Annotated in this window: 106 protein-coding genes, 1 tRNA gene and 2 pseudogenes (2 of these 109 cut by a window edge); 45 read left to right on the top strand and 64 right to left on the bottom strand. The window is 62.2% G+C overall.

Annotation, left to right across the window (positions count from 1 at the left end):
* The 6 genes from AC1DVW_RS07130 to AC1DVW_RS07105 all read right to left on the bottom strand — a co-directional run.
* Positions 1–2,290: the 5' portion of a polysaccharide biosynthesis tyrosine autokinase gene (locus AC1DVW_RS07130; protein ID WP_477241202.1), read on the bottom strand. Its footprint begins 89 nt before the window's first position; only the first 2,290 of its 2,379 coding nucleotides appear in the window; its start codon is at positions 2,288–2,290; its stop codon lies beyond the left edge, outside the window.
* Between the two features lie 176 nt (positions 2,291–2,466).
* Entirely contained in the window at positions 2,467–3,363 is an 897-nt protein-coding gene (locus AC1DVW_RS07125; RefSeq protein WP_477241200.1) for a UTP--glucose-1-phosphate uridylyltransferase, read from the bottom strand.
* A gap of 76 nt (positions 3,364–3,439) precedes the next feature.
* Positions 3,440–4,390: a glycosyltransferase family 2 protein gene (locus AC1DVW_RS07120; RefSeq protein ID WP_477241198.1), complete on the bottom strand. Its 951-nt coding sequence runs from the start codon at positions 4,388–4,390 to the stop codon at positions 3,440–3,442.
* The gene (locus AC1DVW_RS07115) at positions 4,380–5,324 is read right to left on the bottom strand and encodes a glycosyltransferase family 2 protein (RefSeq protein ID WP_477322083.1); all 945 of its coding nucleotides are present in this window, start codon (positions 5,322–5,324) and stop codon (positions 4,380–4,382) included. Before AC1DVW_RS07115 ends, AC1DVW_RS07120 begins: the two co-directional genes overlap by 11 nt.
* Positions 5,324–6,304, bottom strand: a complete 981-nt coding sequence (locus tag AC1DVW_RS07110; RefSeq protein WP_477322081.1) for a glycosyltransferase family 2 protein — start codon at positions 6,302–6,304, stop codon at positions 5,324–5,326. Before AC1DVW_RS07110 ends, AC1DVW_RS07115 begins: the two co-directional genes overlap by 1 nt.
* A gap of 13 nt (positions 6,305–6,317) precedes the next feature.
* A complete protein-coding gene (locus AC1DVW_RS07105; RefSeq protein WP_477322646.1) occupies positions 6,318–7,490 on the bottom strand; it encodes a glycosyltransferase family protein in 1,173 nt (390 codons plus the stop codon).
* A 305-nt stretch (positions 7,491–7,795) separates the two neighbouring features.
* Between AC1DVW_RS07105 and AC1DVW_RS07100 the strand changes: the two are divergent.
* A pseudogene (locus AC1DVW_RS07100) lies at positions 7,796–8,845 on the top strand (polysaccharide pyruvyl transferase family protein); the annotation flags it as partial.
* 225 nt (positions 8,846–9,070) lie between these two features.
* Here the strand turns inward: AC1DVW_RS07100 and AC1DVW_RS07095 are convergent.
* The 9 genes from AC1DVW_RS07095 to AC1DVW_RS07055 form a co-directional block, all read right to left on the bottom strand.
* Complete coding sequence (locus AC1DVW_RS07095) at positions 9,071–10,534, bottom strand: lipopolysaccharide biosynthesis protein (protein WP_477322079.1); 1,464 nt, start codon at positions 10,532–10,534, stop codon at positions 9,071–9,073.
* Positions 10,531–11,700, bottom strand: coding sequence for a glycosyltransferase (locus tag AC1DVW_RS07090; RefSeq protein WP_477322644.1), 1,170 nt, complete (start codon positions 11,698–11,700; stop codon positions 10,531–10,533). Before AC1DVW_RS07090 ends, AC1DVW_RS07095 begins: the two co-directional genes overlap by 4 nt.
* Positions 11,701–11,920: 220 nt before the next feature.
* The gene (locus tag AC1DVW_RS07085; protein WP_477275731.1) at positions 11,921–13,162 is read right to left on the bottom strand and encodes a glycosyltransferase; all 1,242 of its coding nucleotides are present in this window, start codon (positions 13,160–13,162) and stop codon (positions 11,921–11,923) included.
* A 223-nt stretch (positions 13,163–13,385) separates the two neighbouring features.
* Entirely contained in the window at positions 13,386–14,465 is a 1,080-nt protein-coding gene (locus AC1DVW_RS07080) for a glycosyltransferase (protein WP_477241188.1), read from the bottom strand.
* 30 nt (positions 14,466–14,495) lie between these two features.
* Complete coding sequence (locus AC1DVW_RS07075; RefSeq protein WP_477322077.1) at positions 14,496–15,827, bottom strand: UDP-glucose dehydrogenase family protein; 1,332 nt, start codon at positions 15,825–15,827, stop codon at positions 14,496–14,498.
* 60 nt (positions 15,828–15,887) lie between these two features.
* Complete coding sequence (gene exoK / locus AC1DVW_RS07070) at positions 15,888–16,757, bottom strand: endo-1,3-1,4-beta-glycanase ExoK (protein WP_477241184.1); 870 nt, start codon at positions 16,755–16,757, stop codon at positions 15,888–15,890.
* 156 nt (positions 16,758–16,913) lie between these two features.
* Entirely contained in the window at positions 16,914–17,315 is a 402-nt protein-coding gene (locus AC1DVW_RS07065) for a hypothetical protein (RefSeq protein ID WP_477241182.1), read from the bottom strand.
* Between the two features lie 127 nt (positions 17,316–17,442).
* Entirely contained in the window at positions 17,443–18,465 is a 1,023-nt protein-coding gene (locus tag AC1DVW_RS07060; RefSeq protein ID WP_477322076.1) for a glycosyltransferase family 2 protein, read from the bottom strand.
* A gap of 41 nt (positions 18,466–18,506) precedes the next feature.
* Positions 18,507–19,634 carry a nucleotidyltransferase family protein gene (locus AC1DVW_RS07055; protein ID WP_477322074.1) on the bottom strand — a complete coding sequence of 376 codons (1,128 nt, stop codon included), beginning with the start codon at positions 19,632–19,634 and terminating at the stop codon, positions 18,507–18,509.
* Between the two features lie 533 nt (positions 19,635–20,167).
* Between AC1DVW_RS07055 and AC1DVW_RS07050 the strand changes: the two genes are divergently transcribed.
* From AC1DVW_RS07050 to AC1DVW_RS07025, 6 genes are all read left to right on the top strand, one after another.
* Complete coding sequence (locus AC1DVW_RS07050; RefSeq protein WP_477241176.1) at positions 20,168–20,320, top strand: lasso peptide; 153 nt, start codon at positions 20,168–20,170, stop codon at positions 20,318–20,320.
* Between the two features lie 131 nt (positions 20,321–20,451).
* Positions 20,452–20,751 (top strand): PqqD family protein, encoded by a 300-nt coding sequence (locus AC1DVW_RS07045; protein ID WP_477275737.1) that lies wholly within the window; start codon positions 20,452–20,454, stop codon positions 20,749–20,751.
* Complete coding sequence (locus AC1DVW_RS07040) at positions 20,735–21,151, top strand: lasso peptide biosynthesis B2 protein (RefSeq protein WP_477322072.1); 417 nt, start codon at positions 20,735–20,737, stop codon at positions 21,149–21,151. The genes AC1DVW_RS07045 and AC1DVW_RS07040 overlap by 17 nt, the downstream gene beginning before the upstream one ends.
* Positions 21,152–21,154: 3 nt before the next feature.
* On the top strand, positions 21,155–23,071 hold the full coding sequence (locus AC1DVW_RS07035) for a lasso peptide isopeptide bond-forming cyclase (protein WP_477322070.1): 1,917 nt from the start codon (positions 21,155–21,157) through the stop codon (positions 23,069–23,071).
* Complete coding sequence (locus AC1DVW_RS07030; protein ID WP_477322068.1) at positions 23,068–24,051, top strand: phosphoenolpyruvate carboxykinase (ATP); 984 nt, start codon at positions 23,068–23,070, stop codon at positions 24,049–24,051. The genes AC1DVW_RS07035 and AC1DVW_RS07030 overlap by 4 nt, the downstream gene beginning before the upstream one ends.
* A 7-nt stretch (positions 24,052–24,058) precedes the next feature.
* Complete coding sequence (locus AC1DVW_RS07025; protein ID WP_477322066.1) at positions 24,059–25,903, top strand: ABC transporter ATP-binding protein; 1,845 nt, start codon at positions 24,059–24,061, stop codon at positions 25,901–25,903.
* Positions 25,904–25,929: 26 nt separating this feature from the next.
* Here AC1DVW_RS07025 and AC1DVW_RS07020 read toward each other — a convergent pair whose 3' ends face one another.
* Complete coding sequence (locus tag AC1DVW_RS07020) at positions 25,930–26,202, bottom strand: exopolysaccharide production repressor protein (protein ID WP_477322642.1); 273 nt, start codon at positions 26,200–26,202, stop codon at positions 25,930–25,932.
* A 609-nt stretch (positions 26,203–26,811) separates the two neighbouring features.
* Here AC1DVW_RS07020 and AC1DVW_RS07015 point away from each other — a divergent pair.
* From AC1DVW_RS07015 to AC1DVW_RS07005, 3 genes are all read left to right on the top strand, one after another.
* Positions 26,812–27,489 carry a sugar transferase gene (locus AC1DVW_RS07015; protein WP_477322064.1) on the top strand — a complete coding sequence of 226 codons (678 nt, stop codon included), beginning with the start codon at positions 26,812–26,814 and terminating at the stop codon, positions 27,487–27,489.
* A 96-nt stretch (positions 27,490–27,585) separates the two neighbouring features.
* Complete coding sequence (locus tag AC1DVW_RS07010; RefSeq protein ID WP_477322062.1) at positions 27,586–28,863, top strand: polysaccharide biosynthesis/export family protein; 1,278 nt, start codon at positions 27,586–27,588, stop codon at positions 28,861–28,863.
* 169 nt (positions 28,864–29,032) lie between these two features.
* Positions 29,033–30,124 carry an acyltransferase family protein gene (locus AC1DVW_RS07005; protein WP_477322060.1) on the top strand — a complete coding sequence of 364 codons (1,092 nt, stop codon included), beginning with the start codon at positions 29,033–29,035 and terminating at the stop codon, positions 30,122–30,124.
* A gap of 19 nt (positions 30,125–30,143) precedes the next feature.
* On the opposite strand, the gene AC1DVW_RS07000 is transcribed toward AC1DVW_RS07005, so the two are convergent.
* A complete protein-coding gene (locus AC1DVW_RS07000; protein WP_477322058.1) occupies positions 30,144–31,421 on the bottom strand; it encodes an O-antigen ligase family protein in 1,278 nt (425 codons plus the stop codon).
* A 309-nt stretch (positions 31,422–31,730) separates the two neighbouring features.
* Between AC1DVW_RS07000 and AC1DVW_RS06995 the strand changes: the two genes are divergently transcribed.
* The 3 genes from AC1DVW_RS06995 to AC1DVW_RS06985 all read left to right on the top strand — a co-directional run bounded on the left by AC1DVW_RS06995 (position 31,731) and on the right by AC1DVW_RS06985 (position 34,975).
* On the top strand, positions 31,731–32,654 hold the full coding sequence (locus AC1DVW_RS06995) for a TIR domain-containing protein (RefSeq protein WP_477322056.1): 924 nt from the start codon (positions 31,731–31,733) through the stop codon (positions 32,652–32,654).
* Positions 32,655–32,839: 185 nt separating this feature from the next.
* On the top strand, positions 32,840–33,586 hold the full coding sequence (locus AC1DVW_RS06990) for an SDR family NAD(P)-dependent oxidoreductase (protein WP_477322054.1): 747 nt from the start codon (positions 32,840–32,842) through the stop codon (positions 33,584–33,586).
* Positions 33,587–33,664: 78 nt separating this feature from the next.
* On the top strand, positions 33,665–34,975 hold the full coding sequence (locus AC1DVW_RS06985; RefSeq protein ID WP_477322052.1) for a glucoamylase family protein: 1,311 nt from the start codon (positions 33,665–33,667) through the stop codon (positions 34,973–34,975).
* Here the strand turns inward: AC1DVW_RS06985 and AC1DVW_RS06980 are convergent.
* The 8 genes and pseudogenes from AC1DVW_RS06980 to AC1DVW_RS06945 all read right to left on the bottom strand — a co-directional run bounded on the left by AC1DVW_RS06980 (position 34,966) and on the right by AC1DVW_RS06945 (position 42,764).
* Positions 34,966–35,547 carry a DUF1349 domain-containing protein gene (locus AC1DVW_RS06980; RefSeq protein ID WP_477322050.1) on the bottom strand — a complete coding sequence of 194 codons (582 nt, stop codon included), beginning with the start codon at positions 35,545–35,547 and terminating at the stop codon, positions 34,966–34,968. The two genes, AC1DVW_RS06985 and AC1DVW_RS06980, sit on opposite strands and share 10 nt — an antisense overlap.
* 50 nt (positions 35,548–35,597) lie before the next feature.
* Positions 35,598–37,037 carry an aldehyde dehydrogenase family protein gene (locus AC1DVW_RS06975; protein ID WP_477322049.1) on the bottom strand — a complete coding sequence of 480 codons (1,440 nt, stop codon included), beginning with the start codon at positions 37,035–37,037 and terminating at the stop codon, positions 35,598–35,600.
* Positions 37,038–37,232: 195 nt separating this feature from the next.
* Positions 37,233–37,718 carry a hypothetical protein gene (locus tag AC1DVW_RS06970; RefSeq protein WP_477322047.1) on the bottom strand — a complete coding sequence of 162 codons (486 nt, stop codon included), beginning with the start codon at positions 37,716–37,718 and terminating at the stop codon, positions 37,233–37,235.
* A 232-nt stretch (positions 37,719–37,950) separates the two neighbouring features.
* A complete protein-coding gene (locus AC1DVW_RS06965) occupies positions 37,951–38,292 on the bottom strand; it encodes a hypothetical protein (protein ID WP_477322671.1) in 342 nt (113 codons plus the stop codon).
* A pseudogene (locus AC1DVW_RS06960) lies at positions 38,293–38,574 on the bottom strand (hypothetical protein); the annotation flags it as partial.
* A gap of 231 nt (positions 38,575–38,805) precedes the next feature.
* On the bottom strand, positions 38,806–40,242 hold the full coding sequence (locus AC1DVW_RS06955; protein ID WP_477322045.1) for a glycosyltransferase: 1,437 nt from the start codon (positions 40,240–40,242) through the stop codon (positions 38,806–38,808).
* Between the two features lie 603 nt (positions 40,243–40,845).
* Positions 40,846–41,898, bottom strand: a complete 1,053-nt coding sequence (locus AC1DVW_RS06950; RefSeq protein WP_477322043.1) for a DUF5666 domain-containing protein — start codon at positions 41,896–41,898, stop codon at positions 40,846–40,848.
* Positions 41,895–42,764: a DUF6502 family protein gene (locus tag AC1DVW_RS06945; RefSeq protein ID WP_477322041.1), complete on the bottom strand. Its 870-nt coding sequence runs from the start codon at positions 42,762–42,764 to the stop codon at positions 41,895–41,897. The genes AC1DVW_RS06950 and AC1DVW_RS06945 overlap by 4 nt, the downstream gene beginning before the upstream one ends.
* A 463-nt stretch (positions 42,765–43,227) precedes the next feature.
* Here AC1DVW_RS06945 and AC1DVW_RS06940 point away from each other — a divergent pair, with 463 nt between their 5' ends.
* A complete protein-coding gene (locus tag AC1DVW_RS06940; RefSeq protein WP_477322039.1) occupies positions 43,228–43,635 on the top strand; it encodes a Ros/MucR family transcriptional regulator in 408 nt (135 codons plus the stop codon).
* A gap of 112 nt (positions 43,636–43,747) precedes the next feature.
* On the opposite strand, the gene AC1DVW_RS06935 is transcribed toward AC1DVW_RS06940, so the two are convergent.
* The 13 genes from AC1DVW_RS06935 to AC1DVW_RS06875 all read right to left on the bottom strand — a co-directional run bounded on the left by AC1DVW_RS06935 (position 43,748) and on the right by AC1DVW_RS06875 (position 55,032).
* A complete protein-coding gene (locus AC1DVW_RS06935; RefSeq protein ID WP_477322037.1) occupies positions 43,748–44,437 on the bottom strand; it encodes a GDSL-type esterase/lipase family protein in 690 nt (229 codons plus the stop codon).
* 279 nt (positions 44,438–44,716) lie between these two features.
* A complete protein-coding gene (gene ccoS / locus AC1DVW_RS06930; protein ID WP_184874502.1) occupies positions 44,717–44,872 on the bottom strand; it encodes a cbb3-type cytochrome oxidase assembly protein CcoS in 156 nt (51 codons plus the stop codon).
* Positions 44,869–47,151 (bottom strand): cation-translocating P-type ATPase, encoded by a 2,283-nt coding sequence (locus tag AC1DVW_RS06925; protein ID WP_477322035.1) that lies wholly within the window; start codon positions 47,149–47,151, stop codon positions 44,869–44,871. Before AC1DVW_RS06925 ends, ccoS begins: the two co-directional genes overlap by 4 nt.
* A 5-nt stretch (positions 47,152–47,156) precedes the next feature.
* Complete coding sequence (locus AC1DVW_RS06920; protein ID WP_477241127.1) at positions 47,157–47,963, bottom strand: DUF2189 domain-containing protein; 807 nt, start codon at positions 47,961–47,963, stop codon at positions 47,157–47,159.
* A 46-nt stretch (positions 47,964–48,009) separates the two neighbouring features.
* Entirely contained in the window at positions 48,010–48,222 is a 213-nt protein-coding gene (locus AC1DVW_RS06915) for a hypothetical protein (RefSeq protein ID WP_477241125.1), read from the bottom strand.
* Entirely contained in the window at positions 48,219–49,100 is an 882-nt protein-coding gene (ccoP, locus tag AC1DVW_RS06910; RefSeq protein WP_477241122.1) for a cytochrome-c oxidase, cbb3-type subunit III, read from the bottom strand. The genes AC1DVW_RS06915 and ccoP overlap by 4 nt, the downstream gene beginning before the upstream one ends.
* Positions 49,091–49,261, bottom strand: coding sequence for a cbb3-type cytochrome c oxidase subunit 3 (locus AC1DVW_RS06905; protein WP_379092680.1), 171 nt, complete (start codon positions 49,259–49,261; stop codon positions 49,091–49,093). The genes ccoP and AC1DVW_RS06905 overlap by 10 nt, the downstream gene beginning before the upstream one ends.
* Positions 49,258–49,998, bottom strand: coding sequence for a cytochrome-c oxidase, cbb3-type subunit II (ccoO, locus tag AC1DVW_RS06900; protein WP_477241120.1), 741 nt, complete (start codon positions 49,996–49,998; stop codon positions 49,258–49,260). Before ccoO ends, AC1DVW_RS06905 begins: the two co-directional genes overlap by 4 nt.
* A 7-nt stretch (positions 49,999–50,005) precedes the next feature.
* On the bottom strand, positions 50,006–51,658 hold the full coding sequence (gene ccoN, locus AC1DVW_RS06895; RefSeq protein ID WP_477322033.1) for a cytochrome-c oxidase, cbb3-type subunit I: 1,653 nt from the start codon (positions 51,656–51,658) through the stop codon (positions 50,006–50,008).
* A 156-nt stretch (positions 51,659–51,814) separates the two neighbouring features.
* On the bottom strand, positions 51,815–52,279 hold the full coding sequence (locus tag AC1DVW_RS06890) for a group III truncated hemoglobin (protein ID WP_477322031.1): 465 nt from the start codon (positions 52,277–52,279) through the stop codon (positions 51,815–51,817).
* Between the two features lie 15 nt (positions 52,280–52,294).
* The gene (locus tag AC1DVW_RS06885; RefSeq protein ID WP_477322029.1) at positions 52,295–53,164 is read right to left on the bottom strand and encodes an SUMF1/EgtB/PvdO family nonheme iron enzyme; all 870 of its coding nucleotides are present in this window, start codon (positions 53,162–53,164) and stop codon (positions 52,295–52,297) included.
* Between the two features lie 76 nt (positions 53,165–53,240).
* On the bottom strand, positions 53,241–54,347 hold the full coding sequence (gene nirK / locus AC1DVW_RS06880) for a copper-containing nitrite reductase (protein ID WP_477322027.1): 1,107 nt from the start codon (positions 54,345–54,347) through the stop codon (positions 53,241–53,243).
* 238 nt (positions 54,348–54,585) lie between these two features.
* Positions 54,586–55,032 carry a pseudoazurin gene (locus tag AC1DVW_RS06875; RefSeq protein ID WP_477322026.1) on the bottom strand — a complete coding sequence of 149 codons (447 nt, stop codon included), beginning with the start codon at positions 55,030–55,032 and terminating at the stop codon, positions 54,586–54,588.
* 271 nt (positions 55,033–55,303) lie between these two features.
* Between AC1DVW_RS06875 and AC1DVW_RS06870 the strand changes: the two genes are divergently transcribed.
* From AC1DVW_RS06870 to AC1DVW_RS06855, 4 genes are all read left to right on the top strand, one after another.
* A complete protein-coding gene (locus AC1DVW_RS06870; RefSeq protein ID WP_477322024.1) occupies positions 55,304–56,824 on the top strand; it encodes a PAS domain S-box protein in 1,521 nt (506 codons plus the stop codon).
* Positions 56,811–57,431 (top strand): response regulator FixJ, encoded by a 621-nt coding sequence (gene fixJ / locus AC1DVW_RS06865; protein WP_477322022.1) that lies wholly within the window; start codon positions 56,811–56,813, stop codon positions 57,429–57,431. The genes AC1DVW_RS06870 and fixJ overlap by 14 nt, the downstream gene beginning before the upstream one ends.
* A gap of 121 nt (positions 57,432–57,552) precedes the next feature.
* Positions 57,553–57,909, top strand: a complete 357-nt coding sequence (locus AC1DVW_RS06860) for a response regulator (protein WP_477322020.1) — start codon at positions 57,553–57,555, stop codon at positions 57,907–57,909.
* A gap of 103 nt (positions 57,910–58,012) precedes the next feature.
* Complete coding sequence (locus AC1DVW_RS06855; RefSeq protein ID WP_477322018.1) at positions 58,013–58,660, top strand: helix-turn-helix domain-containing protein; 648 nt, start codon at positions 58,013–58,015, stop codon at positions 58,658–58,660.
* Between the two features lie 34 nt (positions 58,661–58,694).
* On the opposite strand, the gene AC1DVW_RS06850 is transcribed toward AC1DVW_RS06855, so the two are convergent.
* Positions 58,695–58,770, bottom strand: a tRNA-Ala gene (locus tag AC1DVW_RS06850).
* A 172-nt stretch (positions 58,771–58,942) separates the two neighbouring features.
* A complete protein-coding gene (locus tag AC1DVW_RS06845; protein WP_477275775.1) occupies positions 58,943–59,332 on the bottom strand; it encodes a TIGR02300 family protein in 390 nt (129 codons plus the stop codon).
* 195 nt (positions 59,333–59,527) lie between these two features.
* Here AC1DVW_RS06845 and aroA point away from each other — a divergent pair, with 195 nt between their 5' ends.
* The 5 genes from aroA to rpsA all read left to right on the top strand — a co-directional run bounded on the left by aroA (position 59,528) and on the right by rpsA (position 64,572).
* Entirely contained in the window at positions 59,528–60,886 is a 1,359-nt protein-coding gene (gene aroA, locus AC1DVW_RS06840) for a 3-phosphoshikimate 1-carboxyvinyltransferase (RefSeq protein WP_477322016.1), read from the top strand.
* 86 nt (positions 60,887–60,972) lie between these two features.
* The gene (locus AC1DVW_RS06835) at positions 60,973–61,335 is read left to right on the top strand and encodes a hypothetical protein (RefSeq protein WP_477241098.1); all 363 of its coding nucleotides are present in this window, start codon (positions 60,973–60,975) and stop codon (positions 61,333–61,335) included.
* 6 nt (positions 61,336–61,341) lie between these two features.
* Positions 61,342–61,947 carry a hypothetical protein gene (locus AC1DVW_RS06830; RefSeq protein ID WP_477241096.1) on the top strand — a complete coding sequence of 202 codons (606 nt, stop codon included), beginning with the start codon at positions 61,342–61,344 and terminating at the stop codon, positions 61,945–61,947.
* 75 nt (positions 61,948–62,022) lie between these two features.
* On the top strand, positions 62,023–62,670 hold the full coding sequence (cmk, locus tag AC1DVW_RS06825; protein ID WP_477241094.1) for a (d)CMP kinase: 648 nt from the start codon (positions 62,023–62,025) through the stop codon (positions 62,668–62,670).
* A 204-nt stretch (positions 62,671–62,874) separates the two neighbouring features.
* Positions 62,875–64,572 carry a 30S ribosomal protein S1 gene (rpsA, locus tag AC1DVW_RS06820; protein WP_127259581.1) on the top strand — a complete coding sequence of 566 codons (1,698 nt, stop codon included), beginning with the start codon at positions 62,875–62,877 and terminating at the stop codon, positions 64,570–64,572.
* 99 nt (positions 64,573–64,671) lie between these two features.
* On the opposite strand, the gene AC1DVW_RS06815 is transcribed toward rpsA, so the two are convergent.
* From AC1DVW_RS06815 to AC1DVW_RS06800, 4 genes are all read right to left on the bottom strand, one after another.
* Positions 64,672–65,379, bottom strand: coding sequence for an SDR family NAD(P)-dependent oxidoreductase (locus AC1DVW_RS06815; protein WP_477241090.1), 708 nt, complete (start codon positions 65,377–65,379; stop codon positions 64,672–64,674).
* A 117-nt stretch (positions 65,380–65,496) separates the two neighbouring features.
* On the bottom strand, positions 65,497–66,294 hold the full coding sequence (locus AC1DVW_RS06810) for a capsular polysaccharide synthesis protein (protein ID WP_477241088.1): 798 nt from the start codon (positions 66,292–66,294) through the stop codon (positions 65,497–65,499).
* 164 nt (positions 66,295–66,458) lie between these two features.
* On the bottom strand, positions 66,459–68,039 hold the full coding sequence (locus tag AC1DVW_RS06805; RefSeq protein ID WP_477322014.1) for a 5-guanidino-2-oxopentanoate decarboxylase: 1,581 nt from the start codon (positions 68,037–68,039) through the stop codon (positions 66,459–66,461).
* A complete protein-coding gene (locus tag AC1DVW_RS06800) occupies positions 68,036–68,884 on the bottom strand; it encodes a dimethylarginine dimethylaminohydrolase family protein (RefSeq protein WP_477241864.1) in 849 nt (282 codons plus the stop codon). The genes AC1DVW_RS06805 and AC1DVW_RS06800 overlap by 4 nt, the downstream gene beginning before the upstream one ends.
* A gap of 219 nt (positions 68,885–69,103) precedes the next feature.
* On the opposite strand from AC1DVW_RS06800, the gene AC1DVW_RS06795 reads away from it, so the two are divergent.
* The 5 genes from AC1DVW_RS06795 to AC1DVW_RS06775 all read left to right on the top strand — a co-directional run bounded on the left by AC1DVW_RS06795 (position 69,104) and on the right by AC1DVW_RS06775 (position 73,572).
* Positions 69,104–69,916 (top strand): ABC transporter ATP-binding protein, encoded by an 813-nt coding sequence (locus AC1DVW_RS06795; RefSeq protein WP_477241862.1) that lies wholly within the window; start codon positions 69,104–69,106, stop codon positions 69,914–69,916.
* A gap of 53 nt (positions 69,917–69,969) precedes the next feature.
* Positions 69,970–70,764: a transporter substrate-binding domain-containing protein gene (locus tag AC1DVW_RS06790; RefSeq protein WP_477241082.1), complete on the top strand. Its 795-nt coding sequence runs from the start codon at positions 69,970–69,972 to the stop codon at positions 70,762–70,764.
* A 139-nt stretch (positions 70,765–70,903) separates the two neighbouring features.
* Positions 70,904–71,617 carry an ABC transporter permease gene (locus AC1DVW_RS06785; protein WP_477241860.1) on the top strand — a complete coding sequence of 238 codons (714 nt, stop codon included), beginning with the start codon at positions 70,904–70,906 and terminating at the stop codon, positions 71,615–71,617.
* Entirely contained in the window at positions 71,617–72,426 is an 810-nt protein-coding gene (locus AC1DVW_RS06780) for an ABC transporter permease (RefSeq protein ID WP_477241080.1), read from the top strand. The genes AC1DVW_RS06785 and AC1DVW_RS06780 overlap by 1 nt, the downstream gene beginning before the upstream one ends.
* A gap of 144 nt (positions 72,427–72,570) precedes the next feature.
* Positions 72,571–73,572, top strand: a complete 1,002-nt coding sequence (locus AC1DVW_RS06775; protein ID WP_477241858.1) for an Ldh family oxidoreductase — start codon at positions 72,571–72,573, stop codon at positions 73,570–73,572.
* Between the two features lie 53 nt (positions 73,573–73,625).
* Here the strand turns inward: AC1DVW_RS06775 and AC1DVW_RS06770 are convergent, their stop codons facing one another.
* The gene (locus tag AC1DVW_RS06770; protein ID WP_477322012.1) at positions 73,626–74,084 is read right to left on the bottom strand and encodes a hypothetical protein; all 459 of its coding nucleotides are present in this window, start codon (positions 74,082–74,084) and stop codon (positions 73,626–73,628) included.
* A 138-nt stretch (positions 74,085–74,222) separates the two neighbouring features.
* Here AC1DVW_RS06770 and AC1DVW_RS06765 point away from each other — a divergent pair, with 138 nt between their 5' ends.
* Entirely contained in the window at positions 74,223–74,504 is a 282-nt protein-coding gene (locus AC1DVW_RS06765) for a hypothetical protein (protein WP_477241076.1), read from the top strand.
* A 207-nt stretch (positions 74,505–74,711) separates the two neighbouring features.
* Entirely contained in the window at positions 74,712–75,686 is a 975-nt protein-coding gene (locus AC1DVW_RS06760; RefSeq protein ID WP_477322010.1) for a complex I NDUFA9 subunit family protein, read from the top strand.
* 52 nt (positions 75,687–75,738) lie between these two features.
* Here the strand turns inward: AC1DVW_RS06760 and AC1DVW_RS06755 are convergent, their stop codons facing one another.
* Complete coding sequence (locus tag AC1DVW_RS06755) at positions 75,739–77,115, bottom strand: cytochrome P450 (protein WP_477322008.1); 1,377 nt, start codon at positions 77,113–77,115, stop codon at positions 75,739–75,741.
* A 172-nt stretch (positions 77,116–77,287) separates the two neighbouring features.
* Here AC1DVW_RS06755 and AC1DVW_RS06750 point away from each other — a divergent pair, with 172 nt between their 5' ends.
* The 4 genes from AC1DVW_RS06750 (at position 77,288) to AC1DVW_RS06735 (ending at position 84,320) form a co-directional block, all read left to right on the top strand.
* Positions 77,288–77,857, top strand: coding sequence for an NADPH-dependent FMN reductase (locus AC1DVW_RS06750; protein WP_477322006.1), 570 nt, complete (start codon positions 77,288–77,290; stop codon positions 77,855–77,857).
* A 90-nt stretch (positions 77,858–77,947) separates the two neighbouring features.
* Positions 77,948–80,578 carry a caspase family protein gene (locus AC1DVW_RS06745; protein ID WP_477322004.1) on the top strand — a complete coding sequence of 877 codons (2,631 nt, stop codon included), beginning with the start codon at positions 77,948–77,950 and terminating at the stop codon, positions 80,576–80,578.
* Between the two features lie 145 nt (positions 80,579–80,723).
* The gene (gene gyrB / locus AC1DVW_RS06740) at positions 80,724–83,195 is read left to right on the top strand and encodes a DNA topoisomerase (ATP-hydrolyzing) subunit B (RefSeq protein ID WP_477275799.1); all 2,472 of its coding nucleotides are present in this window, start codon (positions 80,724–80,726) and stop codon (positions 83,193–83,195) included.
* Between the two features lie 219 nt (positions 83,196–83,414).
* Positions 83,415–84,320, top strand: a complete 906-nt coding sequence (locus AC1DVW_RS06735) for a hypothetical protein (RefSeq protein ID WP_477241064.1) — start codon at positions 83,415–83,417, stop codon at positions 84,318–84,320.
* Positions 84,321–84,402: 82 nt separating this feature from the next.
* On the opposite strand, the gene AC1DVW_RS06730 is transcribed toward AC1DVW_RS06735, so the two are convergent.
* The 10 genes from AC1DVW_RS06730 to AC1DVW_RS06685 all read right to left on the bottom strand — a co-directional run bounded on the left by AC1DVW_RS06730 (position 84,403) and on the right by AC1DVW_RS06685 (position 96,646).
* Positions 84,403–85,809, bottom strand: coding sequence for an NAD(P)(+) transhydrogenase (Re/Si-specific) subunit beta (locus AC1DVW_RS06730; RefSeq protein ID WP_477241062.1), 1,407 nt, complete (start codon positions 85,807–85,809; stop codon positions 84,403–84,405).
* A 6-nt stretch (positions 85,810–85,815) separates the two neighbouring features.
* A complete protein-coding gene (locus tag AC1DVW_RS06725; RefSeq protein ID WP_477241060.1) occupies positions 85,816–86,241 on the bottom strand; it encodes an NAD(P) transhydrogenase subunit alpha part 2 in 426 nt (141 codons plus the stop codon).
* The gene (locus AC1DVW_RS06720) at positions 86,241–87,512 is read right to left on the bottom strand and encodes a Re/Si-specific NAD(P)(+) transhydrogenase subunit alpha (RefSeq protein ID WP_477322002.1); all 1,272 of its coding nucleotides are present in this window, start codon (positions 87,510–87,512) and stop codon (positions 86,241–86,243) included. Before AC1DVW_RS06720 ends, AC1DVW_RS06725 begins: the two co-directional genes overlap by 1 nt.
* Positions 87,513–87,596: 84 nt before the next feature.
* Entirely contained in the window at positions 87,597–87,821 is a 225-nt protein-coding gene (locus tag AC1DVW_RS06715) for an aa3-type cytochrome c oxidase subunit IV (RefSeq protein WP_477241056.1), read from the bottom strand.
* Between the two features lie 169 nt (positions 87,822–87,990).
* Positions 87,991–88,140, bottom strand: a complete 150-nt coding sequence (locus tag AC1DVW_RS06710) for a DUF3096 domain-containing protein (protein WP_080680904.1) — start codon at positions 88,138–88,140, stop codon at positions 87,991–87,993.
* 110 nt (positions 88,141–88,250) lie between these two features.
* Positions 88,251–88,943: an N-acyl amino acid synthase FeeM domain-containing protein gene (locus AC1DVW_RS06705; RefSeq protein WP_477322000.1), complete on the bottom strand. Its 693-nt coding sequence runs from the start codon at positions 88,941–88,943 to the stop codon at positions 88,251–88,253.
* 316 nt (positions 88,944–89,259) lie between these two features.
* Positions 89,260–91,584 carry a putative bifunctional diguanylate cyclase/phosphodiesterase gene (locus AC1DVW_RS06700; protein ID WP_477241052.1) on the bottom strand — a complete coding sequence of 775 codons (2,325 nt, stop codon included), beginning with the start codon at positions 91,582–91,584 and terminating at the stop codon, positions 89,260–89,262.
* 147 nt (positions 91,585–91,731) lie between these two features.
* Positions 91,732–95,211: an indolepyruvate ferredoxin oxidoreductase family protein gene (locus AC1DVW_RS06695; RefSeq protein ID WP_477321998.1), complete on the bottom strand. Its 3,480-nt coding sequence runs from the start codon at positions 95,209–95,211 to the stop codon at positions 91,732–91,734.
* Between the two features lie 303 nt (positions 95,212–95,514).
* The gene (locus AC1DVW_RS06690) at positions 95,515–96,045 is read right to left on the bottom strand and encodes a hypothetical protein (protein WP_477241048.1); all 531 of its coding nucleotides are present in this window, start codon (positions 96,043–96,045) and stop codon (positions 95,515–95,517) included.
* Positions 96,038–96,646 (bottom strand): CGNR zinc finger domain-containing protein, encoded by a 609-nt coding sequence (locus tag AC1DVW_RS06685; protein ID WP_477241046.1) that lies wholly within the window; start codon positions 96,644–96,646, stop codon positions 96,038–96,040. The genes AC1DVW_RS06690 and AC1DVW_RS06685 overlap by 8 nt, the downstream gene beginning before the upstream one ends.
* Positions 96,647–96,795: 149 nt before the next feature.
* Between AC1DVW_RS06685 and AC1DVW_RS06680 the strand changes: the two genes are divergently transcribed.
* The 5 genes from AC1DVW_RS06680 (at position 96,796) to AC1DVW_RS06660 (ending at position 101,942) form a co-directional block, all read left to right on the top strand.
* The gene (locus AC1DVW_RS06680; protein ID WP_477241044.1) at positions 96,796–97,701 is read left to right on the top strand and encodes a branched-chain amino acid ABC transporter permease; all 906 of its coding nucleotides are present in this window, start codon (positions 96,796–96,798) and stop codon (positions 97,699–97,701) included.
* 177 nt (positions 97,702–97,878) lie between these two features.
* Positions 97,879–98,484 carry a TRAP transporter small permease subunit gene (locus tag AC1DVW_RS06675; RefSeq protein WP_477241042.1) on the top strand — a complete coding sequence of 202 codons (606 nt, stop codon included), beginning with the start codon at positions 97,879–97,881 and terminating at the stop codon, positions 98,482–98,484.
* The gene (locus AC1DVW_RS06670) at positions 98,481–100,271 is read left to right on the top strand and encodes a TRAP transporter large permease (RefSeq protein ID WP_477275809.1); all 1,791 of its coding nucleotides are present in this window, start codon (positions 98,481–98,483) and stop codon (positions 100,269–100,271) included. The genes AC1DVW_RS06675 and AC1DVW_RS06670 overlap by 4 nt, the downstream gene beginning before the upstream one ends.
* A gap of 19 nt (positions 100,272–100,290) precedes the next feature.
* Positions 100,291–101,319 (top strand): zinc-dependent alcohol dehydrogenase family protein, encoded by a 1,029-nt coding sequence (locus tag AC1DVW_RS06665; RefSeq protein ID WP_477321996.1) that lies wholly within the window; start codon positions 100,291–100,293, stop codon positions 101,317–101,319.
* A gap of 254 nt (positions 101,320–101,573) precedes the next feature.
* Entirely contained in the window at positions 101,574–101,942 is a 369-nt protein-coding gene (locus AC1DVW_RS06660) for a VOC family protein (protein ID WP_477275813.1), read from the top strand.
* 164 nt (positions 101,943–102,106) lie between these two features.
* Here the strand turns inward: AC1DVW_RS06660 and AC1DVW_RS06655 are convergent, their stop codons facing one another.
* Complete coding sequence (locus tag AC1DVW_RS06655; RefSeq protein WP_477321994.1) at positions 102,107–103,216, bottom strand: TRAP transporter substrate-binding protein; 1,110 nt, start codon at positions 103,214–103,216, stop codon at positions 102,107–102,109.
* A 292-nt stretch (positions 103,217–103,508) separates the two neighbouring features.
* Here AC1DVW_RS06655 and AC1DVW_RS06650 point away from each other — a divergent pair, with 292 nt between their 5' ends.
* The gene (locus AC1DVW_RS06650) at positions 103,509–104,282 is read left to right on the top strand and encodes a gamma-glutamyl-gamma-aminobutyrate hydrolase family protein (protein ID WP_477321992.1); all 774 of its coding nucleotides are present in this window, start codon (positions 103,509–103,511) and stop codon (positions 104,280–104,282) included.
* A 15-nt stretch (positions 104,283–104,297) separates the two neighbouring features.
* On the opposite strand, the gene AC1DVW_RS06645 is transcribed toward AC1DVW_RS06650, so the two are convergent.
* The 5 genes from AC1DVW_RS06645 to AC1DVW_RS06625 all read right to left on the bottom strand — a co-directional run bounded on the left by AC1DVW_RS06645 (position 104,298) and on the right by AC1DVW_RS06625 (position 108,302).
* Positions 104,298–104,684, bottom strand: coding sequence for a hypothetical protein (locus AC1DVW_RS06645; protein WP_477321990.1), 387 nt, complete (start codon positions 104,682–104,684; stop codon positions 104,298–104,300).
* A gap of 83 nt (positions 104,685–104,767) precedes the next feature.
* On the bottom strand, positions 104,768–105,751 hold the full coding sequence (locus tag AC1DVW_RS06640) for a 2-hydroxyacid dehydrogenase (protein ID WP_477321989.1): 984 nt from the start codon (positions 105,749–105,751) through the stop codon (positions 104,768–104,770).
* Positions 105,748–106,770 carry a LacI family DNA-binding transcriptional regulator gene (locus AC1DVW_RS06635; RefSeq protein ID WP_127259551.1) on the bottom strand — a complete coding sequence of 341 codons (1,023 nt, stop codon included), beginning with the start codon at positions 106,768–106,770 and terminating at the stop codon, positions 105,748–105,750. The genes AC1DVW_RS06640 and AC1DVW_RS06635 overlap by 4 nt, the downstream gene beginning before the upstream one ends.
* Before the next feature lie 66 nt (positions 106,771–106,836).
* The gene (locus tag AC1DVW_RS06630; RefSeq protein WP_477321987.1) at positions 106,837–107,721 is read right to left on the bottom strand and encodes a DMT family transporter; all 885 of its coding nucleotides are present in this window, start codon (positions 107,719–107,721) and stop codon (positions 106,837–106,839) included.
* A 173-nt stretch (positions 107,722–107,894) separates the two neighbouring features.
* The gene (locus AC1DVW_RS06625) at positions 107,895–108,302 is read right to left on the bottom strand and encodes a DUF2000 family protein (RefSeq protein WP_477241024.1); all 408 of its coding nucleotides are present in this window, start codon (positions 108,300–108,302) and stop codon (positions 107,895–107,897) included.
* A gap of 36 nt (positions 108,303–108,338) precedes the next feature.
* Between AC1DVW_RS06625 and AC1DVW_RS06620 the strand changes: the two genes are divergently transcribed.
* The gene (locus tag AC1DVW_RS06620; RefSeq protein ID WP_477241022.1) at positions 108,339–109,211 is read left to right on the top strand and encodes an AraC family transcriptional regulator; all 873 of its coding nucleotides are present in this window, start codon (positions 108,339–108,341) and stop codon (positions 109,209–109,211) included.
* A 13-nt stretch (positions 109,212–109,224) separates the two neighbouring features.
* On the opposite strand, the gene AC1DVW_RS06615 is transcribed toward AC1DVW_RS06620, so the two are convergent.
* Together AC1DVW_RS06615 and AC1DVW_RS06610 are read right to left on the bottom strand one after the other, a co-directional pair.
* On the bottom strand, positions 109,225–109,695 hold the full coding sequence (locus AC1DVW_RS06615; RefSeq protein ID WP_477241020.1) for a MarR family winged helix-turn-helix transcriptional regulator: 471 nt from the start codon (positions 109,693–109,695) through the stop codon (positions 109,225–109,227).
* 220 nt (positions 109,696–109,915) lie between these two features.
* Entirely contained in the window at positions 109,916–110,647 is a 732-nt protein-coding gene (locus tag AC1DVW_RS06610) for an intradiol ring-cleavage dioxygenase (protein WP_477321985.1), read from the bottom strand.
* A gap of 202 nt (positions 110,648–110,849) precedes the next feature.
* Here AC1DVW_RS06610 and AC1DVW_RS06605 point away from each other — a divergent pair, with 202 nt between their 5' ends.
* The 4 genes from AC1DVW_RS06605 to AC1DVW_RS06590 form a co-directional block, all read left to right on the top strand.
* Positions 110,850–111,929: a CobW family GTP-binding protein gene (locus AC1DVW_RS06605; protein WP_477241016.1), complete on the top strand. Its 1,080-nt coding sequence runs from the start codon at positions 110,850–110,852 to the stop codon at positions 111,927–111,929.
* A gap of 69 nt (positions 111,930–111,998) precedes the next feature.
* Positions 111,999–112,277 (top strand): type II toxin-antitoxin system TacA family antitoxin, encoded by a 279-nt coding sequence (locus AC1DVW_RS06600; protein WP_477241014.1) that lies wholly within the window; start codon positions 111,999–112,001, stop codon positions 112,275–112,277.
* Positions 112,274–112,801: a GNAT family N-acetyltransferase gene (locus tag AC1DVW_RS06595; RefSeq protein WP_477241012.1), complete on the top strand. Its 528-nt coding sequence runs from the start codon at positions 112,274–112,276 to the stop codon at positions 112,799–112,801. The genes AC1DVW_RS06600 and AC1DVW_RS06595 overlap by 4 nt, the downstream gene beginning before the upstream one ends.
* A 99-nt stretch (positions 112,802–112,900) precedes the next feature.
* On the top strand, positions 112,901–113,172 hold the 5' end (the start) of the coding sequence (locus AC1DVW_RS06590; protein WP_477321984.1) for a WD40 repeat domain-containing protein. 703 nt of this gene lie beyond the right edge of the window; the window shows 272 of its 975 coding nt (coding positions 1–272); its start codon is at positions 112,901–112,903; its stop codon lies off the right edge, out of view.

Genomic DNA, 113,172 nt, shown 5'->3' with positions numbered 1-113,172 from the left:
CGTATTTTGCCAGCTTCTTCAGATCGACCTTGTTGAGGACGACGCCGACGATCTTGTTGGCAACATAGGGTTCCTGTTCCAGCATCGACCGCACCATGGCGCGCGGCGTGCGCCCCCACTCGGTCACCAGCACGAAACCATCGGCCAGCGGCGCGAAGGCCTTGGCATCGACCACGGGACCCAGCGGCGGCAGATCGACGACGATATATTCGAACGTCTCCTTGGCGTTCTCGATGAAACGCCGCATTCCAGCCGAAGAGAGAAGTTCGCTCGTATGCGAGAATTGGCCACGCAGCACGGCCGGGATGATCGCCAGTTTTGTCTGCCGGTCGATCTTGCCGACCGATTGCCAGGTCTGGCCGTTGACCACCGCTTCCATCAGCCCTTGCTCTGTTTCCATGCCAAGGTTGCGGCTGAGGCCGGGATTGCGCAAATCGCCGTCGATCAGCAAGGTTTTCGCGCCATTGGCGGCAAGCAATCCCGCCAGATTTGCGGCGATCGTCGACTTGCCTTCGCCAGGCAGCAGTGAGATCACGCCGATCACCCGGCTGCCTTGCCCTTCCATCACCACATCGAAGGCGATCTTGGCGTTGCGGAGCGTTTCGGAGAACATCGATGCCGGCGCGTCGACGCTCACCCGCATGCGTGCCCGCCTTTCGGCGGCTGACAGCGTGTTGGTGCCTTTGACATCCGCCTGAGCGTCGTCGGTTTCCTTTCCGACCTTGCCGCCGATCGTTGGCAGGTAGCCGAGGAATTTGAGGCCGACGCGATCGCGAACATCCTCGCCGGTTCTGAAGAACCGTTCGTTGAATTCGTTCAGGCCGCCGAAGCCGGCGCCGAGCAGGAGGCCGAGCACGAGCGTAAGCGCCAGCACCTTGGATGTGCGCGGGCCCGCCGCCGACATCGGCGTTGTCGCATCGGAGATGATGCGGACCTTGCCGACCGGGAAAGACTGCTGCTGCGAGGCTTCCTCATAGCGGCTGAGGAACGTCTGGTAGAGCGTGGTGAGCGCCGTCGCCTGCTGATCCAGATCGCGCAATTTGACCTGCGACTGGTTATCGATGGAACTCTTGCCGGCCGCATCGGCGATCTTTTGCCGGAGCGCCGTCTCGCGCGAGAGAGCAACCTCATATTCGTTGCGGTAACTTTCGGTCAGCTGCCGCAGTTCGCCGAAGATCTGCGTCGACAGGTCGGCCTTCTCCTTGGCCAGCGCAACGGCCTGGGGATGTTCGGCACCAAAATTGGCCGTGACATCCTGAAGTCGCTTGGCGACGGTGAGATAGCGGGTCTTGAGCGTTGCAATCACCGAACTGGCCGGCTGGTCGCTCGATATTGCGGAGTCGTTGAAGGCGTTTTCGGAGCCGCTTTCCACGATCGTCTTGTACTGCTGGTAACGGGCGCCGGCACGAGCGGTATCGGCCTGCGCAACGATGAGCTGGGCGTTCAGGTCAGACAATTGCTTGTCGCTGATCAACTGGCCATCGCTGCCGGCAGACAATCCATGCTCGGCCTTGAATTTCTCGACCGCCAGTGATGCTGCCTGCGAGCTTTCGCGGAGCTCGGTGAGCCGGCCCTGCAGCCAGACCGCCGCCCGTTCGGTGGCGTCAAAGCTCGCATTGAGCTGGTCGGCGAGATAAGCCTCGGAATAGGCCTTGGTGATTGCGGTCGCGAGCGCAGGGTCCGTCGACTGATAGCCAAGGTCAATCACGTAGCTGCGGCCGTTGCGCTGCGCCAGTATTTCGCTCTGCAGCTTGAGGATTGCGTAGTCGCGGCGTGCCGTGACCATCATGGCCTCACGCGTCGCAGCGTCGACATTTTCGAGACCGGGGATATCCGGGCCAGAACTGCTTCGGAAATAGCCAACCAACCCGCGCGCAAAGCCGATGCCCTTCGCCAGCGCCGACACTGGCGGGTTCATGAACGCGTCGTTCTGGTCAAGCTTCAGCTTGTCGACGACCACCGCCGCCAGCCTTGCCGAGTTGATGATCTCGATCTGGCTGAGCAGGGCGGCGTCGGTCTGCATGCTGACAGACGCGGCAGAGACTTCATCAACGACCTTGTTCAGTCCCTCGTCGATCAGAACGCTGGCAACCGACACGTAGGTTTTGGGGGTGGTCTGCAGATAGAGCACGCCTAGACAAAGACCGATGACCGCACACACCGCCACCACCTTGGCCTGCCGCATAGCCATGCCAAGCAGGCGCTCGATGTCGATGAAGTCCTCGCCGTTTCCCGTATCTGAGTTCGGCAATGGCATCCTCTTGTCGAGAGGAAAGTTGGCATAGTTCATCTTCGGTCCAATTCTAGGTTGCAGGCGCTAGAGCAAGATGGGGTCGCGCCCCATCGGCTCCGAGGCCTCGAAGATCGGGGGCAAAGCATGCGACGCAAACTTCATGCCAGATAGAGTGCCGGCCAAGCGCGGCAGCATGTGTAGCGTCGACACGCTATGCTCCCAAAAGATGGGCATTATGCGGCTTCTTCCTGGCGCTCATGCGACCGCACGAACTGCTGCAGCATTTCGAAGATCGGACCCTTCATGTCGTTGCGCGCCAGCGCGAAGGCGATATTGGCCTCGATGAAGCCTTCCTTCGAACCGCAATCGAACATGCGGCCTAGGAAAGGCTGGGCGAAGAAGGACTGGCTCTGCGCCAGGCGAACCATGGCGTCGGTGAGCTGGATTTCATTGCCGGCGCCGCGCTGCTGGTTGCTCAGCAGCGAGAAAATCTCGGGCTGCAGGATGTAGCGGCCATTGATGTAATAGTTCGACGGTGCGTTGGCGGGCGCCGGCTTTTCGACCATGGCCGTCACCTCGAAGCCCGTGCCGACCTCGGCGCCACGGCCGACGATGCCGTATTTGCTGGTCTCGCTCGGCTCGCAACGCTCGACGGCTATGACGTTGCCGCCGGTCTGCTGGTAGAGATCGACAGTTTCGGCGAGGCAGCCGCGACCGCCAAAGGACACCATGTCCGGGAGCAGCAAGGCGAAGGGCTCGTTGCCGATGACCTCGCGCGCGCACCACACCGCATGGCCGAGACCTTGCGGCGACTGCTGCCGGATGAAGCTGGTGGCGCCGGCCACGGGAAGCAGGCTTTCAAGCGACTGCAGCTGCGCTTTCTTGCCGGTCTGTTCCAGGGTTCCGATCAGTTCAGGGTGCAGGTCGAAATAGTCTTCGATGACAGCCTTGTTGCGGCCGGTGACGAACACGATGTGCTCGATGCCGGCTTCGAACGCTTCGTCCACCGCATACTGGACCACAGGCCTGTCGACGACCGGCAGCATCTCCTTCGGCATCGATTTGGTCGCCGGCAGGAACCGTGTTCCAAGCCCCGCCACCGGTATGACTGCCTTCCTGACTTTCTGCATCGCATATTCCTTTTGAGAGGATCGACTTCAACTATCGCTGGCTATGAAAAACCATTTCTTCACCTGCCCGCATTCTTCACCTCCCCATGCCCACGGCGAACTGTGCCGCTACCCTCTTCAGCCGGACAGCGATCGGCATGCTCATATGCCTGACCGCCGCCGGATCACTGAGCGCGGTCCGAATCGCCTTGAGCGGCGACCGCGCCTTGATGTGCTGGACCAGCGACAGAAACGATGCCGCCTTGCGCAAGCTGCGGCTGCGCCTGGCGAAGGCGGCTTGCGCCTCCGGGTCCATGGAATAGGTTTGCGCGAAGACGGCATCGGCCTTGCGCATCGCCTCAACGTGGTGAAGCTCGAGCACGCGTGAAATGGAGCCGGTGCGGATATGGTAGACATAGCCGGTCGTCGGCTCGACCACGCATGTGCCGCCCTTGGCCAGAGCGTTGGCAAGCAGGATGTAATCTTCGCCGATGATCAAATTTTCATCATAGCGGAGCCCGTTTTCGTTCAGAAACCGGCGCTGGAAGATCGGCTTGAGATAGCCGAAATTGAATTTCGATTCGAAAACCACATTGCCGCCGATGAAGTCGGCGAGCGAGATTTCGCGCAAGCCTCTGAGATAGTCGGCCGGAAACATGGTGTCTTCGGCGACACCGTCCTCGCGCACGACCTGAAGGTTGTCGACGGCGATCTCGGCGCCCGCCTTCTCCGCACGCGCGATCATGGCGGAAATCCGCCCGGGATAGACGGCATCGTCGGAATCGAGAACCGCGACCCACCTGCCGCTGGCAAGCTCGAGGCCGGCATTCCTGGCGCCGCCGGGACCACGATTTGCGCGAAGCGCCACGACCCGCACGACATCTTGCGGATAGGACCGAGCCACATCGAGCGTTCTGTCGCGCGACTGGTCGTCGACGACGATGATTTCGACAGAGACATCCTTCTGTGCGATGGCGCTGTCGATTGCCCGGCCGAGTGTTGCCTCGGCGTTGTAGGCGGCGATGACAAAGCTGACGTCAGGCTGCACGCTTGCCCCCTTGCTGTGGCGAGGACAGGCCGTACTGGCGAATTTCGCGGACGCCGACGAGGCCGCTGACGACGCCGACATGCATGATGCCGCGCAGCACGCTGCGGTTCCGGCGCACCGGACTGACGGCGGTCACGATTGCCGCTGCGAAGCAGAAAGCCGCCTTGGCCGATGCAAGTCCGACTTGCCCAACCCGCCGGATGCCGTGCGCATTGCTTCCCAACAAATGGCCATGCGTCTGCCCGAAGCGGAAGCGGCGGCGGCTGAGCCAGTCGAAGGCGGCCCTGGCGCGCGGCACCACCTCCTCGACCCAGGCCTCCGGGGCAAACGCGATCGTGCCGCCGGCCTTGACCATGTGATCGAAAAACTCGGTGTCCTCGCCGCCTGTCTGGCCACGCGCCAGGCTGAAGCGTCGGCCGGCAAGGCTGTCGTCGCCCATCCTGAGCAGGACGTTGCAGGTGTAGCCGGTGCGGATCTCGCCCTGCACCCAGACCGGCAGCGTCGAATGGAAATCGCCGTTGCGCATCCAGTCCGGCGCATCGGGCCCATAAAGCGCCCGCACCGGGCCGAGCACGGCGGTAGCGTCGTCCACTTCGGCCGTCGCGACCAGTTCGGCGAGCCATCGCGACGATGCGGTTTCGTCGTCGTCGATGAAGGCGACAAAATCCGATGCACTGGCCTCAAGGCAGGCGTTGCGTGCGATCGAGATGTTGCGCGCCGGAGCGTGCCGATAGCGGATCGGCAGCTTCAATTGCGCAGCCAGCGTCGTCACCAGCGCCTGCGCCGTCGGCGTATCGTCATTGTCGGCGACAATGACGCCGACATCGAACCCCGAAGGCATGTCCATGGCAGCGATCGAACGCAGCGTGTCGGCAAGCTCCGGTCGCCGAAACGTGCAGACGCAGATGTCGATCGAGCGGTTCTTCGCGGCCATCATGCCACCCCGCGTTGCAATCTGGCGCGGAGAAGCTGCAGCCAGAAGCCTACGGACCAGCCGAAATGCATGACCATCGCCGAGACGCCGACCAAAGCGAAGCCAGGATTGCGCTGGCGGATGGCCGTAACAGCGCCATAGCCGAGGCAAACCGCCGCCCAAAGCAGAAACGGCACCGCCGCCAGCCAGTGGATGAAGGACAAGGCCGCGAGCAGGACGACGGGAAACACCAGCAGCGGTATCATCTGCCGCACCTTCGGCACCATGCGGTGCTTGAGCACATTCTTGGCGCGGCCGCGGCCATAGCCGAGATACTGGAAATAGAGGCCCTTCAGCGACGCGCGCGGATAGTAGATCATCTGCGTCTTGCCGCTCATCCAGATCCGGTGGCCGGCCTGACGCAGCCGGTAATCGAGCTCGGCATCCTCATTGTGGCTGAACGTCTCGTCATAGCCGCCCACCGCGGTGAAGGCCGATATCCGGATCAGCGCGTGGTGGCCGTGGTCGACCCATTCTCCCGCAGACAAATGGCGGTGCTTGGAGCCGCCGGTGCCGAGCTTGGAGTTCTGCGCCGCCGCAACCGCTTTCTGCACCGCGCCACTGCCGCTGGTCCGCATCGAGACGACGACCGAATCGGCACCGGTGGCCAGCGCCTCCTCGACCAGGCGGTCGCAGAAATCCTCGGGATAGCCGCCATGCGCATCGATACGGATGAGATAGTCGGCACCGTCACCGAAAGTGGCGACGGCAAGATTGATCGCCGCGCTCTGGATGCGCTTGGGGTTGTGGAGAAGGATCACGTGCGGATCTTTCGCGGCAACCGCCTCGACGATGGCCAAGGTGCCGTCGGTGCTGCCGCCATCGGCGACGACGATGCGGGCGCCGAGCCTTTCGGCCGCAGGCCGGAGCTGGCCGAGCAGCGCGCCGATATGCGCCGCCTCGTTCAGGCAAGGTATGACGATCAGGTTTGAAGGGAGCATGTTCTTCGCCATCCTATGCCAACGCCTCCGCAGCAAAAGAGTTCGGCACGGCGGCCAGTCCGCGGAGTTTGTCGACGAAGGCCCGGCAATCGCTGCGATCGTAGCTCCATGTCCTGGGGTTGCGGGCAAGAACGCGCGCCTTCAATTTGCCGAAACGTTCCTCTTCCATTTTGCCAAGCACTGCCACGAGCGCTTCGGGCGTGGCCTGCGGCAGAAGGATGCCGATGTCCTGTTGGCTGAGGAACCGGCCGGTTTCGGTGTTGCCCATCGAGATCGGCACGGTGCCGAAGCGGCAGCCTTCATAAAGGCGGTTGGGAAGCAGCCATTCGGAGTTCTGGCCTTCCTCGAAGAAGTCGATCGCCCAGGAAAAATGCACCTCGTTGTAGATCGCCGCCATATCCTCCGGGTTGCGGTAGGGGCCGCGAAACGAGAGCCAGGGTTCGGATTCAACGAAAGCGTGGAAATCCGGAAATTCGGACAGTGCCGGGCGCCCCCTAAGGACGATCTCGAAACGTCCGTTGAGCCGGCGGGTGAATTCGGCCAGCAGCTCCAACGAGCGGCGGCAGCGCAACGCGCCGAACCAGCCGATCCGCCAGGGCGGCGCGACAGGATTTTCCGCCTTGAACCGGTCGTCCACCAAGGCCGGTGCGGCTTCGAAATATTTGTTTTCGATCAGCTCCACAGGCGCTGCGACCTGGCCAAAAGGCTTGAAATAGTTGGCGATGAAGGCCGGCGAACTGGTGACGAGAAGCTTCACATCCCGGGCCAGATAGCGCTCGGCGCCGCGCATCGCCTTGCCCAAGATGTCGTTGCGCAGCACCAGGCGATGAATATCGAGACATTCGTAGACGATCGGCACGCTTGCCTGGAACGCCGCCTTGGCGCGCCGGGCAAGCGCCAGCATTTCGAGATTGCGCGCGATGATCAGGTCCGGCCTTTGCATTGTTGCGAGTTTCGCGCCGATCGAGACCGCCGCCTTGGCGACCGCCGCCAGGCGCTGGGCGAATCGGCCGTCGCGCGTCGCACCAAGATCGATCGGCTGCAAGCCCTCGACGTCGACAATCGGGTTTGCGGTTCGACGGAAGCCGGCCAGTGTGACCCGGGCGCCACCTGCCCTGAGCATTATGATACGTCGGCGTACCGCCGGGTCGGAGACATCGTGCACAAGGTACAAGACATGCAGCATTAAAACTCGTTCGCTGTTGGCCCACCCAGAGGAATGGTAGTACAGGTCTTGCTGCATCGCAACATTTTTGGTGCAGCGTAGCAAAAATCCACGTTTTTTGTTGCGCTGCAAAATTGATGCGTTAATCTCGGCCTTGCTTGAGTACCGCTCGGGCCGAGCGTTGGCCACCAGCCCGGTGCAATGCCCTAAATCGTGACGCGGACCGCATCGGGATCGTCCTGGCGTGTAGCATTTTTCGGTCACTATTCCCGTCTTGAGCACCGCCGGCCTGGCCGCGGAATCTGCTGACGAAATGAGGTAATTCCATGAAGATCGTCGTCGAAAACACAGTCTGCCTGAACACCGGGGATGCGGCGATTCTCCTGGCGATCCGACACATCCTCAAGACTGTCGCCGGCAGCGACCTGCAATTCTCCATTTTCGACAGCCAGCCTGAGGTCGCGACGAGGCTCTACCCGAAGAAGTCATACCCGGACCTCGAATTTCACAAGCTGCTGTCGGAGTCGCTGTTCAGGTACAAGAATGGCGATGGGCTGAAGAACCGGATCAAGCCGATCTACAACAAGATTGTCCTTCAGGCCCTGCGTTGGTTTGGCAGCAGCGCACTTGGCACATTTTTCAGCGCGAGCGACCGTCGCAGCCTCGATATCTACACCGGCGCCGATCTCGTGGTCACGACAGGCGGGACCTATCTCGTTGAGAACTACAATCTCGAAAGACGCCTCAACCAATTCCGGCTTGATGCCGTGCTCGGCAAGGATCCGGTCTTCTTCACGCAATCCCTCGGCCCGTTCAATAAAAGTTACAACCGCCAGGAATTGAGCCCGATCTTTGACCGCAGCCCGCTCATCCTGCTGCGTGACGAACGATCCAAAAACCATATCCAGGATCTGGTGAAGGACCTCGGCAAGTGCCATGTGGTGGCCGATGCCGTCTTTGCCCTGGCCGAGACTGACAGGATCGAAAGAATTCTGGCCGCCAGCCAGCCGCCGGCGCCGACCGGCCGCGTCGCCATTTCCGTCCGCCACTGGAACTATGTCAGCGACGGTGAAGGCGGCATGCGCCGCTATCTCGATTCGATCCGCGAGATCGCGACTATTCTGGTTAGGGACCATGGCAAAGAGGTGACCTTCGTCTCCACCTGCCAGGGCGTGCCGGAATACGCCCATGACGATTCCAAGACCGCACGCGCGATCGTCGCCGAGCTCGCTCCGGAGATCGCCGCGCATGTGAGCGTGGATGCTGCATTCCACACGCCGGACCAGTTGATGGCGCTGGTCAAAGGCTTCGACTTCGTGGTCGCCACGCGTATGCACATGATGATCATGTCGCTTTGCGTCGGCACGCCGGTGCTGCCGATCGCCTATGAGTTCAAGACAAAGGAAGTGGCCAAGCGGATCGGCGTCGCCGACGTGCTGCTCGACATCGACACAGTGACGGTTGCGGAAGCGAGCGAAAAGCTCGGCAGATTTGCAGGAAACCTCGACCGCTATCGCCAGACCAGCCTGCAGGCCGTGCTCGAAGAACATGCTTCGGCAATGTCAGCCACAAACCTTTTGGCGCCGCTGATCGACGGCCGCTCAGCGGATGTTGCGCGCGGCGTTGGACAGGGTGGTGAACAACGCGCGGCGCGACTGGGGAAGGGCAAGCATGAGAATGAGGCCGACCCCGTAGTTGAGGCCAACTGCCAGAAAGACCGCGAGCAGGTCTGACTGGCCGGTCAGCGACGCCGGCAGCCAGTGGTAGGTGAGCCAGGCGAGCAGGGACGAGGCAATGAAAAGCCCCTGCATGACCAGGAAGTCGGCGGCCGTCACCGGACCGACGCGGTGGACCAGCACGGCAAGCACCGGAACGCGCAGCACGTAGCCGCTGATGGCATAGGCCGCGGCAACGCCGACGGCGCCCCAGTGCAAGCCGACGATGAAGGCGGCGACGGTCGTCAGTGACGAATAAATGCCCCAATGGAACATGGTCTTCGTCTTGCCCTGACAGATGAATATCCAGCCTGTGGTGCTTGAGACGGACTGGATCAGGCTGGCGATGCCCAGCCAGGCGAAAATCGGCGCCACCGGCGCCCAACCCGGGCCGAAGAGAAGCCCCACCACCTGATCGGAGGTCAGCGTCAGCGCCGCGATGCCGGGCATGGTAACGGCCGCCAGCATCCAGTTGGTCCGCACATAGATGTCGCGAAATCGAGCCTTGTCCTCATGGATGCGGCTGAGCAGCGGCACCATCACGCGTGTCAGCGGCTGGTTGATGTTCTGCAACGGGAACAGCAGCAGCTTGTAGGCACGGTCGTAATAGCCGAGTTCGATGGCGCCGGAATATTTTCCGATGAGAATGTTGTCGAGATTGCGCGAGAAGAAATTGGCGAGATTGAAGCCGGTCAGATTGGCGCCGAACGACAATATGTCGGCATCGACTTTCAGATCCGGCCGTTGCGGCGTCCACCGCGCCACCTGCCAGGCGGCGGCCAGCGCGACAATTGCCGAAACAGCCGGGCCGATGACCAGCGACCAGTAGCCAAGCCCGGCATAGGCCGCAACCGTAGCAGCCAGAAGTCCAGCGGCAGCACTTATCACATCGTTCATTGCGAGCTGGCCGAATTGCAGGTGGCGGTTCATCAATGCCAGCGGCACCGCGGCAAGACTGCCGAAGAGCAGCGGCAAGGCGGAGCCAAGGGTGATGCCGGACATGCGCTGATCGCCGTAGAACGCGGCGATGGCGGGCGCCAGGCCGGCCACCACCACGGCACTGCCCAGCCCGACCAGCGCACTGATCCAGAACACCTGGTTCAGCTGCTGCTCGCTGATGTCCTTGCGCTGAACCACAGCCTGCTGGAGGCCCAGGTTCTGCAGCAACCCGACAAAGGCCACGATCGGCCCGACGGAAGCCACCAGGCCGAAATCCTCGGGAACGAGCAGACGGGCGAGCAAGATGACGGAGAGGAACTGGATCACCATCTTGAAGCCTTGCGCGCCGATGGTGACCAGCCCGCCGCGCAGGGCGACACGACCGAACTGGGGGGGCGGGTTGGCATTCATGAACTGAACCTCGTTTCGCCAAGTTGGCTGGCGATCTGTGCGAAACGTTCGTTCAGCACATCTGCGTTGAAATCCGCCTCGATCTTCCTGCGCGCGGCGATAGCGATCTGCTCGCAGGCCGCAGGATTCTCGGCGATCCAGGAAAGTTTGCCGGCCAGCGCTGCACTGTCTCGCTCGGGCGCGAGAAAGCCTGTCTTTTGATCCTCGATCAGTTCGGGAATCCCCGAGTGATAGGTGCCGACCACTGTCAGGCCGGTGGCCATCGCCTCCATCAGCGAAACCGGAATGCCCTCCAGATCGCCATCGCGCGCGGCGACGCTGGGCAGCAGGAACACATGGGCATCGCGCAGGCGCTGCTTGACTTCGCTGTGCGGCCGGGCCCCGAGAAAAGTCACTCGGTCGGCGATGCCGAGATTTGCGGCGATCTCCTTCAGCTCTTCCAGAAGTTCGCCGCCGCCGATCACCGAATAAACCCAGTCGCGCCGCGGCAGGCTGGCGAGCGCGCGAAGCGCATATTCGATGCCCTTCTTTTCGGTCAGGCGGCAGACCGAGATGAATGACAGCGTGCCTTGCTCCCATGACCGCCACCGATAGTCGATCTCGCTCGGCCGCACGCCCATATGGTGAACCATAATTTGCGCCGGCGGTGCCCCAACCTCGATCAAGGCCTCGCGGAAAAATGCGTTCACCGGCAGTTGAAGAGCGCCCTTTTCGAAGACAATCCTGTAGCGCGCCAGCGTGTTGTCATGCAGCGGCTCGCCGACATCGCGGCCGTGAAATATCGTCAGCAGAGGGGCGGAAATCCTGCCGCGCTTGATGGCGCGGGCGACGCGCATGCCGTTGTTGCCAAAATGGGCGACGATCACGTCGGCGTTCTGCAATTTACGCGCATAAGCGATGTCGATGGCGGTCGAGAGTTTATCCCAGAACCTGCCGGACCACCTCCTGAGCAGCGGGCGATAGCGACCGAGGCCACCCCACCAGCACACCACCTTTCCAGGCAGCGCCTGCCAGCGCGCATCGTCGATATTGCTGTCCTTGCCAAAGGACGTCTCGTTGCAGACAACGCCGACTTCCATGCCGCGCTCAAGGCAGCCGGCTATCTGGTCAAGGACGAAAGTCTCGGACAGTGAGGGAAACTTGTCGACTACGAAGCAGATCTTCATCGGCAAGATGCGCTCGTGCGGCGATCCGGCGTGCCCCTGACAAAAGCCGGGCGGGAAACATCGTGCCCGAGGCACAAGACATGCAGCATGAAACTCTACCGCTGTTGGCCCACCCGCAGGGACATTAGTACAGGCCTTGCTGCACTGCAACATTTTTGCTGCAGCGTGGCAAGATTTCCCTCGACGCAGCGAGGATGCCGATCAGTCCTGAGGCGCAGTGTCAGCCGGCAGATGAAGGATCCACCAGGCCCTCGGCAACGCCTAGAGGCCTTGCAGGCTGAGGTGCAAGGCTTGGCGCGGCCAGTTGGGTAACGATCTGCGCAAAACGTTCATTCAGAACATCTGCGTTGAAGTCGTCCTCGACCTTGCGGCGTGCGGCAAGCGCGATGCGTTCGCATTCCTGCGGATGTTCGGCTGCCCAGGCAAGCTTGCCGGCAAGCACTGAAACGTCTCGCTCGGGCGCAAGCAACCCTGTCTCCCCATCCTCGATGAGCTCAGGGATTCCCGAGTGATGCGTGCTGACCGCAATCAACCCGGCGGCCATGGCCTCCATGAGCGCAACCGGAATGCCTTCCATGTCGCCGTCGCTGGCAGTGACGCTTGGCAGCAAAAAGAGATGCGCCATGCGAAGCCGTCTTTTCACCTCCATGTGGGGGAGGCTGCCAAGGAATGTTACGCGAGCGGTCAAGCCCAGCTCTGCGGCCAGCGTCTCCAGATCCGTCCGCAACGGACCGTCGCCGACAATGTCGTAGCGCCAGTCCAGCTGTGGATGGGACGCCGTCAGGGAGGCCAAGGCGCGCAAGGCGAACTCGACGCCTTTCTTCTCCACCAGGCGGCAAACCGTCGTCACGATCAGCTGGCTGCCTTCCCACGATTCCCAGCGATAGCTGACTTCGCGGGAATCAATTCCCATGTGGTGGACCGTGGTGTTGGCCTGGGACGCACCGGCTTCGAGCAACATCCTGCGGAAGAAATCATTGACCGGCAGGTTCAAGCTGCCGTGCTTGATGAGCCCGGCATATTGCGTTGCCAGCACTGCCTGTCGCGACGGGATCGCGACGTCTGCGCCGTGAAAGATGGTAATGATCGGCGGCTTGAGGGACTTCCATTTCTTCAGTGCGGCTGCTCTTTCGCCGTTCTGTCCGAAGTGGGCGACAATCACGTCACAGCGGTTCAGGCGGCGTGCAAAGACGATGTCGAGAACGGTCGAAGCCTTGTATCGCAGGCGCGGCGGCAACCGGCGTACAAAGGCGCTCAGTCCACCGGCCCATCGCCACCAATGCTGGGTTCTGGCGACCAGCGTCGCCATCGGCTCGCTTTGCCGGTCGATCCGGTCGTCACCTTTCGTCCTGTCGCACACGACCTCCACCTCGAAGCCCCGCGCCAGCAGCCCAGCCATCTGGTCCACGACAAAGGTTTCCGAAAGGAGAGGAAATTCGCCCACGACAAAGCCAACGCGCATGACCCGCCCAAAGGTTGGGGCTTGGCTGGACCCCCAAGCGGTCCACATCGCACAAGCCCTAATGTAGACGGGCAGAATACACGTTGATTGCTGCGTTGCCACAAAAATGTTGCACCGCAGCAATCAAAAGTGATCCGGACCCGGCAACACCTGCAACCGGCTCAGGGGCTTGGCGAGACTTGCTGTCGCCCGGCGGCGTCAGCTGAATTTCAACGCGACACGTTTAGGCGGCGCGCTCCAGGCCGACACGCCTGGCGCTGTCGAGAACGTCCATGAACGTAGCAAACTGACGGCCTGGGTTCATTTGCGACCGCTCCGAAAACTCAAGCGCCGCCACCGACAGCCGCTTGTACTCGGCCTCGTCGCTCCACAACCGCCTGACCGCTGCGACCCAGTCGGCGAGCGGGGCGTCGTAGTCCAGGATCACGCCGCCAGAGCCGATCGCTTCCGGCAGACCGCCGCGCCGCGAGCCGACCACGGGAATGCCGCTGCAATGCGCTTCCGAGGCCACCCTGCCCCAGGCCTCTTCCCATTTGCTGGGCGCCAGCAGGATCTTGGTGCGGCCGTAGACCGTCTTCATGTCGCTGGTGCGGCCTTCCAGCTTGACGTTTTGTAGGGGAGAGATTGTTGCTTCGATCCGGGCCCGATGATCGTCGTCGAGCTTCCAGCTTTCGACGAACAGGAATGGGATCTCGGGACAGGCGGCGGCAATGCGCACTGCAAGGTCGAAGCCTTTTTCCTCATAGGGGTTGATGAGCGTGACAAACTCACCGGTCGTCGGTGTGCTGTAGAACGCGGGATTGATGGTCGGCGGAATGACCGTCGAATCGATGTCGAACCTTGCCTTGTAGGTGCGCGCGGTGAACTCGGAATTGGCGATATAGAGCGCCGATTGCAGTTCGCGCAGGTCACCGGCCAGTTCGTGGAATTCGACATTCCTCAGATAGACGACGACAGGCACGCCTTCGGCCTGCAGCGCTTTGCCGATCGGAACCGAGTTGTGGCATTGCACCACGGCGACATCCGGCCTCAGCTTTTCAACCGCGAAGCCGGCGGCTTCCCAGGGAAACCAAGCCCGCACCACCGGATAGCCCGGAAAATTGTCGATGACCGCGCGCTGACGCAGCAGCTTCATCTTGGCGCGCGCCCTGAAGCCGAACATGCCTTCGCCGAACAAAGCTGCCAGAACGGAAGCCTCGTGACCATTCTCGCGCAATTGTTCGACCAGATGGTGGGTGCTCGACTGAACGCCACCGCTGAATTGCGGCGTGTAGCCGGCGCCGCCTGCAAACAGAACTTTCATGAACCTGGCTCCTCGTTGTGCCCCCTGCCGTCAGGCCGCAACCCTGCCGATCGAGTGGTACTCTATGCCGTGGCGGGCGATGACCTTGGGGTCGTACAAATTGCGACCGTCGAAGATGATCGGCGTGGTCAGCGCATCCTTCAGCGCGTCGAAGGACGGCGCGCGGAAGCTCTTCCATTCGGTGGCGATCAGCAGCGCATCGGCGCCGCGCAGTGCCGCCTCCTTGGTCCCGCACAAAAGCAGGTCGTCGCGCAGCCCATAGATGGCCTGGCATTCCTGCATCGCCTCGGGGTCGAAGGCCTGCACATGGGCGCCGGCCTTCCACAGCGCTTCCATCAGGACGCGCGCCGGCGCCTCGCGCATGTCGTCGGTGTTGGGCTTGAAGGCGAGACCCCACAACGCGAAGGTCTTGCCTTTGAGACTGCCCTTGAAATAGCGGTTCACCTTGTCGAAAAGCACCGATTTCTGCTCGTTGTTGCGCTCCTCGACGGCGCGCAGCAGCTTGGCGTCGAACTTGACGCCTTCGGCGGTCTTGATCAGCGCGCGCACGTCCTTGGGAAAGCACGAGCCGCCATAGCCAAGACCGGGGTAGATGAAGTGGTAGCCGATGCGCGGATCGCTGCCGATGCCCTTACGCACCTCCTCGATGTCGGCGCCCAGTTGCTCGGCCAGATTGGCCATCTCGTTCATGAAACTGATCTTGGTCGCCAGCATGCAATTGGCGGCGTATTTGGTGAATTCGGCGCTGCGCACATCCATCACGATCATCTTTTCGTGGTTGCGGTTGAACGGAGCGTAGAGCTCGCGCATCACCGCCTCGGTGTCTTCGCTCTCGGTACCGACGATGATGCGGTCGGGCTTCATGCAGTCCGCCACCGCGGAACCTTCCTTGAGGAACTCCGGATTGGAGGCTACGTCGAAAGCCAGATCCTCGCGCCCGCGCGCCTTCAGCGTCTCGGCGATCTTGGCCTTTACTTTTTCGCAGGTGCCGACCGGCACGGTCGACTTGCCGACGACGATCTTGGGCTTGTCCATTTCCCGGCCGATGGTCTCGGCGACCGCCAGCACATATTTGAGATCGGCCGAGCCATCCTCGCCGGGTGGAGTGCCGACCGCGATCATCTGGATCTCGCCATGCTTGACCGCAGCCGCGGCATCGGTGGTGAACTTGATGCGGCCGGCGGCGTGGTTCTCCCTCACCAGGTTTTCGAGCCCGGGTTCGAAAATCGGCACGAGGCCCTGGTTGAGCCGCTCGACCTTGCCCGCATCGATATCGACACACACCACCTGGTGCCCGACTTCCGCCAGCACCGCGGCCTGTACGAGGCCGACATAGCCTATTCCAAAGACGGTCAAATTCATTCGGTTTGGTTCCTGTTCATAACCTTGAACCGTGTCTGGTCGACCGGTTCAGATGCTCTTTCATTTTATGCTGCATGCCAGCGATTCCGGGAACTGGCAGGGCTCACCCAACGCCGTGAACGCGACGCGATCGACTTGCATCGTGACCTTGCGGCCCGGATCCGAAAAAGGACCCATCCAACTGGTTAGCGTATCACTGCCCCAGAGACTGAAGAAAATCTTTTGCGGATGGGTCGGCAGTTCCGCGGGGTTCGTCACTTCCTGGACAAGCTTGCCATTGACGTACCAGCGCAGCCGGTCCTTTTCCCAGACGAAGCCATAGTCGTTGAAGGCCTTGTCGGTGCCGCCCTCGACCTCGGCAAGCTTCTCGTTTTTCGGCTTGCCCAGAATGTAGCTGTTCACTTGAACCTTTGATGTGTCCTTGGTCAGCACCTCGAAGTCGATTTCATCCCAGGGCTGCTTGTCGGCGGGGCCGATGTAGGAAAAGAAGGCGGCGTTGAGGCCGGAGCCGGTGTCAGTCTTCAAGCGCGCCTCATAGACCCCGTAGCCGTAGCGCTTCTTGGTCTGGATCTCGCCGCAGGCAAACTCGCGATCCTTCAGCTTCCGCTTCTCGAAACCAAGCACCACCATGCCGTCGGATAGGCTGACCAGGCTTTTCGACCAGGTGCAGTTCTGATGAGCTCCGTTCGTCCAGCCGTCGGAAACGTACCACCGCTCGCGATCGAAACTGGTGAAATCATCGACGAATGATGGCGAGCTCGGCATATCCTGAGCGCGAGACGGGATGGGGCCTGCAACCAGGCTTGCGAGAGCGACCAGCAGAAACGCTGCACCCGAGCACAGTCGCCGCAGGGGGCCCTGCTGGATCTGCCGCCAGGCCGGCATACCATCGGCCATGGTGATCGAGGTCTTCTTCGGATCTGCGTTCATACCAAACTCACCTTTGCGTTGTGTGCCCCCAACCCAAAGTCTCCAGTTGACCCGCTTGCAAAGCGGGCCTCCCTTGATCCTCCGTGCCCCAAACTCCTTGTGTTTCCGTGCCAGATTTTGGCGTCCGGAGCGGACGCCGACACAGGACCTACACCGTCAAGCCGCGCCGGCACCGGTACGCTTGCCGAATTCGGCTTCCGCCGTTGAACCTTGCGGTTCGTTCTCGACGACCATCGCATCCAGCGAATGACGCAGCTCCCTCATCAAGCTGTTCTGATGCGCCAGTGCGGCGATGCGCCGTTCGCAATTCAGGATCGAGTTCGTCAGTTCGCTGACCTCGGACGCCCTTGAGGAGGACGCCGAGCCATTCTCCATCGCCTCGACCAGAAAGGCCGCGTTGGTGGCCTTTGAGCGATAGCGATTCTCAAGCCCGGTCTTCTCCGCAGCGATCTCGGCGGCAATCTGATCGAACAGCCTTGCCAGGCGATCGAAGCGCGAGAGATCGGTCTGCCGGTCCCGGGCCGGGTCCCTTGACCTGAAGCCAAATATCGAAGCCATCCGGTTGGCCTTTCAAAATTGCTGCACCGCAACATACAGTGCCATCCCCAGGACAAGTAGGCAACCTCCCAGTTTCGGAAAGGCAATTTTTTCGACGTTGCGGCCACTGTCGCTGGCAACAGGGAGGCTACTTTTCCGCAGGCGCGCTGGTCCCGGCCATGAGGAAGCGCATGGGCTGCGCCTGTTTCTGCGTCGTGGCAAAACCGGCGCGACGAAACAGCGCGTCCAACTTGTCGGAGGCCACGCCGCGAACGATGGGAATGAGGTTTGATTGACTGGCGAAGGCATAGGCGGCGGCCGACGCCAGACCGCGCTCGGCCTTGACGTCGAGGAAGTTGCGCAGCCGGTATTTGTCGCGCACATGCCGCTCGTGGCGTCTCAGCACAGCCTTCGAGCCTTCCGGCAAACTGCCGATCTGAAGCAGCGCCAAGTCCGCATCGGCCAAACGCTTCAAATCCTGCGTCTTGTGCCGGCCACTCAGCGAATCAGCGCGCACGATGGCGCCATAACCGCAGGAGCGGATGACCTTGAAACGCGCGCCGCGGGCGACCGCCCGCGCATAGAGCTCGTAGTCTTCGCCCAGGCGCAGGTTTTCGTCGTAGCGCAGCCCATGCCGGTCCAGGAAGGCCCTGGAGATGACCGGCTTGAGGAAACCCAGTTCGCCGCGCTGCACACGCCGGCTGGAGATGTTGCCTTCGATAAACTGTTCGAAGTCGAGGAACTCCGGATCGGCCGAAAAAGACGGGGCGACGATCTTCGAGACATCGGTGGCCGCATCGTCCCTGATCAACATGATGTTGTCGGCGGCGAAATCCCAGTCGGCGCTGGCAAACAGGTTGTGAAACCTGCCCTCGAGGAAGAAATCATCGGCGTCCAGAATGCTGATGAACGGCGACTTCGACCCGGCGATCGCGGCGTTGCGGGCAAAGGAGGGGCCTCGATTGATGTCGAGACGCATGACCGAAAGCCTGCCGCTGCCATCGTCGGCGGCGCGGGCCACTTTGGCGGTGTCATCGGTGGAGGCGTCGTCGACGACGACGACTTCCGCCACCTCCGGCTCGCGCAGCGCCGAGGCGATGGCGGCCGGAATTGTCCGGGCGGCATTGCGGGCGGCGATGATCACGCAGACCTGGGGTTCTGTCGGGGACATAGATTCACCTTTCGATTGCAAGTCGTTCCGTACCCCCATGCTCATTGACGTTGCGGCCGCTCGAAAAGACGCCGGCTGAGATCGGCGGACGCGGCCCAGCCGGCCTCGGTCAGATAGCGAACGGGTTCGCGACCGCACAGTTCCCACAGCACCGTGCGCCGCTGGGGCCATCGCAAGGACGACAGCCAGGGCGCAATGACCATGTGGAACAGATCTTCATTGCCAATGCGCGACAGAATGCGGGTGGCCCGCTCCGACAGAAGCGTGCCGGTGCCGCCAAGCAGTACGTCGGCGGCGCGCAGGCCGAGCAGCAGCGTGTCGGCCAGCCCCTGCTCCGCGGCGTAGTCGAGCACATTTTGCTGCTCGGCTTCGCTCAGGCGGCTGGCGCTGGCCCTGATATCGCAGACATAGCCTGCACAGGGTTCGCGATTGAAAAGCGCCTTGGCGACGCTGATGCAGGAAAGCAGCAAGGTGTCGGAAGCCGAGATGAAAGGCATGCTGGCGCCGGCGATGGCGACAGAGCGCTTGCGCCGCAGAAAGCCATCGGTATCGCGCGGACTCGGCGAACCGGGCTGCTGGAGCCGGTAGTGGAGATCGACGGTGGAGGGCTTTGGCCCGCTCTCGCGCACCATATGCTGCTCGCCCAGAAAGCGAACCCACCAGACGGAACGGGACTTGCCGGCGACCTCGTAGCCAATCGAGCGGAGCGCTTCACGGGCTTTGAAAAAACCGGTCGGCGACACCAGGATGTCGACATCCCCGGAAGGCTTCATGAAATGGTCGCCATAGAGCAAATGCTGCTGAAACGGACCCTTCAGGAAGACGAAATCGATATGCTTGTCGCGCAGCACCTTGTCGATCGCAATCGAGTCCATGATGCAGGACGAGTTCATCGAAACCGTGCGCCTGCGATAGGTGTCGAGCCATTCAAGCAGTCCGGGCGGCGCTTCGCTTGCCGGCGTGCGCGACAATGCCTTCAGAACGAAGGTCGCGACCTTGTTCAGCCTGGCGATGTCGGCGATGCTGGCAGCGGAGATGGCCGGCACAGACGTTGTGCCGGCGCCCGACCCCGAAGCGAAATAAAGCCTCAGGCACGCCTGCACATAGGCGACTTCATCGGCGCAGTCGGCGGCACGCAGTCTTTCGTAGGAACCTTCCTGCAAGGCCATTTTACGCAAAGTCTCCGGAAAAATTCGGACGCCGTGTTCTCACGCCGTGTTATATTGCAAGTGCGAAGGAAAGCATCGCGAAAATCGTTCCCGGCGTCCAGTTTTTCCTTCGGGCCGGATTTTCTTGCAACCAGAGCGTTTACAGGCGCAACCTCGCAAACGGGCGGAAAGCGCGGCCAAAATCCCGAGCGCTGTTGGGAGATGCAACCGCAAATCGGCCGGGATTTGCACTATTTTGGCGCATATTTCGAGTTGCTTAAAAAGCAGTCACTTTCGGAGGAAACATTTATCGTAATTAAATCATATGCTTATTTAGATGGCACGGATGCGCCGTTGAATTCGTTTGTGAGGCGAGACTAGGATGTGACTGCCAACGGTTTGATCACTGTTGGAGGCAAGCGCAACCAACAATTGATTAACCGTTGGTAAATCAGGCTTGACTCATACACAACGCACATGCAGCTATTGCAATGCAGCATAGAACGCGCTGCCGGCACTCGACAGGCCGTTTCCAGTCCTTATTGGAGAGTAACATGGAACAGAATGTTGAAAAGCAAGAGTACGAAACGCCAAGCCTGACGGTTCATGGTTCTATTGAAACCATCACCCAGGGCGGCGGCGGCAATACGGCGATTGACGCGGCATTCCCCGCGCACACGCCGATCAGCCAACTCACGTTCTCTTGAACTTACTTTCGTCTCAGAGTGACGACGTTGGGGCTCTGGACGCGAGTGATAATGGAGGGCCGGGGGACAAGATCACCCGGCCCTCTCCCTCCCCTGGAACTCCCGAAGCGTATTGTAACCGAGGTTTTAGGATGAGCTGGAATCCATCAGACGACGATCGCGTCAGCGCGACCGAGGATGCCGTAGCCTGCGAATTCGGCACCGGGCTGGCGATCCTCGACCTGAAGTCCAACATCTATTACAGCCTGAACAGCGTCGGAGCCTATATCTGGGAGCTGATCCAGGAGCCAAGGCCAATCTCTGAAATCCGTAGCGCCGTGCTCGCGCGCTACAATGTCGACCCCGCGCGCTGCAAGGCCGATGTCGACGGATTGCTGAAGGGCCTGGCCGATTCAGGACTTGCGAGGCTCCACCATGAGGAACTTGCCTAGGGTTCTCTCCCTCAGTGGTTCGGAAATGCTGTTTCTCGCCCGCTGCCTTCTGGTGGTCGCGGCAGTACGGCTGGGGCTGACACTGCTCTCCTACAATCACATTCGCCGCATGGTGACGCGGCTGGATGCGCAGCAGCCGGCCGGCATCGGCGATCTGCGGCGCGTCGCCTGGGGCGTGGCCGCAGCGGCTCGCCTTGTCCCCTATGCCAGCTGCCTCACCCAGGCGCTTTCCGGGCAATATCTGCTTGCCCGCCAGGGCAACGCTTCCAAAATACGCATCGGCATCGAACGTGACACCGGCACGCAACTGAAAGCGCATGCCTGGCTGATGAGCGGCAACCAGATCGTGCTCGGCGGCTCGATCGACAGGTTCGCCCATCTCGTCGACCACGGTCAGTAGCCGATGAGCGGCGTCGCTGGAATTCTGCTCAGGCAGGGGCACGCGCCGGCGGCAGCCGCGGCCGACATCCAGCAGATGCTTGCGCGCATGCATCACCGGGCTCGTGACGGCAGTTCGTGGTGGACCGACCCAAGCGTCGCTCTTGGCCACGCTTGGCTCAACACGACGGACGAAGCCGGCCCCGGCCCGCTGACCATGGGCGGCGGCAAACTGGCGATCACCGCCGACTGCCGGCTGGACAATCGCGACGAATTGCTGGCGAGACTGGGCATCAGGGACAACTCGGTTGCCGATGCCACATTGCTGATGCGTGCCTATCTGCGCTGGGGCGAGGCCTGTCCCGTGCATCTGCAAGGCGACTTCGCCTTCGCCATCTGGGACAGCGAACGCCAGACGCTGTTTTGCGCTCGCGATCATTTCGGGGTCAAACCCTTCTACTACCATTCGAGTGACCGGCGTTTCGTCTTTGCCTCGGAGATCGGGCCGATCCTCGGCGTCGACGGGGTCAGTGCGCGCGTCAGCGACCATCAGATATCAGGGTTTCTGGCCGGACTTCCGGACGATCCGCAGTCCACCCACTACAGCGAAATCTTCCGCTTGCCGGCCCGCCACAGTCTGACGGTCACGGGCAGCCAGGTGGTGCTGCGCCGGTACTGGCAGATCGAGCCGTCGCAAAGGCCGATGCGATCGGATGCCGCCGAGGAATTTCGCCATCTGTTTTCACAGTCGGTCCGCAACCGGATGCGGGGAACCTCGGCGGTCGGCGCGATGCTGAGCGGCGGCCTCGATTCTTCCTCGATCGCCTGCGTCGTCGGCCTGCAGAATGCCGCTGAGCGAAGGCCGCGACTGCCCACCTTCTCGTTGATCTTCGAGAAGGGCTCCTCGATGGATGAACGTCCCTTCATCGATGCCGTGCTGGAGCAGAAAAAGGTCGACGGGACGCTGATCGCCGTCGGCAACTACGCGCCGTTCGCGGAGTTCGACCGCATCCTGGAAGAGCAGGAAGGAACCTTCCTGGCGCCGGGCCTGTCGCTGACCCGCAGCATTTACAGGACTGCCGGGGCGAAGGGCATCAAGGTGCTGCTGGACGGCCATGGCGGCGACGAGGTCGTTTCGCAAGGCCATGGCCATCTGCACGAACTTGCCAATGCCGGCAAATGGATGGAGCTGTGGCGCGAGATGCGCGGCGCCGCCGACACCTATGGCGACGGCATGCTCGGCCTGTATTTCCAGTTCCTGACCATTTACGGGCCGGCATGGCGCATCGCCAAGCTCAGACATGCGGCAAACCGCATCCTCAACAGGATGCGCGCGCCGACGCCACGCGGTGGAAGCTGGCGCGATCTGATCAATCCGGACCTGGCCAGGCGAACCGACCTTGTCGAAAGATTTCACAGGGCGGGCTATATGCCGCCAAGCGTCAGTGCCAGCGAGTCCTTGACGCATCGCTGGATCCTTTCAAACGGCTATGTGCCGCATGCGTTCGAGGTTCTCGACAAGGCCGGAGCCAATTTCGGCGTCGAGCCACGCTATCCGTTCTGGGACAAGCCGCTGGTCGAGTTCTGCCTGGCATTGCCGGGTGAGGAAAAGCTGAATCGCGGCTTTGGCCGCTATGTGCTGCGCCGCGCCATGGAGGGCGTGTTGCCGGCTGCGGTTCAGTGGCGGCGCGACAAGATCGATTTCACCGCCAATCTCGTCAACGGCATGCTCGGCAACCACCGCGATCTCCTGGAGCAGGTGCTCGTCTCCGATGCCAGGCGCATCGCGCCCTATGTCAACCTGCCAGTGGTGGCCGCCGCCTATGCGCGGCTGCTGCGCCAGCCGGACCAGGCAGCGCCGCTGGATGTCCAATATGTCTGGCGCTCGGCGTCGCTGTCGCTCTGGCTGCGTCAACTCCAGCACGGTGGGAGTCCCGCATGATGCCTCGCAACACACTGCTCGCCGCTGACCTACATGACCAGGTCCATCCGCAAGGCCAAGCAGTGAGACAACGTCGCTTCTACAAGGCCTACGGCCTGACGATCAGTTCGGACGTGGCGTTGCCCGAACTGGAGCCGGCCGAGCCGGCGACGGCCGATATCGTGATCGCGGTAGGGCCGATCGACTTGCCGGTGCCTTTGCTCGAGGCCGGCACCGCCTTTCGCTTCGAGCCAGACTGGCAATATCTGGCATGGCCGGCGGTCGGCGCATTTCTGATCAGCGATGCCTGCCGGATCGACGTGGACCCGGCGCCGGGGATCGACGACCAATTGATCGCGTTTCCGCTGCTAGGACCGGTGCTGGCGCTGCTGCTGCATCAGCGCGGCCTGCTCGTCCTTCACGCCAGCGCCATTGCCGTCGGCGGCAAAAGCGCGATCTTCATGGGCGACAAGGGCGCCGGCAAATCAACGACGGCGAGCGCGATGATCCGTGCCGGGCATGGATTGCTCACCGACGATGTCGTGGCGCTCGATCTGGCCGCCGAGCCGATGATCGTTCCGGGCTTTCCGCAGCTCAAACTGGCCGCCGATGCCGCCGCCGCCATCCAGATCCGGCAGGCGGAAGTGCGCCCGCAGGTGCATCCTGCCATCGACAAGACCCAGCATCGGCTGCATGGCGGATTTTCGAGCGACACGATACCGGTGACGCGGATCTATATCCTTGAGCGCGGCGAGAAGGCCGCGATATCGCCACTGCCGGGCCTCGGTGCCTTGCCGGCAATCATCAAGTTTTCCTACGTGACACGCTTCGGCCGCCCGGCCCTGGTCGGCGACTTCGCCGCAACGCATCTTCGTCAATGCGCCCGGTTGGCCGACCATGTCGGCGTGTGTCGCCTTGAAGTGCCGACCGGCCTCGATCGCATCGGCGAAGCCGTCGATCTGATCGAGAAGGATCTGGCGGCCGACAATCGGCGGCGGTGAGCAAAGCATGGCTGGATCCTCACCCTTTCGCCTGTCGCTGTTGCGGGAAGTCGCCGGGTTCGGCTCCGTAGTCGCTCGGATCGGCGGGCGGAGGGCCTGGACGGCATTGATCTTCCTGATCCTGGGAAGCCTGACCGAAGGCATCTCGATCCTGCTTCTTGTTCCTCTGCTGCATCTGGTGGGGCGGCCCGATCAGAATTTCGCGATCAAGCTGCCTGACAACGACATGGTGCGCTGGCTGGTGCCGGATGGGACGCTGCAATTGACGACGGTGCTTTGCATGCTCGTCGGGCTGGTCACGCTGCAAGCGGCTTTCAACCGCTTCAGATCCGTTTACATGGCCGGCCTTCTGCTCGATTTCATCAACAGCCTGCGCATGAACCTGTTCGAGAGCATCGGCAAGGCGCGCTGGGGGATATTCGCGCGCATGCGAAGTTCCGACCTCGACCATGCGCTGACCGGCGACATCGACCGCGTGCAGGCGGCGGCCTTCTCGCTGATGATGCTGGTGCAGATCGCCGTGCTTCTGGCCGGCTACCTCATGGTCTCGCTGTTCATTTCGCCGATAATGACATCGGTCGCCATCGTGATCGGCGTGCTGACGTTTGTTGCGCTACGGCCGTTTCGAGCCCGGGCCACGGCATTCGGCCGGGTCCTGACGACCAATCGCCAGGAGCAATACCGCACGGTCTCGGAGTTTATCGGCGGCATCAAGGTGGCCAAGAGCCTGAACGTCGAGGCGACCTATTTCGCGCAGCTCCAGTCGACGCTGGAACGGATGAAGACCGACAATATCAACTATGTGCGCAACAGCTCGATCGGCACCGCCCTGTTCCAGGTGGCCAGCGTCGTGGGCCTGAGCCTGTTCGTCTACATCGCGCTGGTCCGCTTCAACCTCTCGCTTGCCGAGATCGTCGTCCTGCTTCTGGTTTTCATGCGCATTGCGCCGCGTTTCATGGATATGCAGACGCAGGCCCAGCAGGTTTTGATCAATTTGCCGGCCTACACCTCGATGCGTGACCTGCAGACGCGTTTCGACGCCGAGCGCGAACCGGCGAATGCCGAGCCGCTGGCAAATGGAAAGCTGTCACTCGATAAGGGTTTGAACATACGCAATGTTTCGTTTGCCTACGGAGACGGCACCGGCAAGCCGGTGGTGAGCGACATCACCTTCGGTCTTCCCGCCGGCAAGGTGACGGCGCTTATCGGCCCTTCTGGATCGGGCAAGAGCACGATCGCCGACATGCTGCTTGGCCTGCTCGAGCCGACGCAAGGCAGAATTCTTGCCGACGGCATCGAGATCAGTGCCGCCAATCGCCGGCGCTGGCGCGATCAGGTGGCGTATGTGCCGCAGGATGTGTTCCTGCTGCACGAAACGATCGCCGCAAATCTGCGCCTTGCCGCGCCACAAGCCAGCAATGACGATCTTTGGAAAGCACTTCGATCGGCGCATGCCGCGGAGTTTATCGAACGGCTCGAACACCAACTGGACACGGTGGTCGGCGACCGTGGCGTCCGGCTCTCGGGCGGTGAACGCCAGCGTATAGCGCTGGCGCGGGCGCTGCTTCGCAAGCCGTCCCTGCTCATTCTGGATGAAGCGACCAGCGCACTCGACTGGCAGAACCAGTCGTTGATCGCCAAGTCGATCGACGGGCTGCGCGGTTCGATGACGATCCTGACCATTGCGCACCGGCCATCGATGATCGCCTTCGCCGACTGGGTCGTGGCCATGGAAAACGGCCGGATCGTCGAGGTCGGGCAGTATCAGCGGCTGAAGGAAAAAGCCGGAAGCCGATTGTCCCAGATGCTTTCAGGCGAGCAATCCGAGCGGGAGCCGGCCGACGCGACCTGAGGTTGCTGCGCAGGCTTCGAGCAATATCAGTGAAGGCTTCGCCTTGCGGTGAATTTCTCGCCTTCGGTGGCTTTGTCCGCGCTCAGGTTTCTTTCGGCTTCACGGGCCTTGTCGGCCGACGTCGGCGCGCTCCTGGCAACCATGACGTAGACCATCAGGAAGTAGCCGACCTGAATGATGACCGCGCAGATGACAACGCGAATCAATGTTGTGGCAAGCGACGCGCCGTCGGCATAGGACCATGCCACCACGATCGCGAGGGCGAAAAGCATTCCGACGATGAATTTTGGCAGTGACATGACCGGCGGCCCGTCAACCAGCCCGAGCATGCAAAAACGACGACTTACCCACCCGAGTATCTCCCCATTCGCCATGCGGGCTTATCAGTTTGCCCGCTGTCGGCCGGTTGCTTCCGGCCTTTCCCAACCTATCGAGACTCTAACAGAAATAATTTGCGACTCTATTAAGGCGGGAAACTGACGGCAAGGCCAGACGCAATTAATTTTGAATGGGCTTCAGAGATCGACTCTGCCATGCTGCGGCGCACACGCAGGCATCATGGCCAACCTCTGGAGATGAATCCAACGCCAGTAAAAGCCACAATATTAATTAGTATTTTATGCGAATATCCCTATTTTCCGCATTCAAATAGAGCACATGTATGTTTCCTGGCCGATGCCAAAGAACGATTTGCCCAAAGATGGCCTTGAAAAGACACTAGATTTCCTGATTTTGCTCACGGTTTGTCACAAACGTGCCACAAAGGCGAAATTTTGTGCAGAGCGAGTTTATTATTTAGTCAATTCATGACGCGACTATTTCAACAGCATGGGAAATTGTGTGTTGCGCTGCAGCATTTTTTTGATATCTTGCCGTAAACCATTCGTTGAACGTATGGAGTTTACGGCATGAGGGATATCGCTAAGTCGGCCAATGCGGGCTTTTCGCAGGTCGGCATTGATTTTCCGCCACCAATCGGCGGTCTGCTCAAGCGCAGTTTTGATATTGTTGGTTCACTGGTCGGCCTGGTAGCGCTCAGCCCGCTGTTTGTGATGGTTGCGCTTCTGGTCAAGCTGTCCGACGGCGGCTCGATTTTCTACGGTCATAAGCGGATCGGCAGGGGAGGACGTATCTTCCCGTGCCTCAAGTTCCGCACCATGGTTCCGGACGGCGAAAGGGTGCTGGCCGCCTATCTTGCGGCCAATCCCGACGCCAATGCGGAATGGACGGCGACCCGCAAGCTGAAGAACGACCCGCGCGTCACCCGTGTCGGAGCCGTTCTGCGCAAGCTCAGCCTCGATGAATTGCCGCAGATCATCAACATCCTGCAGGGCGATATGAGCCTTGTCGGACCTCGTCCCGTGGTGCGCGACGAGCTTGAGATCTATGGCAGTGCCGCGGTCTACTATTTGAAGTCGCGCCCCGGCCTGACCGGGCTTTGGCAGGTCAGCGGACGCAACGACGTTTCCTATGACAGCCGCGTCGCGTTCGACCGCCACTATGTCGAGAACTGGTCGTTGTTCGAGGATCTTCGCATCATCATCAAGACCGTGCCTGCCGTGTGGATGTCGCGCGGATCCTACTGACCGGGCGGCAGCCGCCCTGACCCGCCCATTCCGGCGCGGCGATGCCGACAGCAAGCTCATCGGGCGATGGGGCCAAAGCGGATCGGAAACGTTCAGTTGAAAACAGATATTCTTGACCTCTTTCGCACCGGCAGTTCTGCCGGTCGTTTGGTGCCGGCCCGCCTCACGGCCGCCTGGCTCGCTTTGTCCCTCGCTTTCCCGCAGATGGCCGCAGCAGACGAATATCGTCTCGGCTCGCAGGACAAGCTCAATATCCGCGTCGCCGAATGGCAGACGGTCGAAGGCACGTTCCGCGACTGGACGGCTGTAAACGGAGAATACTCGGTCGGCCCCGCCGGAACCTTGTCGGTCCCGTTCGTGGGCGAACTGCCGGCAGCCGGCAAGACCACTTCGGAGATCGCCGCCGCGATCGGCCAGGCATTGCAGCGTAAGCTGGCGCTTGCGGACAAGCCGGAAGCGTCGGTGGAAATGGTGCAGTTCCGGCCGTTCTACATTTCAGGCGAGGTGCAGTCCCCCGGCCAGTTTCCCTACGTGCCCGAGCTGACCGTACTCAAGGCAATCAGCGTTGCCGGGGGAATAAGGCGCAACGCCGATTACGGCCCCCAGATCGGCAAAGACCTGGTTACCGCCAAGGGCAATTACGACATTTACGAGGACCAGCAGGTTCGCCTGCTTGTCAGGCGGGCTCGTATCGATGCCGACATTGCCGGCAAATCGAGCTTCGATCCGCCGAAGGAGGTCGCAGACGATCCGCGACTGCCGGCTATCGTCGCCGATGAAATGGCGATTCTGACGTCCGACCAGAACAAGCTGAAGCTGAAGTTGCAGGCGCTCGATGAGCTGAAGGGCGTTTTGCAGGCCGAAATCGAATCGCTGCAAAAGAAGATCGTCAATCAGCAGCGACAGGTCGACCTGGCCAAGCAGCAACTCGAGAGCATCGGCCCGCTGGCACAGAAGGGCTTGATCGTCAACACGCGCGTGCTGACTTCGGAGCAATCGATCGCCAATCTTCAGGGCCAGGTTCTGGATTATGAAACGGCCATCCTTACCGCCAAGCAGTCGATCAGCAAGGCGACGCAGGATGCCATCGATGCCCAGAACACCCAGAGTTCGAGCCTCGCCGCCGACCGCCAGCAGACCGAGACGGATCTGAACGAAGCCACGCTGAGGGTGGGTATGCAAAAAGGCCTGATGGCCGCGGCATCGGATCCCGCAACGACGGCTGCCATCACGAGCGGCGCAGAACCGACCTTCCTCTATTCGCTGATACGCATTGTCGACGGCAAGACGAGCGAGATCGCCGCCAAGGAGGACACGCCAGTGCTGCCGGGCGACGTGATCAAGGTCAAGCTGGCGCCGACGGCCAGCCAGTAGGCATGACAATGATCAGCCAGCAGGCATGACGATTGTCGGCCAGTAGGCAACGCCCGGCGTCATCGACGCCGGCCGGCAGGAATTGAGAAGGCAGCATCGAGTGCCGCCCAGCCGGGCGCAGGAGACCAGCTGTAGACCTCGCGCAGCGATCCGCTGATGAAGGCATAGAATGCAGCCGGCACCCCGCCACGTGTACCTCAATCTCGACGCGCTGCGTGGCGTGGCGGCGATCAGCGTGATGCTCTATCATTTCTCTCCGTTCATCACCGACGGCAAGGTGCTGCCCTCGAGCTATCTCGCGGTCGACCTGTTCTTTCTGCTGAGCGGATTTGTCATCGCTCACGCCTATGACAGGAAGATCGAAACCGGGATGGGGTTCGGCACTTTCCTGCTGATCCGGCTGATCCGTCTCTATCCGCTTTACCTTGCCGGTACGCTGCTGGGCTTTTTCTATCTGCTGATCAAAAACCGGCTGATCCCTGCGGAGTACCTGCCGCTTTCGGACATCGCCGTCATGCTGACGACGGGCATGTTTTTCATTCCGCTTGTCGGCAGCGCCTATCACACGATCTTCCCGCTCAACCCCGCCTCCTGGTCGCTGTTCTTCGAGTTCATCGTCAACATCGCCTATTTCCTGCTGTTCTTCGTGCTGCCGAAAAGGCTGCTGACAGCGCTCATCGCCGGCAGCCTCGCATTGCTGGTGGTGGCGGCGGCCGTGGCCGGCACGCTCGACTTCGGCATGACCGGACAAACCATCATCAGCGGCCTGCCGCGCGTGTGTTTCTCGTTCTTTCTCGGCGTGCTTTTGTGCCGATCGATCGGGCGCTATCAGGGCAGGCTGGGCTTCCTGCAAACCGGCTACTTCGCCGAGATCGCGCTTGTGCTGACGCTGGTGATCTTTGCCATCGCGCCGCATGGCGCCTTGCGCCCGGTCTATGACCTGGCCTGCGTGGTGCTGCTGTTTCCGATCATGGTCGTGGTTGGAGCGCTGGCACCAACCCACCCGCGCGTTTCGAAGCTCTACAGCTGGCTCGGGCGGATCTCCTATCCGATCTATATCATTCACACGCCGCTGCTGATGATCATCGCGGGCGCCGGCAAGGCCGTGTCCATCGATCCGTTCGCGAACCACCCGTGGTTCGGCATCGTCATGGCCCTGGCCGTGATCGCCATCGGCGACATCGCTACGCGCCTCTATGACGAACCGGTGCGGCGGTTCCTGCAGCGGCAGATGATGCGGCGCTCGCGTGCCATTGCCTGAGCGCTGCCCTGTCCCTATCTCATTGCGTGCGTTCAGCCATTTTCGGTTTCGCTTCCTGGATGGCAATCCAGGACCGTTGCGGCAGCACCGCCGGCACTTCGCGCAACTTGAACAGGCTGTAGTAGACGACGAATGACGCGGTGAAATAGGGGCCGAGGATTTCGACCTCGAAGAAGGAGCGGAGCAGCATCAAGCCCGCGGCCCCGGCAAGGACCACCGAATCAGCCCGCCAGTCGCGAAAGATTACGGACGACACGTGTCCATAGAAGGACCGCAGGATGACCAAAGCGATCAGCGTCACGCCGACAAAACCGAGTTCGACCAGCGTCTCGATATAGGTGTTGTGGAAGTGGAAGCCGGTGCGGGTCGAGATGTAGAACTCGGCCCACAGCCGTTCCGCCTCGGCGAAGCCCTGCACCCAATAGGCGGCATAGCCATAGCCGAGGATGGGGAATTGCTGGGCGGCTTGCCAGCCCTGCTCCCAGAGATAGGTTCGCCCGGTGAGGGTCGAATCCTTGCCGAAGATGCCGAGCACGAAATCCAGCAGACCAAGGTTCAGGGCGGCAAAGACTGCCCCGACCAGCGTGCAGGTACCGACCGCGAACAGCACCCGTCGGTAGCGGCGCGACAGCACCTTGCTCATGGAGAGTAAGATGACGACCGCCAGCGCCGCCGGCAGCGACGCCACCGAGGTGGCGGAATGCGCAATGGCGAGCATATAGACCGACAGCAGGCCTATCGGCGCCGTCCAGACCAGGCTTGGCCAGCCACGCCGGTAAAAGACGACGAAAACGAAACAGAGATAGATGCCGAGCGACGAGAAGAAGCCGACCTGGTTCTTGGAGCCGAAAGCACCGACGAAATTGAAGGTTCCGTCGAGAACGTCCTCGGCGTAGTTCCCGACTTTGAGCGAATAGAGCAGGACGACAAAAATCCCGATTAGCGAGCCCACCACCAATGTTCGGACGCTGACCGTGCGCGCGGCGATGTAGGCGCACAGGATATGCGAGAAGTACTGAAGTCCCGCTCGCGCGGTGATGCCTGGCGCATGCGACCAGAAGACCGAGAAGCAGATGTAGGCCGCGAAAGTCAGCGGCAGCCAGGCGTCGGAGAGATGGCGCAAAAACCGCCGGTAATCCACAAGGATGAGCGGCAGCCAGACCGCATAGTAGGCCAGGATCAGGATCGGGCCGAAATTGGTGGAATAGGCGAAGGCAAAAACCGAAACGGCAACAGCGAAGCTGCCGTACACGGCGCTCTTTTCCGGCTCGACCAATAGGGATTTTGGAATCTTCATATCTGTATTGGATTTCTCATCCACCAGCCATTGAACGGGCCGGAGCCCGATCGGCGATTATCCGCGAGATGCCCGCTCGGCAGGCATCCATTGTGCAGTGCAATATAACCTATCGCCCTATCGCCTGTCACTCAACGGCAAAAGTGTCACGGGCAAACGGGTCGGTAGCCGGGACCATGCACCATAGGAATGGCGCGAATGCGGCTCGCCTGTGTCAACCTGTCCGCCATCATCCTGTTTGCTGTCATCAATGAGATGAATACAATATGCGAAAAGTGATCCGCGTGTGCTGCCGGCTGGAGGGAACGGATGGATAAACCTCGAATCTTCCTGGGCTCGTCGGGAAAGCAGCAGAAGCTGCTGCAGGCGCTGACACGCGGGCTCGACGACGTCGCGCAGGTGGAACCCTGGACGACGTCCTTCAATCCCGGAACCTCCACCCTGGAGCGCCTCCTCGAGCTCACGCGTGAAGTCGACTTTGCCGCTTTCCTGTTCGCCCAGGACGACTGGACGAGCGCGAGCGTGCCGGCATCGGCGGCGCCGGTCTCCGCTCAAGCGTCTCCACGCGACAATGTGGTCTTCGAAGCCGGTCTTTTCGGCGGAGTCCTCGGAATGCGCCGAACGTTTATCCTGCATGCGAACGGCTCCAAGCTGCCAAGCGATCTCCTCGGCCTGACCTCGGTTCGGTACGGCGACGCGACGACAGCCGCGGAGATGAGAGTGGTCAACCAGAAGCTGCGCAAGGCAATCGAGAACGAGAGCCGCGTCGCTCGTATCGAGGGCCTTTGGTGGCAGTTTTCCCTGTCGGAGCGCACCGCCAAGGAGCCATCCGCCGTGAGCCTTTTACGGATCTCGCGAGACCGCGACGGTGCGCTGGAGCTCACCGGTCGCTCATGGCAGGAGAACGGCAGTCTGTCAGCCAGATACTGGAGCGAAGCGACGAAGGAGAGAAAGCAGGCTCCTGGCATCTTCTACTACTGGAACGGAGAGCGGCCGATGGACGCGAATGCGCCGCAGCTGCACGGAACCGGGGAGATCCTGCTTGAGTCCGCCGAGCGCGCATCAGGCTACTTCACGACGCGAGCCGAAACAAACCCGGAGCTGAATGCGCGCACCTCCGGTGTCTATCTGCGCGCCGATCCCGAAGACCTGGCTATTCTGGACGGGCGCGACAATCAGCGGCGAGTGGAGCTGATCGCCGAGCGGCTGAGCGATTGGAAATCGATCGCCTGAGAATTCCGTGCGTTTGGGGACACTGGCGCTTCGCCTGAGCCATAGACCCAGCGCCGTATGGAGAGATGTCGCCAAGAGCGCCTCTCGATCGCTGGCCCACCAGTATCCCGTTTGGCGGCTCCAATCCCGCCTTGAACTTGTCCGCACGTGACTTCACAGTCGCCGCCGATCGGGAGGATGATAGCATGCGTTTTGCAGGACGGTTTGCCGGACGCTCGGCCGTGATCACTGGCGGCGCCTCCGGAATCGGCCTGGCCGTGGCTCAGAGACTTGTCGAAGAGGGCGGACGTGTTTGTGTCTGGGATCGCGACCCCGCCCAGATCGAGCGGGCCCAGGCCACCGTTGCCGGCCTGCATGGCGTGACCATCGACGTTGCCGATCCCGTGGCCGTTGAAGACGCCGCGAAACACACGATCAAGGCCCTTGGCGCGGTCGATATCCTGGTCACCAGTGCCGCCATCACCGGACCGAACATGACGACCTGGGAGTATTCCATCGACGACTGGTGCCGGGTCATCGACATCAACATCAATGGCGTCTTCTTTTGCAACAAGGCACTGGTGCCGCATATGCTCGAACGCAATTACGGCCGGATCGTCAACATCGCGTCGATTGCCGGCAAGGAGGGCAACCCCAACGCCTCGGCCTACAGCACGTCGAAAGCGGCGGTGATCGGCATGACCAAGTCGCTGGGCAAGGAGCTGGCCAGGACCAAGGTGACGGTGAACTGCGTCACGCCGGCGGCGGTGCGCACGGCTATCTTCAACCAGATGAGCCAGCAGCACATCGATTTCATGCTGTCGAAAATACCGATGGCGCGGTTCGGCGAGGTCGAGGAGGTGGCGGCACTGATCGCATGGATCGCTTCCGAGGAATGTTCCTTTACAACCGCTGCCGTATTTGACGTTTCCGGCGGCCGGGCTACCTACTGAAGCAAGTCAGGCGCGACCCGACGCCGGGAGCCGCGGTCTGCCCGGAGTTTGTCTCCTTTGCCTGGCGTTGAACCTCCCTTGTCCGACGACGATCTGCTCGACCGCTTCCAGCGCGCGGCCTTCGGCTATTTTCTGGAAACCGTGAACCCTTGGAATGGGCTGGTTGCCGACACGTCGCGGCCGAATTGGCCGGCAAGCATCGCGGTCGTCGGCTTTGCGTTGTCCTGCTATCCGGTCGGGGTCGAACGCGGCTGGATGACGCGCGAAGCTGCGATACAGCTGACCCTTGCCGCCCTGCGTTTCTTCCGGCACAGCCGGCAAGGCAATGGCGATGACGTCACTGGCCACAAGGGTTTCTACTACCATTTCCTCGATATGCAGACCGGCCTGCGCACCTGGCGCTGCGAATTGTCGATGGTCGATACGGCGCTGCTGATGGCCGGCGTGCTGGTGGCCGGTGCCTATTTTTCACGCGACAGCGAAGACGAGGCCGAGATCCGCCACCTGGCCGACGCGCTCTACCGGCGCGTCGACTGGCGCTGGGCGCAAGGCCGCCGCCCAACCTTGCGGCAGGGCTGGAAACCAAAGAGCGGCTTTCTGTATTCCGACTGGGAAGGCTACAACGAAGCGACGATCCTCTACGTGCTGGCGATGGCCTCGCCCGACAAACCGGCCTCGGACGACAGCTATGAAGCGTGGACGTCGACCTATCAGTGGGAGACGATCTACGGCCGCGACGTGCTTTATGGCGGGCCGCTGTTCATGCACCAGTTCTCGCATGCCTGGATCGACTTCGCCGGCATCCGGGATGGATTTATGCGCGACAAGAACTCCGACTATTTCGAAAACAGCCGGCGCGCGACCTATATCCACCGCGACTATGCGCGGCAGAACCCGCTTGGCTATGACGACTACAGCGAGGAGCTGTGGGGCCTTTCGGCGGGTGACGGACCCGGCAATTTTCGCGCCGGGATCGCACGGCGGCCGCGCAAGTTTTTCAGCTATGCGGCGCGTGGCGCGCCCTTCGGCCCCGACGATGGGACGATTGCGCCATGGTCTTGTCTGGCATCGCTGCCCTTCGCCCCGGAAATCTGCCTACCGGCGCTGCGCCACCTCCAAGATCGCTACCCCCAGCTGGTCGACAATTTCAGGATGCCAAGCGGCTTCAACCCGACGCTGGCGAACCGGCGAAATTCTGGGCCGAGCGGCTGGATATCGGAAGGGCACTACGGCCTGGACCAGGGCATCGTCGTGCTGATGATCGAAAACCACCGCTCGCGCCTGATCTGGGAGCTGATGCGGTCAAGCCCGCCCATTCGTCGCGGCCTGAGCAAGGCGGGTTTCACAGGCGGCTGGCTGTCGCAGCCAGCGCGCGCTCCTCAGTCATGAAGATCCCTGGGGATTGCCGGGCCGACAGAAAAATCCGTGAAAGTGACCTCGAAGCCCTCGCGTTGCGGCGAACAGCACATCATGCCGACATCGACCGACTTCGAGGGCGGGAAATAGGCCAGCCGCACCGGCTTCCAATGGCCGTCGACCGCGTCCAGATACTGGATGCGGATGGTCTCGGCATGGCGGGTCAAGCGGATCCTGACGCCGTTCGGATCGGCCGCAATGCTGACCAGCGACCAATCGGAGGTATCGTTGGTGACGACGACGGATAAATACGCCAGCCCGTCGGTGTATTCGATGCCGGCCTTGATCCAGTGCGTTTCGCTCAGCCGGACCATCAGCCCGGCCTGGTCGTAGAGCACCTCATAGTGCCCTTTGACCGTGACTTCGGCGCTGAAATCGCCCTCGACCGGCCGATAGAGAAAGTGACCGTTGTCGCGCCAGAAGCCGTAGAAGGTTTCGCGCCAGAAGTCGGTTTCCCTGCCGGTGCGCACATGGACCGTGTTGTCGCCGAAAGCGTGATGCGGCGGCGGGTTAAACCAGGTCAGGTCGGCATGGTGAGATGTCATCCGTCCGCTCGCCTGCCTGGTTCGTCCTGCGTGAGCATATCGCCGGTTGATTAGCCGGCGAATGTGTAGGCGGTCTTCACCGTGGTGTAGAATTCCACCGCATAGCGACCCTGTTCGCGCGGGCCGTAACTCGATCCCTTGCGGCCGCCGAAGGGAACATGGAAATCGACGCCGGCGGTCGGCAGGTTGACCATCACCATGCCGGCTTCCGAATTGCGCTTGAAATGCGTGGCATGCTTGAGGCTCGAGGTGCAGATGCCGGACGTGAGGCCGAACGGCGTGTCATTGGCCACCGTCAGCGCCTCGTCATAGTCCTTGACGCGGATGACGTTGGCGACCGGCCCGAAAATCTCCTCGCGCGAAATGCGCATGGCGTTGGTGGTTTCGGTGAACAGCGTCGGCTGGAGATAGAAGCCGGGCGTTTCGCGATCGAGCCGCTCGCCGCCGAAGGCGAGGTTGCCGCCCTCCTTGCTGCCGATGGCGATATAGTCCTCGTCCTGCTTCAGCTGGCTGCCGTCGACGACGGGGCCGATTTGGGTCTTCGCGTCCAGGGCATCGCCGACGACCAGCTTGCTCATGCGATCCTTCAGCGCCTCGACGAAGCGATCGTGGATGCCTTCCGTCACCACCAGCCGGGACGACGCGGTGCAACGCTGGCCGGTCGAGAAATAGGCGCCGTTAACGGCGCAGTCGACAGCGACGGCAAGGTCGGCATCATCGAGCACGACGAGCGGGTTCTTGCCGCCCATTTCGAGCTGGAACTTGCGCATATGCTCGACGCTTGCCGCCGCGACGCGTTTTCCCGTGCCGACCGAGCCGGTAAAGGTGATGGCGTTGAGATCCGGGCTGTCGAGCATGGCCTGGCCGACCACCGAGCCCTTGCCCATGACAAGGTTGAGAACGCCCTTGGGCAGGCCGGCGCGGTGCAGGATGTCGACGATGGTCCAGGCGCTTTCCGGAACCAGTTCCGCCGGCTTGAAGACGATGGTGTTGCCGTAGGCGAGCGCCGGCGCAATCTTCCACGCCGGAATGGCGATCGGGAAATTCCACGGCGTGATGATGCCGACCACGCCGACGGCTTCGCGGGTGATCTCGACGCCGACGCCCGGCCGCACGCTGGGAACCAGTTCGCCCGCCAGGCGCAACGTCTCGCCGGCGAAGAAATCGAACAGCTGGGCGGCGCGAATGGTCTCGCCAATGCCTTCGACCAGCGTCTTGCCTTCCTCGCGCGCCAACGACCGGCCGATTTCATCCTTGCGCGCCATGATCTCGTCCGACGCCTTCTTCAGCACCGCATGGCGCACCAAGGGAGCGGAGCGCGACCATGCCGGAAAGGCGGCTTTCGCCGCCGCAATGGCTTGCAGGGCCTGTTCGGCACCGGCCGAGGCATATTCGCCAACCACGTCGCCTGTATTCGAAGGGTTGATGTTGCGGGAGCCGGCCTCGCCCACCCATTCGCCGTCGATCAGATTTTTACGAAACAGGGTCATGGTCTTTCCTTGTCGTGGTTCGCTGGTGGCCGTCTGCCGGGGTCATCTATCACTCGGTCATCTCTGGCCCAAGTCATTTATCAGACAAATAGCGATCGTGTGATGACGTTTCAAACCTCGATAGCCGATGACGCGCGCCGGCGAAAGCCCGCGCGTGTCACCCTGGCTGGGAGGTCGGAACGAGATCGGTTCCCGTCAGCCCGCAAAAGACCAGAACAGGCAGGCCAGCGTCGCGATGGCAAAGACAACAAGGAACAGGCTTCTGAGCAGGATATTGCGCCGCAGCTCATTCATGAGGAAATGGCACCCGACGATGGCGGCGACGAACAGGAACCGCCAGTTCAGGAGTGCCCATAGGACGCTGCTCTGACCGAAAGCCCATCTGGTGACAAGGCAGCCGACAATGGTGGCGAACAGGGCGATCGTCGCCCAGAAGATCACGTCCGCGGCATTGGTCAGGACGACACCGGCGGCTCGAATGGGCAGGATCATCATCAGCATGGCGCTGAAAAAGTAGACGGCGGCGAGCGGGATGAACGACCCGGCATCGGCGATGCCATCCAGGCGTTTCACGCCGGTCACGCCATAGGGATAGCCATGCCTGGCGACAGCCAGGCTCAGCGCCATGAGCAAAGCCGTCAGCACGGCAACCAATGCGAATGAAGTGAGGGCCTTGCTCATGCCGTTCCCAAAAGAGACGAATCAAACAAGGACGTTTTTAGCTCACGACAGCGTCGCCCGCTCTGGAAAAGAGCGATCCCGGCTATCTCTCGACATTTTCAAAGGCGCACATGTCTGGGCGATGAGGTTGGGTCGCCATGACCAGCGAGACGATCGCGGCGGAATTGAAGACCACCATCCACCATTGCCACCGGTCAGGAAGCCGTAACCGTCGGCAACCGCCCGGCCAGCCTCACCAGAAGCCGACGAGCGACCTCAGCATCGCCTTGGCGCCAACCGCCTGCCTGCAGGTTTTGCGAAACCCGGCCCGTCCCGTGGCGTCAAGGACATCATCGTCGATGTCGCGCAGAATGGTGCGTGCATTGTGCCATCCGATTCGGGCAAGGGCCGATGCCAGTTCGGCACGCGCGGGATCGAACGGGGCTTGATCTTCCGTTGGGCTTGCGGCCTGGTCGATGTCATTGCTGGCGCCGAGCGTATGCCGAGGAATTTCCACGATGCTGCGGACGTCGAACGGCACAGGCCGGCCCAGAAAATGAGAGATCATATGCAGGGACAAGGCCGGCGATGACACTAGTTGCTCATAGGATACGAAATGCACGGGAACGCCGGTACGGCCAAGCGCGTCCATGGCAAAATAAAACTGGTTCCAGTAATCCGCCGGATTGCGAAACCTGTATTGCATCTGCTTCGGCTCGGTAAAATCCTGCCTGATTTCAAACGAACTGTTCAGGAACGATCCGAGGCTTCTGCTCTGCCTGAAAATGGTGTTGTTCCTGGCGAGGCGGTACCACGACAGAAGCTGGGTCACCGGGTCCTTGCTGACAACGACAATGGGCAATTCTCCATAGTGCATGTCGCGCCCATTCATCAGGGCCGGAAAGATCCCGTGCTTCCAGAACCCTTGGTCGAAAACGACCGGTATCTTGAGATGGCGTTCGAGCAGGTGTTTCGCGAGGTTCGTGCCGGATCTCGGAGTGCCCATGACGCGAACCCGGACGGCATCATTGCCAAGCCGCTTCCATGAGTTACCGCGCGCTGAAATGTTCATAGTGGGTTTCCGTTGCATTCTCGAAAGGCAGACTGTTCAGCCGCCAATTCGCTCCGGCTGCTGCCTTGCCTCTGTCGCCATGAAATTGGACCCATGGACCCGGTGGGAGGGATCACCGGAACCGAGCGCGGCGACATGGTCGATTATGGTTGCGAAAAACTCGCGCTCGCGGATCGGACGGTATTGCGAGGCGATCGTTGCACGCAGTTCGCCAAGCCAGACCGGGTCAGTGCAGGCTTTGGCAACCGCGGCGCACCATGCTTCAACGTTGCGCGCCGGGATCGTCGGCATCAATCCTTGCGTTGCCTCGGCCAGGGATGGCGCGTCCGAGATGAGAACCGGCAGCCCGAAATCGAGGCATTCGGCCGCGCCCAGGCCCCAGCCTTCCACAGCGGAAGGGTAGACGCTGAATTCAGCGCCTCGATAGAGCTCCGCCAGCTGCTGGTCGGTGACACTGGAGCGGAACTGAACACGCTCGGCAAGCTCCGGATGCTGCGCCATGAAGGCAACCAGCTCTTCATACATCCACCCCCAGCGGCCGCAAAGGACGAGCATCGGCAGTCGGTCGCCCAAGACAGGAAGCAGTCGGTGCCACACTTTGAGCAGCAGGATATGGTTCTTTCTGATCTCGATCGTCGAGCAATACAAAACGAACTTTCGGTCTTCGATTTGCCGTTCGGGCGGCATCCGTCGGTCTGCGACGCTTTCCCTTAGAAAGGCGCCCGGCGATGCAACCGCGACTTCCGGGAGCCGCTCAAGATTGGATGCCGTTGCGTGGCAGCTCACCCTGTCGGCGGTGTATTTGGACACGCAGACGAGCAGGTGCGAATTCTCCATCTGCCATGCGTTGTCGCGGACGAAATTGCGCGCGTGATGAGGACCGACAAATTGCGGGAAGTCGATCGGGATGATGTCGTGCATCAAAGTGAAGATGCCGGACTTGATGTTCCCGCTGAGCTTCTTCGAGGCAATCTCGTGGATGCTCGCACTGGAGAGAAAGCAGATGGCGTTTTCATCTTTCAGCGGGTCTTTTGTGTCGGCTCGCCTTTGGCGCAGGGACAATTTCATGCCTTTGAAAAGGCGAATGGCCGCCTTGGACAGCTGAAACTTGACCCCGTTTCTCTTCTCGCAACCCGAGACGAAGATCGCCGCCACACGATCGAATTCGCGCCCAAAGACGAACGGCGCGGCTCGCATGATCGACAGCACTTTCCAGAGGCGCGCCAGATACGCGCTCGCCTCCCCTTCAACCGGTTGTGGCAGCTCACCTCCAACCAGTTGCCTTAGATAGCGAAGCTCGGCTGCGCCCAAAGTTTGACCCCGCCCCTGGGAGTCGACGATGAAGAAACCAACCGGCGCGGTCTTCCATCGAAGGGCCTGGCGAATGAGTGCCGTTTCGACGCGAGGGATGCCAACAGGCGGATGCGGCCCCCAGCGGAACGGCAAGGTGGCATCGATATACAGTGTTTTCAATGATTTACCCTTGGTAAAGCTTCCGCACTATCAGGGCAACACAGTTGCCAAGATAGAACTCACGCCTCTTCGGGTCGCATTACTGCGGCCGCTCTTGTTTAGCCTCGATCTGGGTATCGGCTTTGTTAAGCCGCTCTCCCAGGAGCCGAGTCCGTACTACGTGGGAAAATTGCCCACGTCAAGTGTGCCCAACACCAAGTGGCGCGAAGGGGCTCGTCCGCCACCATTCGCGTGAACCTCATCAGAAAACGAAGCGCGAGGAATTGACTTGTGGGCAAATTTCCCACATTCTGATTTGGTCAGTCATGCAGATGCAGAAGAGGAGCAAGGGGACTGCGACCGGAACCTCAGCGTACCGGAACCCCCAAGTCTCGGCGGATCCCTGTCCTTCGTATGGTCCGCCGAAAGCAGCCGCACAAAAAGAGCTCGAGCGAGCTCCCCCCGCTTGAACGAGCCCGTCGAACGGCTGCCCCGGCCGGCCTGTCTTTGCTACCCCGAAGACAGGCCGGCCGGATCAACGCTTCCTTTGAACTGACCTTCGCCGGTAGCAATTTTGAAGGGCTTTGGGTGCCCCCTCGGCGCGGCGGCTCGACTGCCCGGCTGCTAGGGTGCGCCGGGGCCACCGCCGGGTTCGCCGCCTGGGCCGCCAGGGCCATCTGGTCCGCCGGGCGCGCCGGAGCCACCCGGCCCGCTTGGGCCGGGGGGATGCTGACCGGGCATGTTGGGTTGGTTCGGCGATTGCTTGCCGGCATTCCCTTGGCGTGACGCCGAGACAATATTCCCGTCCCGGTCAAACCTGATATCGAGAAACGCCCGGACATTGTCAGTCGAATTCGAATCGCCATTTTGGTCATCGATGGCGACGCCCAGGCCTGACTTGAGCCAGCGTCCCTGGCGCTGCAGGAACGTCTCGTACAGGACGCTTGCGACGTAGCTCTGCGGAACCGGAGGCTCGGCCTCCAGATGCACCACTTTGTATCCGCCCGCGACCTTGGCCAGGGTCAGCTGAACCCGGCGATTTGCCAGCCCTGATGATTTCGGTCCGATCTTGAGCCGTCCGACCAGCAACGCACCTGACTTCACGATTGCCAGGCCGCGAAGCGAATATTGCGCTTCATCAGGTCTGGCCTCGATCAAACTCGCAACAATTTTCCCATCGGGCTGGCGAACACCGTAGACGGCTACGATATCGCCCGTGCTGATCTGCAATCCCTCAGCAATGTGACTGGTGTCGATCTGCTGCCCCAGGACCCGCATCGAGCCGGGCGCCGCGCTTTCAACAGGCCCGACCACCTCGCTGGTGACATAGATGGCGCGGGTGATGACGCGACCCGCCTGCTGCACCACCGCGATGCGGACGACATGCCCGACCTTCAGGCTGCTCGAGGTGACGCGGACCCCGTCGATCCACACCGGTACATCCGGCTGATAGCCAACGCGCACGCCGTTGACGAAAATACTGCCGAAGCGCTGGATGGTTCCGACGATGCCGGTGCCGCCGATGCCCTGATCGCTGTCCGTACCCGCCGTCCAACCGGTGCCGCCAATACCCTGGTCTTTCGGCTGTTCTGACGCTCTTGCAAGCAGACTGACAAGCATCGTCGGCACGACCGCCCCGAGCGTCAGAAGATCCCGCCTCGTCGGCCGCCAACTCATGAAGCCTCTCCGCCAGCAGGCTTGGGCTGGGGCAATTCTTCGGCAACAGGCGAAGTCCCGTCCGACGTCAGGATATAGACACCGCAGTTCCATCGGCTGGTCCCACCGGGATCATTTTGAACAGCCTGGTTTGCATACTTGTTTAGCCGGAGCAGCGTTTCGACGGCGACTTCGCGGCTATAGGTCTCCAGCGACTTGGCAAGCTCGGCAGACAGCCCGTCATAGTGGACGGCACGCTCGAGAAACGGCGGATTGTCAGCCAGGACGTTTTCTGCGGCGGCTGCCGCATGATCTCCGAGATTTCGGGCAAAGTAGTAAAGCCGAACCTCGCCGTCTCCTCGGGGCACCATTGCGCTTTCCAACAGGACAATACGATCTTCGTCGTCGATCTCGACGAGCTTTCGATCGAGCCAGTCGTCCAGGACGGCCCTCGGCCGCAGATCGCGCGTTACCGATTCCACGAGACTGGCGAAGGACGCCTCTCCGGCCTCGCCCATGCGCAGCAAGGGCAATGGGATACCTTTGGCATCGACAAACAAGGGATCGGCAAGCCAACGCGCGACAATGGCGCTCGTCCTCGAAACAGAGTCGGGAACGACCCGCACTGGAGCGCCAGCTCCTCTTAGCCGACTGACCTCCTTTCTGTGAACGCCGGTCAGCAAGCTGACCCGGCTGTCCGTCTGCTGCTTGTCAGGCAGCGCAAATTCATGCTCCGCCACATTGACATAAAGCTGGCGCAACAGATCGACGAAGGTCGGAAACGTCATGCCGCACTTGATCGCCAACCGCACCAACGGGCGCAGAACCCTGTTCAATGCGCCCTGCACCCCGGCGGCATCCAGATGTTGCCCACCCGATTTGGTCATCGCCGTCCTTCACCTAAGTCGACCATCCATCCCTCGAAAATTCGCACCGAAACTAGCCTGTGGGAAATGTTTCCACAAGATGTCAAGGAAATGCCGATAGCGGATGCGCGCTGAGTTTCGGAATTTGCACGCCAACCATGACTGAAAGCCAGAGCCCCAGTCGCCGATCCGGCAGCGAAAGGCAATGAAGGGGAAACTGCGCTTTTGGAAAGAGGAGTTTATCCCGATTGACATGTGTGAAATTTTCCCACACCTTGCGTCATCCGACAATGAAATCTTGAGTGGCAGCAACCGCCGAGCTGCGATCTTGCCAAAGGAGCGGCGTTTTTGAAGAAACCTTACACAAAGCCGACCATAAGCAGGATTGAGAACAGGCTACCGAAGTTGGTGCGCCTCCCGCCGCAGATTCTGCCATCGAGAAATCCCCGGATACAAAACTGCATGCCTTCGGAGAGACGTCCCTATGACTTACCAAAATGGTCTTGATCCACTTGTCTCTATAGCGGCCGATGTTGTTTCGGCTTACATCTCAAATAACTCCCTGCCCGCCGCCGATCTCCCCAGCTTCATCGGCCAGGTCTACACTTCGCTCAAGGTCATTTCCGTTGGAGCTCCGGCTCMCCGGCCCGATGAACTCAAAGCCGCCGTTCCAGTCAGAAAATCCATCATGCCCGACTTCATCATCTGCCTCGAAGACGGCAAGCAATTCAAATCGATGAAGCGGCATATTGCCGTTGAATACGGCCTTACGCCGGATCAATATCGAACAAAGTGGAACCTGCCTTCCGATTACCCGATGGTGGCACCAAACTATTCCGCAGCCCGCTCGAAACTGGCCAAATCCACGGGGCTCGGCCGACGGCCGAGATAGATTCATGATGTGGACAAAAGAGCCTTTCTTCGGGGCTTGGTCACGCCTGCCAATTCGCTACTGAGAACACGGCCCAGCTTGCATAGACGCCGTTCGTTCTTCAGACGGGTGTTCAACGCGGTTGCACCTGCGCGAGCAGCGCCTCAACCATAGGGAGCATGTTTCCAACGATGATCGCATCACCCGCTGCATTTGGGTGGTCGTTATCCGCTTGCAGCAACTCTGGATGCCCAGTCACGCCCTCCTTGAAGTCGGCGTAGAGCAAGTCTCCATGCTTGGTCGCTAGCTCGGAGAACATCTTTGAAAATGGCTCGGCATAGTCGGCCCCGTGCCCAGCAGAGAGGATAGACGAGCAATAGCTATAAGCCGCGGTTCCAACCACAAGCACTGGAACGCGCTTCTGGGCAAGGATACTCAGAATCTGGTCGAGGTTCGCTCGCGTGTGATCCAGGTCGATACGAGCGCAATCGTTCTGACCCAATTCAACGATGACAACGTGGTTTGCAGGGTTGGCCTGCAGGTCAAGGCCGTCCTTGGATTCCACCAGCCAGGCGAGACCCCGCTTGCTGGTCGCCATGTACCCCACCTCGACAATTGTCACTGGGTGCCCGGCAGCGTTCAGCCCAGACTTTAACCTGGTCGCAAAGGTCTCAGGGGCTGCTACTCCATAGCTGTTGATGTAGCTGTCGCCGAGGGTAACGATTGTCGGAGGTGCATCCTCGGCATCCAAATTGCCGGCTAACCCCAACATTGCGGAAAGTGCGGCAAGGGCCACAAACGAAACGTCACGCCCTTTTGTCATGGTCTACCTCCCAGCGGGGCTAGCCTGGCCTAAGCCTCAGAGCCCGCGATGGATCGTAACAGCACATTCTCACGGCCGCATCGGCGACGGAAGGCGGCCGCGCGGTGTTGAGGGTGGGGCCGCCGGCCAGGCTGGCCGGCGACAGCGCCAGAGCGAGCTTTGGGCGCAAATGCCGGGCGGCGTTGCCGCGGCGTGATCCCTGCATCGCTTGTGCGGAGGCCGGAGATTCAAATCAGGTGAGTAGCGACTTCCTGTGACAGGTTCTCGTTTTGAAGGCGGCTACTTAGGCTCGTCCTGGTCGTCGTCCATCAGGATACGCGCCGCGGCCCCGTCCAAATCCTCGTACTGCTCATTTCGCAATGTCCACATGAATGCCGCCAGGCCCAGCAGGCCGAGCAGGATTGCGACAGGCACAAGGAAAGCCAGATAGCTCATGTCGCCGCATTCAATGTCTGGGCGGAAAGCCGGCCAGGCGCCCTGCGTCTGAAACGCATGCGGGAACCCAGACGCATGGCATTGGCCACCACCAAAACCGACGAGAGCGACATCGCGACCGCCGCCACGAGCGGCGTGACATAGCCGCAGACGGCGAAAGGCACCGCAATGGCATTGTAGCCGACTGCCAAAGCGAAGTTCTGCCGGATCAGTTTTCCGGCATTGCGCGAAATCTCGTAGGCGTCGGCGACACTCGCGAGGCTTTCCTTCAGAAACACGAAGTCGGCTGCATTGCGGCCGACATCGGCGGCCGTCGCGGGAGCCATGGAGACGTGCGCGGCCGCGAGAGCCGGCGCGTCGTTCAGCCCGTCTCCTACCATCAACACTCTGGAGTGGGTGGTGGTGAGAGCCGCGATCCGCTCAACCTTGTCGGATGGAAGCATTTCCGCTGCGAAATCATCGATGCCGAGCTTGGAAGCCAGATCGGCCACGGCAGATCTGCGGTCACCGGACAGGATGCCGACACTGAGGCCTTGCTGGCGCAATCGATCGATCGTCGACCGCGCCCCGCTTCGCACAGTGTCTTCAAACACCAGCCGCGCCAGCTGCCGCCCTTTCCGGACCAGTAGCGACACCGAAAACCAGCCGTCCGCGCCTTCCAGCATTTTGCGGCCGAGCGCCCAGTCCGGTCGCCCCAAGCGGTAGATTGTGGTTCCCATCCTGGCTTCGAGGCCTCGGCCGGGGTGTTCGGCGAGGTTGTTCATCGAGGTCGTCCCAACCGAGCCGCGAGACGCGGCAGCCAGAATTGCGACGGACATCGGATGCCTCGAGCCCGACGCCATTCTGGCCGCAAGCGCCAGCGCAGCGGGATCAACATCGGCCTTGTTGACGAGATGAGGCCGGCCGAGCGTCAGCGTGCCGGTCTTGTCGAACAGCACAGTGTCGACTTCGGCAAGGCGCTCGAGAGCAGAGCCACCCCGGACCATCACGCCTTTTTCGAAAAGCCGGCGGGCGGCGACGACCTGCACGATCGGAACGGCAAGGCCGAGCGCGCAGGGGCAGGTTATGATCAGAACCGCGATGGCGATCGAAACCGATGCGTGCCAATCCCTGGTGAAGGACAGCCAGCCCAAAAACGACAGCAGCGCGATGGCATGCACGACCGGCGAATAGAGCGCCGAGGCACGATCCGCCAGTCTTCGATAGTGCGCCCTGCCGCCCTCGGCGGCTTCCATCATTCTGATCATTTCCGCCAGAAATGAATCCTTTGCCTCGGCTGCGGCTGTTATCGTCAGCGGCCCCGTCAGATTGAGCAGCCCGGCCTGGACCAGGGTTCCCGCAATGGCGGGCCTGGGCGCCGTTTCTCCGGTGACGACCGAACAATCGAGCTCCGAAGCGCCCGCCATGACGATCCCGTCGACAGGGACCCTGTCGCCGGCGGCAATGAGGATGGAGGTTCCCGGCCTGATCTCGGCAATCGGGACATAGCGCCGGCCGTCGGCATCCACCACGATCGCTCCCCTGGGCGCGAGGCTCGCAAGCCCTGCTACGGCGGACCGCGCCTTTTCCCGCATCACATGGTCGAGCGTGCGGCCGATGAGCAGAAAGAACAAAAGCGATGTCGCGGCGTCGAAATAGGCATGCGGCCCGCCATGAAACGTATCGTAAAGGCTGAGCCCGAACGCCATCAACACGCCGATGGAAATCGGCACATCCATGTTTGTCCGGCCGTTTCGCAAGGCAGCCCATGCCGAGAAAAAGAATATCCGTCCCGAATAGACGATTGCCGGCAAGGCGAGCCCAGCGGAAATCCAGTGGAATGCCTGACGGGTTCCGCCTTCGGCCCCGGACCAGACCGAAACCGACAACAGCATGATGTTCATGGCGCAGAAGCCGGCGACCGCGAGCGCCTTGATGAGCCGGGAATATTCCGAGCTGTGCTGGTCGGTTTCCGCAGTGAAGACATGTGACGCGTACCCCGCAGCCCCTAGTGCGCCAATGAGATCAGGGGCAGCGTCGGCAACCGGGCGCCATTTCACGATGGTCCGTTTCATCGAAAGATTGGCCCGGGCATATTCGACGCCGGGCAAGGCAGACAGAGTGCGTTCGACGGTGGCCATGCAGGAAGCACAATGAATTTCGGGCACCGACAGATCGGCCTGGTAAAGGCCATCACCGAGGTCGCGGCTAACCAGGACAAGCTCTTCGCGCGGACTGGAAACCCGGCTCGCCTGACCGATCTCCAGGGCGGCCTCGGCCCCGGGTGCGCAGCAGCTCATGCCCGCTACTCCTTCGCCCCCGGCTCAAGTGAAATCGTCCTGTAGGCGTGCCAGGTGGCATGGCCGAGCAGGGGAAAGGTGATGATCAATCCCACCAGCCCGGTGCCGAGCCCAAGAAGGGTCAGCAGCAGCACGATCGCACCCCAGGTGATCATCACCGGCCGATTGTTCCAGACCAGCGAAATGCTGGTGCCCATCGCGGTAAACGCATCCGTTCGCCGGTCAAGCAGCATGGGAACCGAAAAGGCGCTGATGGCGAAGGAGAATGCGGCGAACACCCCGCCAACCACCGTACCGACAGCCAACATTGCCCAGCCGATGGTGGTGGTAAAAAGCATCGGAGCAAGATGGTCGAGACCAGGAAACGGCCGCCAGCCGAAGAACAGGGCATAGATGATGACCGCGGCACGCATCCACAGCAGCGCCAGGCCGAGCATGATGAAGCCGACGAAGAGAATCTGGGCGCCGGATGCCGGTCGCACGAAGATCATCCTGGCAAGCGAGATGGTTCTGCCCTGTTCCAACGACCGGCTTTTTTCATAGAGGCCGACCGCTATCAGCGGGCCGACCACCATGAAGGCCGCGGTGGCGGGAAACAGGATGTAGTCGAGGCGAAACAGGAAAAGTCCGCCGACAATCAGCGCGGACACGGCAAATACCGCCAGCCCATAGGCGAGACTGGGCGCAGGCGTCGCCATCAGGTCGCGCCAGCCGGCGCGCAGCCAGCCGAAAGCGGAGCTGGCCGGGAGACCGCGGTTGCGCGATGCGATGCGGGCGAATACTTCGTCGGTGGCCAGATGGAGATCACTCATTCCCATGATCCTTCCTGTCGTTTCGCCGGGTCGCGCAGCTTGAGCGTCAGCACGACGAACTGGCCGCAGCGTAGCTGTTCTTCGCGGGGTCGCCGGGTTCCTTCAGATGCGGCACGCAGTCGGCTTGCGACGCGAAGGACACGTAGACCAGATGGACATTGGCGGCGGCGACCAGCACCAGACCCACCGTCACCAGGACGAGCGCGACCGTTCGCGAACGCGATCGCGACCTCGGCGGCAAGGCAGGATCCAGGGTCACTGAGGCACCTTCCGGAGCGAAAGCACATAGAGGGCAAGTATCTTGCGCTGGGTCGCGGAGAGGCGCTGTTCCCAATGAGGCATATAACCTTGCCGACCGCCATAGACTGTCGCGGTGACGGACTGGAGGTCGCCGCCATAGATCCAGTTGCTGTCGGTCAGGTCAGGCGCACCGACGTCGCGCTTGCCCTTGGCATCGTCGCCATGACAAGCGATGCAGTTCTGTTTGAACACGTCCTGTCCGGCGGCAATGCTTTGCGGGTCGGCGTCGCGGCCATCGGTGGTGCCGCCGAGAGACCGCACGTAGGCGACAACGTCAGCCAGTTGCTTGCTCTCGATCACCCCATCGCGGCCAAAGGCCAACATCTGCGAGGTCCGCGTGTCGGGATGGGTCGAGTTGATGCCCACCCGCAGCGTTTCAAAGATTGTCTTGGGATCGCCGCCCCAGAGCCAGATGCCGGCGGTGAGGTTGGGGAAACCCGGACCGCCCGTGGCTTTGGTGCCATGGCAGGCCGCACAATTGTCGCCAAACAGCGTGTGGCCGGTTTCTTCGACGATCGTCATCATCGACGGATCGGCCTGAATGGCCGCAAAATCCATTTGATCGATCTTTTGGGTCCAGGCGGAACGCTCCAGCGTCGCATCCTTTACCAGGCGTTCGACGCTGGTCTTCTGGTCAATTCCAAGCAGGCCCTTGGTGTAGGTCTTGCCCAATGGCCAGGCCGGCATGAGAACCCAGTAGCACACGGCAAAAAGGATGGTGGTGGCCAGGAAGAAGAACACGATGCGCGGAATCGGCGTGTAGAGTTCCTTGATGCCATTCCACTCATGGCCGGTCGTGACCTGTCCCGTGACGGGATCGCGCTCGCCTATTTCCATGGCTTGTCATCTCCGTCGAGAATGCTGTCCTTCGCCCTTTCGAACCGCTTCTTGTTCGACGGCCAGAACGTGTAGACGAGGACGCCTACGGCCATCGCAATCAGATAGAAAAGACCCCAGCTTTTGGAGAAGGCGACGACAGCTTCGTGTTCCCAGCTCATTCGCTGTCCTCCGGCTGGACGACAGTTTCCGCCTGGGCGGCGCCGGTCAGGTGGCCAAGGATCTGCAGATAGGCGACCAGCGCATCCATTTCGGTAACGGTCGCCGGATTGCCGTCAAAGGCCCTGACCTGCGTTGCTTCTCCATAGCGCTTGGTAACGCCGGCGGCGAAATCCCCGTCCGGCGCAGTCTGGCCGAGCGCATCCTGGGTCGCGTTGGCGATCATGTCGTCGGTGTAGGGAACGCCGACGTCCCTGAGCGCGGCAAGATGCTCGCCGAGGTCGTCGATGCGCAGCGGGTTGTCGCGCAGCCAGCCAAATTTGGGCATGATCGATTCCGGAACCACGGTTCGCGGGTTGATCAAATGGGCGACCTGCCAGGTGTCGGAATATTTGCCGCCGATGCGGGCCAGATCCGGGCCTGTGCGCTTTGATCCCCACAACATCGGATGATCGTATTTCGATTCGACGGCGAGCGAATAAGGGCCGTAGCGTTCGACTTCGTCGCGCAATGTCCGGATCATTTGCGAATGGCAGGCGTAGCAGCCTTCGCGCATGTAGATGTTGCGCCCGGCCTGCTCCAGCGGGGTGTAGACCCGCATGTCCGGTGCGTTCTCGACCGTGTTGTCGATGGTGAACAGCGGGGCGATCTCCACGAAGCCGCCGATGCTGGAGACCACGACGATGGCAAGGACGAAGCCGATGGCGCTGCGTTCGATTTTGCGGTGAAATTCGCGCATGATCCTCTTACTCCGCCGGCTGGGCGACAGGCGCCAGATGGCGCTGCGGCGTGTCATCGCCCGGTTGCAGCGCGGCTTGCGAATGGCCGCGGATCGTCATCCAGATGTTGTAGGAGCCGGTGATGGCGCCGAGCAGGAACAGCAGCCCGCCAAAGGCGCGCGCGATGTAATAGGGATGCATCGCCACCATGGATTCAATGAAGGAATAGGTGAGCGTTCCGTTCTCGTTGTAGGTCCGCCACATCAAGCCTTGCAGGATGCCGGAATTCCACATCGCGAAGACGTAGATGACCGTTCCCGAGATCGCCAACCAGAAGTGCGCCTCGACCAGCCTGGCCGAATACATCCGCTCGCGCTTCCACAATGCCGGCACCAGACAGTAGATCGAGCCGAAGGTGATCAGCGCCACCCAGCCGAGGGCACCGGCATGGACGTGGCCAACGGTCCAGTCGGTGTAGTGGGAAAGCGCGTTGACCGGACGGATCGCCATGAACGATCCTTCAAAGGTGGTCAGGCCGTAGAACACCGCCGCCGCCATCATGAAACGCAGCGTGGCGTCGTCGCGCACCTTGTGCCAGGCGCCGTTCAGCGTCGCGAGCGCGTTTCCTGCAGAAGCCCATGACGGCACCAGCAGCACCAGCGAAAACGTCATGCCCAGCGTTTGCACCCATTCGGGCAGGGCGGTGTAATGCAGGTGGTGTGACCCGGCCCACATATACATGAAGGTGATGCCCCAGAAGCTGATGATCGACAGCCGGTAGGAATAGATCGGCCGACCGGCCCGCTTGGGCAGGTAGTAGTACATCATCCCGAGGAAGCCGGAGGTGAGGAAGAACGCGACGGCGTTGTGGCCGTACCACCACTGGGTCATCGCGTCCTGGACGCCGGAAAAGGCCGAATAGCTTTTGGCATGGCCGAACGACACCGGGACGGCCAGATTGTTGACGATATGGAGGATCGCCACGACCAGGATGAAGGCCATGTAGTACCAGTTGGCGACATAGATGTGCGGCTCCTTGCGGCGAGCCAGCGTGCGAATGTAGATCGCGAAATATACCACCCAGACGATGACCAGCCAGATATCGGCGTACCATTCCGGTTCCGCATATTCCTTCGACTGCGTGACGCCCATGAAATAGCCGGTCGCGGCCAGGATACAGAACAAATTGTAGCCGAGCAGGACGAACCAGGGGCTGAACTGGTCGGGCAGCCGGGCGCGCGAGGTCCGCTGCAGCACATGGAAAGATGTGGCGATCAGCGCATTGCCGCCGAAGCCGAAGATTACGCCGCTGGTATGAACCGGCCGCAAGCGGCCAAAACTTGCCCAGGCCGCATCGAAGGTCAGATCGGGCCAGGCCAGCAGGCTCGCCACCCAGACGCCGAAGAACATGCCGACCATGGCCCAGATCATGGTGAGGATAACGCCGACCTTGCTCGGGTCGTCATAATAGTGATCCAGGCGTTCGGCGGAGGGTTCGGGGGCGTAGAGCGCCGAAAGCATGACAAAGAGCATCGCAAGGCATGCCACAACGACGATGAAGCCATGCACGCCGATCGGATCGCCGCGACCGGCCGCCGCCATGGCAAGCCCGACCATGGTCATCAGGATCAGCGCTACGATGGAAAGTTGGCGTTCGCCGGATGTCAGTTGAGCGAGCATATGCGGCCACCTCAGATGCCCGTCAGGGCGAAATCGTCCATCGGGTGTCGCATGGCTGCGCGGCAGGTAATTTGATCTGGCGCAAAAACGAAGCCGACTGCACCCGGAAAAGAGAGGGCCGCCTTCGGGCGGCCGGCCCGACGGGAGCGCTCCGGCTCAGCCGCCCTTGGCTGCCGCGTCGTTGCCCACCGGTGAACCGGCAAGCGGAAGGCGAAAGAACATTGCGAGCTTCAGGCTTTTCGCGATGCGTTCGGCACGGTCGACAAATACCGCAGCCGTTTGCGGCTCGAAGTGCGTCGCCGCGGTTTCGCCGAACAGGTCCAGCCAGATGTCGAAATCGGCCTCGGTCACATCTTTCAGTTTCAGATGCGCAGGCACCGGGCGTCCGTGATAGTCGCCGGTTTTGAGAATGACGGAACACCAGAAGTCGGTCATTTTCTCAAGATGCGGTTCCCAGTCGCCGGTGATCTCGCGCGCAAAAATCGGCCCGAGCCGTTGGTTTTGCCGCAGCCTGGAATAGAACGCGCGGACCAGCGCGCCAATGCTCGCCCTGTCAACGCCCGGATCGGCCAGAGGCTGCTCGGCAGCCGGTCGCGGCTTTCCGATGGCAGATGAGCTCATGTCGATCCTTTCGGGTCAGGAAAATCCCAGTCGCCGCAAGGCAGCCCTTAGGACGTTGAGGCGTTCGCGGACAAGGCGGAAACCCAGATTGTCGGGCGGCGTGCCGACCGCGCAACCGCCACTTTTCCCGTCGCGGATGAAGTTCGACATGTAGGTGCGGTGGAAGCCTTCCACGACGTGCACACCGCAATTGTCGACTGAACTCACAATGCTGGTGCCGTCGGCGGCTATCGTCGCATGGACGTAGCAGGTCGATGTCCATTCCCAGACATTGCCCGCAACGTCCGCCAACCCTTTTGAGTTGATGCCAAAGGACCCTTGAAACCTTGGCTCGGGATCGGATTTCCGTCCGAGCGAAGCCTCGGTGCGATACTGGGCGAGCCAGCGCAGCGCCGGGTTGTTGGGGTCGTCGGCGCCGCCCTCGATGTCACCGCGGAACCGTTCGCCGGCGGCATAGGCCCATTCGGTGTCGGTCGGCAGCCGCCATGTCGCGCCCGTCTGGGCCGACAGCCAGGCCGCATAGGCTTCGGCGTCGATATGGCTCACGCCGGTGACCGGAAAATTGCCACTGCCCGGAGTATCCGATGCCTTGCAACTGCCTGATGTCACGCACCGTCCGTATTCGGCTGCAGTCACCTGGTATTTCATGATTTTCAGCGGCGAACCGACCGTCGCCAGGACCCGCGGCGCCGCGACAGGATGGTCCTTCGCAAGGAATTCACCCGGCTGAGCATGGTCGAACGATCCGGGCGCGAGGGTGACAAGTTCAGGGCTCGCAACCAGCCGGCCGGCCGCGGAGAACCGGCCAACGGCACTGGTCGCGCCCGTGACGATGAGCGCGGCTGCCGCGATACTACCGAGGGCTATGAGAGGGTTGAAAGACATGGCATTTCGTCCGGGAGCGCACGCGACCTTGCGCAGAGGGCGCAAGGTCGCGTCGATGTTCAGGATCAGACCCTCGTCACTGCGTCGCTATGGCCCTCGGGGCTTCGACCTGTGTCATCAGGTCGTCATTCCAGGTTCCATCGACCGTAAAATGTGCAGTCGCGCCGAGTTCCACGGCCTCGATCAGATTGTGGTTCACATAGGCGTAGACGCCCGGCTGCAGGAACGTATAGAGGGCCGAGCCGGCCGAGCCGCCGCGAATGAACCAGGTTTCCAGGTCCTTTGCCGGAGGGTTGGCGAACTTGCCCTGTTCCCAGACATAGTCGCCATGGCCTCCGATCAGATGCGGTCGCGTATCGCGATTGGCTTGCGAATGGACGATCAGGACAGCCTCGCCGACCTTGGCCTTCATGGCGTTCTCGCCGGTCAGCGATCCGGCCTTGCCATTGAAGACGACGTGGGTGGGGATCAAGCCGCGCATCACCTTGACGGTGTCGTCATAGTTGTCGCCGGCCGTTTCGTATTTCTTGAATTTCCCCTGCTCGTCGCGGGGGACATAGAAGTCGTTTTCGCCGATATAGTAGATGCGGTCGTAGCGGATAGGCTTGCCCTTGTCGTCGCGCAGGCCGTCACGCGGCAGCACCATCACCGCACCGCTCATGCCCGACACGACGTGCCACGGGATCATCGGTCCGCCGGGGGCGCAGTGATAGACGAACGTTCCGGTGCGCGTTGCCTTGAAGCGCAGCGTTACCTGCTCGCCGGGGTTGACCAGTGTCAGTGCTCCGCCGCCGAGCGCGCCTGTGGCAGCGTGGAAGTCGATGTTGTGCGCAAGCGTATTGGTGTCGGGATTGATGAGGGTGAGCTCGAGATAGTCGCCTTCATGGACAACCATCAAGGGACCGGGGATCGAGCCGTTGTAGGTCATCGCGTTGAGCTGCGTTCCATCAGCGTCGATGACGACGGGCTTTTCCTCAATCGTCATCGTGAACTCGACGACTTTCGGGCCGTCCTTGGCCACCTGGTCGTGCGCGTGGACGAAGGGTGGCGCGACGAGGGTTATCTTTTCGCGCGGCAGTCCGGCCACGTCCTTGGCGCTGGCCACAGCCGGCATTGCGCCGAGCGTCGCCACCGCGGCGGCGGTAAGGACAGATCCCAACAGAGCTTCACGTCGCGTAAGCATTTCAATCTCCTTGTGCGTCGACCATTTGATGACCGGAGAATAGCCTGCTTGGGGGAGCCGTCTTTGCGCTGGCGCAAACCGCAATTCATTTCAATGCGACTTGTGGAGCTGCGGGAGTGGGGCGGATCGTGTTTCGGAGCGCTCCATATGAAATAGGCCGGACTGGACCTCCCCGGCTGGTCCGTCCGGCCGTTTCCCTCCGACTGTCGCCAACCGGAGGGTATCCATCATCGAGATGTCAGTTGGAGGCAGCCTTGGTCGCCTCGCCGAACAGCTCCGCGAACACCGTTTTGGCCTTGCCGGTCTGTTTGACGGCTTGTGCCGCATCGAGGTTCACAGGCTTGCCGACGACGATCAGCGCCACCATGCCCATGCCGTAGTGCGGGGCGCATTTCACGCCATAAACGCCTTCCTGGGTCATGGTCACGGTGATCTCCTCGCTTGCCTTTCCCTTGAAGGCTTCAGCGCCATCCGGCAGCATTCCCTTGATGGTCTCGGCATTGTGGGACTTGTCGGTGGRCACGAACTTGATCGTGTCGCCGGGCACCGCTTTGATGTAGGCGGGCTGGAAGACCATCGAACCCTTGTCGCCCTTGTTGAGCATCTGGACGACGTGTTCTTCAGCGCTTGCCGCGCCGGCCAAAGCCAACAATGCGATGGCCGCGGCGATCAGGGGCAGTTTCATGGGATAGTCCTTTCCTGGGTTCATCACGGCATTTACCGTTGCGGCCTTGTACTGTGCGGGATGGCGTTGCGATTTGCGCTGGCGCAAACCGGCATACGAAATATCTTGAAATGACGCGGCGATCCGGCGCCCGTGAGGAGCTCTGGCCGGCTCCAGTCTGCGTTTCTTTTCATTCTGTTCGGGACGAACGGAAAAAATGCCCTAAGTGACAAGCGTTCAGTTAGTTTGGCTGAGCTTGGCAGCATCCTTCAGCTCAGCGGTAACGAATTTCATGCCAGCGCGGGACATTACTGGTATCAAAGGACGCCTCCTGCAAGCGGTGCTGTCTCGCCGTTTCGAAGGACGCAATGGCTATTTGCTGGCGATTTTCATCGTCGCAGCCGCTGTCCTTGTCCGGCTTCTGCTGGAAGGACTGCTCGAAGACCGGGCGACTTTTACCCTCTTCACGCCGGCTATCCTCGTCGCATCGATCGCCGGCGGCATCTGGCCTGGACTGTTGTCCGTGGCGCTTTCGTTAGGCGGAGCGTTCTGGCTGGACAATCTTCAGTCCGATCTCGCCCACAATCCGGTTGAATTCGTCGTCTTCGCCGCTGTCGGCCTGGCAATCGCCTGGATGGGCGAAATGCTGCACCACGCCAGCAAGGCAATCGACCGGGCCGAAAGCGCGCTGGGGGGCCGCGAGGCCCATCTTCGCTCCATTCTCGATACGGTGACCGACGCGACCGTCGTCATCGAAAAGGACGGCACGATCGTTTCATTCAATGCCGCCGCAGTTCGGCAGTTCGGCTATGCCGAAGCGGAGGTGGTCGGAGAGAATGTGCGCCTGCTGATGCCGGAGCCTTATCGCCACGAGCATGATGGCTATATGCACAGATACCTGACCACCGGGGAAAAACGCATCATCGGCATCGATCGCGTTGTTGTCGGACGACGCAAGGACGGCTCGACGTTTCCGATGAAATTGGCGGTCGGCGAGATGAAGTCGGGCGACAAGACCTATTTTACCGGCTTCATCCGGGACCTTACCGAGCGTGAGGAATCGGCGGCACGCCTGCATGAAGTCCAGGGCGAACTGGCGAGGCTGGCGCGCCTCAACGAGCTTGGCGAAATGGCCTCGACGCTCGCTCACGAGCTGAACCAACCGCTTTCGGCGATCGCCAATTACGTTCAAGGCTGCGCCCGCCTGCTGCGCGACATGGACGACGCCGTGGCGACCAAGATGCGGGCTGCCCTGGAAGAAACCGCGCGGCAGTCGTTGCGTGCGGGGCAGATCATCCGCCATCTTCGCGAATTCGTCACCAAGGGCGCCACCGAGAAAGCGCCGGAGAACATTCGCGGCCTGGTGGAAGAGGCAGGAGCTCTGGCGCTGGTGGGATCGCGTGAGCGCGGGGTGCGGACGGTGTTCGACTTCGCACCCGGACCAGCAACCGTGCTGGTCGACCGCATACAGATCCAGCAGGTGCTGACGAACCTGATGCGCAATGCGATGGACGCCATGCACGACAGCGCGCGCCGCGAGCTTGTCGTGCGCACCCATGCCGCGCAGAATGGCGAAATCGCCGTCGTCGTCGAAGACACCGGGCCAGGGATTTCCGAGGAGATTTCCGCCCAGCTTTTCAAACCCTTCGTGACGACAAAGCCTGGAGGCATGGGAATTGGACTGTCGATCTCCAAGCGGATCGTCGAGGCGCATGGTGGCACGATGATGGTGAGCCGGAACGATGCCGGTGGCGCGACGTTCAGATTCACACTCCCCGCATTCACGGAAGAGGACGCGCATGGAGACGGGTGACTATATCGTTCACATCGTCGATGACGAGGAACCGGTCAGGAAGTCGTTGGCTTTTCTGCTCACCATGTCCGGCTTCGCCGTCAAGATGCATGAGAGCGCAACCGACTTTCTGGCTGCGGCTTCAAGCATCAGAAATGGCGTTCTGGTGACGGATCTGCGCATGCCTGACATGACCGGGGTGGAGCTCCTGCGAAATCTCGTCAGTGCAAACGCGTCGCTTCCGGCCGTCGTGATCACTGGCCACGGCGATGTCCCGATGGCGGTCGAGGCGATGAAGGCCGGCGCAACGGATTTCATCGAGAAGCCGTTCGAGGACGTTGTCCTGATCGAAGCCATCCAGCGTGCTGCCGAACAACTTGTCGATCAGCCGCTGGAACTCGACGATGTTGCTTCGATCCAGACAAGACTTGGGCGGTTGAGCGACCGTGAACGCCAGGTTCTCTCGGGCGTGGTGGCCGGATTGCCCAACAAGTCGATTGCCTACGATCTGAACATCAGCCCACGCACTGTCGAGGTGCACCGCGCCAACGTCATGGCCAAGATGCAGGCAACGAGCCTGCCGCAACTGGTGCGGATGGCATTGGCCACCGGTTTCGGGCCAGCCTGAATTTCACCCAATCTGAATTTTGCAAGGATTGATCTGGCGCAAGGCATGAGGCGCCGTATTGCCGCTGGCTGTGAGACGATCGGCGGGATGACCTCGCCGGCATATCCGGAAGCTGTCATACTTGCCCGCCGCCCAAACCATCGTAGTCGTGGCGCCAGACGCGGGGCTCAGGCGTTCGCTCGAGTTCGCGCTCGAAGTCGAAGGCTTCGCGGTTGAATCGCATGCGTCTCTTTCGACAGTCGAGGCTTCGTCTGAGGCAAACGCCGCGCCCTGCATCATCGTCGACGAAAGTGCGATCCGGCTCAGCCCAACCGGGCGCCAGCCGCTTGCCGGTTTTGCCGGGCGGGTGATCCTGCTCGTCGAAGACGTTGATCCAACCGGCACCGAGGGGTTCGCCGTCCTGACCAAACCGGTCGAGGGGAACGATCTGATCGATATGGTGCAGGCCTCTTCGGCCCGCCACGTCCTGGCTGACTAAGCCAGCCACCTCGCTGACTACGTAGAATCCCTTAGGACATAACCCAATTTCGCAGACCGGCATTCCGCGCGATGGCTATTCCGCCGAAATTAAGGGAACAGCCATGAACGCTATCGTCGACACTCGGGTGCCCTTCGAAATCCTGACCGCCCTCGTCCCGCGACCGGACGTGTCGAATGATGGCCGGCCGGCGCCGCTCTCGTTCTTCCACGCAGGCTCGGAGATCTACGCACAGGGCGAAAAGGTCGCTTCCCACTACCAGATCGAGTTCGGCGCGGTCCGCATCTACCGGCTGCTGGCCGATGGGCGCAGGCAGATCACGGCCTTCCATCTGGCGGGAGAGACGTTCGGCTTTGAAGCCGACCTTACCCACCATTTCTTTGCCGAGGCCATCGTCACGACAGGACTGCGGACATTCCGCCCGGTGGCCGGCCTGGACAGATCGCGCGAACTGCTGCCGCTGGCCCTTCGTTGCATGGTGCGGGCTCAGGAACATTTGCTGGTTGTCGGCCGGCAGACGGCGATCGAACGCATCGCTGCTTTCCTGGTCGACATGGCCGCACGACAGGGAGATCTTGACCAGATCGAACTGCCTATGTCCCGCCAGGATATCGGCGACTACCTCGGCCTTACGATCGAAACGGTATCGCGCGTGCTATCGAGATTGCGCGACAAGGGTGTGCTGAAGTTTCACGGGCTTCGTATCCTCGAAATCCGCAAGCCTGAAACACTGCGTTCAATGTGCGAATGATCCATGCATTCGAGATCAATGCCTGGAAGATGACTGGTGGAGCCAATCGGAATCGAACCGACGACCTCTTGAATGCCATTCAAGCGCTCTCCCAACTGAGCTATGGCCCCACTTCCGGCAGTCCGCCGGCGCCGTTTCCGGCGAAGAGATCCGGCGCGGGTTGAGACCGCGCCGTTAGTGCAGGCGGCTTCTAACCCCGCCTTCTGTCAATATCAAGCCTTCGAGGGCCGCTTTTTCGTCACAGCCCGCGAAAGCAGGCAAGTGCTTGCATCCGAAGGCGGATCAGACTTCGTCGTCGTCGTCGCCAACGCCGATCATGTCGGCGACATCGTCGTCTTCTTCCTCTTCGTCGGCGAGGAAAGTGTCATCCTCGTCGTCACCGAGGTCCACTTCATCCTCGTCGTCGCCAAGATCGGGAAGATCGTCGGCCTTTACGTCGTCGTCCGCCTCTTCGAGCGGAACGATCTCGACGCCCTCTTCCTCCTCGGCGTCGACTTCCTTCTCGGCAACTTCCTCTTCCTCTTCGATGGCGGCGATCTTGCCTTCCTCGAAATAGGAGCGCGGATAGCTCTTGCCGGTATAGGGCGAGACGATCGGGTCCTTGTTCAGGTCATAGAATTTTCGACCCGTCTCGGGGTCGATGCGTTTGGTGCCAAGTTCGGTTTTTGCCACGGCAAGCCTCGTCGATAAAAGTTTGGTCCCCATAACCACAGTTTGCGGCGCTGTCAAAGACTAAAGCCAGCGTCATAAATCCCGGCTTTGCGGGAGTTCGCGCAAGGGGATGACCATTTCGGTCCGCCGTGATACGAGACCGCGCAAACCAAAAGAAAACGGCCGGCTGCCGGCATTTTCATCCAGGGAAAGACCATGTCGCACACTGCCGCCCCAAAGCCGGCCACCGCCCGCAAATCATCAGCCCTTTCGGGTGCCGCTCGCGTGCCCGGCGACAAGTCGATCTCGCACCGCTCCTTCATGTTCGGGGGTCTCGCTTCCGGCGAAACCCGTATCACCGGGCTGCTGGAGGGCGAGGATGTGATGCGCACGGGTGCCGCCATGAAGGCGATGGGCGCCCATATCGAGAAGCATGGCACTGAGTGGGTAATCCGCGGCACCGGCAATGGCGCGCTGTTGCAGCCGGAAGGCCCGCTCGATTTCGGCAATGCCGGCACCGGCTCACGCCTTACCATGGGCCTGGTCGGCACCTACGACATGGAAACCACCTTCATTGGCGACGCCTCTTTGTCCGGCCGGCCGATGGGCCGCGTGCTGGAGCCGCTGCGCCAAATGGGCGTGCAGGTGCTGAAAGCGACACCGGGCGACCGCATGCCGATCACGCTGCGCGGCCCCAAGCACGCCGCACCCATCACCTACCGCGTGCCGATGGCCTCGGCGCAGGTGAAGTCGGCGGTGCTGCTGGCCGGGCTGAACACGCCCGGCATCACCACCGTGATCGAACCGGTGATGACCCGCGACCATACCGAAAAGATGCTGAAGGGATTTGGCGCCAATCTGTCGGTCGAGACCGACGAGCGCGGCGTGCGCCACATCTTCATCGAAGGCCAGGGCAAGCTCACGGGACAGACCATCGCGGTGCCGGGCGATCCCTCCTCGGCCGGCTTCCCGCTGGTAGCGGCACTGATCGTGCCAGGCTCGGATATCACCATCGAAAACGTGCTGATGAACCCGACCCGCACCGGACTTTTGCTGACGCTGCAGGAAATGGGCGGCAAGATCGACATCCTCAACCCACGCAATGAAGGCGGCGAGGATGTCGCCGACCTGCGCGTCCGTTATTCCGAGCTGAAGGGCGTCACCGTGCCGCCCGAGCGGGCGCCGACGATGATCGACGAATATCCGGTGCTTGCGGTTGCCGCCAGCTTCGCCGAGGGCGAGACACTGATGCAGGGACTGGAGGAATTGCGGGTCAAGGAATCCGACCGGCTGTCGGCGGTGGCCAATGGGCTGAAGCTCAACGGCGTCGATTGCACCGAAGGCGAGGCGACACTTGCCGTGCGCGGGAAGCCGGGCGGCAAGGGGCTGGGCCAACACCCCAATGGACCGGGCACCACCGTCCAGACCCACCTCGACCACCGCATCGCCATGAGTTTTTTGGTGATGGGACTGGCGACGGAGAAGCCTGTCACCATCGACGACCAGGCGATGATCGCGACCAGTTTTCCGGAGTTTATGGGGCTGATGAAGGGGCTGGGCGCGGAGATTTCCTAAACTCAGGATTGTCGTCAAATTTGGCTATCAACTCAATTGTTCCTTAAGGCCGGTCCTTCAAGGTCGAGTTAGCATTGGGGAGAGCCATGAATATCCTAGCCTCGATTTTTCTTGCGATCGTCGGGGGTGTCGTTTTGATCATTGCAAAGGCCATATCCGTGGCCAGGATGATCAATGAACGGAATTATTCATTCGCGCGCTTCGGTTTGATCGCGGCATTTTGGGCCGGGCTTACCATTCCAAGTGTGGGTTTTTCATGTGGGCCGATAGGCTGCACATACGGCCTGCATTTTGACTGGGTGCTTGCACTAATCAAAGCCGTGATGCCCTCAAACGCGATATTTTTCGTAATGGGCGGTTATGCGATCCTCAGCGTGTATTTTTTTGGCCATGCGCTGGGATGCGTATTTTCTTTGTTCAGGGCGTTTGCGCGGCCTGCTGCGCGTTAGGGCGATATGCGCAACGGATCCAAGACTGATGATGGGTTTGTCATCGTTTCTTTTCGCAGAGGAACCGGCGCTTACAAGATAACGCCCGAGCAATACGAGTTCATAAGGAAGCGTTTTTGCCGCGAATATTGGACAGCGGTTCTGACCACGATTCCAATGGGAGGTCTCGGACTCCTTTGGTACGTCGGACACCTCGCCACGCATTGGGCCGGGCTCGCTGCGATAATTTACCTGGCAGGCAATACGGCACTCAGCATTGCCCGCTTCCAGGCGATTGCTCACGTCAAAAGATTCGCCGCCCCATCTTCCGTGCCGGTAGAATTCCTAGGCATCTCTGATTTTAGGGCAGCTCTCCTTGCGGCCCTCCTTAAGGTGTGGCGGGAAGGAAGCAGCGCCCAACTGCTCAAAGGAGTCTGGCTGACGGGATTCCTTTTCTTTTCGAGCGCCATCATCTTGGCCACAAGATTGCTCGGGTTGGAAAATGATGGCCCGAGCCACAAGCTGCATCCGATCGTCCTCCTGTTTTTCACCGTTGTTTCATTCGCTCTTTTCGCCGCTTTTTTGAAGGAACGCCGGCGCAGAAAAAAGACTGCGGAACCCGCGCAGCCGTAATTTTGCAGATCGACAAGAGTCCACGCATACCGCTAACAACAATCACGTCTGCGTCGGCTGCACCAAAAGGTTTGCATGAAGCCCTTCACCATCGCCATCGACGGACCCGCCGGCGCCGGCAAAGGCACGCTGGCCCGGCGGCTGGCTGACCACTATCGGCTGAACCTGCTCGACACCGGCCTCACCTATCGCGCGGTGGCCTATGCGCTGCTGCAGCACGCCTTGCCGCTGGACAATGTCTCGGCGGCCGAAACCGCGGCGCGGCAGGTCGACATGGCAAAGCTCGACCGCGCTGTGCTTTCCGCGCATGCGGTTGGCGAGGCGGCCTCGAAAGTAGCGGTGTTTCCAACGGTGCGGCGCATCCTCGTCGAAAAGCAGCGCGAGTTCGCCAAAGCGCCACCGGGCGCGGTGCTCGACGGGCGCGACATCGGCACCGTCGTCTGCCCCGACGCCGACATCAAGCTCTATGTGACGGCCAGCGCCGAAGTGCGGGCACAGCGGCGGCTGGCCGAGATCGAAAGCATCGGCGGCACCGCCAGTTTCACCGAAATCCTCGCCGATATCGTGCGCCGCGACGAGCGCGACATGGGCCGCGCCGACTCGCCCCTGAAGCCCGCCGCCGACGCGCACTTGCTTGATACCAGCGAAATGGCTATAGAAGCCGCGTTTCTCGCAGCCATGGCGATCATCGACGACGTTCTGGCCAAGAGAGACAAAGCCTGAGCCGGGTTTTCCACGCGCTGCCGATTGCCGGTGGCGACAAAGATACCCATATCGGGCACGAACCAGCCTGCCAGCATTCTTCATGCGCCGGAATTGCCGCTTGAAAGCGGCCAAGGGCTTTTTGCCCGGAACGCCGGCAGGCTAACGCAACGCTAATCCACGGCGCCCGTCCCGCGACAGATGCGGGGCACTCCAGGAGAAACTATGTCAGCTGCAAATCCCACTCGCGATGATTTCGCGAGCCTGCTCGAAGAATCATTTACCGCCGGCCATTCCGGCGAAGGCCAGGTCGTCAAGGGCATCATCACCGCCATTGAAAAAGACATGGCGATCATCGATGTCGGCCTGAAGGTCGAAGGCCGCGTGCCGCTGAAGGAATTCGGCGTCAAGGGCAAGGACACCACCCTCAAGGTCGGCGACACGGTCGAAGTCTATGTCGAGCGCATCGAGAACGCGCTTGGCGAAGCGATGCTTTCCCGTGAAAAGGCCCGCCGCGAAGAGAGCTGGGTCCGTCTCGAAGAGAAGTTCACCAAGGGTGAGCGCGTCGAAGGCGTCATCTTCAACCAGGTCAAGGGCGGCTTCACTGTCGACCTCGACGGCGCCGTGGCCTTCCTGCCGCGCAGCCAGGTCGATATCCGCCCGATCCGCGACGTCTCGCCGCTCATGCACAACCCGCAGCCCTTCGAGATCCTCAAGATGGATCGCCGCCGCGGCAACATCGTGGTGTCGCGCCGCACCGTGCTCGAGGAAAGCCGCGCCGAACAGCGTTCGGAAATCGTGCAGAACCTCGAAGAAGGCCAGGTTGTCGAAGGCGTCGTCAAGAACATCACCGATTACGGTGCGTTCGTCGACCTCGGCGGCATCGACGGCCTGCTGCATGTCACCGACATGGCATGGCGCCGCGTCAACCATCCGACCGAGATCCTCAACATCGGTCAGACGGTCAAGGTGCAGATCATCCGCATCAACCAGGAAACCCACCGCATCTCGCTCGGCATGAAGCAGCTCGAGAGCGATCCGTGGTCCGAGATCGGTACCAAGTTCCCGATCGGCAAGAAGATCAAGGGTACCGTCACCAACATCACCGACTACGGCGCGTTCGTCGAGCTGGAGCCAGGCATCGAAGGCCTCATCCACGTTTCGGAAATGTCGTGGACCAAGAAGAACGTGCATCCCGGCAAGATCCTGTCGACGACGCAGGAAGTCGACGTGGTGGTGCTCGAGGTCGATCCGGCCAAGCGCCGCATCTCGCTCGGCCTCAAGCAGACGCTCGAGAATCCGTGGCAGGCTTTCGCCTCGAGCCATCCGGTCGGCAGCCAGGTCGAGGGCGAGGTCAAGAACAAGACCGAGTTCGGCCTGTTCATCGGCCTCGAAGGCGACGTGGACGGCATGGTCCATCTCTCCGACCTCGACTGGACCCGTCCGGGCGAGCAGGTGATCGAAGAGTACAATCGCGGCGACATGGTCAAGGCGCAGGTGCTCGACGTCGACATCGACAAGGAGCGCATCTCGCTCGGCATCAAGCAGCTGGCCAAGGATACGGTCGGCGAAGCGGCGACTTCCGGCGAACTGCGCAAGAACGCGGTCGTCACCTGTGAAGTCACCGGCATCAAGGATGGCGGTCTGGAAGTGCGGCTGGTCGACAGCGGCATCGAGACCTTCATCAAGCGCAACGACCTCAGCCGTGACCGTGACGAGCAGCGCCCCGAGCGCTTCTCGGTCGGCCAGAAGCTGGACGCTCGCGTCATCGCCTTCGACAAGAAGACCCGCAAGCTGCAGGTCTCGATCAAGGCGCTGGAAATCGCCGAAGAGAAGGAAGCAGTCGCACAGTACGGCTCGACCGACTCCGGCGCTTCGCTGGGCGACATCCTGGGCGCCGCGCTGAAGAAGCAGGGCAGCTAAAAGACAACGACGCCGCGCTCGTCGCGCGGTCGTCATTCGAAATGAAAAACCCCGCCGGAGCGATCCGGCGGGGTTTTTCTTTGAACTGTTTTTTTGAGTTCAAGCCCTGCCGTAAAGCGGCACCAGCGTGCCGCTCATCGCCAGATTGGCCGGCGAGGCGAGATAGGCGATCGCCTCGGCGGCCGCTTCCAGGCTGACCCATTTGGTGAAATCGGCATCCGGCATGTCGGCGCGGTTGGCCGGCGTGTCGAGCGTCGATGGCGCGACAGCGTTGACCAGGATGCCCTTGTGCTTCAGCTCCTCGGCCATCGCCACCGTCATCGCGGCGACCGCCGCCTTGCTGGCTGCGTAGGCGACGCTGCCGGCGCCCTTGCGCGGCTCCAATGCAGCCCGCGCGGCGATGTTGACGATGCGGCCCGCCGTGGCGGATGCCAGCATCGAGCGCACCGCGGCGCGACAGCACAGGAAGGCGGTGCGGGCATTGGTATCCATCATCTCGGCAAAGGAAGCGGACTCGATCTTTTCCACAGGTGCCGACGCAAAGCCGCCGGCCAGATGGATGGATCCCCACAGACCTGGAACCTGGCTGTAAAACGCCTCGACCTTGGCGGGGTCGGAGAGATCGACATTGTGCACCAGCCGGACGCGATCGTCGGCCGCGAAGGGGAAGTGCGAAGGCGCCGCGGCATGGGCATTGGGGACATGGCAGATGGCGCCCTCACCCAGCAGCTTGCCGACAACCGCGCCGCCGAGAGCCCCGGTGCCGCCGGTCACCACAATATGCTTGCCATCAAGTGTTTGCGTCATCTTCGACCGCTCCTGTTATTTTTTTATGCTTATGCCGCGCCGGAGGCAAAGGTCGCGCCTTTCGCATGATTGCTCAACTGAAATATCGACATGGCAGGGTCGCTTCTTTGCATCGCTTCAAGTCGTCGGCCAACCAGCGACGATCGCGTCCCAGAGCAGATGCTTGCTGGTCTCCGGGCGCTCGGCCCAGTGGGTGAGCTTGTGCAGCCAGAAACGATCGAAGACGGCGCGATGGGCGACTTCATCGAAAGGCTCGAAGAGCAGCCATTGCAGCTCATGTGGTCGATCCGCGCTGACCTGGGGCATGCGCAGGAAATCATGCCGAAGCTGACGGTGCAGGAGAAGCGAAGCCTCTAAATGGTGCGGGAACATGAAATATTGGTGAAGCGTGTCGTACGTCTTCCAGTAATCCGCCAAGCCGTGCAGCACGGTCTCGACCAGCGGATGTCCCTTGCGGGCGTGAATGAACCAGGTTTCCACAAGCCGGGCGTGGCGATTGGTTTCGCGCAGGATGTAGAAATCCTCGCGCTCGATTTCGGCGGGAACGGGCTGCCGCAACAGGATCGTGGCGTCGAGCCACGTCCCGCCATGACGGTGAAGCAGGCTGAGGCGAACGAAGTTGGAAAAGTGCTGACTGCCCATCAACTGGCGCCGGCGCTTGTCCCAGATGTGGCCTGGCAGGTCGACATGGTTTTCAATAGTCTTGTCGTCGAGCACGACGAGTTCGCGGTCGCCCTTGTGACGCTCCACGGATCGCAGGCATGCCTTGATCACCGGTGGCGCCTCGTCGGCGCCTTGCGCCCAATATTGCCATATCGGGCCGAGGCCGCCGGTCGGCTTGCTGGTGGAGCACCATTGCGAATGGTCGACGGCGATATGACGGGAACGCCAGTCGCGCTTTCGCGCGTAGGTCATGCAAAACTTCGCGGCACGCCTTCGCAACGGCCAGGGCAAGGCGCGTGAGGACGCCACCCAGCGCGGCGCGGCCAGATACGGAATTGTCAGCGGATCGCGGATCGGCGTCGGCTCGCTGAAAAACGAACGCGCCGACCGGTCATCGCTATCCCCTGTCACAGGGCTCAATCCACGGTAATTTCGATGACGTGCGGTTTTCCGGTTGCCCGCGCGCGCTTGAGGGCGACCGCCAGTCCATCGATGTCGGCAAGCCGCTCGGCGGCGATGCCATAGGCTTCGGCCAGCTTGCAGAAATCCGGCGGAGCCGGCGATACGCCAACCGGCTCGACGCCGACATCGAGCATCGAGGTTTCGATCTCGCGGTAGCCGCGATTGTTCCAGACGACAAAGATCACCGGCGCCGCCGCATCCAGTGCCGCGCCGAGTTCCGGCAAGGTGAACTGAAAACCACCGTCGCCGGTAAGACAGACGACCGGCACACCCGGCATGGCAAGGGCGGCTCCGATCGCCGCCGGCGGGCCATAGCCGAGCGCGCCAAAACCAGTGGCGGCGTTGAACCAGCCGCCCGGGCGATCGTGGTCGTAGTAGAGATTGGCGGCGTAGACCGGTTGGGTCGAATCGCCGACGATCATCGAGCCGGGCAACGCATCGCGGATCGCCTCGACGGCGTGCGTCTGCGCCTGCAGCGTCGAGCTGAGCTCGGCAAACGCCGCTTGCCGCGTTGCCGCGGCGCGGGCCGGACCCTCGCCGGACACTGCCGGGGCGGCGCCGATTTCGGCCAACAGCGCTTCGAGAGCAGCGCTGCAATCGGCCTGGATCGAAACCGTCGCTGGCCGGCGGGCAAGCTGGTCGGCGCCGATGTCGATGCGGATCAAATTGGCCGGCAGCACAAAGCCGCCATCGCTGTAGCCATCATAGTCGGTCGGACCGAATTCCGTGCCGGCGGCGATCACCAGATCGGCGTCTGCCATCAGCGCCCGCACCGCCTTCAGGCTGGGGCTGGCCGGCACGCACAATGGATGGCGATGCAACAGACCGCGGGCATTGGCCGTCTGGACGACTGGCGCGCCGAGCAATTCGGCCAGGCGTTGCAGCGGCGCTTCGGCCCGGCTGGCGCCACCGCCTGCCAGGATCAGCGGGCGGCGCGCGGCCGCGACAAGCTTTGCCGCCTCGGCGATGGCAGCGGTATCCGGCGTGGGTGGTGCTGCGTTGCTCAGCAACGCGACGAGGCCGTCGGCCGGCTTGACCATGACATCCGTCGGGATCTCGATATGCACCGGGCCGGGGCGCGCGGACGAAAACAGCGCGAAGGCGCGGGCGAGCGCGCCGGGCAGTTCGCTGGCGTCGGTGACCCGCTGCGAAAACAGCGCCACCTTCTCCATCATGCCGCGCTGGTCGGGCAGTTCGTGCAGATGGCCGAACCCCTTGCCCAGCGTCGGCGTCGCATTGACGCCTGAGATCACCAGCATCGGCACCGAATCGGCGCGCGCCTGGCCCATGGCGGTGATGGTGTTGGTCAGCCCCGGTCCGGTGATGACGAAGGCGACGCCCGGCCTGCCGCTGGCCCGCGCATAGCCGTCGGCCATGAAGCCGGCGCCCTGCTCGTGGCGCGGCGTGACGTGGCGGATGTTCGACCGCGCCAGTCCGCGATAGAGCTCGACCGTGTGCACGCCGGGAATGCCGAAGACGGTGTCGACGCCATGGGCTTCGAGCAGGGAAATGAGCGCTTCGCCGACTGTCGTCATTGTCTGAGCACCGGGCGCGTGAGGCAGGTTGGACCGCCCTCGCAGGCGATGCACAGCGCATCCGCCTCGAAAGTCGTGACCGTGCAGCCGGCGGCCTGCATGGCTGCCGCGGTCTTGGGAAAGCCGGCAACGGCGATCACCTGGCGCGGCGCGGTCGGCAGCACATTGAGGCTGAGCCCGTTGGAGGCATGGAACTCGCCGGCGTCGCCTTGGATCAGGCGAATGCCGCGCGCGTTCAGCATCTGGTAGAAGGCGGCCGGCAGAAGCGGAGCGTAGACCAGCGCCAGATCGTCGGCGAGCGGGCTGATCACCGACATCAGATGCAGGCAGGCTTCCTCGCCGTGCCACAGCGGCAGGTCGAAGCCGAAAACCTCGATGCCTTTGGGCGAGAGCAGATCCGAGAGCTGCCGGATGCCGTCCTGGTTGGTGCGCACACCGCGGCCGACCGCCAGCGTGTTGGCATCCACCCAGACGCAATCGCCACCCTCGACCTGGCCGGGAGGATCGATGCGGCCGAGGATGGGTACGCCCATGCTGATGTAGGCCGCCTCGTGCAAGCCGGGTTCGGGCCGGCGCAAGGCCTTGCCCATGGCCAGAATGATGGCGCCGTGATCGGTCATCAAGGACGGATCGTGGGTGAAGACGGAATCGGCAAGACCGTCATCGGCGTCGGTCAGCCATTCGATCTCGGCGCCGGATGAGGCGACCAGCCTCGCCAACACCTCATGCTGGGCGGCTGCCTTGTGTGGGTCAAAGCCCGGGCCATAGTGCCACTCCGGCGCCTTGGCGTGACGCATGGCGCTGGCGGCGGAACGCATCAGCACACGCTGCAGCGCCCCGGCCATGGACTGTGACCCGTAAGTTTTGCCCACTAAACTCTCCTGAAAATCCCCTTCCTGCCAATAGCCACTCAGCCAGCCGTGATCAATGGTCCAAAAACCATGGTTGACGGAGGCAAGCGGAACGGCCCATCTTGAGCATGGGAACTCTGTCCAGTGACGGGTAATGGGTAAAAAAATCGAGCAGCGACGAGTCCGGCCACTCCGCGGAGCGCCGGCAAGATGATGGCGCAGGGTACTGCATCGGCACTGAAACACACCGCGCAGGACGGCGCCGCCGAAGCCATCCATGTCGAGAATCTTCACAAGAAATTCGGCCAACTGCATGTGCTGAAGGGCGTTTCGCTGTCGGCGCGCGACGGCGAGGTGATCGCCATCATCGGCGGCAGCGGCTCCGGCAAGTCGACGCTTTTGCGCTGCATCAACTGCCTGGAAAACCCGACCAGCGGCATCATCCGCGTCAATGGCGAGGAAATCCGGCTGAAGGCAGACAGCCACGGCCACACCATTCCGGCCGACCGCAGGCAGATCGAACGCATCCGCTCCAAGCTCGGCATGGTGTTCCAGAACTTCAATCTGTGGAGCCATATGACGCTAATCGAGAACGTCATCGAGGTTCCGGTGCATGTTCTGGGGGTCAAGCGCGATATCGCCATCGCGGAAGCCGAAAAACTGCTTGCGCGCGTCGGCCTGGCCGAAAAGCGCGACGTCTATCCGGCCTATCTCTCGGGTGGCCAGCAGCAGCGCGCGGCGATCGCCCGAGCGCTCGCCATCAATCCGCGCGTCATGCTGTTCGACGAGCCGACCTCGGCACTCGACCCGGAACTGGTCGGCGAGGTGCTGAGGGTGATCGGCGACCTGGCGCGCGAAGGCCGCACCATGGTGCTGGTCACGCACGAAATGAAGTTTGCCCGCGAGGTCGCGACGCATGTCGTCTATCTCTACAACGGGCTGGTCGAGGAGGAAGGGCCGCCGGAGCAGATCTTCGGCGCCCCGAGATCCGAAAGGCTCAAGCAATTCATCCGCAACATCGGCTAAGCCGAGGCGGACGAAAAGACCGGGGAACCAACAACAAACTGGGAGTTTACGAAATGAAGACCGTTTTGAAGACATTTGCCGCAGCGCTGCTGCTCGGCGTCGCCGCAATGGGCGTGGCCAAGGCCGATCCGGTCAAGATCGGCGTCGCCGCTGAACCCTATCCGCCCTTCGCCTCACCGGACGCCTCCGGCAAGTGGGTCGGCTGGGAAATCGAGTTCATCGATGCCGTCTGCGCCGAAGAGAAGCTCGACTGCGTCATCACCCCGGTCGGCTGGGACGGCATCATTCCGGCGCTGACGACCAAGAAGATCGACGTCATCGCCGCCTCGATGTCGATCACCGCCGAACGCGAAAAGACGATCAGCTTCTCCGACAAATACTACAACACGCCGACCGCCATCATCGGCCCGAAGGACCAGAAGTTCGGTGCCACGCCTGACGACCTCAAGGGCAAGGTCATCGGCGTGCAGGTGTCGACGGTGCATGCCGTCTATGCCAAGAAGCACTTCACCGGCGCCGCCGAAATCAAGGAGTATCAGACGCAGGACGAGGCCAACCAGGATCTCGCCGCTGGTCGTCTCGACGCGGTGCAGGCCGACTCGATCGCGCTTGGCGAGTTCTTGAAATCCGACCAGGGCAAGGCGTGCTGCGACCTGAAAGGCATGGTCGAGCAGGATCTCGAGGTTCTTGGGCCAGGCGTCGGCGCCGGCATCCGCAAGGAAGACACCGAGCTGAAGGACAAGATCAACGCCGGCATCAAGGCCATCCGCGCCAACGGCAAATATGAAGAGATCTCGAAGAAATATTTCGATTTCGACATCTATGGCAGCGACGCGCAGTCGAACTGACCGCGCTTGAGCGAATGACCATACGGCCCGCCGTATGGTCATCCATGAAAGCTTTCCGCTGGCGGATGTCGCCAGCGGTTGAGCCAGCCATTCGGGGGCGACGCTGATCGACGCATTTCTTTCGGCCTCGGCGGCCGGCATCATCGAGCTTCTCTCCCCCACGCCACCCGGCTGGGGTGGTAAGCTCCTGCTCGGCCTTCTGCATTCGCTCGAGATCGCGCTCGGCGCCACCTGCCTCGGTCTTATGATCGGCACTGCCGGCGCCTTCGGCAAACTCTATGGCGGCCCCGTGGTGCGCGACCTGCTCGCGGTCTACACCACTGTCGTGCGCGCCGTGCCGGAACTGGTGCTGATCCTGCTACTCTACTACGCCGGCACCGATTTGATCAATCAGATGCTGGCGGCTATGGGCTACCAGCGCATCGACATTAGCGGACTGGCGGCCGGCATCTTCGTGCTCGGCTTCGTGCAGGGCGCCTATTCGACCGAGGTCATACGCGGCGCGATCCTTGCCATTCCGCAGGGGCAAATCGAAGCGGCGCGTGCCTACGGCATGTCGCCCGGCCTGATGCTGAGGCGCATTACGCTGCCGGCGATGCTGCCCTTCGCCATACCGGGGCTCGCCAATCTGTGGCTGATCGCCACCAAGGACACCGCTCTCCTGGCCGTCGTCGGCTTCGAAGAACTGGCTCTGGCGACGCGGCAGGCAGCGGGCGTGACCAAGGCCTATTTTACCTTCTTTTTTGCTGCAGCCCTGCTCTATCTTGTGGTGTCTTTAGTCTCGAACTTCCTCATCGGTCGCGTCGAGGCCCGATCCAAGCGCGGCATGCCTTCGCTCAAGGAAGCGCGCTGATGGCCGGCGAAGCTGCCATCATCAATGTCGCCGCGCGGACTTCGCTGTGGCTGCAACCGCACCGCATCGTGCTGATCCTGATCGCGCTTGGACTGGTTCTGGCGGCCGCCTTCTTCATGCGCTGGGACTGGCTACCGCAATATTACGAAATGGGCTTGCTCGGCATCTGGCGCGCGCTGTGGATCCTGGCTGTCACCTGCTTTCTGGGCTTCCTGCTGGCCGTGCCGCTCGGACTGGCGCAGGCTGCCGGCTCCTTCTGGTTCGCTGCACCGGCCAAGGCCTTCTGCACCATCATCAGAGGCACGCCGCTGCTGATACAGCTCTGGCTGCTCTACTACGGGCTGGGCTCGCTGTTTCCGCAATATCCCTGGATACGCGAGTCCTGGATGTGGCCGTATCTCAGACAAGCCTGGCCCTATGGCGTGCTGGCGCTGACCTTGTCGTTCGCTGGCTATGAAGGCGAAGTGATGCGCGGCGCCTTTGCCGGTGTGCCGAAAGGCCAGCTGGAAGCGGCCCGCGCCTTCGGCATGAGCCGCTGGAAGACTTTTCGGCGCATCTGGCTGCCGCAGGCCGTCTACCGGGCGCTGCCGACGCTGACCGGCGAAACCGTGCTGCAACTGAAGTCGACGCCGCTGGTGGCGACGATCAGCGTCATCGACATCTTCGCCGTCTCGTCCAAGGTGCGGCAGGATACCTACCTGACCTATGAACCCTTGCTGCTGCTGGCGCTGATCTACATGACGATCACCGGCATTCTGGTCTTCGCCTTCAGCAGGATCGAGGCGCGGATCCCGAACAAGATCGGCTAGAGTCGGACGGGTTCGTAACCCGAGTTTGCAACGGCGGACTTGTCCGCCGTTTTTCTTGCAGTTGCGGACGATTTTCAACACAAACACCGCCTCATGTGCTGTTAGACCCAGCCAACCAGTTATCGCAATCGCAGGACGGCCATGATGCAACTCAGTCTCGACCAGGCAAAAGGACTGTGCCGGATGGCGGCGCTCGGCGCCGGCGCCAATGAGGAAGCGGCGCAATCGCTGACCGCCTCGATCATCGCCGCCGAAGCGGAGGGGCTGTCGACAGTCGGACTGTCGCATTTCATCGACTATCTCGAGGCGCTGGAAGCCGGCCGCATCGACGGCAATGCCGACCCGGTGATCACCCGGCCGGCGCTGGCGGTCTATCTCTCCGATGCGCGCGGCGGCCTGGCGCATACTGGCTTCGATCGCACCATCGAGGACCTCGCCAAGGCGGCAAAACTGTTCGGCGTCGCCATCTTTTCGCAGAAGAACGCCTATACTTGCGGCGCGCTCGGCTATTTCACAGGGCGGCTGGCGGCACTGGGGATGGTGTCCTTCGCGGCGACCAACGGACCTGCCGTGCTTGCCGGCTCGGGCTCAATCAAGCCGGTCTACTGCACCAACCCGATGTCCTTTGCCGCTCCCGCCGCCGACGGGGCGCCGCTGGTCATCGACCAGTCGTCGAGCGCCACCGCCTTCGTCAACATCCGCAAGGCGGCCGAGGATGGCAAGAAAATTCCTGAGGGCTGGGCGCTGGATGTCAGCGGCAATCCAACCACCGATCCCGCCGCCGCCATGAAAGGCGCCATGCTTGCCTTCGGCGGCCAGCGCGGCGCCAACATCGCGCTGATGGTCGAGGTGCTGGCAGCCGGCCTGTCGGGCGCCAACTGGTCGCTCGATGCGCCATGGTTCAGCGGCGGACCGGACAGCCCCGGAACCGGCCTGTTCGTGCTTGCCGTCGAGCCCAAGCTGCTCGACCCGGACTTCGAGCAGCGTATGAAGGATCAGCTCGACCGGCTGCGCCGGCGCTATGGCGTGCACGTGCCCGGTCGCGCGCGGGCCGAAGCGGCGGAGAAGGCACAAGCGCGAGGCATCACAGCGCCCAAGGCGGTGATCCAGCGCATTTCCGAATTCGCCGAGCGCTATTCCGCCTGAATAACTTCTTCGTCCAATAATTGGCTGGCGCCTGCCGATCCGGCAGCGCGACCCTACTTGCCGCAGTGGTGATCGTTGATCTTGTTCAACGCATTCGCATCCGGTCCTACCTTGTCGTAGGAGCACGCTCCAGCCGACGTCGTGAGCAGCATCTGATCATAGTAGCGCGGGCCGCCGAACAGGATGTCGATGATGTTGCCATCGGCGGGAACGTAGCGCTCGGGTTGAGGTTTCTGTCGGTGATGCCGTTCGCCCGCGAACGCCGCGGCGCAAACGCTGCTGCCTATTGCGAAAGCGAGAGCGACGGTCGCAACGCGTTTTGTCGTCATCGGCAATATCCTCCATTCGGAATCACAGCATACATCCAAAATCGCCAGCCGGACAAAAGTTCCGAGGGCACTGAACCCGGTCGCCTCCACGGTTGATTGATCTTGATCGGCGGGACCAGCCGGGCCTTGCGGCGAGGCGGCGTGCATTTTTTGCGAACGCGCTTGAACCTTTCTGCGGGTCACGGCGACCCATCCTTGTCCAGGGCGAGGTGAGCTCGCCCGATCACCGAGGGGAACAACAAACTCGTATCGAGATCCTGCTTCACGTGAAGGGTGCGTCCCTTCGCGCCTCGGAAACCCACCCAATCAAAGGAAATCATCATGACCAACACCAAGACCACCATCCTGACCGCAGTCCTTCTGCTCGGCTCCTTCATGGGCGCCACCCAGGCCGCAACGCTGAAGAGCGCACCAGTCAAGCCGTCCGCGCCAGGCGTCATCGCCGCGCCAAGCGGCGGCGCCACCGAGGATCACTATTGCAAGAACGGCCACGCCAAATTCGCCAATTGCAGCGCCGACTTCATCGCGGCCTGCAAGCAAGTAGGCGGCACCATGTCGGATGTTCAGGGTTGGGGTGGGCGTACTTGCTTCACGCCCTCCTGATACCGTCTCAGGTCAGGTCCGTCGGCCCCTGACACCGCATGGAGTCACCCGGAAAACCCCGCTTCGGCGGGGTTTTCTGCATTTTGCAGGCCTTCGGGAAGGCATGCTCCAGGCCTAGTTGCCGGCGACCTCAGGTCGCTCTTTGCCTTTGGCGCGAAACGGATTAAGAAACGGCTTCAGCCAAGCTTTCGAGCGCCGGAGCAAGCCATGACCGAAATCCTGCAGACCCCCAAGCTCGTCGTCGTCTTCGGTGGGTCAGGCTTTGTCGGCCGCCATGTCGTGCGGGCGCTGGCCAAGCGCGGCTACCGCATCCGGGTCGCCTGCCGCCGGCCCGATCTCGCGGGACATCTGCAGCCGCTCGGCAATGTCGGCCAGATCCAGCCGGTGCAGGCCAATGTGCGCATGCGCTGGTCGGTCGACCGCGCCGTGCAAGGCGCCGACCATGTCGTCAACCTGGTCGCCATCCTGCATGAGGGCGGTCGGCAGAAATTCAGCGCCGTGCATGAGTTCGGCGCCCGCGCTATCGCTGAAGCCGCGCGCTCGGTCGGCGCCGGCCTCACCCACATCTCGGCGCTGGGTGCGGACGCCAAATCGCAGTCTGACTACGCGCGTACCAAGGCGCTCGGCGAAAAGGCGGTCCTGGAAACAGTCGCGGATGCCGTCATCTTGAGGCCGTCGATCAATTTTGGGCCGGAGGATGGCTTCTTCAACCGCTTCGCCAACATGGCGCGTTATTCGCCGGTGCTGCCGCTGATCGGCGGCGGCGGGACGAAGTTCCAGCCGGTCTATGTCGGCGATGTCGCCGAGGTGGTTGCGCGCTCGGTCGAAGGCAAGGTCAAGGGCGGCCAGATCTACGAACTCGGCGGACCGCAGGTGCTGACTTTCAAGGAGTGCATGCAAGAGCTGCTTGCCGTGATCGAACGCAAGCGGCTGCTGGTGCCGGTGCCGTGGTGGGTGGCGAACCTCCAGGCGTCGATCCTCGGCCTGTTGCCCAATCCGCTGCTGACCAAGGATCAGGTGATGCAGCTGCGCGAACACAACATCGTGTCGGACGCGGCCACCAAGGACAACAGGACGCTGACCGGCCTCGGCATCCAGCCGCAGTCGCTCGGAACGATCCTGCCGAGCTATCTCTGGCGTTTTCGCGCCGCCGGCCAGTTCCAGCGCCGGCCCGCCGCTTAGTTCAGCGTACCTGCCCAAAGGCGTTTTGAGACAGGCCGGCATCACCTGAAATTCAGCGCGCCTTGCGCGGCGTGACCTGCATCGGCAAGCCGCCCTGCGGCTGCGTCGTCAGCTTCTGTACGGGCCACGGCTTGGTGTCGGCTGTGCTGTCGAAGCGGAAGCGCGACAGCATGATGGCCAGCGCGATGATCGCCTCCTGCATGGCAAAGCTGGCGCCGATGCAGACGCGTGGACCGGCGCCGAACGGCAGATACTGGAAACGGTCGATCTTTTCGCGGTTTCCCGGATGGAACCGCTCCGGCATGAAGGCGTCAGGCCGGTCCCACAGCTTCCTGTGGCGATGGACGACCCACGGCATCACCAGCACCGCGGCATGCTTAGGTATGTAAAGGTCGTTCCAGGTTTCCGGTTCGATGGGCTCGCGGTTGATCGACGGCGCCGGCGGATAGAGCCTGAGCGCTTCGTCGAAGGCGGCGCGGGTGAATGGCATGGCATCGAGCCATTTCGTCGGGTCGGGCTCGCGCGCCAGCACCTGATCGATCTCGCGCTCAACCCTGTCGCGCTCCCACGGTGATTCGGCGAGGCAATAGAGCGTCCAGCCCAGCGCCCGCGCGGTGGTTTCGTGGCCGGCGCCGATGAAGGTGATAATGTTGTCCTCGACCTCGGCCCGCGTCAGCCCGTCCGGCCCTTCAGCCTTGAGCAGAAGCGTGAGAAAGTCCTGCGGCACGGTATCAGGGTCGCGCTTGATCCTCTCCTCGCGCAGCTTGACGGTGTCGGTGACGATCTTGCGGAAATAGGCCATGGTCTTGCGGCCACGGATGCGGGTCAGTCGCGGCAGCCAGTCGGGCGCCCGCAACAGGTCGAGCGGATCGACGCGGCCCATGGTCTCGAACAGGCGGTCGATCTCGTTGGCGAAACTGCCCGGCTCGCCTGCGATCTCGCCGGAAAACAGCGTCTCGGCCAGGATGTCGTAGGTGAGCAGCGTCATGTCATGGGCGATGTCCGAGGTGGCGCCGCCCTCGTAGCGGGTGACGAACTCCTGCGTGCGTTTCAGCATCGGCGCGGCGAAGCCAAAAATGTGGCGCGGCGTGAACACCGGCGCCATAGCCTTGCGCGAGCGCTTCCACACCTCGCCTTCGGCGGTCAGCAGGCCGTCGCGCAGGATCGGCCGCAGGATTTTCTGACGCACCGCCGCCATCTTGTAGTTTTTCGCATTGTCGACCAGCACATGGCGGATCAGGCCGGGATCGTTGGCGACGATCAGATGTCCACCAACGCCATTGGCCGAAATCCAAGGCTCGTTGTAGGTGTGCTCGCCCCACAGTTCGAGCGGGTTGCGGTAGACGATACGGATCATCTCCAGCGTCGAAGGCGGCGTGGTGCGCGGCTTCGGCGCTGGCGGGACGAAGGGGGCGGGCTGACTGTCCATGCTGTGCTCCGCTGATGACCCAATGTAGTGAGCCGCAAAGCAGGCGTCCATGTGACCGAACAGCAAGGCCCTGCTCTCCTAGATGTGACCGGTTACCGCGAGGTGCCTTCTTGTCGCTGCGAGCGGCATGGCTTAGGTGGCGGTCACTAACAGATACCGCCAGGAGCCCACCTTGAAGCACCAGTTGAACATCATCATCGGCAGCACGCGGCCGGGCCGCGCCGGGCCAGTTTTTGCAGAGTGGCTGGAGGGTTACGCGCGCGAACACGGAAAATTCGAGCCGATGCTGACCGACATCGCCGCGTTCCACCTGCCGGTGCTGGACGAGCCGCATCATCCAAAACTCGGCAAATACGAGAAGGACCACACGAAGGCATGGTCGAAGGCGATCGACGCCGCCGACGCCTTTGTCTTCGTGGCGCCGGAGTATAATTATTTCGTCGCTCCGGCGATCGTCAACGCGATCGATTATCTCTTGCGCGAGTGGAAGTACAAACCCGCCGCCATTTTCAGCTATGGCGGCGTCTCCGGCGGCCTGCGCGCGGCGCAGGCGCTCAAGCCACTGCTGACCGCGGTCGGGGTGATGCCGATCCCCGAAGGAGTCGCGCTGCCGATGTACCAAAAACTGCTCGACGAGAACGGGGCTTTCAACGCCAGCGAACAGGTGGTTGGCGGAGCCAAAGCGATGCTGGACGAGCTGTTGCGCTGGACCGACGCGCTGAAGCCGATGCGGGCTGCCTGAAAGAGCCGGTTTTCGGCCAAAAGCTAGGCTTGCTCATGCCATAAAGAGGTGGAATGTTCGCGCAAATGAAGGAGCCGGGGGCGGTTCGACTTGCGCTTGCTGTTTGCCTTGCTGCTGATCTTGTCGGCGACTGCCACGGCCGTGGCGGAGCGGCGCGTTGCGCTGGTCATCGCCGATGACGACTACCGGCTGATCCGGCCGCTCGCCAATCCGGTCCATGACGGCGAGGCGATGGAAGCGGCGCTGAAGAAGCTCGGCTTCGAAGTCATTCTCGAAACCAACCGTGACCTCAGGCGCATGCGCCGCGCGCTCGACGATTTTCGCGAGGACGCCAAGGGTGCCGACGTGGCGCTGGTGTATTTCTCCGGCCATGGCGTCGAGATGTCGGGCGACAACCGGCTGCTGCCGGTCGACGCAGACGCTTCCTCGCTCGACGCGTTGGAGAAGACCAGCCTGCCGCTGGAAGAGGTGCGCGATGCGGTCGCCGCCTCGGCAAAGGTCGGGCTGATCGTGCTCGACGCCTGCCGCAGCGATCCGTTCGCAGGCGCCAGTGGCGAAGGGCGCGGTGCGACATCGCTGGCCAAAGATGTCACTGAGAAGGTCAAGCCGGGGCTCGGGCGCATCGGCAAGGCGGAAAACATCCTGTTTGCCTTTTCGGCGTCGCCCGGCGAGACGGCCGCCGACGGCAGCGGCGCGAATTCGCCGTTCACGGCGGCGCTGACCAAATATCTCGGCACCGATGGGCTCGAAATCCGCTCAGTGCTGACCCTGGTGCAGCAGGAGGTCTATGATCTCAGCCGCGGCAAGCAGCTGCCCTATGTCGAGAGTGGCCTGCCGCAGCTGTTCTTTGCCTCGGCGGCCAAGGAGCAATTGCCCGAACGTGAACGGTTGCTGCTCGCTATGGCCGATGTGACGCCGGAGATGCGCGGCCAGGTCGAGCAGATTGCCAGCGATGCAGACATGCCGCTGGCGCCGCTCTATGGCGCGCTGATCAGCACCGATACCAGCCACCTCTCCGGCGAGAGCCTGGACGCCAAACTGCGCGAGGCGGCTGATGCCTTCGTCAAGGTGCGCGACGATATGAAGACGCTGGCTGCCGACGACCCGAAGGTGAGCGAACTGCGCCGGCAGGCCGAAGAGCAGTTGTCGCTCGGCGCCTTCGATGGCGCACGCGTGATCCTTGCCAAGGCCGCCGACATCGACAATGTCTCGCGCAGCAGTTTGAAGGCCAAATTCGTCAGCCGCACCCTTTCCGAGGCCGCCACGCGGTTTCTTTCCGGTGGCGCAGCACGCGCCAATCTCGACTACGCTACCGCCATCAGCGACTACGAGTCCGTGCTGGCACTCTATGGCGAGGCCGGGCAGACCTCGCTCAGCCTGGAACAGGCCGACCGCCAGAGCCGCACGCTGGAGGAACTCGGTATTCTCTACACAACCGTTGGCAATACCGACGCCGCCGGCCGTGCCTTTGCCGCATTGTTGGCCAATCTCGAGCAGCGGTCGCGTCAGGAAACCGATCCCAGCGTCAAGCGCGATCTCGCCATCAGCCATATCAAGCTCGCCAACATAAAGATGGCGCAAGGCGACCTGCCGATCTCCCTGGAAAATTATGAGGCGGCCAGGGACATGCTGCAGGACCTGACCACAGGCGTTCCGGACAAGAAAGACTGGCTCGGCGATCTTGCCATGGCCAATGACAAGATCGGCAATGTACTGGCGACGCAAGGCGATGTGGGCGCCGCTGCCCAGGCCTACCAACAAAGCCTGGCCATCAAGCAGCAGCTGGCCGATGCGGAGCCGGACAGCGCCTATCGGCTGCGCGACCTGACCATTACCTATGACGAGATCGGCGATCTTGCCCGCACCGCCGGCCAACTGGATGGCGCCCAGACGGCCTTTGAAGAGAGCCTGAGAATTCGGCTGGCGCTGGCCGAGAACAAACCCGATGACGCTAAGCGCCAGCGCGCTGTCTCCGTCAGCCACGACAGGATCGGGGATGTGCTGCGCGAGCGCGGCGACCCCGCCGGCGCGCTCACGGCCTTCAACAAGAGCCGGGCGATCGCCGAAGAGCTGGTGCGCCGCGATCCCAACGATACCGATTTGAAGCGCGACCTGTCGGTCAGTTACGCCAAGATCGGCAATGCGTACAGCGATCAGAAGGATTGGCCGCCCGCACTGGAGTCCTACCAGCAGGCGCTGGACATAGCGCGTGATCTTGCCGCCACCGATCCCGGCAACACCGACTGGCAGCGCGGCCTGTCGGTCTCTCTCGACAAGGTTGCGAGCGTGCTGGATGCCCAGGGCGACGTCAAGGGCGCATTGCAAAACTATCAGGACAGTCTTGCCATAGCCGAGCGGCTGGCCAAGCTGGACCCAGCCAATTCCGACTGGCAACGCGACCTGGCGATCACCCTGCAGAAGATCGGTTACCTGGAGACCGACCAGCGTCACTTTGAGGGTTCCAAAACGGCCTTCGAAGCCAGCCTGGCTATCGCCAAGAAATTGGCCCAGTCCGATCCGAACAATGCGATCTGGCAGGCTGATCTGGCACGCGCCTACATCGCCTATGCCTATGTGGCGAAGGATCCTAAGGCAGCGCTGACCAAGGCGCTCAACCTGACGCTGGAGCTTGACCGGACCGGGCGGCTGCTGCCCGGAGACCAATTTATGATCAAATACTTGCGCAACCTTCTCGCCAAATCCGGGGCCCGAAAAAAATAGCCGGCTGCCAGCCCGGGATTCGGGCCGGAAATGCCCGCAAACCTTGGAAAAACCGCCTTTCGCGCCTATATCTAGGCAATATCAGGGGCGCGATTCGGGGCCGATTTTTCGCGCTGTACAAGCGGCATCTAGACAACAGGTTTTCATGAGCGACCAGACCGAGAACACCAACGGCGCCGAAGCCGAATACGGCGCCGATTCCATCAAGGTTTTGAAGGGGTTGGATGCCGTCCGCAAGCGGCCGGGCATGTATATCGGCGACACCGACGACGGTTCGGGCCTGCATCACATGGTCTATGAGGTGGTCGACAACGCCATCGACGAGGCGCTGGCAGGCCATGCCGACCTGGTCACCGTGACGCTCAACCCCGATGGTTCGGTGACGGTTATCGACAATGGCCGCGGGATTCCGACGGATATCCACACCGGCGAAGGCATTTCGGCGGCCGAAGTGATCATGACGCAGCTGCATGCCGGCGGCAAATTCGACCAGAACTCCTACAAGGTGTCGGGCGGCCTGCACGGCGTCGGCGTGTCGGTGGTCAACGCGCTGTCGGCCTGGCTGAAGCTGAAGATCCGCCGCAACGGCCAGATCTTCGAGATGAGCTTCACCCACGGCAATGCCGATGCACCGCTGAAGGCGACAGGCAGCTACGAGCAGGACAAGCAGCCAGGGACTTATGAGGGCCGCAGCGGGAGCGCGATCACGTTCTTCCCGTCGTCCGAAACCTTCACCATGGTCGAGTTCGACTTCGGCACGCTGGAACACCGGCTGCGCGAGCTCGCCTTCCTCAATTCCGGCGTGCGCATCATTCTGACCGATGCCCGCCATGCCGACATCGTGCGCCATGAATTGCACTATGATGGCGGTCTGGAAGAGTTCGTCAAATATCTCGACCGGGTCAAGAAGCCGCTGATCGACAAGCCGATCGCCATCAAGGCCGAGCGCGACGGCATCACCGTCGAAGTCGCCATGTGGTGGAACGACAGCTACCACGAGAATGTTTTGGCCTTCACCAACAACATCCCGCAGCGCGACGGCGGCACCCATCTGGCTGGTTTCCGCGGCGCGCTGACGCGCCAGATCACCGGCTATGGCGAGTCCTCAGGCTTGACCAAGAAGGAAAAGGTGGCGCTGATCGGCGATGATTGTCGTGAAGGCCTGACGGCGGTGCTGTCGGTCAAGGTTCCTGATCCGAAATTCTCCTCGCAGACCAAGGACAAGCTGGTTTCGTCCGAGGTTCGCCCGGTGGTGGAAGGTCTGGTCAACGAGGCGCTCGGCACCTGGCTTGAGGAGCACCCCAGCGAAGGCAAGGTGGTCATCGACAAGGTTATCCAGGCGGCCGCGGCGCGCGAAGCCGCGCGCAAGGCGCGCGACATCACCCGCAAGAGCTCGCTCGGCGTCACCTCGCTGCCCGGCAAGCTGGCCGACTGCCAGGAACGCGACCCGGCGAAGTCCGAGATCTTCATCGTCGAGGGTGACTCGGCCGGCGGCTCGGCCAAGGGTGGCCGCTCGCGCCAGAACCAGGCCATTCTGCCGCTGCGCGGCAAGATCCTCAATGTCGAGCGCGCCCGCTTCGACCGCATGCTCGGCTCCGAGATGATCGGCACGCTGATCACCGCGCTCGGCACCTCGATCGGCAAGGACGAGTTCAACGCCGACAAATTGCGCTACCACAAGATCATCCTGATGACCGACGCCGACGTCGACGGCGCCCATATCCGCACCTTGCTGCTCACCTTCTTCTTCCGGCAGATGCCGGAACTGATCGAGCGCGGCCATCTCTACATCGCCCAGCCGCCGCTCTACAAAGTGACGCGCGGCAAGAGCTCGCAATACATCAAGGACGAGAGCGCCTTCGAGGAGTTCCTGATCGGTTCAGGGCTGGAAGAGGCGTCGCTTTCACTCGGTTCGGGCGAAGTGCGCACCGGACAGGATTTGCGCAGCGCCATCGACGACGCGCTGGCGGTGCGCCAACTGATCAACGGCCTGCACACGCGCTACAACAGGGGCGTGGTCGAGCAGGCGGCGATCGCCGGCGGCCTCAACCCGGATGTGTTTACCGATCTCGCACGCGCCAACGCCATGGCCGAGCGTGTCGCCAAGCGTCTCGACATAATCGCCGAGGACACCGAGCGCGGCTGGACCGGCCGCATGTCGACCTCGAATGAGGGAACCGGCGGCTATGTGTTCGAACGCACGGTGCGCAGCGTCAAGGAATTCGCGCATCTCGATCTCGGCCTGATCAATTCGGCGGATGCGCGCCAGCTCGACCGCTATGCGCCGCGCCTCACCGAGGTCTATGGCGAGCCGCCGGTGCTGCGCCGCAAGGACGTCTCGGAAACCATCTCGGGACCGCTGGCGCTGCTCAACGCCGTGTTTGCCACCGGCCGCAAAGGCCTGACCATGCAGCGCTACAAGGGCCTCGGCGAAATGAATGCCGAGCAGCTGTGGGAAACCACGCTCGACCCGAATGTGCGCTCGCTGCTGCAGGTCAAGGTCAATGACGCGACCGACGCCGACAGCCTGTTCTCGCGGCTGATGGGCGACGAGGTCGAACCGCGGCGCGAGTTCATCCAGGAAAACGCGCTGTCGGTCGCCAATCTGGATATCTGATACGAAGCATTGGCGCGGCTCACCGCGCCAATGCCTCATCCTGCACAACAAAATCATTGAGCATCGGCGGGAACAGAAGCCCTTCCAAGACATTGTGACAACATCGATCACAATTTCTCACAGGAGGTCTTCATGGGACGTGGTATCTTGCTCTGGTTGCTCGGGATTCCGATTCCAATCATCATTCTCATCATGCTTTTCGTGCGATAGGTGGCCTCGATGCAGTCCACCCTATCGGCTGTCGATGTTTCCGCTTCTACCGAATCCTCTTCAACCGCCGTCAGCTGGGGACCGATCATCGCCGGCGCCTTCGCGGCCTCGACGCTGACCTTCATCCTGATGCTGCTCGGCTCTGGGCTTGGTCTGAGCATGGTTTCGCCCTGGTCGGGCTCCGGCGCCTCGATCACCACCTTCGCGGTTTCCACCGCGATCTGGCTGGTCATCGTGCAGTGGCTTTCCTCAGGAGTCGGCGGGTATCTCGCCGGCCGGCTGCGCACCAAATGGGTCGGCATCCACACGGATGAGGTCTATTTCCGTGACACCGCGCATGGCTTCCTGGCCTGGGCACTGGCGACACTGCTCGTCGTCGGCGTGCTTGGCTCGGCGCTGTCGGCGGCGGTCGGAACCGGCGTGCAAGCCGTGTCCACGGGGGCCTCGGGTGCCGCACTCGGTGCTTCAGCAGGTGCCTCAGCGAATGCTGGCGGAGCCGACAATGCGACATCCTATCTCGTGGATTCGCTATTCCGTCCGGCCGATGCAACCAAGCTAGCAACCGCCAATCCGGACGGCGATGCCGCGGCCCAGGCCTCGCGCATCCTGATCGCCAGCGCTGCGGCGGACGAGATTTCGGCCGACGACAAGACCTATCTGTCGCAGCTGGTGGCTGCCCGCACCGGTCTGTCAGAAGCCGATGCCAAGGCACGGGTCGATGCGCTGGTTGCCAAGGTTGAGGACGCCAAGGTCAAGGCAAAACAGGTTGCCGACACCGCCAGGAAAGGCAGCGCGACGTTTGCGCTGCTTGGCGCACTGTCGCTGGTCATCGGCGCTTTCATCGCCAGCGCCGCGGCCGCCCTTGGCGGCAGGCAGCGCGACGACGAGGAAGCAATCCTACTGACCAGTCGCTGAGCGGGCTCTCATCCCGAAACGAAAAGCCCGGCTTCAGCCGGGCTTTTCTGTTTCGAAGGGTTGGCTGGGGCGGGAAAACGGCTCAGTGATCCATCGCCTTGACGATCTCTTCGGTCATCTTCTTGGCGTCGCCGAGCAGCATCATGGTGCCGTCCTTGTAGAACAGCGTGTTGTCGATGCCGGCATAGCCGGAGCCGAGCGAGCGCTTGACGAACAGGCAGGTGCGCGCCTTGTCGACGTCGAGGATCGGCATGCCGTAGATCGGCGACGACTTGTCGTCACGCGCGGACGGGTTGGTGACGTCGTTGGCGCCAATGACGTAAGCGACGTCGGCCTGCGCGAATTCCGAGTTGATGTCCTCGAGCTCGAACACTTCGTCATAGGGCACGTTGGCTTCGGCCAGCAGCACGTTCATGTGGCCGGGCATGCGGCCAGCAACCGGATGAATGGCGTATTTGACGTCGACGCCATTGGCCTTGAGCTTGTCGGCCATTTCGCGCAGCGCATGCTGCGCCTGGGCGACCGCCATGCCGTAGCCGGGCACGATGATGACCTTCTGCGCGTTCATCATCAGGTAGGCTGCATCGTCGGCCGAGCCCTGCTTGACCGTGCGCTCGATACCGTCATCGGCAGCGGCCGCCGTCTCGCCGCCGAAGCCGCCGAGGATGACGGAGATGAACGATCGGTTCATGCCCTTGCACATGATGTAGGACAGGATCGCACCGGACGAACCGACCAGTGCGCCGGTGATGATCAGCGCCAGATTGCCGAGCGTGAAGCCAAGTGCTGCCGCGGCCCAGCCCGAGTAGGAGTTCAGCATCGAGACGACCACCGGCATGTCGGCGCCGCCGATCGGGATGATCAAGAGGACGCCAAGGAGAAGCGAGGCCGCGACGATCAGCCAGAACACCAGCTTGGACTCGGTGGTAACCAGCAGGATGATCAGCACGATCAACGCGATGCCGAGCGCGGCGTTGATGAAGTGGCGACCGCCGATCATGATCGGCTTGCCCGACATGCGGCCGTCGAGCTTGAGGAAAGCGATGACCGAGCCGGTGAAGGTGATGGCGCCGATGGCAACGCCAAGGCTCATCTCGATCAACGCCTGGGCGTGGATATCGGCAACGGTGCCGATGCCGAAGCTTTCAGGGGCATAGATCGCGGCGGCCGCCACCATGACCGCGGCAAGGCCGACGAGGCTGTGAAAGGCGGCGACCAGCTGCGGCATCGAGGTCATGGCGATGCGCCGCGCGGTGACCGCGCCGATGGAGCCGCCGATGGCGAGGCCGAGGACGATCAGCCAGTAGCGGCCGGCCGACGGGACAGACGGGGCCGCCAGTGCCAGCGTGGTGGCGATGGCGATGCCCATGCCGATCATGCCGTACAGATTGCCCTGGCGGCTGGTGGTCGGATGCGACAGGCCGCGCAGCGCCATGATGAACAGGACGCCGGAGACGAGATAGAGGAAGGACGCGAAGTTGGCGTTCATGGCGCTCTACTTGTCCTTCTTCTTGTACATGGCCAGCATGCGCTGGGTAACGAGGAAGCCGCCGAAGATGTTGACCGAGACCAGCATCAGCGCGACGAAGCCGAAGCCGGCGGCAATACCGGAGGCGGCGATGCCGACCGCAAGCAGCGCGCCGACGACGATGACCGAGGAAATGGCGTTGGTGACGGCCATCAGCGGCGTGTGCAGCGCCGGGGTCACTGACCAGACGACATAGTAGCCGACGAAGATCGCCAGGATGAAGATGGCGAAGCGGAAGACAAAAGGATCGATGGCGCCGCCGGACAAAGCGTGCGCGGCATCGCCCGCGGCATCAGCGCCACCTGGGGCGGTGGCCAGGTTCTGCACCGCAAGCCGGACGGCGGCGGAGGCCTGATCGAGCTGGTCGAGGGCTTTCTGCAAGGTCTGGTCCATCACGCGATCCCCTTGGACTTGGACGAAGGCGACTTGGGTGCTGCAGCTTTCTTGGAAGCGGCTTTCTTCGGCGCGGCTGCATCGGCAACCATCGTCTTGGCCGGGATTGCGGCCGGCTCGACATGGGGCTGTTCCGCCGCTTTAGCAAAAGCCGGATGCACGATCTTGCCGCCGTCGGTCAGCATGGTCGCCTTGACCAGATCGTCGTCGCGGTTGATGGCGAGCGTCTTGGTAGTCTTGTCGACCAGCGTTTCGACGAAGGCGAAAAGGTTGCGGGCATAGAGCAGCGACGCGGAAGCGGCGACGCGGCCGGGTACGTTGAGATGGCCGACAATCTTGACGTTGTTGGCGGTGGTGACAACCTGACCCGGCACGGCGCCTTCGACATTGCCGCCGCGCTCGACCGCAAGGTCGACCAGCACCGAGCCCGGCTTCATCGAGGCGACCATGGCCGCCGAAACCAGCTTTGGCGCCGGCCGGCCGGGGATCAACGCCGTGGTGATGACGATGTCCTGCTTGGCGATGTGCTCGGCGGTCAGCGCCGCCTGCTTGGCCTGATATTCTTTCGACATCTCCTTGGCATAGCCACCCGCCGTCTCGGCCGCCTTGAACTCCTCGTCCTCGACGGCGAGGAACTTTGCGCCGAGCGAGGCGACCTGTTCCTTGGCGGCGGGGCGCACATCGGTGGCAGTGACGACAGCACCTAGCCGCCTTGCCGTGGCGATGGCCTGCAGTCCGGCGACACCGACACCCATGATGAAGACCTTTGCCGCCGGCACCGTGCCGGCTGCGGTCATCATCATCGGCAGTGCCCGGTCATACTCGGAAGCGCCGTCGATCACCGCCTGGTAGCCGGCGAGATTGGCCTGCGACGACAAGACGTCCATCGACTGGGCGCGGGTGATGCGCGGCATGAATTCCATCGAGAAGGCGGTGACGCCGGCCTTGGCAAGTGCTGCCACAGCCGCATCATTGCCGTAGGGATCCATGATGGCGATGACCGTGGTGCCCGGTTTGTAGGCCTTGAGTTCCGCTTCGCCTGGCCGGCGCACTTTCAGCACCACATCGGCCCTGGCGGCATCGCCGGCCTTGCCGATCGAAGCGCCCGCCTTGGCGAACTCCTCGTCGGGAATGCGTGACCTGGTGCCGGCTCCGGTTTCGACAACCACGTCGAGACCCAGAGCCGCCAGCCGCTTCACCGTATCGGGCGATGCCGCAACACGCGGCTCGTTGGCGTCGAGCTCACGAGGGATGAAAACCGTCTGTCCCACCGCATGATCCTTTCGGCTGGAACCTGTTTGCGCAAGATTTCGTCCGGATGTCCGGCGACCTCCCCGGCGAAGGGTCTGAAAAGTCTATCGGAGAATAAAGCCGCCGACGGCCAGGATCACGGCGAACAGGATGGTCGCCGAGAAGAAGCCGCCCGCAAAGAAGCCGAAAGCCATCGCCAGGAGCAGGGCGCCGCAAAACAACGAGCCGTATTTGGCGAGCGCGATGAAGCCCGCATAGGTGCGGTCGTGCTCGGCATAGTCCATCTTCGCGCCCAGTTCGACAGGACCGGTCGGCGTGTGATCAGCCATAGGAATTCCCCTTCGAAGACATCTTTGAGGCACATAGCGAAAAGCCGCGCCGAGGGCAATGGCGCTATTGCCGCATCGCCGGAGACAACAGCCTCAAATGAAAGTTGAAAGCCGCCAATGAGGCAGGCGCGCCGCGAGCCGTGGGGAGACGGACCTGGCGCGCGGCGCCTCAGCCGGCGAGGTGCGGGAACAACCCGAGCAAGCCGACGACGATGAGGTAGAGCGCGACGATGTAGTTGAGCAGCCGCGGCATCACCAGGATGAGCACGCCGGCGATGAGCGAAATCAGCGGGGTGAGCGCGAGCTGGGAAATGTGCATGTCAGGTTCCTTTTGACAAATCCGTCGAAGACGCGGAGCGTCAACGCGCCGCCGCCATCAGAACGCGGATCCGGCCCGAAAGCTCCAGGCATTTCGCAGAACTCGGCGCCTCAGGCGGCGTCGCGGTAATATTTCGCTGTTGGCAGGATGGACAGGGGCTGCAGTTTGTTGATGGCCGGATTGGCAAACATCATCCTCTGCTCCAACGGCGTCGACCTGAAGAACGGGAAGCGTTCGAGTGTCAGGCGCAGGTTTTCGCCGCAGGGGATTTCGAACAAGGCGATCGGGGCAAGAACGCCCGGGAATACCTTGGCCTCGGTCCTCTGCTTGGCATTGAAGATGCGGGCATAAAAAGCGGAATGCTCGATCTTGACCGGCGTAAGCACCGCGGTCTGGCCAAAGTAGCTGGAGGCGACCATGCCTAGCCTGAGTGTCAGGAACGGCAGCACGCCGGGTGCCGGTGCGCTGTCGGGGTCGGTTGCGAACCGGGTTCCGTCGATGAAGGTCTCGCCGCGGGCAAGCCGCTCAGCCAATATTTCCGGATAGGCATCGACGGAGGGCGAATACGGGTGCTCGCGAGAGATGTAGTGGATACGCAGCGTGCTAACCAAATGGCCATCGAAATAGACGCCGAACCGGTAGGAATTGGGCAGATTGTCCCAGCGGTCCTCGAACATCCCGCTGGCGATCGGGCCGGACATGCCCGAGCGAAAGTAGGATTGATAGCGAAGACGATAGATTGCCTCCAGATCCTCGCCCCCCGTAATGAGACGGTACTCGACATGCTCCAGCAGTTGCATCATCGAGCGATTCAGCACCGATCCGCCGCTCGTGCGAATCCCAGCAGAAGCATCCTGCGTTGCAATATCCATTATCTGTCCTCGAAATTCCGCCTGCTGATAGGCTATTCGAGTTGAAATGGGACACAAGCTGAAAGTTAGATACTGTTGATTTACCTTTCGTTAACCTTAACAGCCGCGGAAGGTCCTTTCAGCGTGCAAAGGCAAAATCAGGTGGGGCAACATCCCGATTCTGAAATTCGCATGAGTTCGATATCAAGGTCGGAGCGAATTTAAGTCTCGAAAGATACTGGAAATCTGTTTCAGGTGAACTTCGAGATCACGACACCAGCTGGCTGCCCCGTTTGGCGGGGAGACGCAGGTCCGCGGCGAATGGCCAGGTGACGGTCGACATCGTCTCGATGCCCGACGCACTGAGCGCAGCACCGAAGAGGAAGCCCTGGACAAGGTCCGGCTTCACCGAATGCACCAGAATCTTGAGCTGCTCGAAGGTCTCGACCCCTTCGACGGTGACAGTCAGGCCCAGCACCCGGGTGAGATCGACGATGCCCTTCAACAGGTCCAGCGAGCGCTGGTTCTGGGTTACGTCCATCAGGAACGAGCGGTCGATCTTGATCTTGTCGAGCGGCAGCTTGTGGAGATAGCTCAGGCTCGAATATCCGGTGCCGAAATCGTCGAGCGCAATGCGCACGCCAAGCTGTTTCAATTCCTCGATGTATTGGCGCGTCAGTGACTTGTCGTCGAGCAGCGCCGTCTCGGTGACTTCGATCTCCAGGCGGCCGGCAGCGAGCCCGGAGCTGACCAGCGCATCACGGACCTTCTGGATGACGTCGCGACTGCGGAAATCCCTGGCGGAGAGGTTGACCGAGACGCTGGTCTGGTCGGGCCATTTCGCGCATTCGGTGCATGCGGCCTGCAGGACGAAGGTGCTGATCTCGGAAATGATGCCCATTTCCTCGGCCAGCGGAATGAAGATGCTGGGCGAGATCGGCCCGAGATCGGGATGGTCCCAACGGCACAGCGCCTCGCAACTGGCGATGCGCATCGTGTTCATTGCCACGATCGGCTGATAGACGACACGCAGCGCCTTGGCTTCGACGGCGTTGCGCAGGTCGGCCTTCATCAGCTGACGGCTGCGGAAAGCCGCATCCATCGACGCCTCGAACAGCCGCCAGTTGTTCTTGCCGAGTTCCTTGGCCTTGTAGAGCGCCAGGTCGGCCTTGACGATCATCGCGTCGACATCGGTGTCCTCGACCTTGGACAGCACCGTGCCGGCGCTGGCCTGGATGCGCAGCCCATGGCCGGCGACATCGACTTCGCCCTGCAATTCGCCGAAAATCTGGTCGAGCAGGCCGGTCAGATGGCTTTCGTCCTCGACGCGATCGAAGAAGATCATGAATTCATCGCCGCCGAAACGGCTGACGGTGATGCTCGGCCCGGCGATGGCGGCCAGCCGCTCGGCGACGGCGTAGATCAGCCCGTCGCCGACAGGATGGCCAAGCGTGTCGTTGACGCTCTTGAAATCGTCAAGATCGAGCACGGCGAGCCCACACAGACGATCGCGGCCGCCGGACGCCATCGCCTCGCCGACCAGTTCGTGGAAATAGGCGCGGTTGGGCAGGCCGGTGAGGTTGTCGTAGCGCGCCATGAAGCGGATTTTCTCTTCAGACTCGACGCGAGCGGTGACATCCTCAAACGTGATAACGCCCAGATCCTGGCTGCCTTCGCGGGCCGAAAACTCGTAATGCTGGCCCGTGGAAAAGGAGACCAGAACCTTGCGGTCGCGGCCCTCGCGCAGCGCGCGCGTCAGCTGCGCCTCGACGTAACGGCAATCCTTCGGCGCCAGCATGCCGCCGGCAACACCGCGCATCAGCAGGCTGTGAATCGACCGCCCAAGCAGCGCGTCGGGCGATTTGAGCGCCATCAGATGCGCGGCTTCGGCGTTGGCGACAATGACCTTGCCGTCGGGGCCAAGCATGACCAGGCCATGCGACATGGTGTTGAGCGCGCGATCGAACCGGTGCGCGAGCTTCCTGGCCTGCTGGTGGCCGATGACCGCCGAGAAAAGCACGTTGCGGACGTGGTCGGCGCTGTTGATGGTGATGAACGTCATCGGGATGATCATCAAGCCGAGGACAACCGAGGGAGCATCCATGCGCAGCAAGAGTGCAAGTGCTGCCGGACCAATGAAGGTCACGGAGAAAATCCGCACCATGCGCGGCGATCCGTAGTTTCGGCCGACAACCGTAACCAGGGTCGCCAAAGTCAGCGACATCGCGGCCAGTTCGGCAAACGGATCGGGATAGACATAGATCGATATGAAGCACAGCGAGCCCAACCCCAGGCCCTGCAAGGAGCCCTTGAGGATATAGTTGCGCTCCCACTGCTGTGCCTCTTCGACCGTGGCTATCGTGCCGCCCGCCTTGCGGAAGCTGCGAATGCCGAAGTAACGGAAAAGGCTGACGGACAGCAGAACGAAAGAAAAGCCAATAAACAGTGGATTGTGCGTGCGCAGGTAGATCATGAATCCGAGGATCCAATAGCACGCGCCGCCAATCACCAGCATGTGCGCGTTGTCGAACAACGAGCGCACAAACTGGATATAAACATCCGCTGGGATGTTTTCGGTCTTTGTTTTGCCCATACCGTCGGCCCAAAGCTGCGCCTTGTCATGCCACACTCGCCTTAAGAAAGGCTTAGAACAGCGGCTTGGGCTCGGTTGACCAGGGCGCGAAAGGCAGGACAGACCGGAAAATCAGGCTTCCGGCAATTCGTTGGTGCGTTGGCGCGGTCACTCCGCTGCGTGAAGTGCCGGCTCCGGCAAGGCCTGGTTCAGCCGGTTGAGAAGCCTGGCGCGCTCGCCCGCCGCCTTTTCGGCACTGGCTTGCCTGACATGGCCATAGCCGCGAATGAGCGCCGGCACCGAGGCGAGCGCGACCGCGGCCTCAATCTTGCCCGGCGCCAGTGCTGCGCCAACAAGCTCCAGATCGGCCTCATACTGGGCCAGAAGCTGCCGCTCCATGCGCCGCTCGGCGCTGTAGCCGAACAGGTCGAAAGCGGTGCCGCGCAGGCCCTTGATCGCGGCCAGCAGGCGAAATCCCTGCATCATCCACGGGCCGAAGCTCGATTTCCGCGGTTTGCCGTCATTGCCGCGCCTGCCCATGATCGGCGGCGCGAGATGGAATTCGAGTTTTTCGTAGCTCTGGAACTGTTTTCCAAGTTCAGCGGCGAAGGAGCCATCCGTGTAAAGCCGCGCCACCTCGTATTCGTCCTTGATCGCCATCAGCTTGAACAGGTTTCTTGCCGCCACCTCGGTGACCGCGGACGAGCCAGGCATGGCCCTGGCTTCGGCCTGGCGCAGCGCGGCCAATCTGTCGGCATAGCGCTTGCCATAGGCGGCGTTCTGATAGGCGGTCAGGAAGGCGACGCGGCGGGCAATGATGTCGTCCAGAGTCTCGGCAAGGACGGCAGTCTGCGGGGTCTGGCCCGGCTGGGCGATGAGGCCGCGCACGAAATCCGGCTGATGGGCAGCGCGGCGGCCCCAGCGGAACGCAGCGACATTCATCGTCACCGCTTCGCCGTTGAGCTCGATCGCCTTTTCGACCGCTTCTGCCGACAGCGGCAGCCCGCCATGCTGGAATGCGAAGCCAAGCATGAACATGTTGGCGCCGAGCGAATTGCCGAACAGCGCGGTGGCGGTGCGGGTGGCGTCGAAGAAATGCGCCTTGTCGTCGCCGGCGGCAGTGCGGATCGCTTTTTTCAGCCGCTCGACCGGCAGCGAGAAATCGGCTGAACGGGTGAAATCGCCGGGCATGATCTCGGCGGTGTTGGCGAGAAAGATGGTGTGGCCTTCGCGCACCGCGGCCAGCACCTTCTTGGCGCCCGACACGACGAGGTCGCAGCCCAGCACCAGATCGGCCTTGCCCGCCGATACGCGGATGGCGTGGATATCGTCGGGCGTGCGGGCGATGCGGACATGGGTGAACACCGAACCGCCCTTCTGGGCGAGGCCGGCCATGTCGATCATGCCGCAGCCCTTGTCTTCGAGATGGGCCGCCATGCCGAGCACAGCACCGATGGTGACGACGCCGGTGCCGCCGACGCCGTCGATGATCGCCGCCCAGCCTTGCTCGCCGAGCGGGAATTCGGCGGGAACCGGTACGCCGTCGAGCGGATCGGTGCTGCCGGCGAAGCCCTCGGCCTTCCTGATCCTGGCGCCATGGACAGTGACGAATGACGGGCAGAAGCCGTTGACGCAGGAAAAATCCTTGTTGCAGCTCGACTGGTCGATCTTGCGCTTGCGGCCGAATTCGGTCTCGACCGGCTGGATCGAAACGCAGTTCGACTGCACGCCGCAATCGCCGCAGCCCTCGCAGACGAGTTCGTTGATGAAGACGCGCTTGTCGGGATCGGGGAAGGTGCCGCGCTTGCGGCGGCGGCGCTTTTCGGCAGCACAAGTCTGGTCGTAGAGCAGCACCGATATGCCTTTGACGTCACGCAACTGGCGCTGGACGAGGTCGAGGTCGTCGCGGTGATGGATGCTGGCGCCGGTAGGGAATTCTGCCTTCCCGGCATATTTGTCCGGCTCGTCGGTGACGATGGCGATGCGCTCGACACCTTCGGCGCGCACCTGCCTGGCGATCATGTCGACGGTCAGGCCGCCATCATGCGGCTGGCCGCCGGTCATGGCGACGGCGTCGTTGTAGAGGATCTTGTAGGTGATGTTGGCATCGGTCGACAGCGCGAAGCGGATCGCCAGCGCGCCGGAGTGATTGTAGGTGCCGTCACCGAGATTCTGGAAGATGTGGTCGCGCTTGGAGAACGGCGCCTGGCCGACCCATTGCGCGCCCTCGCCACCCATGGCGGTGAAGCCGACGGTGTTGCGGTCCATCCACAGCGCCATGAAGTGGCAGCCGATGCCGGCGGCGGCAAGCGAGCCGTCCGGCACCTTGGTCGAGGAATTGTGCGGGCAGCCGGAGCAGAAGAAGGGTGTGCGGGTGGCAATGTCGGAGGTGTCGGCAAGCATTGCCTGAAACTGGCGCAGTTTCGCCACCCGCGCGGCGATCTCTTCCGACGGGCCAACCGTCCTCAGGATCCGCTCGCCGAGCGCGATGGCGATGTCGTTGGGATCGAGCGCGCCCTTGGCCGGGAACAGCCAGTCGCCGCGCTCGTCCTTCTTGCCGACGATGGCCGGCTGGGTGGCGGTGCCGTAAAGGTTTTCGCGCAGCTGCACTTCGATCAGCGAGCGCTTTTCCTCGACGACGACGATGGTGTCGAGGCCGCGGGCGAAGTCGGTGATATGCTGCAGGTCGAGCGGCCACGGACAGCCGACCTTGAACAGCCTGATGCCGATGCGGTTGGCCGCCGCTTCGTCGACGCCGATGTCTTCCAGCGCCTGGCGGACGTCGAGATAGCTCTTGCCCAGCGTGATGATGCCGAGCTTGGGGCTGCGGCCGCCCGAATAGACGATCCTGTTCAGGCTATTGGCATGGATGAAGGCAGAAGCGGCGGCGCGCTTGTGTTCATGCAGCCGCTCCTCCTGGCCGAGCATGTCGATCTCGTGGCGGATGTTGAGGCCGCCGGGCGGCATGTCGAAGTCGGGGACGACGATGTTCAGCCGTTCGAGCGAGGCATCGACGGAAGCCGTCGATTCGACATTGTCCTTGACGCATTTGATCGCCGCCCAGGTGCCGGCAAAGCGCGACATGGCAAAGCCGTAGAGGCCGTAGTCGATGATCTCCTGGACGCCGGCCGGGTTGAGGATCGGCACCATGGTGTCGACGAACAGGAATTCGGTGGCATGCGCATTGGTCGAGGATTCGGCCATGTGGTCGTCACCCATCAGGGCAAGGACGCCACCGTGTTTTGACGACCCCGCAAGGTTGGCATGGCGGAACACATCGCCGGAGCGGTCGACGCCCGGGCCCTTGCCGTACCAGACGGAAAACACGCCGTCATGGGTGCCTTCGCCCAGCAATTCGGTCTGCTGCGAACCCCAGCACGCCGTCGCGGCGAGCTCTTCGTTGAGGCCGGGCTGAAAGACGATCTCCGACTGGGCCAGCTGCTTCTTGGCCTTCCACAGCTGCATGTCGAGGCCGCCAAGCGGCGAGCCGCGATAGCCGGAGACGAAGCCGGCGGTGTTCAGGCCAGCGCGGCGATCGCGCTCGCGCTGCATCAAAAGCATGCGGATGACCGCCTGCGCGCCGGACAGGAAGATGCGCTCCTTGCCAAGATCGAACTTGTCGTCGAGCGCGACATCATGCAGCGTCATCAGGCATTTCCTCTGCGGAGGCCACGCCAAGGCGTGCAACCAACGTCGGAGTCGGACGCCACAGTGTTTCTCCCCTTGCCGGGGAGGTCAAATAAAATCGAAGATACCAGGCAATGCGCAACGAACGATCCGGTGCGCATCGGCCGGCGTATGAAAATTACGCGACAACAGGCTTCGCGGTGCAGGAAGTTCCGGCCGCGGCAGGCCAGAGCAATTCCAGGAAAAGTGTGAACGGTTTTCCTGGGGAAAGCGCGGAGCGCTTTCCCCAGGGAATTGCGCAAAAACAAAGAGATAGAGGCCGCGTCAGGCGGCCTTCGAACAATCCGGCTTGGGCTCGCCCGGCAGCTTGCCGTCGGCGTGGCCGACCATGTCCTTGTTGAGTTCGTAGACCGGCCCCACTACAAGCGGCCGATCGGGCAGGATCGACTGATCGAGCGAGGATGTCAGCGTCGTCTCGAAGCTCTGCAGCAAGGTGCCGCTGGCATCCTCGATGCGGATCGACACCGCATAGGGCTTGTCCTTGACCACGCAGGTGAGCGGCGGGCTGGTGAGCGTTATGTGCGCGAGTTTCGGCCATATCTTCTGGTTGACGATAATCGGATCGCCACCGGCCGGGTTCTGGAAGCTGACCACCGCGACCTGCCCCTCGCCCATCGGCCGCAGCGGATTGAGGGTGATGACATAGGTGGCGATGCCCAGGCGGTAGTTGAATTCGAACAGCTTGCCGGAGATGGCAAACAACTGATCCTCGCCGGAGTCGCGGCAGGCGCCAAGGGCGGCGGCCGCAAACAAGGCGGCAGCCAGAACCATCGAACGCGAATATTTTCTAGGCATCGGAGACCTCCCTGGCCGCCGTCCGGCGGCGATAATGTCGACTTGCCTTCTGACGGTTGCCGCACACCGCCATGTCGCACCAAAGCCGGCTGGAATTGCGGCTTCGGTCGACGAACAGCCAGCTGCAGTTGGGACAGATCCTGAGCCTTGCCACGGTGTCGTCGCGCAGCAGCGACAACGCCGAGACGGCAAGTGCCGCCTCGAAGGCGATCGGCGTCGCCGGATCGCCGAACGGCCGCCCAGGCGCGCCGATTTCGGTGCGGCTGCGCGCAAGACCGTCGGCGCAGGCCTCCAGGAAGCCGGGCAGATCGCCGGTGGCAACCACGCCTTTGGCCACCGCGCCGCGAAACAGCCGGTCGGTCGTCTCGCGAATCGACAGCACGACCGGTGCGATCTTGTCCGGCAACGGCGCTTCCAGCCGCCTGCCGCCAAGCTCGGCGGCACGAAAGCCGCTTGCGGCATCGGCAAAACGAGCGATTTCCGCCGGGTTGTCGAAACGGTCGAAGGTTTTCTGGGGATCGTCGCGCAGCACGACGGTGTTCGCCGTGTCGAGCGCAAGAATGCCGCCGGTGAAGCGGTGCGGGGTCCAGGATACCGTCATGGCACAAATCTAACCGATAAATCGCGTTTGACAAGTTAGATTCTACAATGCAAACCTTGGCTGGGTGCCTTTGTGGCGACCTTTTGTCGAGCATGTCGTCGTCCCAAAACCGCCTCGCACTTTTGGGCGACATGCTCTGAGGACCGTGCATGCTCTATTTCTTCCAGCAGGTTCTGAACGGGCTGCATTCGGGCGCGCTCTATGCGCTGCTCGCCTTCGGCTATGTGCTGACCAACGGCATCCTGCACCGCACCAACCTCGCCTATGGCGCGGTGTTCGCCTTTTGCGGGCAGACGATGATCTTGACCGCGGCTTTTGGCTACCAGACCCTGTGGCTGACGCTGTTCGCATCGGTTGCGCTCGGCGTCGTCTCGGCGTTGCTGTATGCGGCGCTGATCAGCCATGTCCTGTCGCGCAGCGTCTTCGAACCGCTGGCCGACCGTACGCCCAACGCCATCGTGGTGACGACGCTCGGCATCTTGCTGGTGCTGTCGGAAGCAAGCCGCATCGCCGCCGACACGCATGATCTGTGGCTGCCGCCAATGCTGGCCCAACCCATCATTTTCGCGCAAAGCCCCACATTCACGGCGACACTGACGCTCATCCAGGTGCTCGACTGCGCATTCGTACTGGCAATCATTGCGTTCGCCGCCTGGGCATTCGCCCGGTCGAGTTTCGGCCGGCGCTGGCGCGCCGTATCCGACGATCCCAAAGCTGCCGCCATGTGCGGGGTTGACGTGCGCGCGGTGTTCCGCGGCGCGGTGCTCGCGGGCAGTTTCTGCGCGGCACTGGCCGGAATGCTTGCCGGCCTTTACTACGGCAATATCAGCTTCGGCACCGGTCTGGTGTACGGGTTGAAAATCCTGTTCGTGACCGCGGTCGGCGGCTATCTCTCGCCGCCGCGGGCCGCCCTTGGCGCTGCTTGCTTCGGCATGGGCGAATCGCTGTGGGCCGGCTATTTCCCGCTCGAATGGCGCGATGCCTGGATGTATCTGTTCCTCGTCGCCATGCTGTTGCTGATCGGCGCCGGCCGCGACCAGCAGAAGATCGTCTGAACCGTATCAGACTTTGGTTGCATGCCGCGCGGCCAGGCAGCAGGTTTGGCCTGACAACAGCGTTTACCCGCTCTCTCCATGTTGACCCGCCGAACCACGCACGGCATACCGTTGGGCCACAGCAGCGTGGCGGAAAAGCGGGGGGATCGGCACGCCTCTGACATAAGGGAGGAATGCATGGCAGGGCTTCTCGCTCTATCCAGAACGATCGACCGTATGAACGAGTTCATCGGCAAATGGGTGTCGTGGCTGATCCTGCTCGCAATTCTGGTCAGCGCCGCCAACGCAATCATCCGCAAAGTTTTTGACATCTCGTCGAACGCCTGGCTGGAGCTGCAGTGGTATCTGTTCGGCGCCGCCTTCATGCTGGCCGCCGCCTACACGCTGAAGCAGAACGACCATATCCGCATCGACATCGTCTACGGCATGTTCTCGCGTCGGGTGCAGCACTGGATCGACCTTCTCGGCCACCTCTTCTTCCTGATGCCGTTCGTGACGCTGATGGTGATCTATTTCGTTCCCTATGTGTCGCTGTCGTTCCGTAGCGGCGAGATGTCGAACAATTCCGGCGGGCTGATCATCTGGCCGGCCAAGGCCATCCTTTTGGTCGGCTTCTTCCTGCTGGCGCTGCAGGGCATTTCCGAGATCATCAAGAAGATCGCCATCATGCGTGGCGACATGGACGATCCAAACCCGTTCATATCCGCGCATGAGCAGGCCGAACTTGAGGCCAAGGCGCTCGCCGAAGAAGCCAAGGCACTCGCCGGGCAGGTGCGCTCATGATGGAGTTCATCGCCCAGAACATGGCGCCGATCATGTTCGCCTCGCTGATCATCTTCCTGCTGATCGGCTACCCCGTCGCCTTTTCGCTGGCCGCCAACGGCCTGATGTTCTTCTTCATCGGCGTACTCCTGTCGCCCTACTCGGGCGGATCGATCAACCTCGCCTGGCCGCTGCTGCATGCGCTGCCGGATAATTTCTACGGCAGCCGGGTGATGTCGAACGACACGCTGCTGGCCATTCCGTTCTTCACCTTCATGGGCATCGTGCTCGAACGCTCCGGCATGGCCGAGGACCTGCTCGACACGATCGGCCAGCTGTTCGGACCGATCCGCGGCGGCCTCGCCTATGCCGTGATCTTCGTCGGCGCGCTGCTGGCCGCGACCACCGGCGTCGTGGCGGCTTCCGTCATCGCCATGGGACTGATCTCATTGCCGATCATGCTGCGCTACGGTTATGACCGCAGTGTCGCTGCCGGTGTCATCGCGGCGTCGGGCACGCTCGCCCAGATCATCCCGCCATCGCTGGTGCTGATCGTGCTTGCCGACCAGCTCGGCCGCTCGGTCGGCGACATGTATGCGGGCGCGTTGATCCCCGGCCTGGTGCTGACCGGCCTCTATGCGCTGTACATCCTGATCATGTCGATCGTCCGGCCAAAGTCGATGCCGGCCTTGCCGCTGGAAGCCCGCACGCTGGGTCACGGTGTGCTTTCGCTGCTGGCGGCGCTGCTGGCGGCGGTGGTGATTTCTTATGCGGCGTATCGCTACCTGGTGCCGGCGCATGGCGACAATGCCGACATCCTCGGCGCCAGCGTCGGCGTGATCTTCATCTACATCGTGGCCATCGCCGACAAGCGCCTGAACATCAACATGATGTCCAGGCTGGCGCAGCAGGTGATCATCGTGCTGATCCCGCCGCTGGCGCTGATCTTCCTGGTGCTTGGCACCATCTTCCTCGGCATCGCCACGCCGACCGAAGGCGGCGCCATGGGCTCCGTCGGCGCGCTGATCATGGCCGCGGTAAAGGGGCGGCTGTCGCTGGATGTGATCAAACAGGCACTGACCTCGACGACGCGGCTGTCGTCCTTCGTGCTGTTCATCCTGATCGGCGCGCGGGTGTTTTCGCTCACCTTCTACGGCGTCAACGGCCACATCTGGGTCGAGCATCTGTTGATCTCGCTGCCGGGCGGTGAAGTCGGCTTCCTGATCGGGGTCAACATCCTGGTCTTCTTCCTCGCCTTCTTCCTCGACTTCTTCGAGCTTGCCTTCATCATCGTGCCGCTCTTGGCGCCGGCCGCCGACAAGCTCGGCATCGACCTGATCTGGTTCGGCGTGCTGCTGGGCGTCAACATGCAGACCTCTTTCATGCACCCGCCCTTCGGCTTCGCGCTGTTCTACCTGCGCTCGGTCGCTGCCCGCGTGCCCTATCTCGATCGCCTCACCGGCAAGCAGATCGCACCGGTCACCACCGGCCAGATCTATTGGGGCGCGGTGCCCTTCGTCTGCATCCAGGTCATCATGATCGGGCTGACCATCGCCTTCCCGCAGATGGTGATGCGCTACAAGGGCGCGGCGGTCGATCCCGGCACGATCGAAATTCAGCTGCCGGACATGCCAGGTCTGTCGCCGCTCGGCACGGCGCCGGCGGATGGCGGCGCCCCGGCCAATGGCGGCGCTGCACCGGCAGCTCCGACCAACGACCTGTCGCAGCCACCGAACTTCGGCGATGCGCCGCCCGCCAAGCCGGCGGCGCCGGCAACCGACCTCTCCCAGCCGCCGAACTTCAACTGATGCGGATGGGTGAGCAGTCATGAAAGCGGTGCGTCTGGAGGCGATTGGCAGCATCGCGCTGCGCGAGGTCGACAAACCGTCTGCCGGCCCCGACGATCTTCTGGTGCGGATCGAGGCCTGCGGTGTCTGCGGCACCGACCGGCATCTTCTCCATGGCGAATTCCCCTGCACGCCACCGGTCACGCTGGGACATGAATTCTCCGGCATCGTCGAGACGGTCGGAAGTTCAGTATCCGGCTTTGCCATTGGCGACCGGGTCACCGGCAATCCCAACATCGCCTGCGGGCGATGCACGCATTGTCATGCCGGGCGGGTCAATCTGTGCAAAAATCTGCGCGCCATCGGCATCCATCGCGATGGCGGCTTTGCCGAGTATGTCGTCATGCCGCAGACGCAGGCCTTCATTCTGCCGAGCGATCTCAAGCCGACACATGGCGCGTTTTGCGAGCCGCTTGGCTGCTGCCTGCATGGCGTCGACCTGGCTGAGATCAGGCCCGGCGCCTCGGTTGTCGTGCTTGGCGGCGGCGTGATCGGCCTGCTGACCGTGCAACTCGCCAGGCTGGCAGGGGCGACGACCATCATTCTGTCGACGCGCCAGGCCTCGCGGCGCGCCCTTGCCGAGGAATTGGGCGCGACCGCGACGGTGGACCCCAACGCTTCCGATGTGATCGACGCAGTCGTCGGACCATCCGGACTGGTGCCGGGCGGTGTCGATGTGGTGTTCGAATGCGCCGGCGTCAGGGAAACCGTCGAGCAGTCGCTGCGGCTGGCCAGGGCCGGCGGCACGATCGTTATCGTCGGTGTGATGCCGCAAGGCATGAAGGCAGAGTTCGAGCCCTTCGATCTGTTGTTCCGGGAGTTGAAGGTTCAAGGTTCTTTCGTAAATCCCTTCACCCACCGCCGGGCTGCCGATCTCATCGCCTCGGGCGCAATCGAGATCGACAGGTTGATCTCCAGGCAGGTGACGCTTGAAGAGGCGGTAACGGTGATCGCCAATCCGGCTGGGCCCGGCGAAGTCAAGGTGCTGGTGGTGCCAGGCCTGAGCTGACGCTTGCCGACGGTTCGCCGATCGGCTATTCAACCGGCGCCGAAAAAGACATGACCGGTTCGGTAGTCCGGTTTCTTCCGTTTTTGAACGGAGGCTTGTTCGCCGCTTGATTTGCGGGAGAACCCGCGGCCGGCAAGCGAGGCGAAGCCCGCGAGCCGGTTGGGTCATGTCTGGATTTCCTGATGTCACAGCCCCGCCGGTTTCACGGTCTGCAGCCACGCCTGTCCGCATCTCAAACCGGAACAGGAACGACCATGAGACTGAACCACGCAAATCTCGTTACATCAGAAGTTGCAGCCCTTGCCGGCTTCTTCACCAGCCATTTCGGCTTCGAACTTGTCGCCATGCGCGGCAAGGATGCCTTCGCGGTTCTACAGGGGACCGACGGCTTTGCCCTTAACCTGATGAAACCCGGCAAGGGAGAGGCAGCATCCTATCCCGACGGGTTTCATGTCGGCTTCTTCGTCGGCAAAGCAGATGGCGTGCACACCAAGCATGCCGAACTTGCCGATGCCGGCCTGCAGCCTGGCGAGGTCCAGGAGCTGACGCGCGGCGGCATCAAGTCGACGACCTTTTATTGTCATGCGCCGGGCGGCCTCCTCATTGAGGTCAGCGCTTCCTAAAGCGCGTCGCCTTGAAGCGGATACAGGCAACGCGCTTTAAGTCTTTGTTTTGATGCATGTCGTTGTCCCAAAACCGCTGCGCACTTTTGGGCGACATGCATTAAGCCTGACAAAAAAGACCCCGGGCCGACAAGCCCGGGGTCGTTTTCAGCAAAGCCCAAAACCTACAGCTTGCCGTTGCGCTGCTGGACCATCATGAAGGTGTCGTAATTGTATTCGGCCACCTGCGCCCACAGATAGTGCTCCTTGCGGAAGCCCTTGATCGAGTCCCAGATCTTCTTGAAGGGTGCGTTGGTGGCTTCCATTTCGGCATAGACCTCGTTGGCCTTTTCGAAGCAGGCGGCCATGATCTCCTGGGTGAACGGGCGCAATTTCGCGCCACCGGCCACCAACCGCTTCACCGCCGCCGGATTGAGGAAGTCGTATTTCTGCAGCATGTTGGCGTCGGCCGCCTGGGCGGCGGTGCGCACCAAGGACTTGTAGGCCGGCGAGAGCTCTTCGTATTTCGCCTTGTTGAACATCAGATGCACGGTCGGGCCACCTTCCCACCAGCCGGGATAGTAGTAGTAGGGCGCGACCTTGTAGAAGCCGAGCTTCTCGTCGTCATAGGGGCCAACCCATTCGGCGGCGTCGATGGTGCCTTTTTCCAGCGCCGGATAGATGTCGCCACCGGCGATCTGCTGCGGCACGACGCCGAGCTTCGAGACAACTTTGCCGGCAAAGCCGCCGATGCGCATCTTGAGACCCGAGAGGTCGGCGACGGTGTTGATCTCCTTGCGGAACCAGCCGCCCATCTGCACGCCGGTGTTGCCGCCGGGCAGGCCGAAAAGCCCCTGCGTGGCGAGAAACTCGTTGAACAGGTCGATGCCACCGCCGTGATAGTGCCAGGCATTCATGCCGCGCGCGTTGAGCGAGAACGGCACCGCCGCACCCAGCGCCCATGTCGGGTCCTTGCCCCAGTAATAGTATGCCACCGTGTGGCAGGCCTCGACGGTGCCGGCCGTGGTCGCGTCCGCGGCCTGCAGGCCGGGCACGAGCTCGCCCGCGGCAAAGACCTGGACCTGGAAGTTGCCGTCGGTCGCATCCGACAGCATCTTGGAGAAGACCTCAGCGCCGCCATAGATCGTGTCGAGCGATTTCGGGAACGACGACGCAAGGCGCCACGTCACTTTCGGATTGGATTGGGCGATGGCTGGCGCGGCAAGCGTCGCGGCCGCCGCCGCGGCCCCCACGCCGGTCGTGCCGGCCTTGCGGATGAATGAACGACGATCCATGAAGTTCCTCCCGTTTGGATCAAACAGACCGGCATTCGGGCAAATCCTCGAAAGCCCGGCTCGGCCTGGGGCGAAACAATACACGGGCAAGAGGTCGAGTCCAGCACGGCGGCCGGATTTGACGGCAACGTTTCGGGAATAATCGCAGCGCACACGCGGGGACTGCAACTATAGTCTAACGCCCGCTCCGTGGCCCATGCGACAGCGTGAAACTTGTCATGGAAAAGCGCCTTCAGATCGCCTATTTTGCAGGCAGAAGTGTTGTTCGCACCAAATGGAACCCGGATCTAAAATGCATCAGCCGCTCGTCGCCATATCGACCGACGTCCGCCAGTTCGACAATTACACATGGCATGCCGCGCCGCAGCAATATCTTGAGGCAGCGCTGTCAGGCGCCGGCGTGTTCCCGCTCTTGGTGCCATCCTTCGGCGACCGACTCGATTTCGATGAACTGCTGTCGTCGGTCGACGGCGTCATGGTCACCGGTTCGAAATCCAATGTGCATCCATCGCTCTATGGCGGTGATGCCAGCGATGCCAACGGCCCCTACGATCCCGCCCGCGATGCCACGACGCTGCCGCTGATTCGCAGGGCGATCGAGCGCGGCGTACCGCTGCTCGCAATCTGCCGTGGCATCCAGGAACTGAACGTGGCGCTGGGCGGCACGCTGGGCACCGAGATCCAGGAGCGCGAGGGCTCGCACGACCATCGCGCGCCGGTGAGCGACAATCAGGACGAACGCTTCGCCATCCACCAGACCATTTCGATCAAGCCCGGGAGCTGCCTCGCCGGCGTCTTCGGCGCCACTGACATCAAGGTCAATTCGTTGCACCGCCAGGCGATCGACCGGCTCGGCCCGAAGCTGCAGGTCGAGGCGGTGGCGACGGACGGCACGATCGAAGCGGTCTCTGTGAGGGACGCCCGCGCCTTCGCCGTCGGCGTCCAGTGGCACCCCGAATACTGGGTCAAGTCGGACAGCGTCTCGGCAAAGATATTCCGTGCCTTCGGCGACGCGGTCCGCTTGCACGCGGCGGCGAAATCCGGCGCGCGCGCAGCCGCCGAATAGGTCGGCCTTCCGAAATCAATTGTCCGTGGCAGCCAGCGACAGCAGCGGCAAAGCCGGCGCGTAGGATTCATAGCCATCGCCGTCGGCGACGCCGAAGGTGACGATCGGATCGACGCCATTGACGCTGAAGGCAACCGTGCCGTCATTCTGTTCGCGCCAGAATTTCGCATGCTCGATGCCCGGCAGCAGACGGCGGCAATTCGAGGCGACCGTCAACAAGGACAAGCCGCCCGAAACTTCGGCGCCACGCGAGATGGCGCAAGCCGCTTCGTCGCCATTGGCGACCAGCCTGTAGTTGCTGGTCGGCCTTGCTTCATTGGCGGCACTTTCACTGCTGCCGCCATGAAACAGCTGAACGCCGGCGAACAAGGCCGCGGCCGCAATCAATGCCGGAATCCTCATCTTTCACTCCACGCCCCCCGGCGCAGGATACAGAATGATTTCAAAGCGTTAAGCCGACGTTAATAAATGTGGCAGACCGCCGCTCAGCCTCGTGCCTTGACCTGAGCCGTCTCCGGCACCGGCGTCACCGGCCGGCGCTCGCTGAACCAGGACACCAGATTGTCGACGCACAGATCGGCCATGGCGCGGCGCGTGTGGTGCGAGGCCGAACCGACATGCGGCAGCAGCGAGGTGTTGGGCGCTTCGAGCAACGCCCTGGGCACGTTCGGTTCGTCGGCAAAGACATCGAGCCCGGCGGCGGCAATGGTGCCGTTGGCAAGGGCGACGGCAAGGGCTGCCTCGTCCACGGTGCTGCCACGGCCGATGTTGACGAAGACGCCGTTGGCGCCGAGCGCCGACAGGATTTCGGCATTGACCGCCTTTTCCGTCGAAGCGCCGCCGGGCGCCACGGAAATCAGCGTGTCGACCGCTTCGGCGAGGCCCTTCAACGTCGGGTGGTAGGCGTAGGCCAAGCCTACGACCTGGCGCCGGTTGTGATAGGCGACCGGTAAGCCAAAGGCTTCCAGCCGCCGGGCAATGGCTTGCCCGATGCGGCCCATGCCGAAGATGCCGACCTTCCGACCACGCAAGGTCAACCGGCTGAGCGGATAGTTGCCGTTGCGCACCCAGCTGCCATCGCGCAGCCAGGTTTCGGCGCGCGGCAGGTCGCGAATGGTGTTGATCAGCAGTCCGATCGCGGTGTCGGCAACCTCCTCGGTCAGCACATCGGGCGTGTTGGTGACCATGATGTTTTTCGCGGCCGCATGGCCGACATCGACCGAATCATAGCCGACACCGAACGAGGCGATGAGTTCGAGATTGGGCAATGCATCCATCATCACGGCATCGATGCCAGCGAAGGAGGCGATGCCGCGCACCTTGCTGCGCATCTCGTCGGTGACCAGCGCCGGATCGGCGCGCTCGATCCTGATCCGATTGAAGGTGCGGTCTATGCGCTCAACGGCATGGTCGTTGAAATGCCCCGGCACCAGGATGGCGACGGTCTGCAATTGGTCGGCCTTTGTCATGCACGCTCCACCGGCTTGCCGGTTGACTGACGCACATGCAGTTCCGGCTTGATGAGTTCCTGCGACGGCCGCACCGTCTGCCCGTTGAGCTTGTCGAGCAGCGCACTGGCGGCGCGACGGCCGACCTCACGCTGGCCGTTCCAGACCGTGGTCAGTGCGGGCGTTGCGATCGCAGCCTCCTCGAGATCGTCATAGCCGGTGACGGAGATATCGACACCCGGCACCAGGCCAGCGCGGGCGATGCCGTTCATAAGCCCGATGGCGACGAGATCATTCCAGCAGCAGGCGGCGGTTGGCCTGTCTTTCAGCGCCAAAAACTGTCCAGCCGCCTCGAAACCGGCCTGCTTGGTGCGCGGGCCGGCAATGCGCCAGGACGGCCTGACTTCGAGCCCTGCCGCCTCCATGGCGTTGACATAGCCCTGGTAGCGGTCGCGGCCGGTCGAGGTCTGATCGGTGCCGCCGATCATGGCGATGCGCTTGTGGCCGAGCGAGATCAGGTGATTGGTGGCAAGCCCGGTGCCATAGGAATCGTCGCCGCGAAACACCGGCACGTCCGCGCCTTCGACCGTGCGCGCGATCAACACCGCCGGCAGGCCGTTTTCCTCGGCCATGACGATGTCGGAAGCCGGCGTGCCGATGGCCGGCGACATGATGACGCCGTCGGCGCCGAGCTGCAGAAGCGTGTCGATGAAGGTGCGCTGCTTTTCGAGCTGGTCGTAGTGGTTGGACAGGATGAAGGTCTGCCGGCTGCGGTCGAGCTCGCTTTCGATCGAACGCAGGATCTCGGCAAAGAACGGGTTCATGATGTCGTGGACGACGACGCCAACGATGCCCGAGCGCGAGGTGCGCAGGCTGGCGGCACGGCGGTTGTAGATATAGCCGATGGCCCGCGCATGCTCCTTGATGCGATCGCGCGTGGTGCCGGCGACCAGCGGGCTGTCGCGCAGCGCTAGCGAGACGGTGGCCGTGGACACGCCAAGCGCGTCCGCGATCGTCGAAAGCTTGATTTTTTGTGCCAGCGACCTGGGCTCCCCGACCGGCTTAAACAGTTTAAACGCGGCCTTATGCCATCGATCGGGTGCAAATCAAAGTTTTTTTGCCAGCGCTTCCATCTCGACGTCGAGTGCGGCGCGATTGCGCACACGCAGCCGGTGCTCGCGATGGACGATGTAGAGGCCGCTGGCGACGATGATTGCGGCGCCTAGAAGCGTCCAGCGGTCGGGGAACTGGTTGAAGAAGAACCAGCCGGAAACAATCATCCACACCATTTGCGAATAGGGATAGGGCGCGAGCGCCGTGGTGGTGGCGATGCGATAGGCCTGCACCAGCAGCCAATGGCCGATGGCGCCGAACACGCCAAGCATCAGAAGGACGACCCAATGCCAGCCGTCCTGCGGCAGCGACTGCGAAAACGGCAGCAGAGGCAAAAGCAGCACGGCGGGCGCCAGCGCCGAAAACAGGATGAGGCTCTCGGAGGTTTCGCTCGCCGACATGCGGCGCGTCATGATGACGTAAAAACAGTTCGACAGCATCGAACAGAGCGCAAAGAGGTGGCCGATGCCGAAAACGCCGACGCCGGGCCGGGTGATGATGAGGACCCCGACAAAGCCGGTCAGGATGGCCAGCCAGCGCCGCCAGCCAGCCCATTCGCCCAGCAGCGGACCGGCAAGGGCGGTGATCACCATCGGCGCGAAGAAGAAGATCGAGGTGGTTTCGGCCAGCTGCAGTGTCCGCAGCGCCAGCACGTTGAGTATGGTCGAGCCGAACAGGAACAGACCGCGCAATATATGCGCCGGCAGATTGTTGGCGCGAAAGCGCGACGGATCGCGCCAGCCGTGCAGAAAGACCCCGACAATCAGCACGTGAACGGTGAAGCGCGCCCAGGCGACGATCAGTGCCGAGACGCCGGCCAGGACAAGATATTTGCTGCTGGTGTCGAGAAAGGTGAAACACACATAGACCGAAAGCATGCAGACGATCGCCGCCGGCGGCGTCGCGCTTTCGTCATGTCTTGGGGGAGCACTCAATTTCGGGCCGGACGGAAGGTAGGCGGAAACCCACCTTTGCGGCAATTGCCGCCAGCCGGCAAGCCAAAAGCGCCTGGCACAACAAGACCTGCGGACAGGCTTAGGCCCCAGAGGCATCAGGGATGCATGCGGGCGCCTTTGGTGATCTTGTCGACGAGCTTCTTTTCGGCACGCAGCGCGATGCCGACCACCTTGGCGTCCTCGGGCGCAAATTGCGCAAAGACGGCGCGGTTGGCGACGTCATGGCCGGTCGAAAACATTTCGTCGACGTAGAGCGAGGTTGTGACACCGCGCTCCAGAGCCCGCCTATGGATCGCGCCAAGTGTTGGGCGATCAGCTGAAAGCACGATGACCGGCTGGATCGACAGCGGGTTGTAGATGTTGCCGGCGCGGTCGCGGTAGGGCTCGCCGATGATGTCGGGACCCTGCGCGACGATGCCGCTGGTCAGGAAGGCGGTGACGTTGAGTTTCTGCCAGACGGGAAGATCATCCTGCAGCACGATTGCGAACTTCATATCGAACATGAGAGACTTGACCAATTCGAGTTGTGAAATGAGGCGATGCCGCACGATCTAGACAGGCAGGCCCTGCAAGGTCTTGGACGTTTGTGCGTGGATGCGGCCGAGAACCGCATCGTCGCGGCCCCTGGTCATGCCGGCATGGAGCGTATCGAGGCGCGGTTCCACGGCAACGCCTTCGATCTCCACCGCCACGACACCTATGCGATCGGCGTGACACTGCATGGCGTGCAGAGCTTCCGCTATCGCGGCGCGACAAATCACAGCCTGCCGGGCCAGATCATCGTGCTGCATCCCGACGAATTGCACGATGGCGGCGCCGGCACCGAAAACGGCCTGCGCTACCGGATACTCTATCTGGAGCCGTCGCTCATCCTGGACTGCCTCGGCGGTGCAGCGCTGCCGTTCGTGCGCGATGCTGTGGTGAGCGACCGCGTTTTCTGCGCAACGCTGCTTTCGGCGCTGGGGCCGCTGGACCAGGAGCTGGACGAGCTGTTCGTCAGCGATTTCATCACGCAGTTGACGCAAAGCCTGGCGCGGCATGCCGGCCAGCCGGCAAAGCCGATCTTGAAAACCGCATGGCGCGCCGTCAGCCTGGCGCGCGACTATCTTGAGGAAAACGCAGAGCGAAGCGTGTGCTCGGAAGAGCTGGAGGCAATCACCGGGCTCGACCGTTACGCCCTGTCGCGGCATTTCCGGGCTGCCTTCGCAACCAGCCCACACCGCTTTCTGGTGATGCGCCGGCTGCAACGGGCGCGCCGGATGATCGAGGCCAACGAGCCACTGGCGCAGATCGCCATTGCGGCCGGCTTCAGCGACCAGAGCCATTTCAACAGGCATTTCAAGAAGGCGTTCGGCGTTACGCCGGGACGTTGGTCGGCACTGATCCACGGGCCGGCGAACGCGGCCGCCTGATAAACAACCGAGATCAGTCGTCGATGTCGGCGTCCTCGTCGATGAGCACCATTTCCTCGTTGGAAAGGTTCGCCTCGATGCGGGCCAGCAGCTTGAACAGCGCCTTCTGGTCCTTCTTGTCGAGGCCTTTCAGCGCCTGCTTTTCGGTCTTCTTCACCGATTTCTCGATGGCATGGATGATGTCGCGGCCGGTCTCGGTGAGGAAGATATGGGCCTGGCGGGCATCGGCCGAGGAGGCACGCTTTTCCAGAAAACCCTGCGCCTGCAGCCGGTTGATGGTCTTGGTGATGGTCGGCGGGCGCACGCCGAGGCGGCCGGCGAGATTGCCGGGCGTCTGGCCGTCCTCGCGGTCGAGCGCCAGCATGATCTGGTCCTGCCCGGCATAGAAACCGTGCGCCAGCAGCCGTGCGGCGAGCGCCGTACGCGCCAGCCGCGCCGCCGAATGCAGCCGGCTCATTGTCGCAGTCTTGTCCGCCTTGGCCATGGTCATCCCTCTTCGGCCGAACCGGTGCGGGCAGCATAGACCCAGCCGCCGGGTTGGCAATCGACGATCAAAAAGATTCCGGCTTTGCAAAACAGCTTTGCCGGCAAGCATTACGGTGTCCGCCGTGGTCAATGCCAGATGTTTATTTCAGTTAGATGACAAACGACTTTTCGGCGCGAGGACTCTTTCAACGGAGTGCCAGATGCACGGAACGAGGCGCTCAACCGGCCTTCACCGCGATGACCAACAGGGCCTGATAGGCGTCCGCCACTTCGCGCAATGCCGCCTGCGACAGCGGTCCGGCCTGCCGCGCAATGCCGTCGCCTGCGTTAGACGTGTCGCGCTTGCCGGGACGGTCATTATAGGGGGCGACCGTGGTGAAGATCTGCTCGCTGAGGCTGTCGGGAAAGAACAGCTGGCCGGTCATTACCGAATTGTCGTTTGGGAAGACCTTGAAATGAATGTGGGTGGTGCGGCCGTGATACCAGCCTGGATAAATGGTGGCGAAGGAAACGATGCCGCTGTCATCCGTCTTCTGCCAGCCGCGCAGAAAGCTCTGGCCGGAGGTGTCGACATCCTGGCCATCACCTTGCCCGGGATAGCCGGAATAGGCGCCCTGCGCATCACAATGCCAGATGTCGACGCGCGCGCCGGCAAGCGGCCGACAGCTGGCGTCGACGATTTGCAGCCGGACATTGAGGCTGACACCCTTCTTGCCTTCGGTGACGTCCGTGCGTTCTAGCTTCGGGTCGAAGTAGAACGGCCCCTCGGTCACTTCAGGGGTAATCGCGCAGACTCCGGCGCCGCCATCGAACAGAGCGAGCCCGGCACAGGGCGAGGCCTGCGCCGCCCTTGCGGCGGCCGGCAGGAAGACGCCGCCGCTGGCGGTAACGGCGATTAGGCCGAGCGCCCGGCGCCGGCTTAGCGGGAAGGAGGATGGCCTGGCGGTCATTGGGCACCTCTTCAATTCAGTTCAAGCCGCCTCCCGCACCCGTATCTAAGCGGCATGGCCAGACGGTGCCAATGGAATTCGGCAATGTCGGCAGGCTCATTGGCCCATTGGTTTGCCACGTGCAAAACCGGCAGGGGCGTCCTATATGGAGCCAACAATCCTTTTCGAGGCCCGTCGCGGCCCAGTCACTTCGAGGCATGACATGAGCGATGCACAGACGCAGATTCCCGTAACCGTTCTCACCGGCTATCTCGGCGCTGGCAAGACGACGCTGCTCAATCGCATCCTGTCGGAAAACCACGGCAAGCGCTACGCCGTCATCGTCAATGAATTCGGCGAGATCGGCATCGATAACGAGCTGATCGTGGAATCCGACGAGGAAATCTACGAGATGAACAATGGCTGCGTCTGTTGCACGGTGCGCGGCGACCTGATCCGTGTGGTCGAAGGCCTGATGCGCCGTCCCGGCCGCTTCGACGCCATCCTCGTCGAGACCACCGGGCTCGCCGATCCGGTGCCGGTGGCGCAGACCTTCTTCATGGACGACGACGTGCGATCCAAGACCAGGCTCGACGCGGTGGTGGCATTGGTCGACGCCAAGCATCTGCCGCTGCGTTTGAAGGATTCGCGCGAAGCCGAAGACCAGATCGCCTTTGCCGACGTCATCGTGCTCAACAAGACCGATCTGGTGACACGGGAAGAGCTCACCAAGGTCGAGGCGACGATCCGCGCCATCAACCCGGCTGCGAGGATCCATCGCACCACCCGCGCTGGCGTGGCACTGTCCGAGGTGCTCGACCGCGGCGCCTTCGACCTTTCCAGGGCGCTGGAGAACGATCCGCATTTCCTCGAAGGGCATGACGAGCACGATCACGACCACCATGACCATGACCATGATCATGATCATCACCACCATGATCATGACGGACACGACCATGATCACGATGGGCACCGTCATCACGCGCACCCGTCCGACATCCATGACGTGACAGTGCAGTCGGTGTCGCTGCGCGGCGGCGAGATGGACCCGAAGAAGTTCTTCCCCTGGATCGAGAAGATCACCCAGATGGAAGGCCCGAACATCCTGCGGCTGAAGGGCATCATCGCGCTCAAGGGCGACGATGAGCGCTACGTCATCCAGGGCGTGCACATGATCATCGAAGGCGACCACCAGCGCGCCTGGAAGGATGGCGAGAAGCACGAGAGCCGGCTGGTGTTCATCGGCCGTGAGCTCGATGGCGAGCGGCTGAAGAAGAGCTTCGACGCCTGCCAGGCGGCTTGATGATCTCGGAGGGTTGATTTTGAGTGCATGTACACATATCATGTGTACATGCACCATGAGGAGGCTCTTGTGCCTAGATCAGCCGACAACAAGACCGAGCGTTATCAAATCCGCATTGCGCCTGCGCAGAAGGCGATGATCGCGCGTGCTGCGGCACTGTCGCATAAGGACGTGGCCGACTTCATCCTCGACAAGGTCGTGCCCGAAGCGCAGGCCGTGATTGAGGCGGCCGAGGTGACGAAAGTATCCGATCGCGATTTTGCGCGCATCCTCGAGCTGTTGGAGCACCCGCCAAAACCCAATGCCAGGCTTCAGGCGGCGATCGCCAGCTTGCCGGATACTCTGTGACGCTTCCGTCCTGGCACGAAGAGCCGATTGCGAAACGGCACGATCGGACCTCGTTCGATTGCGGCGACGCGCCGATGAACGATTTCCTGCGACGGTTCGCGCGCCAGAGCCACGATCAGAACGCAGCCAAGACCTTCTGTGCGATCGATGACACGGCTTCGGAGCGGATTCTCGGGTTCTATACGATCGCACCATCCGCAGTCGCTCATGGCACCGTCCCCGAAGCCATGACGAGGGGCTTGGCGCGACACGAGGTTTCCGGCTTCAAGCTTGCTCGGCTTGCGACCGACCGCACAGTGGCAGGACAAGGGCTCGGTGGTCAGCTGCTTGCCTCCGCAGCGTTGCGCTGCCTACGGCTCGCTGGCGAGGGCGGCGGCATCCTGCTCATCATCGATGCCAAGAGCGAGCGAGCCGCAAGGTGGTATGCCAGTTATGGGGCCGAGCGCCTTCAGGGACCGGATTTGACCCTTGTGATGCCACTGGCGACCTTCGCAACCGGCCTGAAGGCCAAAGGACTGCTTTGACGATCGCCTCCCTTCACTTTGCTGATCCTCATGGTTGCCGGAACCGCGAACGTCGCGTAAGCCGCCTCTGCAATCTCGTCCAACTGAACAAAGATAACCATGCCGACCGTCGCCCCGCTTGATCTCGAAGGACATTGCATCGCCGCCGTCTTCCTCGGCGACGTGCCGCATTTTGCGCTGGCTGACGGCACTGTTCATCGGCTCGACCATGGCCACAAGACGGTACAAGCCAATGACGGCCTGCTCGCTGCTTTCCATGACGCGGCCAACGACAGGCTGATCACCGGTGGCGAGGACGGCAAGATCTTTTCAGTCACCGCCGGCGGCAATGCCAATGAACTGGCGACAGCCGGAAAGAAATGGATCACCAG

The organism is Mesorhizobium sp. P3_B5, from assembly GCF_056402815.1.
This window is presented reverse-complemented; position numbering and strand designations above follow the sequence as displayed.

Excerpts from the sequence above, each read along its gene's own strand:
- AC1DVW_RS07000 (WP_477322058.1), bottom strand. The coding sequence starts at position 31,421 with ATGAAGATTCCAAAATCCCTATTGGTCGAGCCGGAAAAGAGCGCCGTG.
- AC1DVW_RS06610 (WP_477321985.1), bottom strand. The coding sequence starts at position 110,647 with ATGACCGCCAGGCCATCCTCCTTCCCGCTAAGCCGGCGCCGGGCGCTC.
- AC1DVW_RS06905 (WP_379092680.1), bottom strand. The coding sequence starts at position 49,261 with ATGAGCTGGGAACACGAAGCTGTCGTCGCCTTCTCCAAAAGCTGGGGT.
- AC1DVW_RS06990 (WP_477322054.1), top strand. The coding sequence starts at position 32,840 with ATGCGTTTTGCAGGACGGTTTGCCGGACGCTCGGCCGTGATCACTGGC.
- AC1DVW_RS06630 (WP_477321987.1), bottom strand. The coding sequence starts at position 107,721 with ATGCTTTCGGTCTATGTGTGTTTCACCTTTCTCGACACCAGCAGCAAA.
- AC1DVW_RS06765 (WP_477241076.1), top strand. The coding sequence starts at position 74,223 with ATGACCAACACCAAGACCACCATCCTGACCGCAGTCCTTCTGCTCGGC.
- rpsA (WP_127259581.1), top strand. The coding sequence starts at position 62,875 with ATGTCAGCTGCAAATCCCACTCGCGATGATTTCGCGAGCCTGCTCGAA.
- AC1DVW_RS07110 (WP_477322081.1), bottom strand. The coding sequence starts at position 6,304 with ATGCTCCCTTCAAACCTGATCGTCATACCTTGCCTGAACGAGGCGGCG.
- AC1DVW_RS06710 (WP_080680904.1), bottom strand. The coding sequence starts at position 88,140 with ATGCACATTTCCCAGCTCGCGCTCACCCCGCTGATTTCGCTCATCGCC.
- AC1DVW_RS07035 (WP_477322070.1), top strand. The coding sequence starts at position 21,155 with ATGAGCGGCGTCGCTGGAATTCTGCTCAGGCAGGGGCACGCGCCGGCG.
- AC1DVW_RS07125 (WP_477241200.1), bottom strand. The coding sequence starts at position 3,363 with ATGCAGAAAGTCAGGAAGGCAGTCATACCGGTGGCGGGGCTTGGAACA.
- AC1DVW_RS06615 (WP_477241020.1), bottom strand. The coding sequence starts at position 109,695 with ATGGCCAAGGCGGACAAGACTGCGACAATGAGCCGGCTGCATTCGGCG.
- AC1DVW_RS06715 (WP_477241056.1), bottom strand. The coding sequence starts at position 87,821 with ATGGCTGATCACACGCCGACCGGTCCTGTCGAACTGGGCGCGAAGATG.
- AC1DVW_RS06695 (WP_477321998.1), bottom strand. The coding sequence starts at position 95,211 with ATGACGCTGCATGATGTCGCGCTCGACGACAAGTTCGATCTTGGCAAG.
- AC1DVW_RS06675 (WP_477241042.1), top strand. The coding sequence starts at position 97,879 with ATGGCAGGGCTTCTCGCTCTATCCAGAACGATCGACCGTATGAACGAG.
- AC1DVW_RS06890 (WP_477322031.1), bottom strand. The coding sequence starts at position 52,279 with ATGAGCTCATCTGCCATCGGAAAGCCGCGACCGGCTGCCGAGCAGCCT.
- AC1DVW_RS07095 (WP_477322079.1), bottom strand. The coding sequence starts at position 10,534 with ATGAATGCCAACCCGCCCCCCCAGTTCGGTCGTGTCGCCCTGCGCGGC.
- AC1DVW_RS06920 (WP_477241127.1), bottom strand. The coding sequence starts at position 47,963 with ATGAGTGATCTCCATCTGGCCACCGACGAAGTATTCGCCCGCATCGCA.
- AC1DVW_RS06660 (WP_477275813.1), top strand. The coding sequence starts at position 101,574 with ATGAGACTGAACCACGCAAATCTCGTTACATCAGAAGTTGCAGCCCTT.
- AC1DVW_RS06605 (WP_477241016.1), top strand. The coding sequence starts at position 110,850 with ATGAGCGATGCACAGACGCAGATTCCCGTAACCGTTCTCACCGGCTAT.
- nirK (WP_477322027.1), bottom strand. The coding sequence starts at position 54,347 with ATGCTTACGCGACGTGAAGCTCTGTTGGGATCTGTCCTTACCGCCGCC.
- AC1DVW_RS06830 (WP_477241096.1), top strand. The coding sequence starts at position 61,342 with ATGCGCAACGGATCCAAGACTGATGATGGGTTTGTCATCGTTTCTTTT.
- ccoN (WP_477322033.1), bottom strand. The coding sequence starts at position 51,658 with ATGCTCGCTCAACTGACATCCGGCGAACGCCAACTTTCCATCGTAGCG.
- AC1DVW_RS06980 (WP_477322050.1), bottom strand. The coding sequence starts at position 35,547 with ATGACATCTCACCATGCCGACCTGACCTGGTTTAACCCGCCGCCGCAT.
- AC1DVW_RS06775 (WP_477241858.1), top strand. The coding sequence starts at position 72,571 with ATGCAACTCAGTCTCGACCAGGCAAAAGGACTGTGCCGGATGGCGGCG.
- AC1DVW_RS06650 (WP_477321992.1), top strand. The coding sequence starts at position 103,509 with ATGCATCAGCCGCTCGTCGCCATATCGACCGACGTCCGCCAGTTCGAC.
- AC1DVW_RS06680 (WP_477241044.1), top strand. The coding sequence starts at position 96,796 with ATGCTCTATTTCTTCCAGCAGGTTCTGAACGGGCTGCATTCGGGCGCG.
- AC1DVW_RS06625 (WP_477241024.1), bottom strand. The coding sequence starts at position 108,302 with ATGTTCGATATGAAGTTCGCAATCGTGCTGCAGGATGATCTTCCCGTC.
- cmk (WP_477241094.1), top strand. The coding sequence starts at position 62,023 with ATGAAGCCCTTCACCATCGCCATCGACGGACCCGCCGGCGCCGGCAAA.
- AC1DVW_RS06800 (WP_477241864.1), bottom strand. The coding sequence starts at position 68,884 with ATGGCCGGGGCGCTGCAGCGTGTGCTGATGCGTTCCGCCGCCAGCGCC.
- AC1DVW_RS07025 (WP_477322066.1), top strand. The coding sequence starts at position 24,059 with ATGGCTGGATCCTCACCCTTTCGCCTGTCGCTGTTGCGGGAAGTCGCC.
- AC1DVW_RS07050 (WP_477241176.1), top strand. The coding sequence starts at position 20,168 with ATGGAACAGAATGTTGAAAAGCAAGAGTACGAAACGCCAAGCCTGACG.
- AC1DVW_RS07105 (WP_477322646.1), bottom strand. The coding sequence starts at position 7,490 with ATGCTGCATGTCTTGTACCTTGTGCACGATGTCTCCGACCCGGCGGTA.
- AC1DVW_RS06685 (WP_477241046.1), bottom strand. The coding sequence starts at position 96,646 with ATGACGGTATCCTGGACCCCGCACCGCTTCACCGGCGGCATTCTTGCG.
- AC1DVW_RS06950 (WP_477322043.1), bottom strand. The coding sequence starts at position 41,898 with ATGAGTTGGCGGCCGACGAGGCGGGATCTTCTGACGCTCGGGGCGGTC.
- AC1DVW_RS06935 (WP_477322037.1), bottom strand. The coding sequence starts at position 44,437 with ATGACAAAAGGGCGTGACGTTTCGTTTGTGGCCCTTGCCGCACTTTCC.
- AC1DVW_RS06870 (WP_477322024.1), top strand. The coding sequence starts at position 55,304 with ATGCCAGCGCGGGACATTACTGGTATCAAAGGACGCCTCCTGCAAGCG.
- AC1DVW_RS07045 (WP_477275737.1), top strand. The coding sequence starts at position 20,452 with ATGAGCTGGAATCCATCAGACGACGATCGCGTCAGCGCGACCGAGGAT.
- AC1DVW_RS07085 (WP_477275731.1), bottom strand. The coding sequence starts at position 13,162 with ATGCGCGTTGGCTTTGTCGTGGGCGAATTTCCTCTCCTTTCGGAAACC.
- AC1DVW_RS06780 (WP_477241080.1), top strand. The coding sequence starts at position 71,617 with ATGGCCGGCGAAGCTGCCATCATCAATGTCGCCGCGCGGACTTCGCTG.
- AC1DVW_RS06970 (WP_477322047.1), bottom strand. The coding sequence starts at position 37,718 with ATGAGCAAGGCCCTCACTTCATTCGCATTGGTTGCCGTGCTGACGGCT.
- AC1DVW_RS06855 (WP_477322018.1), top strand. The coding sequence starts at position 58,013 with ATGAACGCTATCGTCGACACTCGGGTGCCCTTCGAAATCCTGACCGCC.
- AC1DVW_RS06975 (WP_477322049.1), bottom strand. The coding sequence starts at position 37,037 with ATGACCCTGTTTCGTAAAAATCTGATCGACGGCGAATGGGTGGGCGAG.
- AC1DVW_RS06700 (WP_477241052.1), bottom strand. The coding sequence starts at position 91,584 with ATGGGCAAAACAAAGACCGAAAACATCCCAGCGGATGTTTATATCCAG.
- AC1DVW_RS06670 (WP_477275809.1), top strand. The coding sequence starts at position 98,481 with ATGATGGAGTTCATCGCCCAGAACATGGCGCCGATCATGTTCGCCTCG.
- AC1DVW_RS06835 (WP_477241098.1), top strand. The coding sequence starts at position 60,973 with ATGAATATCCTAGCCTCGATTTTTCTTGCGATCGTCGGGGGTGTCGTT.
- AC1DVW_RS06815 (WP_477241090.1), bottom strand. The coding sequence starts at position 65,379 with ATGACGCAAACACTTGATGGCAAGCATATTGTGGTGACCGGCGGCACC.
- AC1DVW_RS06735 (WP_477241064.1), top strand. The coding sequence starts at position 83,415 with ATGCAGTCCACCCTATCGGCTGTCGATGTTTCCGCTTCTACCGAATCC.
- ccoS (WP_184874502.1), bottom strand. The coding sequence starts at position 44,872 with ATGAGCTATCTGGCTTTCCTTGTGCCTGTCGCAATCCTGCTCGGCCTG.
- ccoO (WP_477241120.1), bottom strand. The coding sequence starts at position 49,998 with ATGCGCGAATTTCACCGCAAAATCGAACGCAGCGCCATCGGCTTCGTC.
- AC1DVW_RS07075 (WP_477322077.1), bottom strand. The coding sequence starts at position 15,827 with ATGAATTTGACCGTCTTTGGAATAGGCTATGTCGGCCTCGTACAGGCC.
- AC1DVW_RS06725 (WP_477241060.1), bottom strand. The coding sequence starts at position 86,241 with ATGGACCAGACCTTGCAGAAAGCCCTCGACCAGCTCGATCAGGCCTCC.
- AC1DVW_RS06640 (WP_477321989.1), bottom strand. The coding sequence starts at position 105,751 with ATGACAAAGGCCGACCAATTGCAGACCGTCGCCATCCTGGTGCCGGGG.
- ccoP (WP_477241122.1), bottom strand. The coding sequence starts at position 49,100 with ATGGAAATAGGCGAGCGCGATCCCGTCACGGGACAGGTCACGACCGGC.
- exoK (WP_477241184.1), bottom strand. The coding sequence starts at position 16,757 with ATGAACGCAGATCCGAAGAAGACCTCGATCACCATGGCCGATGGTATG.
- AC1DVW_RS07080 (WP_477241188.1), bottom strand. The coding sequence starts at position 14,465 with ATGAAAGTTCTGTTTGCAGGCGGCGCCGGCTACACGCCGCAATTCAGC.
- AC1DVW_RS06655 (WP_477321994.1), bottom strand. The coding sequence starts at position 103,216 with ATGGATCGTCGTTCATTCATCCGCAAGGCCGGCACGACCGGCGTGGGG.
- AC1DVW_RS06690 (WP_477241048.1), bottom strand. The coding sequence starts at position 96,045 with ATGCCTAGAAAATATTCGCGTTCGATGGTTCTGGCTGCCGCCTTGTTT.
- AC1DVW_RS06730 (WP_477241062.1), bottom strand. The coding sequence starts at position 85,809 with ATGAACGCCAACTTCGCGTCCTTCCTCTATCTCGTCTCCGGCGTCCTG.
- AC1DVW_RS06885 (WP_477322029.1), bottom strand. The coding sequence starts at position 53,164 with ATGTCTTTCAACCCTCTCATAGCCCTCGGTAGTATCGCGGCAGCCGCG.
- AC1DVW_RS07005 (WP_477322060.1), top strand. The coding sequence starts at position 29,033 with ATGCAGCCGGCACCCCGCCACGTGTACCTCAATCTCGACGCGCTGCGT.
- AC1DVW_RS07060 (WP_477322076.1), bottom strand. The coding sequence starts at position 18,465 with ATGTCCCCGACAGAACCCCAGGTCTGCGTGATCATCGCCGCCCGCAAT.
- AC1DVW_RS06665 (WP_477321996.1), top strand. The coding sequence starts at position 100,291 with ATGAAAGCGGTGCGTCTGGAGGCGATTGGCAGCATCGCGCTGCGCGAG.
- AC1DVW_RS06790 (WP_477241082.1), top strand. The coding sequence starts at position 69,970 with ATGAAGACCGTTTTGAAGACATTTGCCGCAGCGCTGCTGCTCGGCGTC.
- AC1DVW_RS06805 (WP_477322014.1), bottom strand. The coding sequence starts at position 68,039 with ATGACGACAGTCGGCGAAGCGCTCATTTCCCTGCTCGAAGCCCATGGC.
- AC1DVW_RS07055 (WP_477322074.1), bottom strand. The coding sequence starts at position 19,634 with ATGGCCTTGCAGGAAGGTTCCTACGAAAGACTGCGTGCCGCCGACTGC.
- AC1DVW_RS07115 (WP_477322083.1), bottom strand. The coding sequence starts at position 5,324 with ATGGCCGCGAAGAACCGCTCGATCGACATCTGCGTCTGCACGTTTCGG.
- AC1DVW_RS07030 (WP_477322068.1), top strand. The coding sequence starts at position 23,068 with ATGATGCCTCGCAACACACTGCTCGCCGCTGACCTACATGACCAGGTC.
- AC1DVW_RS07065 (WP_477241182.1), bottom strand. The coding sequence starts at position 17,315 with ATGGCTTCGATATTTGGCTTCAGGTCAAGGGACCCGGCCCGGGACCGG.
- aroA (WP_477322016.1), top strand. The coding sequence starts at position 59,528 with ATGTCGCACACTGCCGCCCCAAAGCCGGCCACCGCCCGCAAATCATCA.
- AC1DVW_RS07040 (WP_477322072.1), top strand. The coding sequence starts at position 20,735 with ATGAGGAACTTGCCTAGGGTTCTCTCCCTCAGTGGTTCGGAAATGCTG.
- AC1DVW_RS06810 (WP_477241088.1), bottom strand. The coding sequence starts at position 66,294 with ATGACCTACGCGCGAAAGCGCGACTGGCGTTCCCGTCATATCGCCGTC.
- AC1DVW_RS07015 (WP_477322064.1), top strand. The coding sequence starts at position 26,812 with ATGAGGGATATCGCTAAGTCGGCCAATGCGGGCTTTTCGCAGGTCGGC.
- AC1DVW_RS06795 (WP_477241862.1), top strand. The coding sequence starts at position 69,104 with ATGGCGCAGGGTACTGCATCGGCACTGAAACACACCGCGCAGGACGGC.
- AC1DVW_RS06620 (WP_477241022.1), top strand. The coding sequence starts at position 108,339 with ATGCCGCACGATCTAGACAGGCAGGCCCTGCAAGGTCTTGGACGTTTG.
- gyrB (WP_477275799.1), top strand. The coding sequence starts at position 80,724 with ATGAGCGACCAGACCGAGAACACCAACGGCGCCGAAGCCGAATACGGC.
- AC1DVW_RS06645 (WP_477321990.1), bottom strand. The coding sequence starts at position 104,684 with ATGAGGATTCCGGCATTGATTGCGGCCGCGGCCTTGTTCGCCGGCGTT.
- AC1DVW_RS06945 (WP_477322041.1), bottom strand. The coding sequence starts at position 42,764 with ATGACCAAATCGGGTGGGCAACATCTGGATGCCGCCGGGGTGCAGGGC.
- AC1DVW_RS06925 (WP_477322035.1), bottom strand. The coding sequence starts at position 47,151 with ATGAGCTGCTGCGCACCCGGGGCCGAGGCCGCCCTGGAGATCGGTCAG.
- AC1DVW_RS06705 (WP_477322000.1), bottom strand. The coding sequence starts at position 88,943 with ATGATGCAACTGCTGGAGCATGTCGAGTACCGTCTCATTACGGGGGGC.
- AC1DVW_RS07020 (WP_477322642.1), bottom strand. The coding sequence starts at position 26,202 with ATGTCACTGCCAAAATTCATCGTCGGAATGCTTTTCGCCCTCGCGATC.
- AC1DVW_RS06760 (WP_477322010.1), top strand. The coding sequence starts at position 74,712 with ATGACCGAAATCCTGCAGACCCCCAAGCTCGTCGTCGTCTTCGGTGGG.
- AC1DVW_RS07090 (WP_477322644.1), bottom strand. The coding sequence starts at position 11,700 with ATGAAGATCTGCTTCGTAGTCGACAAGTTTCCCTCACTGTCCGAGACT.
- fixJ (WP_477322022.1), top strand. The coding sequence starts at position 56,811 with ATGGAGACGGGTGACTATATCGTTCACATCGTCGATGACGAGGAACCG.
- AC1DVW_RS06995 (WP_477322056.1), top strand. The coding sequence starts at position 31,731 with ATGGATAAACCTCGAATCTTCCTGGGCTCGTCGGGAAAGCAGCAGAAG.
- AC1DVW_RS06755 (WP_477322008.1), bottom strand. The coding sequence starts at position 77,115 with ATGGACAGTCAGCCCGCCCCCTTCGTCCCGCCAGCGCCGAAGCCGCGC.